Annotated in this window: 104 protein-coding genes and 7 pseudogenes (2 of these 111 running past the window's edge); 45 read left to right on the top strand and 66 right to left on the bottom strand. The window is 70.8% G+C overall.

Going from position 1 to position 112,012, the window contains the following annotated elements:
• The 5 genes from QF027_RS26580 to QF027_RS26560 all read right to left on the bottom strand — a co-directional run.
• A protein-coding gene (locus QF027_RS26580; protein ID WP_307077547.1) for a helix-turn-helix domain-containing protein crosses the window boundary here: on the bottom strand, positions 1 to 575 show its 5' portion. Its footprint begins 310 nt before the window's first position; 575 of the gene's 885 nt are visible here — the first part of the coding sequence; its start codon is at positions 573 to 575; the stop codon falls past the left edge of the window.
• Between the two features lie 89 nt (positions 576 to 664).
• Positions 665 to 2,008, bottom strand: a complete 1,344-nt coding sequence (locus QF027_RS26575; RefSeq protein WP_307077545.1) for a HupE/UreJ family protein — start codon at positions 2,006 to 2,008, stop codon at positions 665 to 667.
• Positions 2,005 to 3,249 (bottom strand): DUF3500 domain-containing protein, encoded by a 1,245-nt coding sequence (locus tag QF027_RS26570; protein ID WP_307077543.1) that lies wholly within the window; start codon positions 3,247 to 3,249, stop codon positions 2,005 to 2,007. Before QF027_RS26570 ends, QF027_RS26575 begins: the two co-directional genes overlap by 4 nt.
• A gap of 197 nt (positions 3,250 to 3,446) precedes the next feature.
• Positions 3,447 to 5,258 (bottom strand): bifunctional metallophosphatase/5'-nucleotidase, encoded by a 1,812-nt coding sequence (locus tag QF027_RS26565; protein ID WP_307077541.1) that lies wholly within the window; start codon positions 5,256 to 5,258, stop codon positions 3,447 to 3,449.
• A 149-nt stretch (positions 5,259 to 5,407) separates the two neighbouring features.
• Positions 5,408 to 6,691, bottom strand: coding sequence for an adenylosuccinate synthase (locus QF027_RS26560; protein ID WP_306978473.1), 1,284 nt, complete (start codon positions 6,689 to 6,691; stop codon positions 5,408 to 5,410).
• A gap of 188 nt (positions 6,692 to 6,879) precedes the next feature.
• On the opposite strand from QF027_RS26560, the gene QF027_RS26555 reads away from it, so the two are divergent.
• Positions 6,880 to 7,728, top strand: a complete 849-nt coding sequence (locus QF027_RS26555) for a diacylglycerol kinase (RefSeq protein ID WP_306978476.1) — start codon at positions 6,880 to 6,882, stop codon at positions 7,726 to 7,728.
• Between the two features lie 390 nt (positions 7,729 to 8,118).
• Here the strand turns inward: QF027_RS26555 and eutC are convergent, their stop codons facing one another.
• Both eutC and QF027_RS26545 read right to left on the bottom strand, forming a co-directional pair.
• Positions 8,119 to 8,862, bottom strand: coding sequence for an ethanolamine ammonia-lyase subunit EutC (gene eutC, locus QF027_RS26550; RefSeq protein ID WP_306978478.1), 744 nt, complete (start codon positions 8,860 to 8,862; stop codon positions 8,119 to 8,121).
• On the bottom strand, positions 8,859 to 10,250 hold the full coding sequence (locus QF027_RS26545; protein ID WP_307077538.1) for an ethanolamine ammonia-lyase subunit EutB: 1,392 nt from the start codon (positions 10,248 to 10,250) through the stop codon (positions 8,859 to 8,861). The genes eutC and QF027_RS26545 overlap by 4 nt, the downstream gene beginning before the upstream one ends.
• 149 nt (positions 10,251 to 10,399) lie before the next feature.
• Between QF027_RS26545 and QF027_RS26540 the strand changes: the two genes are divergently transcribed.
• On the top strand, positions 10,400 to 11,908 hold the full coding sequence (locus tag QF027_RS26540) for an APC family permease (protein ID WP_307077536.1): 1,509 nt from the start codon (positions 10,400 to 10,402) through the stop codon (positions 11,906 to 11,908).
• Here QF027_RS26540 and QF027_RS26535 read toward each other — a convergent pair.
• Positions 11,905 to 12,399, bottom strand: a complete 495-nt coding sequence (locus tag QF027_RS26535) for a GbsR/MarR family transcriptional regulator (RefSeq protein ID WP_306978485.1) — start codon at positions 12,397 to 12,399, stop codon at positions 11,905 to 11,907. The two genes, QF027_RS26540 and QF027_RS26535, sit on opposite strands and share 4 nt — an antisense overlap.
• Before the next feature lie 74 nt (positions 12,400 to 12,473).
• On the opposite strand from QF027_RS26535, the gene QF027_RS26530 reads away from it, so the two are divergent.
• From QF027_RS26530 to QF027_RS26520, 3 genes are read left to right on the top strand one after another with little or no spacing between them, the layout of a single operon-like run.
• Positions 12,474 to 13,421, top strand: coding sequence for an ABC transporter ATP-binding protein (locus tag QF027_RS26530; RefSeq protein ID WP_306978486.1), 948 nt, complete (start codon positions 12,474 to 12,476; stop codon positions 13,419 to 13,421).
• Complete coding sequence (locus QF027_RS26525; protein WP_306978489.1) at positions 13,418 to 14,986, top strand: ABC transporter permease; 1,569 nt, start codon at positions 13,418 to 13,420, stop codon at positions 14,984 to 14,986. Before QF027_RS26530 ends, QF027_RS26525 begins: the two co-directional genes overlap by 4 nt.
• A 33-nt stretch (positions 14,987 to 15,019) precedes the next feature.
• Positions 15,020 to 15,277, top strand: a complete 258-nt coding sequence (locus QF027_RS26520; RefSeq protein WP_307077534.1) for a hypothetical protein — start codon at positions 15,020 to 15,022, stop codon at positions 15,275 to 15,277.
• Positions 15,278 to 15,324: 47 nt separating this feature from the next.
• Here QF027_RS26520 and QF027_RS26515 read toward each other — a convergent pair whose 3' ends face one another.
• The 3 genes and pseudogenes from QF027_RS26515 to QF027_RS26505 form a co-directional block, all read right to left on the bottom strand.
• Positions 15,325 to 15,777: a DUF5707 domain-containing protein gene (locus QF027_RS26515; protein ID WP_307077531.1), complete on the bottom strand. Its 453-nt coding sequence runs from the start codon at positions 15,775 to 15,777 to the stop codon at positions 15,325 to 15,327.
• 164 nt (positions 15,778 to 15,941) lie between these two features.
• Entirely contained in the window at positions 15,942 to 17,156 is a 1,215-nt protein-coding gene (locus tag QF027_RS26510) for a cytochrome P450 (RefSeq protein ID WP_307077524.1), read from the bottom strand.
• A 9-nt stretch (positions 17,157 to 17,165) separates the two neighbouring features.
• Positions 17,166 to 17,291 (bottom strand): annotated as a pseudogene (locus tag QF027_RS26505) (DUF397 domain-containing protein); the annotation flags it as partial.
• Between the two features lie 126 nt (positions 17,292 to 17,417).
• Between QF027_RS26505 and QF027_RS26495 the strand changes: the two are divergent.
• The 3 genes and pseudogenes from QF027_RS26495 to QF027_RS26485 form a co-directional block, all read left to right on the top strand.
• Positions 17,418 to 17,516, top strand: a pseudogene (locus tag QF027_RS26495) (ATP-binding protein); the annotation flags it as partial.
• On the top strand, positions 17,474 to 17,623 hold the full coding sequence (locus tag QF027_RS26490) for a hypothetical protein (RefSeq protein ID WP_307082787.1): 150 nt from the start codon (positions 17,474 to 17,476) through the stop codon (positions 17,621 to 17,623). The pseudogene QF027_RS26495 and the gene QF027_RS26490, both read left to right, overlap by 43 nt.
• A gap of 93 nt (positions 17,624 to 17,716) precedes the next feature.
• A complete protein-coding gene (locus QF027_RS26485) occupies positions 17,717 to 18,796 on the top strand; it encodes a DNA polymerase III subunit beta family protein (protein WP_307077514.1) in 1,080 nt (359 codons plus the stop codon).
• 31 nt (positions 18,797 to 18,827) lie between these two features.
• On the opposite strand, the gene QF027_RS26480 is transcribed toward QF027_RS26485, so the two are convergent.
• From QF027_RS26480 to QF027_RS26450, 7 genes are all read right to left on the bottom strand, one after another.
• Complete coding sequence (locus QF027_RS26480; protein WP_306978502.1) at positions 18,828 to 19,493, bottom strand: response regulator transcription factor; 666 nt, start codon at positions 19,491 to 19,493, stop codon at positions 18,828 to 18,830.
• Positions 19,490 to 20,866 carry a sensor histidine kinase gene (locus QF027_RS26475; RefSeq protein ID WP_306978504.1) on the bottom strand — a complete coding sequence of 459 codons (1,377 nt, stop codon included), beginning with the start codon at positions 20,864 to 20,866 and terminating at the stop codon, positions 19,490 to 19,492. Before QF027_RS26475 ends, QF027_RS26480 begins: the two co-directional genes overlap by 4 nt.
• 99 nt (positions 20,867 to 20,965) lie before the next feature.
• Positions 20,966 to 21,649: a response regulator gene (locus tag QF027_RS26470; protein ID WP_307077513.1), complete on the bottom strand. Its 684-nt coding sequence runs from the start codon at positions 21,647 to 21,649 to the stop codon at positions 20,966 to 20,968.
• Positions 21,646 to 22,998, bottom strand: coding sequence for a sensor histidine kinase (locus QF027_RS26465; protein ID WP_307077512.1), 1,353 nt, complete (start codon positions 22,996 to 22,998; stop codon positions 21,646 to 21,648). The genes QF027_RS26470 and QF027_RS26465 overlap by 4 nt, the downstream gene beginning before the upstream one ends.
• 10 nt (positions 22,999 to 23,008) lie before the next feature.
• Positions 23,009 to 24,250 carry an acyltransferase family protein gene (locus QF027_RS26460; protein ID WP_307077511.1) on the bottom strand — a complete coding sequence of 414 codons (1,242 nt, stop codon included), beginning with the start codon at positions 24,248 to 24,250 and terminating at the stop codon, positions 23,009 to 23,011.
• Entirely contained in the window at positions 24,243 to 25,157 is a 915-nt protein-coding gene (locus tag QF027_RS26455) for an alpha/beta hydrolase (protein WP_373432508.1), read from the bottom strand. The genes QF027_RS26460 and QF027_RS26455 overlap by 8 nt, the downstream gene beginning before the upstream one ends.
• Positions 25,158 to 25,431: 274 nt before the next feature.
• Entirely contained in the window at positions 25,432 to 26,355 is a 924-nt protein-coding gene (locus tag QF027_RS26450; protein ID WP_307077501.1) for an alpha/beta hydrolase, read from the bottom strand.
• A 91-nt stretch (positions 26,356 to 26,446) separates the two neighbouring features.
• Between QF027_RS26450 and QF027_RS26445 the strand changes: the two are divergent.
• Positions 26,447 to 27,072, top strand: a pseudogene (locus QF027_RS26445) (TetR/AcrR family transcriptional regulator).
• 33 nt (positions 27,073 to 27,105) lie between these two features.
• Here QF027_RS26445 and kynU read toward each other — a convergent pair.
• From kynU to QF027_RS26390, 11 genes are all read right to left on the bottom strand, one after another.
• Positions 27,106 to 28,323, bottom strand: coding sequence for a kynureninase (gene kynU, locus QF027_RS26440; RefSeq protein ID WP_307077499.1), 1,218 nt, complete (start codon positions 28,321 to 28,323; stop codon positions 27,106 to 27,108).
• Positions 28,316 to 29,158, bottom strand: coding sequence for a tryptophan 2,3-dioxygenase family protein (locus QF027_RS26435; RefSeq protein WP_307077497.1), 843 nt, complete (start codon positions 29,156 to 29,158; stop codon positions 28,316 to 28,318). Before QF027_RS26435 ends, kynU begins: the two co-directional genes overlap by 8 nt.
• Before the next feature lie 150 nt (positions 29,159 to 29,308).
• A complete protein-coding gene (locus tag QF027_RS26430) occupies positions 29,309 to 29,722 on the bottom strand; it encodes a DUF3151 domain-containing protein (protein ID WP_059209036.1) in 414 nt (137 codons plus the stop codon).
• A gap of 139 nt (positions 29,723 to 29,861) precedes the next feature.
• Positions 29,862 to 31,367, bottom strand: coding sequence for an MFS transporter (locus QF027_RS26425; RefSeq protein WP_307077495.1), 1,506 nt, complete (start codon positions 31,365 to 31,367; stop codon positions 29,862 to 29,864).
• Between the two features lie 66 nt (positions 31,368 to 31,433).
• Entirely contained in the window at positions 31,434 to 32,465 is a 1,032-nt protein-coding gene (gene fbaA / locus QF027_RS26420) for a class II fructose-bisphosphate aldolase (protein WP_306978522.1), read from the bottom strand.
• A 139-nt stretch (positions 32,466 to 32,604) separates the two neighbouring features.
• The gene (gene pyrE / locus QF027_RS26415; protein ID WP_307077493.1) at positions 32,605 to 33,153 is read right to left on the bottom strand and encodes an orotate phosphoribosyltransferase; all 549 of its coding nucleotides are present in this window, start codon (positions 33,151 to 33,153) and stop codon (positions 32,605 to 32,607) included.
• Positions 33,154 to 33,163: 10 nt separating this feature from the next.
• Positions 33,164 to 33,955 (bottom strand): aldose epimerase family protein, encoded by a 792-nt coding sequence (locus QF027_RS26410; protein WP_307077492.1) that lies wholly within the window; start codon positions 33,953 to 33,955, stop codon positions 33,164 to 33,166.
• Between the two features lie 13 nt (positions 33,956 to 33,968).
• The gene (locus tag QF027_RS26405; protein WP_307077491.1) at positions 33,969 to 34,751 is read right to left on the bottom strand and encodes an SRPBCC domain-containing protein; all 783 of its coding nucleotides are present in this window, start codon (positions 34,749 to 34,751) and stop codon (positions 33,969 to 33,971) included.
• A gap of 70 nt (positions 34,752 to 34,821) precedes the next feature.
• A complete protein-coding gene (locus tag QF027_RS26400) occupies positions 34,822 to 36,462 on the bottom strand; it encodes a polyamine aminopropyltransferase (RefSeq protein WP_307077490.1) in 1,641 nt (546 codons plus the stop codon).
• Between the two features lie 88 nt (positions 36,463 to 36,550).
• Positions 36,551 to 37,075 carry a DUF2617 family protein gene (locus QF027_RS26395; RefSeq protein ID WP_306978527.1) on the bottom strand — a complete coding sequence of 175 codons (525 nt, stop codon included), beginning with the start codon at positions 37,073 to 37,075 and terminating at the stop codon, positions 36,551 to 36,553.
• 425 nt (positions 37,076 to 37,500) lie between these two features.
• Positions 37,501 to 37,800 carry a hypothetical protein gene (locus QF027_RS26390; RefSeq protein ID WP_306978528.1) on the bottom strand — a complete coding sequence of 100 codons (300 nt, stop codon included), beginning with the start codon at positions 37,798 to 37,800 and terminating at the stop codon, positions 37,501 to 37,503.
• 130 nt (positions 37,801 to 37,930) lie between these two features.
• Here QF027_RS26390 and QF027_RS26385 point away from each other — a divergent pair, with 130 nt between their 5' ends.
• From QF027_RS26385 to QF027_RS26310, 16 genes are all read left to right on the top strand, one after another.
• Positions 37,931 to 39,130, top strand: coding sequence for a pyridoxal phosphate-dependent aminotransferase (locus QF027_RS26385; protein WP_306978529.1), 1,200 nt, complete (start codon positions 37,931 to 37,933; stop codon positions 39,128 to 39,130).
• A gap of 626 nt (positions 39,131 to 39,756) precedes the next feature.
• A complete protein-coding gene (locus QF027_RS26380) occupies positions 39,757 to 40,014 on the top strand; it encodes a PLDc N-terminal domain-containing protein (RefSeq protein ID WP_306978530.1) in 258 nt (85 codons plus the stop codon).
• Positions 40,011 to 40,751, top strand: coding sequence for a TetR/AcrR family transcriptional regulator (locus QF027_RS26375; protein WP_307077487.1), 741 nt, complete (start codon positions 40,011 to 40,013; stop codon positions 40,749 to 40,751). Before QF027_RS26380 ends, QF027_RS26375 begins: the two co-directional genes overlap by 4 nt.
• A gap of 99 nt (positions 40,752 to 40,850) precedes the next feature.
• Positions 40,851 to 41,180 carry a TcmI family type II polyketide cyclase gene (locus tag QF027_RS26370; protein WP_307077485.1) on the top strand — a complete coding sequence of 110 codons (330 nt, stop codon included), beginning with the start codon at positions 40,851 to 40,853 and terminating at the stop codon, positions 41,178 to 41,180.
• 55 nt (positions 41,181 to 41,235) lie between these two features.
• Positions 41,236 to 41,661, top strand: a complete 426-nt coding sequence (locus QF027_RS26365) for a cupin domain-containing protein (RefSeq protein WP_306978533.1) — start codon at positions 41,236 to 41,238, stop codon at positions 41,659 to 41,661.
• On the top strand, positions 41,661 to 42,929 hold the full coding sequence (locus tag QF027_RS26360) for a beta-ketoacyl-[acyl-carrier-protein] synthase family protein (protein WP_307077484.1): 1,269 nt from the start codon (positions 41,661 to 41,663) through the stop codon (positions 42,927 to 42,929). Before QF027_RS26365 ends, QF027_RS26360 begins: the two co-directional genes overlap by 1 nt.
• A complete protein-coding gene (locus tag QF027_RS26355; protein ID WP_306978535.1) occupies positions 42,926 to 44,143 on the top strand; it encodes a ketosynthase chain-length factor in 1,218 nt (405 codons plus the stop codon). Before QF027_RS26360 ends, QF027_RS26355 begins: the two co-directional genes overlap by 4 nt.
• A 121-nt stretch (positions 44,144 to 44,264) precedes the next feature.
• Complete coding sequence (locus tag QF027_RS26350; RefSeq protein WP_306978536.1) at positions 44,265 to 44,519, top strand: acyl carrier protein; 255 nt, start codon at positions 44,265 to 44,267, stop codon at positions 44,517 to 44,519.
• A 2-nt stretch (positions 44,520 to 44,521) separates the two neighbouring features.
• Entirely contained in the window at positions 44,522 to 44,986 is a 465-nt protein-coding gene (locus QF027_RS26345) for an SRPBCC family protein (RefSeq protein WP_307077480.1), read from the top strand.
• Between the two features lie 70 nt (positions 44,987 to 45,056).
• Entirely contained in the window at positions 45,057 to 45,791 is a 735-nt protein-coding gene (locus QF027_RS26340; RefSeq protein WP_306978538.1) for an SDR family NAD(P)-dependent oxidoreductase, read from the top strand.
• A gap of 2 nt (positions 45,792 to 45,793) precedes the next feature.
• Entirely contained in the window at positions 45,794 to 46,132 is a 339-nt protein-coding gene (locus tag QF027_RS26335) for an antibiotic biosynthesis monooxygenase family protein (RefSeq protein ID WP_307077478.1), read from the top strand.
• Positions 46,129 to 46,434 (top strand): antibiotic biosynthesis monooxygenase family protein, encoded by a 306-nt coding sequence (locus QF027_RS26330; RefSeq protein WP_306978540.1) that lies wholly within the window; start codon positions 46,129 to 46,131, stop codon positions 46,432 to 46,434. Before QF027_RS26335 ends, QF027_RS26330 begins: the two co-directional genes overlap by 4 nt.
• 34 nt (positions 46,435 to 46,468) lie before the next feature.
• Entirely contained in the window at positions 46,469 to 47,206 is a 738-nt protein-coding gene (locus QF027_RS26325; RefSeq protein WP_306978541.1) for an SDR family NAD(P)-dependent oxidoreductase, read from the top strand.
• A gap of 70 nt (positions 47,207 to 47,276) precedes the next feature.
• A complete protein-coding gene (locus tag QF027_RS26320) occupies positions 47,277 to 47,654 on the top strand; it encodes a SchA/CurD-like domain-containing protein (RefSeq protein ID WP_306978542.1) in 378 nt (125 codons plus the stop codon).
• Positions 47,655 to 47,702: 48 nt separating this feature from the next.
• The gene (locus tag QF027_RS26315) at positions 47,703 to 50,177 is read left to right on the top strand and encodes a PEP/pyruvate-binding domain-containing protein (RefSeq protein ID WP_307077476.1); all 2,475 of its coding nucleotides are present in this window, start codon (positions 47,703 to 47,705) and stop codon (positions 50,175 to 50,177) included.
• Positions 50,178 to 50,354: 177 nt separating this feature from the next.
• A complete protein-coding gene (locus tag QF027_RS26310) occupies positions 50,355 to 52,247 on the top strand; it encodes an AfsR/SARP family transcriptional regulator (RefSeq protein WP_307077474.1) in 1,893 nt (630 codons plus the stop codon).
• A gap of 112 nt (positions 52,248 to 52,359) precedes the next feature.
• Here the strand turns inward: QF027_RS26310 and QF027_RS26305 are convergent, their stop codons facing one another.
• The 10 genes and pseudogenes from QF027_RS26305 to QF027_RS26260 form a co-directional block, all read right to left on the bottom strand.
• Positions 52,360 to 54,306, bottom strand: a complete 1,947-nt coding sequence (locus QF027_RS26305) for a multicopper oxidase family protein (protein WP_307077472.1) — start codon at positions 54,304 to 54,306, stop codon at positions 52,360 to 52,362.
• Positions 54,307 to 54,588: 282 nt separating this feature from the next.
• Positions 54,589 to 55,213, bottom strand: a pseudogene (locus tag QF027_RS26300) (response regulator).
• A gap of 29 nt (positions 55,214 to 55,242) precedes the next feature.
• Positions 55,243 to 56,412: a sensor histidine kinase gene (locus tag QF027_RS26295; RefSeq protein ID WP_307077470.1), complete on the bottom strand. Its 1,170-nt coding sequence runs from the start codon at positions 56,410 to 56,412 to the stop codon at positions 55,243 to 55,245.
• 124 nt (positions 56,413 to 56,536) lie between these two features.
• Complete coding sequence (locus tag QF027_RS26290; protein ID WP_306978547.1) at positions 56,537 to 56,995, bottom strand: anthrone oxygenase family protein; 459 nt, start codon at positions 56,993 to 56,995, stop codon at positions 56,537 to 56,539.
• Positions 56,996 to 57,011: 16 nt separating this feature from the next.
• Complete coding sequence (locus QF027_RS26285) at positions 57,012 to 58,067, bottom strand: methyltransferase (protein ID WP_307077468.1); 1,056 nt, start codon at positions 58,065 to 58,067, stop codon at positions 57,012 to 57,014.
• Positions 58,068 to 58,094: 27 nt separating this feature from the next.
• A complete protein-coding gene (locus QF027_RS26280; protein WP_307077465.1) occupies positions 58,095 to 58,556 on the bottom strand; it encodes a DUF1772 domain-containing protein in 462 nt (153 codons plus the stop codon).
• Between the two features lie 13 nt (positions 58,557 to 58,569).
• A complete protein-coding gene (locus QF027_RS26275) occupies positions 58,570 to 59,484 on the bottom strand; it encodes a hypothetical protein (protein ID WP_307077463.1) in 915 nt (304 codons plus the stop codon).
• A gap of 66 nt (positions 59,485 to 59,550) precedes the next feature.
• A complete protein-coding gene (gene asnB, locus QF027_RS26270) occupies positions 59,551 to 61,410 on the bottom strand; it encodes an asparagine synthase (glutamine-hydrolyzing) (RefSeq protein WP_306978551.1) in 1,860 nt (619 codons plus the stop codon).
• Between the two features lie 107 nt (positions 61,411 to 61,517).
• Positions 61,518 to 62,468 carry a M56 family metallopeptidase gene (locus QF027_RS26265; protein ID WP_307077461.1) on the bottom strand — a complete coding sequence of 317 codons (951 nt, stop codon included), beginning with the start codon at positions 62,466 to 62,468 and terminating at the stop codon, positions 61,518 to 61,520.
• A 24-nt stretch (positions 62,469 to 62,492) separates the two neighbouring features.
• Positions 62,493 to 62,873 carry a BlaI/MecI/CopY family transcriptional regulator gene (locus tag QF027_RS26260; protein WP_306978553.1) on the bottom strand — a complete coding sequence of 127 codons (381 nt, stop codon included), beginning with the start codon at positions 62,871 to 62,873 and terminating at the stop codon, positions 62,493 to 62,495.
• Positions 62,874 to 63,124: 251 nt separating this feature from the next.
• On the opposite strand from QF027_RS26260, the pseudogene QF027_RS26255 reads away from it, so the two are divergent.
• Positions 63,125 to 63,477 (top strand): annotated as a pseudogene (locus tag QF027_RS26255) (aminotransferase class I/II-fold pyridoxal phosphate-dependent enzyme); the annotation flags it as partial.
• A 386-nt stretch (positions 63,478 to 63,863) separates the two neighbouring features.
• On the opposite strand, the gene QF027_RS26250 reads toward QF027_RS26255, so the two are convergent.
• A complete protein-coding gene (locus QF027_RS26250) occupies positions 63,864 to 64,418 on the bottom strand; it encodes a Uma2 family endonuclease (RefSeq protein ID WP_307077459.1) in 555 nt (184 codons plus the stop codon).
• 172 nt (positions 64,419 to 64,590) lie between these two features.
• Here QF027_RS26250 and QF027_RS26245 point away from each other — a divergent pair.
• Together QF027_RS26245 and QF027_RS26240 are read left to right on the top strand one after the other, a co-directional pair.
• Positions 64,591 to 64,874 (top strand): annotated as a pseudogene (locus QF027_RS26245) (aminotransferase); the annotation flags it as partial.
• Positions 64,875 to 65,180: 306 nt separating this feature from the next.
• Complete coding sequence (locus QF027_RS26240) at positions 65,181 to 66,131, top strand: hypothetical protein (protein ID WP_307077456.1); 951 nt, start codon at positions 65,181 to 65,183, stop codon at positions 66,129 to 66,131.
• An 809-nt stretch (positions 66,132 to 66,940) separates the two neighbouring features.
• Here the strand turns inward: QF027_RS26240 and QF027_RS26235 are convergent.
• The 4 genes and pseudogenes from QF027_RS26235 to QF027_RS26220 form a co-directional block, all read right to left on the bottom strand.
• A pseudogene (locus QF027_RS26235) lies at positions 66,941 to 67,156 on the bottom strand (FAD-dependent oxidoreductase); the annotation flags it as partial.
• A complete protein-coding gene (locus QF027_RS26230; RefSeq protein WP_307082785.1) occupies positions 67,107 to 67,508 on the bottom strand; it encodes a hypothetical protein in 402 nt (133 codons plus the stop codon). The gene QF027_RS26230 and the pseudogene QF027_RS26235, both read right to left, overlap by 50 nt.
• Before the next feature lie 418 nt (positions 67,509 to 67,926).
• On the bottom strand, positions 67,927 to 68,775 hold the full coding sequence (locus QF027_RS26225; protein WP_307077453.1) for a TIGR03619 family F420-dependent LLM class oxidoreductase: 849 nt from the start codon (positions 68,773 to 68,775) through the stop codon (positions 67,927 to 67,929).
• Positions 68,772 to 69,509: an alpha/beta fold hydrolase gene (locus tag QF027_RS26220; RefSeq protein ID WP_307077450.1), complete on the bottom strand. Its 738-nt coding sequence runs from the start codon at positions 69,507 to 69,509 to the stop codon at positions 68,772 to 68,774. Before QF027_RS26220 ends, QF027_RS26225 begins: the two co-directional genes overlap by 4 nt.
• 64 nt (positions 69,510 to 69,573) lie before the next feature.
• Between QF027_RS26220 and QF027_RS26215 the strand changes: the two genes are divergently transcribed.
• A complete protein-coding gene (locus QF027_RS26215; protein ID WP_307077448.1) occupies positions 69,574 to 69,948 on the top strand; it encodes a MerR family transcriptional regulator in 375 nt (124 codons plus the stop codon).
• Between the two features lie 129 nt (positions 69,949 to 70,077).
• Here the strand turns inward: QF027_RS26215 and QF027_RS26210 are convergent, their stop codons facing one another.
• From QF027_RS26210 to QF027_RS26190, 5 genes are all read right to left on the bottom strand, one after another.
• A complete protein-coding gene (locus QF027_RS26210) occupies positions 70,078 to 70,494 on the bottom strand; it encodes a PIN-like domain-containing protein (RefSeq protein ID WP_307077447.1) in 417 nt (138 codons plus the stop codon).
• Positions 70,484 to 71,140 (bottom strand): DUF433 domain-containing protein, encoded by a 657-nt coding sequence (locus tag QF027_RS26205; protein ID WP_307077444.1) that lies wholly within the window; start codon positions 71,138 to 71,140, stop codon positions 70,484 to 70,486. Before QF027_RS26205 ends, QF027_RS26210 begins: the two co-directional genes overlap by 11 nt.
• An 18-nt stretch (positions 71,141 to 71,158) precedes the next feature.
• Positions 71,159 to 72,052: a hypothetical protein gene (locus QF027_RS26200; protein WP_307077442.1), complete on the bottom strand. Its 894-nt coding sequence runs from the start codon at positions 72,050 to 72,052 to the stop codon at positions 71,159 to 71,161.
• Positions 72,053 to 72,335: 283 nt separating this feature from the next.
• Complete coding sequence (locus QF027_RS26195) at positions 72,336 to 72,473, bottom strand: DUF397 domain-containing protein (RefSeq protein ID WP_307082488.1); 138 nt, start codon at positions 72,471 to 72,473, stop codon at positions 72,336 to 72,338.
• On the bottom strand, positions 72,433 to 73,350 hold the full coding sequence (locus tag QF027_RS26190) for a helix-turn-helix domain-containing protein (RefSeq protein ID WP_307082486.1): 918 nt from the start codon (positions 73,348 to 73,350) through the stop codon (positions 72,433 to 72,435). The genes QF027_RS26195 and QF027_RS26190 overlap by 41 nt, the downstream gene beginning before the upstream one ends.
• Positions 73,351 to 73,528: 178 nt before the next feature.
• Between QF027_RS26190 and QF027_RS26185 the strand changes: the two genes are divergently transcribed.
• Positions 73,529 to 73,972 (top strand): ATP-binding protein, encoded by a 444-nt coding sequence (locus QF027_RS26185; protein WP_307077441.1) that lies wholly within the window; start codon positions 73,529 to 73,531, stop codon positions 73,970 to 73,972.
• A 472-nt stretch (positions 73,973 to 74,444) separates the two neighbouring features.
• Positions 74,445 to 74,681 (top strand): hypothetical protein, encoded by a 237-nt coding sequence (locus QF027_RS26180; protein ID WP_307077439.1) that lies wholly within the window; start codon positions 74,445 to 74,447, stop codon positions 74,679 to 74,681.
• Between the two features lie 41 nt (positions 74,682 to 74,722).
• Here QF027_RS26180 and QF027_RS26175 read toward each other — a convergent pair whose 3' ends face one another.
• Positions 74,723 to 75,247 (bottom strand): YbjN domain-containing protein, encoded by a 525-nt coding sequence (locus QF027_RS26175; RefSeq protein WP_057614696.1) that lies wholly within the window; start codon positions 75,245 to 75,247, stop codon positions 74,723 to 74,725.
• 140 nt (positions 75,248 to 75,387) lie between these two features.
• Between QF027_RS26175 and QF027_RS26170 the strand changes: the two genes are divergently transcribed.
• On the top strand, positions 75,388 to 75,876 hold the full coding sequence (locus QF027_RS26170) for a hypothetical protein (RefSeq protein WP_306978568.1): 489 nt from the start codon (positions 75,388 to 75,390) through the stop codon (positions 75,874 to 75,876).
• 45 nt (positions 75,877 to 75,921) lie between these two features.
• Here the strand turns inward: QF027_RS26170 and clpB are convergent, their stop codons facing one another.
• On the bottom strand, positions 75,922 to 78,519 hold the full coding sequence (gene clpB, locus QF027_RS26165) for an ATP-dependent chaperone ClpB (RefSeq protein WP_307077437.1): 2,598 nt from the start codon (positions 78,517 to 78,519) through the stop codon (positions 75,922 to 75,924).
• A gap of 128 nt (positions 78,520 to 78,647) precedes the next feature.
• Here clpB and QF027_RS26160 point away from each other — a divergent pair, with 128 nt between their 5' ends.
• Positions 78,648 to 79,061, top strand: a complete 414-nt coding sequence (locus QF027_RS26160) for a pyridoxamine 5'-phosphate oxidase family protein (RefSeq protein ID WP_306978570.1) — start codon at positions 78,648 to 78,650, stop codon at positions 79,059 to 79,061.
• A gap of 128 nt (positions 79,062 to 79,189) precedes the next feature.
• On the opposite strand, the gene QF027_RS26155 is transcribed toward QF027_RS26160, so the two are convergent.
• Positions 79,190 to 79,525, bottom strand: a complete 336-nt coding sequence (locus QF027_RS26155; protein WP_306978571.1) for a hypothetical protein — start codon at positions 79,523 to 79,525, stop codon at positions 79,190 to 79,192.
• Between the two features lie 289 nt (positions 79,526 to 79,814).
• Between QF027_RS26155 and QF027_RS26150 the strand changes: the two genes are divergently transcribed.
• From QF027_RS26150 to QF027_RS26140, 3 genes are all read left to right on the top strand, one after another.
• Positions 79,815 to 80,855, top strand: coding sequence for a helix-turn-helix transcriptional regulator (locus QF027_RS26150; RefSeq protein ID WP_306978572.1), 1,041 nt, complete (start codon positions 79,815 to 79,817; stop codon positions 80,853 to 80,855).
• A 205-nt stretch (positions 80,856 to 81,060) separates the two neighbouring features.
• A complete protein-coding gene (locus tag QF027_RS26145) occupies positions 81,061 to 82,059 on the top strand; it encodes a helix-turn-helix domain-containing protein (RefSeq protein ID WP_306978573.1) in 999 nt (332 codons plus the stop codon).
• Positions 82,056 to 83,048, top strand: coding sequence for a helix-turn-helix domain-containing protein (locus tag QF027_RS26140; RefSeq protein ID WP_307077435.1), 993 nt, complete (start codon positions 82,056 to 82,058; stop codon positions 83,046 to 83,048). The genes QF027_RS26145 and QF027_RS26140 overlap by 4 nt, the downstream gene beginning before the upstream one ends.
• Here QF027_RS26140 and QF027_RS26135 read toward each other — a convergent pair.
• On the bottom strand, positions 83,011 to 84,039 hold the full coding sequence (locus QF027_RS26135) for a helix-turn-helix transcriptional regulator (protein WP_306978574.1): 1,029 nt from the start codon (positions 84,037 to 84,039) through the stop codon (positions 83,011 to 83,013). The genes QF027_RS26140 and QF027_RS26135 overlap by 38 nt on opposite strands.
• A 307-nt stretch (positions 84,040 to 84,346) precedes the next feature.
• Between QF027_RS26135 and QF027_RS26130 the strand changes: the two genes are divergently transcribed.
• The 3 genes from QF027_RS26130 to QF027_RS26120 are packed head-to-tail and all read left to right on the top strand — an operon-like array spanning position 84,347 to position 87,677.
• Complete coding sequence (locus QF027_RS26130; protein ID WP_306978575.1) at positions 84,347 to 85,888, top strand: circularly permuted type 2 ATP-grasp protein; 1,542 nt, start codon at positions 84,347 to 84,349, stop codon at positions 85,886 to 85,888.
• A complete protein-coding gene (locus tag QF027_RS26125; RefSeq protein WP_306978576.1) occupies positions 85,885 to 86,817 on the top strand; it encodes an alpha-E domain-containing protein in 933 nt (310 codons plus the stop codon). The genes QF027_RS26130 and QF027_RS26125 overlap by 4 nt, the downstream gene beginning before the upstream one ends.
• Positions 86,818 to 86,819: 2 nt before the next feature.
• Complete coding sequence (locus QF027_RS26120) at positions 86,820 to 87,677, top strand: transglutaminase family protein (RefSeq protein ID WP_306978577.1); 858 nt, start codon at positions 86,820 to 86,822, stop codon at positions 87,675 to 87,677.
• A gap of 39 nt (positions 87,678 to 87,716) precedes the next feature.
• On the opposite strand, the gene QF027_RS26115 is transcribed toward QF027_RS26120, so the two are convergent.
• A complete protein-coding gene (locus tag QF027_RS26115; RefSeq protein WP_306978578.1) occupies positions 87,717 to 88,820 on the bottom strand; it encodes a sugar ABC transporter substrate-binding protein in 1,104 nt (367 codons plus the stop codon).
• 240 nt (positions 88,821 to 89,060) lie between these two features.
• Here QF027_RS26115 and QF027_RS26110 point away from each other — a divergent pair, with 240 nt between their 5' ends.
• The gene (locus QF027_RS26110) at positions 89,061 to 90,803 is read left to right on the top strand and encodes a fibronectin type III domain-containing protein (protein ID WP_307077434.1); all 1,743 of its coding nucleotides are present in this window, start codon (positions 89,061 to 89,063) and stop codon (positions 90,801 to 90,803) included.
• A 52-nt stretch (positions 90,804 to 90,855) separates the two neighbouring features.
• Here QF027_RS26110 and QF027_RS26105 read toward each other — a convergent pair whose 3' ends face one another.
• From QF027_RS26105 to QF027_RS26080, 6 genes are all read right to left on the bottom strand, one after another.
• Positions 90,856 to 91,302 (bottom strand): heat shock protein transcriptional repressor HspR, encoded by a 447-nt coding sequence (locus QF027_RS26105; RefSeq protein WP_123762115.1) that lies wholly within the window; start codon positions 91,300 to 91,302, stop codon positions 90,856 to 90,858.
• Between the two features lie 5 nt (positions 91,303 to 91,307).
• On the bottom strand, positions 91,308 to 92,489 hold the full coding sequence (gene dnaJ, locus QF027_RS26100) for a molecular chaperone DnaJ (protein ID WP_306978580.1): 1,182 nt from the start codon (positions 92,487 to 92,489) through the stop codon (positions 91,308 to 91,310).
• A gap of 45 nt (positions 92,490 to 92,534) precedes the next feature.
• The gene (gene grpE / locus QF027_RS26095) at positions 92,535 to 93,182 is read right to left on the bottom strand and encodes a nucleotide exchange factor GrpE (RefSeq protein ID WP_306978581.1); all 648 of its coding nucleotides are present in this window, start codon (positions 93,180 to 93,182) and stop codon (positions 92,535 to 92,537) included.
• The gene (gene dnaK, locus QF027_RS26090; protein WP_069764469.1) at positions 93,179 to 95,026 is read right to left on the bottom strand and encodes a molecular chaperone DnaK; all 1,848 of its coding nucleotides are present in this window, start codon (positions 95,024 to 95,026) and stop codon (positions 93,179 to 93,181) included. Before dnaK ends, grpE begins: the two co-directional genes overlap by 4 nt.
• A gap of 94 nt (positions 95,027 to 95,120) precedes the next feature.
• Complete coding sequence (locus tag QF027_RS26085) at positions 95,121 to 95,723, bottom strand: arsenate reductase/protein-tyrosine-phosphatase family protein (protein WP_307077430.1); 603 nt, start codon at positions 95,721 to 95,723, stop codon at positions 95,121 to 95,123.
• Entirely contained in the window at positions 95,720 to 97,177 is a 1,458-nt protein-coding gene (locus QF027_RS26080; protein WP_307077429.1) for a polysaccharide biosynthesis tyrosine autokinase, read from the bottom strand. The genes QF027_RS26085 and QF027_RS26080 overlap by 4 nt, the downstream gene beginning before the upstream one ends.
• 265 nt (positions 97,178 to 97,442) lie before the next feature.
• Between QF027_RS26080 and QF027_RS26075 the strand changes: the two genes are divergently transcribed.
• The 4 genes from QF027_RS26075 (at position 97,443) to QF027_RS26060 (ending at position 102,662) form a co-directional block, all read left to right on the top strand.
• Positions 97,443 to 98,012 carry a hypothetical protein gene (locus QF027_RS26075; RefSeq protein WP_306978584.1) on the top strand — a complete coding sequence of 190 codons (570 nt, stop codon included), beginning with the start codon at positions 97,443 to 97,445 and terminating at the stop codon, positions 98,010 to 98,012.
• Positions 98,009 to 99,901: a DUF4012 domain-containing protein gene (locus tag QF027_RS26070; protein ID WP_307077428.1), complete on the top strand. Its 1,893-nt coding sequence runs from the start codon at positions 98,009 to 98,011 to the stop codon at positions 99,899 to 99,901. The genes QF027_RS26075 and QF027_RS26070 overlap by 4 nt, the downstream gene beginning before the upstream one ends.
• 88 nt (positions 99,902 to 99,989) lie before the next feature.
• Positions 99,990 to 101,483: a sugar transferase gene (locus QF027_RS26065; protein WP_306978586.1), complete on the top strand. Its 1,494-nt coding sequence runs from the start codon at positions 99,990 to 99,992 to the stop codon at positions 101,481 to 101,483.
• A 12-nt stretch (positions 101,484 to 101,495) separates the two neighbouring features.
• Complete coding sequence (locus tag QF027_RS26060; protein ID WP_307077425.1) at positions 101,496 to 102,662, top strand: hypothetical protein; 1,167 nt, start codon at positions 101,496 to 101,498, stop codon at positions 102,660 to 102,662.
• 193 nt (positions 102,663 to 102,855) lie between these two features.
• Here QF027_RS26060 and asnB (QF027_RS26055) read toward each other — a convergent pair whose 3' ends face one another.
• Positions 102,856 to 104,763: an asparagine synthase (glutamine-hydrolyzing) gene (gene asnB, locus QF027_RS26055; protein ID WP_307077423.1), complete on the bottom strand. Its 1,908-nt coding sequence runs from the start codon at positions 104,761 to 104,763 to the stop codon at positions 102,856 to 102,858.
• Positions 104,763 to 107,045, bottom strand: coding sequence for a bi-domain-containing oxidoreductase (locus QF027_RS26050; protein ID WP_306978589.1), 2,283 nt, complete (start codon positions 107,043 to 107,045; stop codon positions 104,763 to 104,765). Before QF027_RS26050 ends, asnB (QF027_RS26055) begins: the two co-directional genes overlap by 1 nt.
• A gap of 199 nt (positions 107,046 to 107,244) precedes the next feature.
• On the opposite strand from QF027_RS26050, the gene wecB reads away from it, so the two are divergent.
• Positions 107,245 to 108,429: a non-hydrolyzing UDP-N-acetylglucosamine 2-epimerase gene (gene wecB / locus QF027_RS26045; RefSeq protein ID WP_373432432.1), complete on the top strand. Its 1,185-nt coding sequence runs from the start codon at positions 107,245 to 107,247 to the stop codon at positions 108,427 to 108,429.
• Positions 108,430 to 108,535: 106 nt separating this feature from the next.
• On the opposite strand, the gene wecC is transcribed toward wecB, so the two are convergent.
• The 4 genes from wecC to QF027_RS26025 all read right to left on the bottom strand — a co-directional run.
• On the bottom strand, positions 108,536 to 109,777 hold the full coding sequence (gene wecC / locus QF027_RS26040; protein ID WP_307077421.1) for a UDP-N-acetyl-D-mannosamine dehydrogenase: 1,242 nt from the start codon (positions 109,775 to 109,777) through the stop codon (positions 108,536 to 108,538).
• 174 nt (positions 109,778 to 109,951) lie between these two features.
• Complete coding sequence (locus QF027_RS26035; protein ID WP_307077419.1) at positions 109,952 to 110,602, bottom strand: class I SAM-dependent methyltransferase; 651 nt, start codon at positions 110,600 to 110,602, stop codon at positions 109,952 to 109,954.
• A gap of 163 nt (positions 110,603 to 110,765) precedes the next feature.
• Complete coding sequence (locus tag QF027_RS26030; RefSeq protein WP_307077417.1) at positions 110,766 to 111,671, bottom strand: glycosyltransferase family 2 protein; 906 nt, start codon at positions 111,669 to 111,671, stop codon at positions 110,766 to 110,768.
• Positions 111,672 to 111,784: 113 nt separating this feature from the next.
• Positions 111,785 to 112,012 carry the final stretch of a lipopolysaccharide biosynthesis protein gene (locus tag QF027_RS26025; protein ID WP_306978593.1) on the bottom strand. It continues 1,005 nt past the right edge of the window, so the window shows 228 of its 1,233 coding nt (coding positions 1,006–1,233); its start codon lies off the right edge, out of view; its stop codon occupies positions 111,785 to 111,787.

Below are 112,012 nucleotides of genomic sequence, written 5' to 3'. Positions count from 1 at the left end.
GCCACGTCGTCGGGCGTGAGAGGGCCGTCGCCCAGGTGCGCCAGGACGTACGCCTGGATGCGCGGGAGGAGCGGCTGAGGGGCGGGGTCCGGGCGTCCCTGGTCCAGTAACGCGCCGGTGAGTTCGAGTACGGCCACGCCCAGCCGGCGCTCGTCGGCGGGCCGGTAGAAGGTGGTGTCCCGGGCCAGTCCCGTCAGGAGCCCGGAGACCAGGGCGCCCAGCCCCTGCCGTCCGCCGATCGTGCGCGCCACGCACTGCGCCGGATCACCGGGAACGACCGGGAGGTGGGCGGTGACCAGCACGTTCCGGGGCGCGGTGAGGGCCAGCCGGAAGGGCCGGCCCCCGTCCACCAGCACCAGGTCCCCGGGGCCGGGCCGCGCCGACCTGTCCTCCTGGTCCAGCGCCAGCGCACCCCCCAGCAGCAGCGTGAGGTGGTAGCGGTGGCCGCCCGGTGCGCCCGTCCCGCCGCCCGGTAACTCCGTCGCCGGGCACCGCACGGCGGACAGCCGTACCGCGCCCAACTCCCTTGTGCTGCCCGGTCTGCCCAGCTCCTTGGTCCAGATCTCCGCGTCCATCGAGCCCCCCGTGGCGGATGAATGGGTCGGGTACCAGTGATACCAACCACGAGTAAACATCCGATGGACGTCGGGTACCGGTAGGGCCGTCAGACCACCAGGACAGGGTCGGCCGGGGCCCGGCGGCGGGCGAACAGCGTCCAGGCCACGGCGGACACCGCGGTCGCCACGAGCGCGGCCAGCAGCACCGTCGTATGGGATCCGGCGCTGTCGGCGGCCCGGGCCGCGGGGTTGGACAGGCCGAGACGGTCGGCGAGCCAGCCGAGAGCCGCCGTGCCGGTGAGCACCGCGCCGGTCAGCCGCAGGGCGGGCTGGACCCTGAGGCGGGCCAGGACCAGCAGGGACGGCAGGGCGAGGCACACCAGCAGGAGCTGGACCAGTTCGATGCCGAGGTTGAAGCCGAGGAGGCTGGTCGCCAACTGGCCCGCGGTCAGCCGCATCTCGGCGAGCACGAAGGAGAACGCCATGCCGTGGCCGAGCCCGAAGACCCCGGCCACGAGTGCCTCCTTGCCCGGGAAGAGCGGCCGGACGGCATGGATCGCGCCGACCAGGATGCTCGCCGCGATGAACGCCTCGACCGGCCAGGCGGGGATGTCGAGGTGGCCGAGCGCGGTGGCGGCCAGTGCGGCGGAGTGGCCGGCGGTGAAGGCGAGCGTGATGCGGCCGATGCGGCCCAGGGCTTTCCTCGCGCCCACCAGACCGTTCCAGCGCCCTCCGCTCGCCGCCAGCGGGGCGGGCAGCAGCAGGATGAGCAGGAACAGCAGATGGTCGGTGCCGGTGAGGATGTGGTCGCCACCGAGTTCGACCATGGCGACGAAGCCCCGCCATGCGCTGCCCGCGGCCAGGTCGACCTTCAGGGCCGGCACCTTCATGGTCCGGGTGTCGACACGGATCGTGCCGACCTGCGTGGTGCCCTCACCGTCGACCTGACCGGCCGACCAGTCCTGACGGACCGTTACCAGCGCGGTGTGGGTGATGACCTGGTGGACGATGACGTCGTAGCCGAAGGTGAAGTGCCGTACGTCAGTGCCGGCCGGCGGGGTGAGCACGGCCCGGACGACCAGCTCGCGGTACCGGCCGGTGTCGGTCTGCACGGCCCGGCTCAGGATCGGGCGGCCGACGGTGACCTGCCAGGTGCTGCCGTCGGTGGCGGTGGGTCGGATGTGCTGGACCAGGTAGGCGCGGACGGCCCCGGTTCGGGCACTCAGCGTCTTCTCGGACACCTCGATCCCGCTGGCGCGGGCGAAGTCGTCGAGGGGCAGTTCCAGGCGGCCCGAGACCGAGTGCTCGTACACGTCGAGCTGCACCACCGAGTGCGGCATCGGATGCGCGGCGGCCGGCGACGCCCCGAGCAGGAGCGTCGCCGGTACCGCGATCGCGATCCCGGCAACCCAGCGCAGCGCTGTGGTCAGCCAGTTTCGCGGTCCGGTCATGAGAAGGAGAACTCGCTGCCGTAGTCGCGGGTGTGGTCCCGGTACACGGTGTGGTAGTGGATCTGGTCCCGGTAGACCACGCCGTCCTGGCAGACGAACTCGATCCACACGCTGGGGCCGTCGATCCGGACGTAGTCGCCCTGGGTGTCCAGGCCGGTGCCGCCGGAGTAGCTGACGTAGGTCTGGTTCAGCTCCCGCTCGTACGTCTTCATGAGCTTTTTCGCCGTGGCGTCGTCCACGTCGGCGACCCAGGGATGGATGGCCTCCAGGACCAGCTTCTTCTGCTTTGCCGACAGAGCGCTGACCTTGATGCCCTCCTTGGTCGCCGGGAACTGGCCGTCCTTGCCCGGGCCGAGCAGAACGTCACTGAAGGACTCGGACAGCTTGGCGGTGGCCAGCTGCTCGGTGGTCAGGCTGCTCGTCACCTTGAGCAGGCCGTCGCGGAACTTCGCCATCGGGGAGTAGGTGGTGCCGTCGTCGGCGGTCCATGTGGTGGGCTCGACGCCGCTGAAGAACGGGCTGGCACCGGCGACCTTGCCGTCCTTGTAGGTGACGTTCACGGCGAGGTGGTGGCCGCCGAAGTGCAGCTGCCAGGTGCCGGTCGCCGAGGGGGTGCCGAGGAACGCCAGGTAGTAGACGCCGCTGCCGTAACCCCCACCGCCGGCACCGCCGCCGCCTCCGGGACCGCCCGAGGGGGGCGTGCCGGTCGGAACGTCCGTGGCCGTGGGACTGGCCGTCGGGTCGGCCGAGGGGGCGTCCGTCGGGGCGGCGGAGGAGGAGCTGGTGCTCTGTGCGGAGGCGAGCACGTCGTCGGCCTTCAGAGTCTGCATGACGTGCTCGTAGCCGGTGTCCTTGCCGGACCCCAGGGCCACCTTCAACACGTTCTGGAGCGCGCTGAGTTGGTCGTCGGACAGCGAGCCGGTCCGGATGCCGGGGCGGCAGTTGCCGCCGCACGGCAGGTTCGACCAGGCGGTCGCGTTGGCCTGGCTGAAGTCCAGGACCGTCTCGGACTGCTGGTCGGAGTCCAGCGTGTTGAGGAACGCGTTGGCGGCGCTGACCACGGCGCCGACGCCGGTGGCCTTCTTGTTCACCGCGAAGTGGGCCGCCGTCTTCGTGTCGGTGGTGGTCGCGGCGTTCGCCGCCACGAATCCACCACCGACGAGGACGACACCGGCGGCGACTCCGGCCACGGTCCGCCATGTGCGCCGCTTGCGCGCCTGACTGGTTCTTTCCCTGCTCACGAACACTCCCTGGGGACGAGGTTGGGATGGACGCGCGCGCTGACCAGAGAACTATCAGCAAAATTGTTGACAGCTCAATGCGCGCGCGTCCGGACCACGTCCCTTTTGAGGGATGTGCGGCGCATATCGAAGAAATAAGCATGGCCTGCTGACAGGCTGCGCTTATCGCACCTTCAGTTGGCGAAACTTCAACGACTTCAGGAGAAGACCGCCGTACCGCCCTGCGTCAGCTTCCAGTTGGTGACCGCGAAGTCCTTCGGGTCCAGCGTGGCCTTCGAGGTCACGTAGTCGATCATCAGCTGGCGGATCTCGTTGGTGGAGCTGTAGGCGATGTCCGCGGCGGCGATGTGGGGGTAGCCGGAGCCGCCGTTGGCACGGTAGTTGTTGACGGCGACGACGAAGACCTGGTCGTCGGTGACCGGAGTTCCGTTGTAGGCCAGGTTCTTGATCCGCGAGCCCTCGGCCTGCGCGATGTCGATGTCGTACGAGACGCCCGCGGCGGTGTCGTACATGTAGTCCCAGAAGCTGTTGGCGTTGGTCAGCGTCGAGGTGTCCACGGCCGTGCCCGCCGGCACCTGGTGGTAGTACTTCGCCGCGTACTCCAGGTAGTCCTTGAGCTGGGCGCCGGTGAGCTTCTTGCCGTAGAGGGTGTTGTCGTAGATGTAGAGCCCGGCGATGTCCTTGATGGTGACGCTGCCCGCGGGGATGTCGGCGGTGCGGGAGAAGGGGGCGGCGACCGAGATCAGCGGGAGGGCCGCGTCGGAGGCCGACAGGCCCGCCTTCACGGTGTCCATCTGGACCTGGTGGATGAAGTCCATGATGGGGACGTCCTTCCAGCAGGACTCCACCGCCGAGAGGTCCTCGGTGCAGGTGCCGACGGCCGTGTTGACGTACTTCACGACCAGCTCGTGGTCGGCCTCCAGGAGCTTTTTGATCTCCGGGTCCTCGTCGACCGTGCGGGGGTTCAGGGTCTGGGCGGTCTTCTTCGTCACCTTCCACTGCCCGCGCACGAGTTCCAGCTCGAAGTCGAAGACGCTGAGCCGGTAGCCCCAGCAGTACGGCTCGGACAGCAGCACGTCCTCGCCGGTCTCCTCGTTCTTCACGGTGTACGACGGCACCTCGACGTGGGTGTGGCCGACGAGGATCGCGTCGATGCCGGGAACCTGCTGGGCGACGAGGTTCGAGGCGTTCTCGACGTACGGCAGTTCGTCGCCGTACGACGAGGAACCGTCGAGTCCCGAGTGGTCGGTCAGGAAGACGACGTCACAGCCGAGCGCCCGCAGCCGGGGCACATACTTCTTCGCCTGCTCGACCAGGCCGGGGAAGACCATCTTCCCGCTGACGTTGTCCTTGTCCCACAGGGCGATTCCGGGGTTGGTGAGGCCGAGGATGCCGACCTTGATGTCGGGGGCGCCCGGCACACAGATCCGCTTCACGGTGTACGGCTGGAAGGCGGGCTTCAGCGTCTTCGCGTCCAGGGCGTTGGCGCCCAGCAGCGGGAAGCGGCACTGGCTCTCGAACTTCCTGAGCACCTCGATGCCGTAGTTGAACTCGTGGTTGCCGAGGGCGGCGGCGTCGTAGCGCATGTGGTTCATGGCGACGGCCATCGGGTGCTTCGGCGCGTCCTTGCCGGTGATGGGCTGCACGCGCGCGAAGTAGTACGCCAGTGAGGTGCCCTGGATGATGTCGCCGGCGTCGACGAGCAGCACGTGCTCCTCACCCTTGGCCGCGCGCTGCTGCTTGATGAGCGTGGCGACCCGGGCGACACCGACGGAGTTGCCCTTGCTGTCGGAGTACGCCTTGTCGAGGTAGTAGTCCCAGTCGAAGACGTGGCTGTGCAGGTCGGTGGTGCCGAGGACGGAGAACGACCAGGTGCGGTTCTTCTGCACCGGCTCGCGCTCGGCGGCCTGGGCGGCGGGAGCTCCCGCCGTCCCCGCGACGGCCACGGCCGCACCGGTGACGGCTGACTTCTTCACGAACGCTCGACGGTTCAGGGGACTGACGGGCATGGAAGGGCTCCTGGAAAGGGGGAGGGAGGAGAGACGGAACTACCCGCGTAGATAGTCCCGTCCCGCCGGTCGCGCGCGGAACCAGGAGCAAGCCATGGGCCGGTCAAGGAAGTCCATGACCGGCCCAACAGCTGGCGAACAAAAGGGATTTACAGGAACGAGTTGATCTCGATCGTCTCGTCCCGGCCCGGGCCCACGCCGATCGCGGAGATCGGGGCGCCGGACATCTCCTCCAGCGCCTTCACGTAGTCCTGGGCGTTCTTCGGGAGGTCGGAGAAGGACTTCGCCTTGGTGATGTCCTCGCTCCAGCCCGGGAGGTACTCGTAGACCGGCTTCGCGTGGTGGAAGTCGGTCTGGGAGTACGGGAGCTCCTCGACGCGCTCGCCGTCGATCTCGTACGCGACACAGACCGGGATCTGCTCCCAGCCGGTGAGCACGTCGAGCTTGGTGAGGAAGAAGTCGGTGAGGCCGTTGACGCGGGTCGCGTACCGGGCGATCACCGCGTCGAACCAGCCGCAGCGACGGTCACGGCCGGTGGTGACACCCCGCTCACCGCCGATGCGGCGCAGGGCGTCGCCGTCCTCGTCGAACAGCTCGGTCGGGAACGGGCCCGAACCGACCCGGGTCGTGTAGGCCTTGAGGATGCCGATGACCCGGCTGATCTTCGTGGGGCCGACGCCCGCACCCGTGCAGGCACCGCCCGCGGTGGGGTTGCTGGAGGTGACGAAGGGGTACGTGCCGTGGTCGATGTCCAGGAGCGTGCCCTGGCCACCCTCGAACAGGACGACCTTGTCCTGCTCCAGGGCCTGGTTGAGCACCAGGACCGTGTCGGCGACGTAGGGCTTGAGCCGGTCCGCGTAGCTCAGCAGCTCCTCGACGACCTGACCGACCTCTATGGCGCGTCGGTTGAAGACCTTGGTCAGGAGCTGGTTCTTGCCGTCGAGGGCCGCCTCGACCTTCTGGGTCAGGATCGACTCGTCGTACAGGTCCTGGATGCGGATGCCCACGCGGTTGATCTTGTCGGCGTAGGTCGGTCCGATGCCGCGCCCCGTCGTGCCGATCTTGCGCTTTCCGAGGAAGCGTTCCGTCACCTTGTCGACGGTGACGTTGTAGGGCGTGATGATGTGGGCGTTGCCGCTGATCAGGAGCTTGGAGGTGTCGACGCCGCGGTCGTTCAGTCCGTTCAGCTCGGAGAACAGGACCGACGGATCGACGACGACACCGTTGCCGATGACCGGGGTGCACCCCGGAGACAGGATTCCGGAAGGGAGGAGGTGGAGGGCGTACTTCTGATCGCCCACGACTACCGTGTGGCCGGCGTTGTTGCCGCCCTGGTAGCGCACCACATAGTCCACCGAGCCACCGAGCAGGTCGGTTGCCTTTCCCTTGCCTTCGTCACCCCACTGAGCACCGAGCAGCACAAGTGCGGGCACGCGCGTACACCCCTTCCGGGCGGGGCATGTCCAAGGTCGGGGGCGTACGCGTACGGTTCCTCCGTCGCGTGCACCACGGCCGTCGTCGGCCGCTGCCCGTCGGACCCGGGTGCCCCGGAATAGACGAAGCCCCTGGCGCAATAGCGCAAGGGGCTCTTGCACCAAGATGCTACCCGAGGAAGCGAGGCATGGCCGAGGTGGCGACTTCCGCGACTTTTGATCACCTGCTGGTGGTGATCGACCCGGTCGCCCGGCAGACGGACGGCGAGTCCGTACGGATCGTGAAAGACGTGCTCAGCGCGGGTGCGGCGACGAAGGTGTGTCTGCCGGACGGGCCCGAGGAGTTCGCCCGGGCGCTGGCGCGGCGCGGCTCGCGGCGGCCGGTGGTCGTCGGCGACGACCGTGCGCTGATGCGGGCGGTGGTGCTGCTGCACCGGCAGCGGCAGCTGGCCGAATGTGTGCTGTCGGTGGTGCCGGTGGGGCCGATGCTCGGAGTCGCCCACGCCCTCGGGGTGCCGATGGGGGCGGTGGCGGCCGCGCGAGCGGTGCTGGAGGGGACCGAGCGGCGGCTGGACATGCTCGTGGACGACAGCGACGGGGTGGTCCTCGGCGCACTGCGGATTCCCGCGCTGGTCGCGCGGGAGGAGCCCGTGGAGGCCGCGCGGCCCTGGCTGCGGACCTGCCAGTCCCTCGTACGGACCCTGGTGCCGGCCCGTCCCGCCCGGGAGACCGCGCCTGTCCTTCCCGGGCCCTCGCGGCTGCGGGTGGAGGTCGACGGGGTCACGCTGGTGGACCTGGACCAACCCCTGGAGGCGGTCTCGGTGACCCCCGGCTACGGCGGCGGCCTGGCCTCGGTGGAGATACGCCCGCTGTCGGTGGGCGCGGAGGCGTCCCCGCTGCTGGCCACCGGCAGGACGGTGACCGTCACCGGGGCGGATTTCCGCTACCGGGCGGACGCGGGGGTGGCGGGACCGGTACGGAGACGGACGTGGACGGTGCGGGAGGGGGCGTTGGGGTTGGTGTTGCCGGGGCGGTGAGGAAGCGGGCGGAAGCGGGGCGGACGAGGAGCCGTTGACCAGGCACGGCCCCGGACAGCGGCTTGCCGTGGGCGAGGTGCCTCGCCGACATCGGCTTTCGGTGCGAGGCGCGTCGTCGGCACCGGCACCGGCACCGGCCGACCGTCGACGAGGTGCGCCGCCCGGCACCGGGCCCGCCGTCGACAAGGTGCGTCCCCGCACCAGCCCGCCGTACAGGAAGCACACCGCCCGGCACCGGCCCGCCGTCGACAAGGCGCGCCGCCCAGCACCAACCCGCCGCACGCGAAACACACCCCCCGACACCAACCCGCCGTGCACGAAACACACCGCCCGACACGAGCTCGCCGTCGACGAAGCGCGCCGCCGCGGGCGCCCCCTGGCCGGTCCGGTCTAGCGCGGCAGTGCGTCTGTCTCGTCCTTCAGGTTCACCCCGGTCAGGCCGAGCTCGCGGGCCCTGGTCATCAGCCCCGCCAGCTTTTCCGCCGCCCCCGTGTACGACAGGCCCAGGGGCGGGCGGATGTTGGACAGGCAGTTGCGGTCGGCGTCCGTCGTCACGCCCGGGGTGGGCCGGTACGTGAGATACGCGCCCAGGGAGTCCGCCGCCGACATACCGGGCCGTTCACCGACCAGGACGACGACCATCGCGGCGCCCATCGCGTGCGCGACGTCGTCGCCGAGGGCCACGCGGGCCTGTTCGGCCAGGACGACGGGAGCGAGATGCCAGTTCTCGAGGCGGGCCGCCGTCTCCCGCACCACCGCCGCCGCGTGCTCGTGCACCGCCCGGCTGGACAGCCCGTCGGCGACCACGAAGACCGCGTCCCACTCCCCCGTGGGCAGATGGGCCCGGTCCATGGGCTCGAGGCGGCGGCCCAGGTCCGGCCGCTGGAGGTAGGTGAGCCGGTCCGGAGCCGAGCTGCGCACCCGTACCGTCGGCGTCCCGGCCAGCCCCGCCGCGATCACGTCGGGCTCGAACGGCGAGTGCACGGCGTCCCGCGCGGCCGCGTGCGCCGCCTGCAGTTCCAGGCGGTGCCGGGTGGGGAGGGCGGAACCGGCGCGGCCGAGGCCGATGCGGGCCTGGGTGCGCTGCCGCAGCGACGACCACAACTCACTTGTCTGCACGGCCACTTCGCTCATGCCGCCAGCTCCTTCCCGATCGCCGTCAGCGGGTGGGCCGCTCCGGTCGTCTCGCGGATCCCGCCCTTCTCGTCCAGCAGCCCGATCGAGTCGAGCCAGCTCTCGAACTCCGGCGCCGGGCGCAGGCCCAGGACCTCCCGGAGGTACAACGCGTCGTGGTACGAGGCGGACTGGTAGTTGAGCATGATGTCGTCGCCGCCCGGTGTGCAGATCACGAAGGACGCGCCGGCCACGCCGAGCATCGTGAGCATCGTGGCGATGTCGTCGTCGTCCGCGTCGGCGTGGTTGGTGTAGCAGATGTCCAGCCCCATGGGCAGGCCGAGGAGTTTGCCGCAGAAGTGGTCCTCCAGGGCGGCGCGCAGGATCTGCCGGCCGTCGTAGAGGTACTCCGGGCCGATGAAGCCGACGACCGTGTTCACGAGCAGCGGGTCGTAGCGCCGCGCCACCGCGTACGCCCGGGCCTCCACCGTCTGCTGGTCCACCCCGTGGTGCGCGCCCGCCGACAGGGCGCTGCCCTGCCCGGTCTCGAAGTACATGACGTTGTGGCCGACCGTGCCCCGCTCCAGGGCGAGGGCGGCTTCGTACGCCTCGTCGAGCAGGCCCAGCGTCACCCCGAAGGACGCGTTCGCCGCCTGTGTCCCCGCGATCGACTGGAAGACCAGGTCCACCGGGGCGCCGCGGGACATCAGGTCCACGCTCGTCGTGACATGGCACAGCACACAGGACTGGGTGGGGATCGCGTACCGCCGGATCACCCCGTCGAGCAGTTCCAGCAGGTCTCGTACGGCCTTGGGGCTGTCGGTCGCCGGGTTGATGCCGATCACCGCGTCGCCGGAGCCCAGCAGCAGTCCGTCGAGGAGGGCCGCCGCCACGCCCGCCGGGTCGTCGGTGGGATGGTTGGGCTGGAGCCGGGTCGCCAGCCGTCCCGGCAGCCCGATCGTCGAGCGGAACGCGGTGACCACGCGCACCTTGCGGGCCACCGCGACCAGGTCCGCGTTGCCCATCAGCTTGGAGACCGCGGCGACCATCTCGGGGGTGAGCCCGGGCGCGAGGGCGGCCAGCGCCCCCGCGTCGGCTCCGGGAGACAGCAGCCACTCCCGGAACTCGCCCACCGTCAGCCCCGCCACCGGCGCGAAGGCGGCCGCGTCGTGCGTGTCGAGGATCAGCCGTGTCACGTCGTCCGTCTCGTACGGGATCAGCGGCTCGGCCAGAAACTCCGTGAGCGGCACGTCCGCCAGCGCCCAGCGCGCGGCCACCCGCTCCTGTTCGGAAGCGGCCGCGAGTCCCGCCAGCCGGTCGCCGGAGCGTTCGGGGCTCGCGGCGGCGAGCAGACGGGCGAGGGTGTCGAAGCGGTGGCGTCGACCGCCGAGAACGGACGTGTAGCTCATGCCGACGACGCTAAGTGCCGCGTGTTGCCGTCAGATTTCTAAAGGTCTGGTTGACAAACATTTAACGCCCCGAGACCCTTGCTCGACTTATTCGGGCTACAGAGTTCCGGTTCGGAACGTAGTGGACGGGCAAGGAGAGGGGCCACCCGATGGCAGTGGACGAGGGAGTCGCCCCGGCGGCGAAGACGGACGAGGGAGGCACGGTTCACCGGTTGAAGCCCAACGCCATCGGCCTGCTGGGCGTGGTCTTCATGGCCGTGGCGACCGCCGCGCCGATCACCGCGATGACGGGCAACGTGCCCTTCATGGTGTCGGCGGGCAATGGCATCGGCGCACCCGCGAGCTACCTCGTCGCAATGGTCGTCCTGGCAATCTTTTCCGTCGGCTTCACCTCGATGGCGAAGCACATCACCTCGACCGGCGCCTTCTACGGCTTCATCTCCTACGGCCTCGGCCGCACGGCGGGCCTCGCGTCGGGACTGCTCGCCACCTTCGCGTACGTCGTCTTCGAGCCGGCGCTCATCGGCATCTTCTCGACGTTCGCGACGGGGACGCTGAAGGACCAGACCGGGGTGCACATCCCCTGGTGGGCGTTCGCGGTCCTGATGCTCGCGGTCAACGCGACGGGCACCTGGTTCGGTGTCTCGGTCGCCGAGAAGCTCCTCGTCGTACTCCTGGCCACCGAGGTGACGATCCTCGCCGCGATGGCGGTCTCGGTCGCCTTCCACGGCGGCGGCCCGGACGGCTTCAGCCTGGACCCCGTCAACCCGGTCAACGCCTTCAAGGGCACCTCCGCCGGGCTCGGTCTCTTCTTCGCCTTCTGGTCGTGGGTCGGCTTCGAGTCGACGGCGATGTACGGCGAGGAGTCCCGCAACCCGAAGAAGATCATCCCCAAGGCGACGATGATCTCCGTCCTGGGCGTCGGCGTCTTCTACGTCTTCGTCTCCTGGATGGCCATCTCGGGCACCGGCGAGTCCAAGGCCGTCGAGGTCGCCACCGCCAACCCCCTGCAGCTCTTCTTCGGCCCGACCGAGCAGTACGTCGGACACTGGGCGGTCGACGTCATGCAGTGGCTGATGATCACCGGCTCGCTGGCCTGCGGCATGGCCTTCCACAACTGCGCCGCCCGCTACATGTACGCGCTGGGCCGCGAGGGCGTCCTGCCCTCGCTGAAGCACACGGTCGGCCGCACCCACCCCCGGCACGGCTCTCCGCACGTCGCGGGCCTGGTGCAGACGATCGTGACCGCCGTACTCCTGCTGGCGTTCTGGGCGGCCGGCAAGGACCCGTACAGCGGCACGTACGTCCTGCTCGCCATCCTCGGCACCATGGCGATCCTGATCGTGCAGGCGGTGTGCTCCTTCGCGGTGCTGGCGTACTTCCGCAAGCACCACCCGGAGAGCCGCCACTGGTTCCGGACTCTCACGGCCCCGTTGGTCGGCGGCATCGCCATGCTCGCCGTGGTCGTCCTGCTGGTGTCCAACATGGGCGCGGCGGCCGGCACGGAGTCCGGTTCGCTGGTGCTGAAGGCCACGCCGTGGCTGGTGGCGGCCGTCGCGGCGCTGGGCATCGGCTATGCGCAGTACCTGAAGCGGCGGTCGCCCGAGCGGTATCTGCTGCTGGGGCGGACGGTACTGGAGGAGACGAAGGAGCGTTAGGCCCCGAAGAGCCTGGCGCGGTGGATCCTCCAGCGCTCCATCATCTCCGCCACGTCCTTCTCGATGAACTCGAAGAACGCGAGGGTCTCGGCCAGCCTGTGTCCCGCCGGAGTCTCGGCGCCCAGGCTGGCCACCCCCTCGCGCAGGGCATCCTCCCAGCGTTTGATGATCGCCTCGCGGTTGGTGAGCGCCTGGTACCACTGGTCGGAGTGGACCCGGTACCGCTCCCGCCGCGAGCCGGGCTCCCGCTCGCGCGACAGCATGTGCACCTGCGCCAGGTAGCGCACCGCCCCCGAGACGGCCGCGGGGCTGATCCGAAGCTGCTCGCCCAGCTCGGCGGAGGTCAGAGCACCGCTGTCGGATGCCAGCAGCGCGGAGAAGACCCGCGCCGGCATACGCGGCAACCCCGCCTCGACGAGCTGCGCCGCGAACCGCTCCACGAACCGTGAGACCGCCTCCGGGTCCCGTTGCACCGCCTTGGACTCCGTCATGGCCACCAGCCTAACGGGGGTTCACGCGCTTCCTTAACTTCACAAATTTCTGAAAGAAGCGTACTTTCTGAAGCATGACGAAGGCAATCACCGTCTCCGGTCTCCACAAGTCGTTCGGCGGCACCCAGGCCCTCGACGGCCTCGACCTGGAGGTCACCACCGGCGAGGTGCACGGCTTCCTCGGCCCCAACGGCGCCGGCAAGTCCACCACCATCCGCGTCCTGCTCGGCCTGCTGCGCGCCGACTCCGGCGCCGCGCAGGTGCTCGGCCGCGACCCGTGGGCCGACGCGGTCGAGGTGCACCGCCGGATCGCCTACGTGCCGGGGGACGTGACGCTGTGGCGCAACCTCTCCGGCGGCGAGGTGATCGACCTCTACGGCCGTCTGCACGATGGGGGCCGCGCGAAGCGCGTCAGGCAGGGTGGTGGCGGGCGACGGGCGGGCGGTCTCGACCGGGCGCGCCGCGCCGACCTGATCGAACGCTTCGAGCTGGACCCCACCAAGAAGGGCCGCACCTACTCGAAGGGCAACCGCCAGAAGGTCGCCCTGGTCGCCGCGTTCGCCTCGGACGCGGACCTGCTGATCCTGGACGAGCCGACCTCGGGCCTGGATCCGCTGATGGAGGAGGTCTTCCAGCGCTGTGTCGAGGAGGAGCGGGAGCGCGGCCGTACGGTCCTGCTGTCGTCCCACATCCTCAGCGAGGTCGAGGAGTTGTGCGACCGGGTGAGCATCATCCGGCGCGGCCGCACGGTCGAGACGGGCTCGCTCGCCGAGCTGCGCCACCTGACCCGCACCAGCGTCACGGCCGAACTCGCCGGCGCTCCCGACGGGTTGGCACGTCTGCCGGGCGTCCACGACCTCGACGTCCAGGGCCATCGGGTCCGGTTGCAGGTGGACACGGACCGACTCGACGCGGTGCTACGGCAGTTGAGCGAGTCCGGGGTGCGCTCGCTGACCTCGACGCCGCCGACGCTGGAGGAACTGTTCCTGCGGCACTACCAGAACGAGGGGGCGGCGTCATGACCTCCCTCGCCGGCACGGGCGTCCTGTTCCGCTTCAACCTGCGCCGCGACCGGCTGATGATCCCGGTGTGGGTGGCGGTGAACACCCTGATGGTCCTGTCCATGCCGAACACCCTCAAGGGCCTGTACGGCACCGGGGCCGAGCGCGCCGACCTGCTGCACCAGGTGGCCACCAACTCCTCCTTCCGCGCGCTGATCGGCCCCGCCTTCGACGACTCCCTCGGCGCCCTCACCGCCTGGCGCGTCGGCGTCTACGCGGGGGCGCTCGCCGCCGTCACCGGTCTCCTGGTCGTCGTACGCCACACCCGTGACGAGGAGGAGTCCGGCCGGCAGGAACTGATCGCCTCCGGCGTGGTGGGCCGCCGCGCCTCACTGACGGCCGCGCTGCTGGCGGCGGCGGTGGCGAGCGGTGTGCTGGCACTTCTGGTGACGGCGGGTCTGGCGGGCCAGGGAGTGGCGGGCGCTCTGGCGTTCGGCCTGGGGCTGGCCGCCGTGGGCATGCTCTTCGCCACGATGGCCGCGATCGTCGCGCAGCTGACGGAGAGCGCGCGGCTGGCGCGGGGCCTGACGGCGGGCGTGCTGGGCGTGGCCTTCGTACTGAGGGCGTCAGGGGACTCGGTGTCCACCGACGGGTCGTCCGTCCTGACCTGGCTGTCGCCGCTCGGGTGGCTGTCGCAGTTGCGCCCTTTCGCCGGCGAACGCTGGTGGGTGCTGGCGCTGTTCGCGGCGGCGGTGGCGGCCCAGGGCGCGCTGGCCTACGTACTGGCCGGCCGCAGGGACGTGGGCATGAGCTTCGTACCGACGCGCCCGGGACCCCCTGTCGGCCGCCTGGGCACGGCGGGCGCCCTGGCGTGGCGGCTGCAGCGGGGCGCCGTGCTCGGCTGGTCGATCGGCTTCTTCCTGGCCGGGGTGGTCTACGGCGGTCTGACGGACGGCGTGGCCGACCTGGTGGGCGACAACGAGAAGGCCCGCGAGATCTTCGAGCGGATGGGCGGACAGTCCGGGATCACGGACGCCTTCCTCGCCTCGATGACCGGGATGCTGGGGCTGGTGGCCGCGCTGTACGTCGTCGCGTCGGTACTGCGGCTGCACGGTGAGGAGACGTCGATGCGGGCGGAACCGGTCCTGGCGAACGCGGTGGGCCGCCTGCGGTGGGCCTCGGGCCACCTGGTGATCGCCTTCGGAGGCGCGGCGCTCATCATGCTGCTCGCGGGTCTCGGCTTCGCCGTGGGCTACGGCAAGGAGGTCGGCCCCGTCCTGGGCGCGTGCCTGGTGCAGGTGGCCGCGGTGTGGGTGGTCGGCGGACTGGCGGTCCTGCTGTACGGCCTGGCCCCGCGCGTCGCTCCGCTGGCCTGGGGAGTCGCCGGGGCGGTGCTGCTGATCGGCTGGGTCGGCCCGGCCCTCGACGTCCCGCGGACGGTCCTGGACCTGTCTCCCTTCGGTCACCTGCCGAAGCTGCCGGGCGGGGAAATGGAGTGGGGGCCGGTGCTGGTCCTGCTCGGGCTCGCGGGGGTGCTGGTGGCGGCGGGCCTTGCGGGGCTGCGACGACGAGACCTGACGACCTGAACCGCAGGCCGGGGCACGCACGTCCCTTCAGGCATGAAACGGCATGGGGACGCAGTGACCTGCGGGGGCTGTGCGCTGTCGGCGGCGGGGGCGACCGCGGCCCCCCTGCTGTGGCTGTCCATGCCCCGTACCCGACGCCACCTGGGCGGCGGCTTCGAGAACGAGGGCATGGACGTGACGGTCCTGTTCACGGAGCTGCCGTTCGTGGTGGTGGGGGGAGCCTTTCTGCCGCTCCTGGTCCTCACTCTGCTGGTACGGCTGGTGGGCCGCCGCCGGCCTCGGCCGGATTGAGCGGGCGGCCCTGTGCGTCCGGGGCACTGGGCCGGATCACCTCCGGATCAGGCCACCGTGAAGTCGGCCGCCTTGGTGTCCAGGGTCGTGTCGCCGTCCTTGGTGGTGACCAGGACGGCCACGTGCCACTGACCCTTCGGGGAGCCTTCGGCATCGGCGCGGGTGACGGCGACCTTGTAGGTACACCGCTCGCTCTCCCCGCCCGAGGGCTTGCAGACGGCCGACTCCACGGCGGCCATGTCCTTGGCCGTCAGCCCCTTCTTCGCGAAGGACGAGTTCGCCGGCCAGGCCAGCACCTTCACGCTCTTGACATCGGAGGACGCCGTGACGTCAGTGGTGAAGGTCAACGAGCCGTCGCGGTCGGCGGCGGGAGCGGTGTAGCGGGCCATGCTGTGCGTCAGCCCCGGCGACTGGTCCCCGGCGTAGGCGAGGGCGAAGGCACCGGCACCTCCGAGGACGACGACACCGGCAGCGACGGACACAACGATGCGACGCGACATGAGAAATTCTCCCTGCAAGGCTCAGCTGGATCCCACCGGCGCTCTCGGCGGCGCCGTGCTTCCATACTGGCCGCGCGGCGAGCGCCGGGTATGAGCACGCGTACTCAACTGAAGCCTGAGTAACGGTCGTTGCGTCCGTGCACGTACCTCCCGGCCCCGTGCGGTCACTCCCCCTGGGCGATGTGGACGCGCAGCCCCTCCAGCCCCCGGATCACGAAGTTCGGCTTCCGCTCCGGGTCCGCCGCCAGGGCGAGCGTCGGGGCCTTCTCCAGTACGGCCGTCATGGAGGCCGCCAGTTCGATACGGGCCAGGGGGGCGCCGATGCAGTAGTGGATGCCGGCGCTGAAGGAGATGTGCGGGTTGTCGGTGCGGGTGAGGTCGAGGCGCTCCGGGTTCGGGAATGTGGCCGGGTCGTGGTTGGCGGAACCAAAGAGCAGAGCGATCTCGGCACCCCTCGGGATCGTCGTCCCGTCGACCTCGATCTCGTCCAGGACCCAGCGTTCGAAGAGCTGGAGGGGGGTGTCGTAGCGCATGAGCTCTTCGACGGCTCGCGGGACGAGGGAGTGGTCCGCGCGCAGGGCGGCCAACTGTTCCGGGTTCCGGAACAGGGCGTACCAGCCGTTGACCGTGGCGTTCACGGTGGCCTCGTGGCCCGCGTTGAGCAGCAGGACGCAGGTGGAGATCATCTCCTGCTCGGTGAGCCGGTCACCCTCGTCGTGCGCGGCGATGAGCCCGGAGATGAGGTCGTCGCCGGGGTTCTTGCGGCGCTCGGCGATCAGGTCGCGGAGGTAGTCGGAGAACTCGACCGACGCCCGTACCGCCCTCGCCGCCACATCCGCCGGCGGGTTCAGCTCGTACATCCCGCAGATGTCCGCCGACCAGGGCCGCAGTGGCGCCCGGTCCGGCTCGGGGATCCCCAGCATCTCGGCGATCACGGCGACGGGAAGCGGCTCGGCGACATCGGTGAGCAGATCACCGCCACCCTCCGCGACGAGCCGGTCCACCAGCTCACCGGCCAGCTTGGTCACATACGGCCTCAGCTGCTCGACTGTGCGCGGCGTGAACGCCTTCGACACCAGGCGCCGGATCCGGGTGTGGTCCGGGGGCTCCAGGTCGAGCATCCCGTGGTCGTTGAGCGTGTGGAACGGCTCGTGCGCGGCGGGCGGCGCGGACCGTCCGAAGTCCTCGTGCGTGAACCGGTGCTGGTACGTCCGCCCGAGCCTGCGGTCCCTGAGCAGCGCGGAGACGTCGGCGTGGTGCGGGACGAGCCACTGGTTCGTGGGCTCGTAGTACTGCACACGGCCGTTGGCGCGGAGCTCGGCGTAGGCGGGGTACGGGTCGGCGAGAAACGCCGGGTCCCAGGGATCGAAGGCTGCCATGCGGGGACGCTAGCCCGGGAGGCGTGCTTCTGACCAGGGGTGTTCTTTCAGGTGGTCGATGAGGGCGGTGAAGGCGGGGGCCGGAAAGGAGAGGGTGGCCCGGGCGGGGGCCTTGGAGTCGCGGACGGCTGTGCGGGGGCCCGACTCCGAAGCTGTTTCAGCTGAGCCTCCGCGTCGATGAACGCGACTCCGGTGGGAGCGTCCCGAAGGCCGGTGTCCAACCGGGGCACCGGGCCACCGACGTACATCATCGAGAACCCGGGCCCCGCCGCCCTACGCGTGCGCTGGTCGCCGCCGGGAACGCTCCGACTCGGCGCGTGGGACGCGGACCCCGCGCCACCCGAGCCACCGAAACCGCTGAACCACCCGACCGCGCCGTTCTGCGCAAGGCGGCCAAGGCGGTCCACCGTCCGGACGATGCCGAACTGGCTGAGCTCTTGCCGGCCACCAACGGCGCGGGCATCTGAACAGCTCCGCTGTCACCTCGCCCGGCGGTCCGCACGGAACGGGTTGACCCTCGACCTTGTGCAGGGCCCAAAGTTCAGGGCGTGGAGAACGACATGCGCAGTATTGGCGAGATGGCTCGCGACAGCGGACTGGGCGTGAGCGCCCTGCGGTTCTACGACCGTGCCGGTGTGCTCGTGCCCGCCTGGGTGGATCCGGTGAGCGGTTATCGCTGGTACGGACCCGGGCAACTCGAAGAGGCCCGGCTGCTGGCCCGCGTGCGCCGGGCCGGGATGCCGCTGGCGGACATCCGGCTGGTGCTGGCCAGTTGGTCCGGCACGGACACCGATCTGGTCCGGAAACTGCTCACGGCGCACCTGCGCCGCCTGGAACTGGGGCTGTCGGACGCCCGCAGCGAGTTCTCCGCACTCCGAGCCCTACTCGATCAACGGGAGAACCTCATGACTTCGCTCCGTGTCGCCACCGTCCGGCTGACCATCGCGGCGCCCGAGCTGGCGGCCGCACTGGACACCGTCCGTTTCGCGGCGAGCACCGACCCGGAACTGCCGATGCTCGGCGGGATCCTGTTCGACATCGAGGGCGAGAACCTCCAGGTCGTGGCCACCGACCGATACCGCATGGCTGTCGCGCGGGCCGGCATCACCGGGCACGACGGAAGCCGGGTGCAGGTCATCGTGCCCACCCCGCTCGCCGACGCGATGCGGGCGCTGTTGCACGGCGGGGAACCTGTCCGGCTCTCGCTCGACGGTGACCGCGTGGCACTGGAGGCCGGGGACAGGCAGGCCGCCGGCCGGTGTCTCGACCACGACTTCCCCGACTACCGTCGTCTCCTCCCCCAGACCGGTGACCGCCGCGCCCTCGTCGAGGTCCCGGACTTCCGGAAGGCCCTGGAGACGGGTCCCGTCCGCAGCGACGAGACCGGAACGCATGATCTCAGCGTGCTCAGCGTGGAAGACGACGGCACGGTGACCGTCTGCGCCGAAGGTGACGGCGACGGCGGCGGTGCGTCGGACCGGGTCGCGGTCAACCGCGCGTTCCTGCTGGACGCCCTGGCCGCCGGAGCCCGGGACCGGCTGGTCCTGGAGCTCACAGCCCCCACGGCGCCGATCGCGATCCGCCGACCCGACGACGAGGGCGGCTTCTCGATCCTGATGCCGGTCCGCCTGGAGAACTGACACCACGTCACCAGGAGAGCCGCACACCGCCCTACCTCGGCGTCACCAGTCGCGCCTCGTACGCGAACACCGCCGCTTGCGTACGGTCCCTGAGGCCCAGCTTCACCAGGATGCGGCTGACGTGGGTCTTGATCGTCGACTCGGCGACCATCAGCCGCTCGGCCATCTCCGAGTTCGACAGGCCCTGCGCGATCAGGATCAGGACCTCCGTCTCGCGGTCGGTGAGGTCGCCGTAGGCCGAGTGCGCCGAGGTCATGAGGCGGGGGGACTCGGAGAGTTTGGAGAACTCCGTGATCAGGCGCCTGGTGACCGAGGGTGCGAGGAGTGCCTCGCCGGAGGCCACCACCCTCACCCCCTCGGCGAGTTGACGGGCCGAGGCGTCCTTGAGGAGGAAGCCCGAGGCTCCCGCGCGCAGGGCCTGGTAGACGTACTCGTCGAGGTCGAAGGTCGTCAGGACCAGGACCTTCGCCGTGCCGTCGGCCGCGACGATCTCCCTGGTCGCCTCGATGCCGTTCAGCTCCGGCATCCGGATGTCCATCAGGACCACGTCGGGGGCGAGTTCACGGACCCGGTCGACCGCCTCGCGGCCGTTGACGGCCTCGCCGACCACCTCGATGCCCGGCATCGCGTTGAGCAGCACCGAGAAGCCCTCGCGGACCATCATCTGGTCGTCCGCGACCAGGACACGGATCGTCATGCCTCACCCTCGCCCCTGAGCGGCACCGGGAGGAACACCGCCACCTCGTACCCTCCCTCGTCCGTGGCACCCGCCGTCATCTCGCCGTTCAGCATGGAGACCCGCTCCCGCATGCCGGTGATGCCGTGGCCCGCTCCGGACGAGGGCTTCAGCAGCGACAGCTCGGGCCGCGGGCCGTTGACTATGCGCAGGCCCAGGCCACCGAGGACGTATCCGATCTCGACCCGTGCGCTCGCCCCGGGGGCGTGGCGCAGGGTGTTGCTCAGTGCCTCCTGGACGATCCGGTACGCCGACAGCTCGACGCCCTGCGGGAGTTCGCGCACCGCTCCGGTGACCGCCTTGTCGACGCTCAGGCCCGCCTCCCGCACATTGTCGATCAGCCCGTCGAGGTCGGCGAGGGTGGGCTGCGGGGCGTCCGGTGCTTCGTAGTCCTCGGCGCGGACCACTCCGAGGACCCGGCGCAGCTCGGTCAGGGCCGCCACCGCGTTCTCCCGGATGGTGGCGAACGCCTTCTCCAGCTCCGGGGGCGGGTTCTCCACCCGGTAGGGCGCGGCCTCCGCCTGGATGGCGACGACCGACATGTGGTGGGCGACCACGTCGTGCAGCTCGCGGGCGATGGTCGTGCGTTCCTCGAGCAGCGTGCGGCGGGAGCGTTCGTGCTCGGTCACCGTCTGCTGGGCGGTCACCGTCTGCTCGGCGCTCCGGCGTATGTGCCAGACGCTCACGACGAGCATGGACAGCGCTGAGATGAACAGCAGCTCCACGGTGTTGGAGCGGTAGTAGTGACTGCCGCCGAGGGCTGCCTGCCATATCAGGCCGTAGGCCCCGGTCAGCAGCCACATCCACGCGGCGGTGCGCGGCCTGGTGCGCAGGGCCACCACGGTGAGCACGACGAGGTGGCAGGCGAAGCTGCCCGGTAGCCATGGCCAGCCCTGCTGCCAGGAGTTGACGAAAGCCATCGGATAGGCGATCGCGGTCGCGGCCAACGACAGCCAGAAGGCCATGATCGGCCGCACCATGGTCAGCAGGATCGGGACCAGGGCGAGCACGCCGACGAAGAGATTGGTGGCCGCGCCGCGGCCGCTGTTGTCCGAGCCGATGAGCATCGCGATCAGGCCGGCCGCGGTGATCACCGCGTGTGGTGTCCAGACCGCGTACTCCCGCAGCCGCCCGGTCAGCAGTCGGGAGAGCCCCTTGCCGGCACTCCGGGGAGGCAGCGGGCGATAGGCGAAGGCGTCACTGATCAGGTCGTGCCGCAGGCCACGCAGGGCGTCCACGGCGGCTCTGAACTCCGGGCTGCGGAACTTGTACGCGTCGTACCCGCCGCTGCCGCCGTGCGGAGGTGTCATGTGCGTCTCGGTCGTATCGGTCACGTTCAGAACGGTAGGCGGGGGCGGGGGTCCCCGTCGTCACCAGCGAGACGGGTCCTTCGGCATCCCTCTCAGGTACTACGGGTACCGGAGGGCGGCTGATCAGTAACCCGACGGCCGCACCAGCCCCGACTCGTACGCGAACACCGCCGCCTGCGTACGGTCCCTGAGTCCCAGCTTCACCAGGATGCGGCCCACGTGGGTCTTCACCGTCTGCTCGGCCACGACCAGCCGCTCGGCGATCTCCGCGTTCGACAGGCCCTGCGCGATCAGCGCGAGGACCTCCGTCTCCCGCTCGGTCAGCTCGCCGACCCGCCTCTTGAGCGGGGCACGGGGCCGGTTGTCGAGACGGGAGAACTCGGCGATCAGCCGCCGGGTGATGCCGGGCGCGAGCAGCGCGTCCCCGGCCGCCACCACCCGCACGGCCTCGGCGAGCTGCTCCGCGGAGGCGTCCTTCAGCAGGAACCCGGAGGCACCGGCCCGCAGCGCCTCGTAGACGTACTCGTCGAGGTCGAACGTGGTCAGCACCAGGACCCGGATCTCCGGGCGCTCACCCGTGATGCGGCGGGTGGCCTCGATGCCGCCCAGCTCAGGCATGCGGATGTCCATCAGGACGACGTCCGGGACGAGTTCGTCGACCTTGGCGATGGCGTCCAGTCCGTCGACCGCCTGCCCGACCACCTCGATGCCGGGCTGGGCGCCCAGCAGCACGCTGAAGCCCTGCCGGACCATCTGCTGGTCGTCGGCGATGAGTACGCGGATGGGGCTGCTTGTGCCGCTCGTCATGCGGTGGTGTCCTTCGGGTCGGTGACGTGGTCGGGCGCGCCCGGGGGTGCCGTCGGAAGATACGCGGCCACCTCGTAGCCGCCGTCGGGCCGGGGTCCGGCGCGCAGGGTGCCGCCGAGCATCGCGGCCCGCTCCCGCATGCCGAGCAGGCCGTGCCCCGCGCCCGGGGAGGACGGCACGCTGCGGGTGGGCCGTGAGTTGACGACCCGCACGTCCACGCCGTGCACATAGTGGACGAGCGCGACGGAGGCGGTCGCGCCGGGCGCGTGTCGCAGGACGTTGCTCAGCGCCTCCTGCACGATCCGGTACGCCGACAGGTCCACGCCGGGCGGCAGCGGCCGCCGGGCACCCCGCACGTCGACCTCGACGGCCGTTCCGGCCGCCCGGGTGTTCTCCACCAGCGCGTCGAGCCGGTCGAGGGTGGGCTGCGGGGCGTGCGGCGCGGTGCCGGTGGCGGGGTCTGCGGGCCGCTCCGGCGTCTCGGGGTGCTCGGCCCGCAGCACGCCCAGGACCCGGCGCAGTTCGGTCAGCGCCTCCAGCGCGTTCTGCCGGATGCCGTCGAGGTTCTCCCGGAGCTCTTCCGACGGGTTCTCGACGAGGTGCGGGGCGACCTGTGCCTGGATCGAGATGACGGACATGTGGTGGGCGACGACGTCGTGCAGTTCGCGCGCGATACGGCTGCGCTCCTCGAGCAGGGTGCGGCGGGCCCGCTCCTCCGCGGTGAGGGTGGTCTGCTCGACGAGCGCCGTGCTGGCCTCTCGGCGGCCGCGCAGGGCGGTGCCGAGCACTACCACCACCGTGAACAGGGTGACTGCGAGCACTCCGGTGGGCTGGAAGTCGGCCGCACCCAGCACGCCCTCGATGAGGTACGTGAGAAGCAGGGTCACCGCCAGTGCCTCGACAGCCACGCGCGTGGGCACCCGCAGGGCGAGCAGCAGCAGCACGGCCATGTGCCCGATGAGTCCGGCGGAGCTCCAGGGCCAGGTGAAGTCGTGGGCGCCGCCGGCCAGCAGCTGTCGGCGGACCTCCATGGCACCGACCACCATGGCCACGGTCGAGATCCACCACGCCGGGACCGGCCGCCACAGCGCGAACACGACGGCGGCACCCTGTGCGAGACCGATCGCGAAGGCGAGTGTGAGCCCCACCCCGCCGTTGTCCGAGAGTTGCGCCACGGCGCCGACCGTGACCCCGAAGGCCACCATGCACAGCACACCGTGCGGCAACCAGCGGAGCCACACGGACGGGGGCAGCGGATCGACCCGGAGCGTGCACAGGTCGGCGCGCAGCACTCGCAGCCAGCGCAGAAGACGCCCCACGACCACCTGCTGGACCCCCGAATCCCTCACGCCGACCACCCTAGGCACGACGCGCCTCCTTCGTTGCGGCCGACTCCGTACGTCGGTGGACACGGATCACCCGTGACGGACGGCCGCCGGCCCTGCGCGGCCCCTGCTCGAAGGACCGGAAGGCCGACCGGCAGACCGCCAGAGCGAGGACGAACACCGGGATCCAGGCCAGCCGGGCCGCCACCCAGCCCAGTCCGTCGGGGGCGGTGTGCAGACCGGGCAGCCGGCCCGCGACGAGGCCGGTGGCCGTGGTGGCCATCAGCGCTGTCTGATGCCAGAGGAAGATCGTCATCGCGGAGAGGTTGACGAGCGCCACGGCTGCCCAGACCGGAGGACGTCGCATGCCGCTGCGCAACCGGTCGCGCAGCAGCAGGGCGAGGCCGCACTGGGCCAGTCCGAAGGTGACGGCGGCCAGCGTCGGCGGGTTCAGGTTGGAGACGGAGGCACCCGGCACCCCGACCATCGACGCCGGATACCCCGCCCACCCGACGAGCACCGCGGTCACCACCGCACCAGCCCCGAACAGCAGCCATCCGGAGCGCCGCCCCTCCAGCTCGCCCCGCGTCCACGCGGCGCCCAGGGTGTACGGCACCAGCCAGCCGGCCGCCAGGTTCACCCAGCCGAGCCAGTCCGGGCCGCCGAGCCCGAAGCGCACGATGTCCACGTGCAGGACGACGGCCAGCGGCCACAGCGGGTGGAGCCGCAGCAGCAGCGGGGTCGCCGCCGTCAGAGCGCTGAAGACCAGGAGGAACCACATCGGGGACAGGGCGAGTCTGACCAGCGTGCGGACCGTCTCGAACTGAGCTCCCGTCAGCAGCAGGGCCGCCGCCGCCACCGTCCACAGGGCGAGGACGACGGCCACCGGCTTGAAGAGCCGCGACAGACGGCTGGTCAGCCACTGTCCGTACGTCGCCCCGCGGGCGCGTGCCGAGGTGTAGCCGCGTGTCGCCACATGGCCGCCCACCAGGAAGAACACGGCCAGGGTCTGGAACGCCCAGGAGATCGGGGCCAGCCAGGGCATGTGCTGCAACGGGCTCGCGGTGTGCAGGGTGCCGCCGTCGGCGACCAGGGCCGTCACCAGCCAGTGGCCGAGGACGACGCCGAGGATCGCGAAGGCGCGCAGGGCGTCGACGGCACGGTCCCGCTCGGGGGGTGTCGCCGCGTCGATCCGGTCGGCGGCCCGGCGTATGCCGTCCGTGCCGTGGCGTATCGCGTCGCGTACGCCGCCCCGGGTGTGGTGGGTCTCAGGCACGGGTCACCTCCGCGGTGTCTCCGAGGACGATCCGGGCGAGGTTGGTCAGGGAGGCCGAGCCCGGGCTGAAGTAGTCGCTGTGGCCGCCCTCGCCGGCGGCGAAGACGTGGGCGCCGAAGGCCGGGGAGACCGGGTCGGTGCCGAAGCCGACGGTGACGCCGAAGAGGTCGGTCCTCACATGGGGGACCTCGCCGACCCAGTCGTCCTTGCCCCGGGCCGCCCAGATCCGGGCGGGGGTGTGCAGGGCCGCGGCGGTGTCCGCGCCGGTGCCGGGGCTGCCGACCAGTGCGAGGGCGTCGATGTCCAGGTGGCTCGCGGCCCTGGCGCAGACGACCGTGCCGTACGAGTGGCAGACGAGGGAGACGGTGGTGGGGCGGCCGACGACGCCCTGGAGTCGGCGTATGAACGCGCGCAGGTGGGGGGCCGCTTCGTCCGCCCTGTCCGTGGTCAGGACCGTGGTGCTGACCGTGTCCGGGGTGCGGTAGCCGAGCCAGGCGACCACCGCGGTCCGGGTTCCGTGGGGGGCGGTGCCGGTGAGTTGCCGCTGCAGGGCCGCCGCCGCCGCACGGAAGCGGTCGTAGGTGTCCAGGGAGGTGTCGGAGCCGGGCACCAGGACGGCCACGTGGTCGGCGCGGGCGAGGTCGCCGAAGACCTCTGTCGCCCTTCCCGGGCCCCGGCCGTCGAAGGTGAGCAGATGCCGGCCGGGTGCGGCCATCTCGCGGTCCGCCTCGGCGCGGTGGGTGTCGCCGTGGGCTGCGGCCATGCGGGCCGCCTCTGCCGCGTTGGCGGTGTTGGCCGCGTAGGTCCTGTCGAGGGTGGTGGCGGTGAGCTCCGGGAGGGTGGCCGGGGACGGGGCGGGGATTTCCGGGCGGGCGGCCGCGGAGAGGGGGGCCACCACCGCGACCATGACGAGGGTGGCGAGGAGCACCCGGCGCCATCTGTGGGAGCGCCGGTCGTCCCCCCTGTGCCGCCGCGCGTCAGCGCGGCCCTCGCGCCCACCCCTCCAGCTGCTCCCCACAGTCCTCGTCCCTTCCCGTCCGCCCGGCCATCGGGCTTGTCTGGAAGGGAAGTTACGGAGCAGAGGCTGTCGTCCGCGTCACGCCAGGGAGCTCTTTGGGGTCATAGCTCTCAGGTATTACGGGTATCACCGGGAAGGGAAGGACAGGGGCCGGGAACCGACGTCACCACGCCAACTGCGCGATCTCCTCCGCCACCACCGCGCACGCGTCCGCCGCCGGGTCGATCAGCGGGAAGTGGCCGACGTCCTCCAGCAGCGTCAGGCCCACCACCTCGCCCGCCTTGGCCGCCGCGTCCGCGTACGCCTCGGCGACCGCCTGCGGGACGACCGTGTCGGCGCGGCCCTGGACGAGTGTGGTCGCGATGCCCGTGGGAAGCAGCAGGGCGGGGTCGGCGTACGGCACGCGCGCGGTGAACACCTCTTCCCCGCCCAGGAGTTGACGGCAGGCCCCGCCGCACACGTCCAGCTTCTCGGCGACCGTGAAGTCGGCGATCGGGGCCAGTGCGACAACCCCGCGGAAGGGGGCGGGGCGGTCGGTGCGCCAGGCGGCGTCGTCCGGCAGGAGGTGCCGGGCCGCGGCCCACAACGCGAGGTGACCGCCCGCGGAGTGACCGGTGACCACCATGCGGCGCGGATCGGCCTGCGGCAGGAACTCCCGTACGAGCGCGGGAAGCGCGTCCATCGCGGCGGCCACGTCGTCGAAGGTCTCGGGCCAACGCCCGGCGACGGGGCCGACGTCACCCGCCCCGCCGGCAGCGCCCTGCCCCGGAACGGACACCCCGCCCCGCCGGTATTCCACGTTGGCCACCGCGAACCCCCGCCGCGCCAGGAAGTCCGCGAACGGAGTCACATGGCGCCGGTCGTACGGCGCCCGCCACGCCCCGCCGTGCAGGACGACGATCAACGGCGCGAGGCCGCCCCCGGGAGACAGAGCCTCGCGCGGGGCGTAGAAGTCGATCACCTGGTCGGGATCGTCGCCGTACACCGCGGTGGCGTCGGGGTCGACCGCCGCGTGCGAGAAGGCCGACTCCTCCTCGGCCGCGGCACGGGCTTCTGCGGCGGCACGGGATGCGGCGTCGTCCGGCATGCTCCAACCTCTCAGCGATGAAACGGATTTGACGGACCGTGAAAGCATCCTGGAAGAGAATCCGGCCGTTGGCCGGGACGCTATCAGGCCGATGACGTGCGCGGACACGGGTGCCGAACCGGGCACCGTCCGTCCCGGAGGGCATACCGCGCGTGTCCGTACGGCCGTGCGCCGGGCGGCGGAAGACGTGCTCGCCGAGCAGGGGTTCGACCGCGTCGATCTCGCGGAGGTCGCCCGGCGCGCGCAGGTCGGCAAGACGACCGTGTACCGGCGGTGGGGGACGGTCACCGCGCTGGTGGGCCGACCTGCTCACCGACATGGCCGCACAGTCGCTGCCGCGCACCCGCACCGGCTCGGTCCGGGACGACCTGCGCGCCAACGCCTCCCAGGTCCGGCGGACACTCGCCGATCCCCGGCAGGGCGCCTTGTTCCGCGCGCTCATCGCCGCGGCGGCCTGCGACGACCGTACGGCCGAGGCGCTGCGGCACTTCCACGACGTACGGGTCGCCGAGTGGGCCGCGTACGTGGCGGGGGGCGTCGCGCGCGGGGAGCTCCGGGTCGGCACGGACCCGGCGAGCGTCGTACGGGCGCTCTCGGTCCCCCTCCGCCACGCCCTCCTCATCACCGGAACGGCCCCCGGCCCGGCCGCCGCCGCACGCGCGGCGGACGCGGCGGTAGCGGCCGCGAAAAGCCGGGGTGTACGTCACCCCGGCCTGACGCCAGGAGACGCCGGTGAGCCGGAGAAGCCGGTCAGCCGGAGAAGCCGCGCCCACCCGCATCGAGTGTCTCCCCCAGCACCCGCGCCGCCCGCTCCACGTCCGCGAACCCGACGTACAACGGCGTGAACCCGAACCGCAGCACGTCCGGGTGCCGGAAGTCGCCCACCACACCCCGCTCGATGAGGCGCTTCATCACCTCGCCCGCGTCCTCGCAGCGCAGCGCGACCTGGCTGCCCCGCTCCCGGTGGGCCAGGGGGGTCACACACTCGACGCGGCCATCGTCGACGTACGACGCGACGCACTCCAGGAAGAAGTCCGTCAGGGCGAGGGACTTGGCGCGCACCGCCTCGACCGACACCCCGTCCCAGACCTCGAGGGCGGCCTCCAGGGCGAGCATGGAGAGGATGTCGGGCGTGCCCACGCGGCCCCGCAGCGCGCCCTCGGCGGGGGCGTAGGACGGGCTCATGCCGAAGGGGTCGGCGTGCGAGGTCCAGCCCGGCAGAGGGGAGTCGAAGCGGTCCTGGAGCTCGCGGCGCACATAGAGGTACGCCGGTGAACCCGGGCCGCCGTTCAGGTACTTGTAGGTGCAGCCGACCGCGAGGTCGACGCCGTGCGCGTCGAGACCGACCGGCAGGGCGCCCGCGCTGTGGCACAGGTCCCAGACGGCGATCGCGCCCGCCGCGTGCACGGCGGCGGTGAGCCCGGGCAGGTCGTGCAGGCGCCCGGTGCGGTAGTCGACGTGGTTGAGCAGGACGGCCGCCGTACGGCCGCTCAGCACGCCCGGCACCTCCGCCGGGGTCACCGCCCGCAGGGTGCAGCCCGTCATCCGGGCCGCGGACTCGGCGATGTAGCCGTCCGTGGGGAAGGTGCTCTCGTCCACGATCACCTCGTCACGGCCGGAGTCCGGTCCGCCCGCGAGCCGCACGGCTCCCACAAGTGCCTTGAAGACGTTGACACTTGTCGAGTCGCCGACCACGATCTGCCCGGCCGCCGCCCCGACCAGCGGGGCGATCCGGTCGCCGATCCGCTCGGGCGCGGTCCACCAGCCGCTCTCGTCCCAGGACCGGATCCTGAGCGACCCCCACTGACGGCGTACGACGTCCTCGACCCGTCCCGGGACGGCGGCCGGGAGCGCGCCCAGTGAGTTCCCGTCGAGGTACACCACGTCATCGAGCACGAACCGGGAGCGCACGCCCGCCAGTTCGTCACCCGCGTCCCACTCCTGCGCCTTGAAAGTGAGTTCAGACATGGGACCGGGCCGTCCACAGCTCCGGGAACACGTTCTTCTGCGCGCGCTTCTCCAGCCAGGCCACCCCGGCGGAGCCGCCCGTGCCGGCCTTGGCGCCCATCGCGCGCCGGGTGGCGACGAGATGGTCGTTGCGCCAGCGCCACACCAGCTCGGCGACATCGGTCAACGCCTCGCCCAGGCGGGCCAGTTCGTCGTTCTCGGGGCCGGAGTAGAGGGCCGTCCAGGCGGCCTCGACCTCCTCCGACGGCTCGTACCGGCGCGAGACGTCCCGGTCCAGGACGGCGGAAGGGATCGCGTACCCGCGCCGCGCGAGCAGCCGCAGCACCTCGTCGTACAGGCTCGGCTCGTGCAGCGCCTTCTCCAGCTCGGCGTGGACACGCGGTGCGCCCCGGTGCGGGACGAGCATGGACGCGGACTTGTCGCCCAGCAGGAACTCCATGCGGCGGTACATCGCCGACTGGAAGCCGGAGCCCTCGCCGAGCGCCGAGCGGTAGGAGTTGAACTGCGCGGGCGTCAGCTGGCCGAGCGGCTTCCAGGAGGCGTTCAGCGCCTCCAGCTCCCGTACGGAACGCTTCAGCGCGGCAACGGCCGTGGGCACGTCGTCGGAGCGCAGCGCACCCGCCGCGGTCTCCCACTCGTGCACGATGACGGTGAACCACAGCTCCATGACCTGGGTCGTGACCAGGAAGACCATCTCTCCGGGATCGTCGGAGAGGGTTTGCTGGAGGTGGGTGAGCACGTCCGCCTTGACGTAGTCCTCGTACGGCGTCGTGCCTTGGAAGTCGAGATGCGGGGTCTCCGGCTCCTGCGCTTCATGAGCCTCATGGGACGACATCGCTGTCTCCTGTTGTGTACTCCGGGTAGCGGTCCGCCCTGCCGTTACCGACACGGGGCCCCGGTCCCCGCCGGGCATCCTCTTCCATGGTCTGTGGAAAAGGCAAGGCCCGCCTGGTCACATCAGGCGGGCCCGGAAAGCGGTGACGGATCAGCCCAGCGTCTCGGCCGCCGTGAGCGAGGAGTCCTTCAGGAACTGCGAGCAGCGCTCGTACTCGGCCTGCTCACCGATGGCACCGGCGGCACGGGCGAGGCCGTGCAGGGCGCGCAGGAAGCCGCGGTTCGGCTCGTGCTCCCACGGGACCGGTCCATGGCCCTTCCAGCCGTTGCGGCGCAGCGCGTCCAGGCCGCGGTGGTAGCCCGTACGGGCATAGGCGTACGACTCGACGACGCTGCCCCGCTCGAACGCCTCGTCGGCCAGCTGGGCCCAGGCCAGCGAGGAGGTCGGGTACTTCGCGGCGACATCCGCCGGCGCGGTGCCGTTCGCCAGGAGCTCACGGGGCTCCGGGTCGTCGGGGAGGTGGGTCGGGGGCGGGCCCCCGAGGAGGTTCTCGTGAATCGACATGGGTCCAGTCTCCCTCGCGGAAGGCAGTGTTTCGTCTGCGGGTGCGTTGTGGCCGGTCGCGCCCACGACGCGGAGCCGCATCACCGCTTTCAGGGGCACGGGGAACTGCGCGACCAGCCCCCACCGGCCCGCAGACGACCTACGAGAGTCGCGCGCGAGCCCGCTCCCCCTCCAGCGGCGGTGCCAGCACGGCTCCATGCGTCCGGCACTCCGGCTTCCGACACCCCGCCGGCAGCGACCGTACCGTCGCGAAGGCCACCACCGCCCCCACCACCAGCACCCCCGCGCACACCGTCATCGCCCGCCCGAACGCACTGTCGAACGCCGTGGGCGACCGGTACGCCTCCTCCCCCATCCCCGTGACCAGCGGCAGCGCGGCCACCGCGATCAGGCCCGCCGCCCGGGCGGCCGCGTTGTTGATGCCGCTGGCCAGCCCGGCCCGCGAGGCGTCCACCGAGCCCAGCACGGTCGCCGTCAGCGGGGCCACCAGCGTGACCATGCCGGTGCCCAGGACCAGCAGCGCGGGCAGGACGTCGGCCAGGTACGAGGCGTCCGGGCCGACCCGCAGCATCAGCAGCATCCCGGCGGCGCACAGCAGCGGTCCGACGGTGAGCGGGATACGCGGCCCGATGCGGTCGGCCAGGGCGCCCGAGCGGGCGGAGAACAGCAGCATCAGGACGGTCGTCGGCAGCAGGGCCGTACCGGCCTGGAGGGCTGAGTAACCGACCACCACCTGGAGCTGGACGGCGCCCAGGAAGAAGAACCCGCCGAAGGCCGCGTACACGCACAGGGTCACCAGGTTGACCGCGGTGAACTGCCGGGACGCGAAGATCCCGAGCGGCATCATCGGGTCGGGACGGCGCTTCTCGACGGCGACGAAGGCCACTCCGGCGGCCACACCCGCGACCGCCGTAAAGGCGACCAACAGGGACCCGGAACGCGCCTCGATCAGCGCGTACGTCACCAGCGCGAGCGCCAGCGCGCCCAGGACCGCGCCGAGCACGTCGAACCGGCCGTGGCCGGCCCGTCCTCCCCCGCTCTCGGCTCCCCTCGAGCGGGAGGTGCCCCCATCCGACTCCGGCACATGCCGTACGGCGATCGGCGCGCACACCAGGGCCAGCGGGACGTTGAGCAGGAACACCCAGCGCCAGCCCGGGCCGTCCACCAGCCAGCCGCCCACGAACGGGCCGACGGCCGCGCCGACACCGCCGAACCCGGACCACAGGCCGACGGCCCGGCCCCGGTCGTCGGGATGGAAGGAGGCCTGGATCAACGCCAGCGAACCCGGTGTGAGCAGGGCGCCGCCCACTCCCTGGAGGGCCCGGGCGGCGACGAGGACGCCCGCGTTCGGAGCGAGGCCGCACAGCAGGGAGGCGGCCGCGAACCACACCACCCCGACGACGAAGACCTTGCGGCGGCCGTACCGGTCCCCGAGGGAGCCGCCGAGCAGGATCAGCCCGGCCAGCGTCAGCATGTACGCGTTGACCGTCCACTGGAGGGCGGCCAGGTCGGTGTCCAGGTCGCGGCCGATGCGCGGCAGGGCGACGTTGACGACGGTCGAGTCCAGCAGCGCCATGCTGGAGCCGAGGACGGTGGTGAGCAGGATCCACTTGCCTTGCGGCGAGGCCAGCCGGACGTCGGGCATGACCCCAGGTATACAGCGAGCCCGGTGCCGTGGCACCGGGCTCACCGTAAACAGCCGTGCAGAGCCTTACTTGATCTTCGTGCCCGCGGAGCGCAGGTTCTGCGTCGCCTCGACGACCCGGGCGGCCATCGACGCCTCGGCCAGCTTGCCCCAGGTGCGCGGGTCGTAGGTCTTCTTGGAGCCGACCTCGCCGTCGACCTTCAGGACGCCGTCGTAGTTGCGGAACATGTGGTCGGCGACCGGACGCGTGAAGGCGTACTGCGTGTCGGTGTCGATGTTCATCTTGACGACGCCGTTCTCCAGCGCGGTGCGGATCTCCTCCTCCGTGGAGCCGGAGCCGCCGTGGAAGACGAAGTCGAACGGCTGGGACCCGGCCGGCTTGCCGAACTTGGCGGCCACGCCGTCGTTCAGCTGCTTCAGCAGGTCGGGGCGGAGGACGACGTTGCCCGGCTTGTACACACCGTGGACGTTGCCGAAGGAGGCGGCCAGCAGGTAGCGCCCCTTCTCACCGAGCCCGAGCGCCTCGGCCGTACGGATCGCGTCGTCGACCGTCGTGTAGAGGGAGTCGTTGATCTCGTGCGAGACACCGTCCTCCTCGCCGCCGGTCGGGGTGATCTCGACCTCGAGGATGATCTTGGCGGCGCGGGCGCGCTCCAGGAGCTCCTGGGCGATGGAGAGGTTGTCGGCGAGGGTCTCCGCCGAGCCGTCCCACATGTGCGACTGGAACAGCGGGTTGCCGCCGGCCTTCACGCGCTCCTCGGACACGGCAAGCAGCGGGCGTACGTACCCGTCGAGCTTGTCCTTGGGGCAGTGGTCGGTGTGCAGCGCGACGGTGACCGGGTACTTCTCGGCGACGATGTGCGCGAACTCGGCGAGGGCCACGGAACCCGTGACCATCTCCTTGCTGTACTGGCCGCCCAGGAACTCGGCACCACCGGTCGAGATCTGGATGATGCCGTCGCTCTCGGCCTCAGCGAAGCCGCGCAGCGCAGCGTGCAGGGTCTGGGTCGAGGTCACGTTGATGGCCGGGTAGGCGAACTTGCCTGCCTTCGCCCGGTCGAGCATCTCGTTGTAGACCTCGGGGGTTGCGATGGGCATCTGTCCGCTCCTTGTATCTGCGGGTTGGCGTACTGCGTGCTTACGGCCCTGACCTAGACCTTGTGTGGGGGTTCGACGTCATCGTCGGCCTCATCTTTCCAGACTTGGCCGGATGGTCCATCCCGCGACCGGTCCGCGGTCAGTCCAGGTCCAGCTCGTCCTTCGAGTACGCGAAGCGGTACGGCACTCCCGCGCCCTGCTCGATCTTCTCGGCGGCGCCGGTGGCCCGGTCGACGATCGTGGCGACGGCGACGACCTCGGCGCCCGCCTCGCGCACGGCCGCGACCGCTTCGAGCGGGGAGTTCCCGGTGGTGGAGGTGTCCTCGACGACCAGGACCCGGCGCCCCGCGATGTCCGGCCCCTCCACCCGCTTCTGCATACCGTGCGCCTTCGCCGCCTTCCGTACGACGAAGGCGTCGAGCCTGCGCCCGCGCGCGGCGGCGGCGTGCAGCATGGCCGTGCCGACCGGGTCCGCGCCCATCGTCAGACCGCCGACCGCGTCGAACTCCAGGTCGGCGGTCAGGTCGAGCAGCACCTGTCCGACCAGGGGAGCGGCCTCGCCGTCGAGGGTCACCAGGCGAAGGTCGACGTAGTAGTCGGCCTCCAGGCCGGACGACAGGGTCACCTTGCCGTGCACCACGGCCTTGTCGAGGATCTGCTGCTTCAGGGCGGCGCGTGCGTCAGTCATGCCTGTCAGCTTAGAGGCGGCGCCAGCTCCAGGTCGTCGAGGCCTCCAGCGGCTCCAGGGGCGTGACCAGGCGCGGCAGCGTGTTCAGGCCGTTGGGCGGCCCGGTCTGCGGCTCCACGCAGACGGCGGCCTCCTGCTCGTCGTACACCACGACCCATTCCTCGCGGCTGGCGACCTTCAGCTCCAGCTGCCCGGGCCAGGTGAGCGTGACGTCGACGCCGCCGGGCATGCCGAAGCAGTCGTCCCAGGGGCTCGGCTTCGGCTCGACGCGGTTGCCGGTGGGCAGGTGGTCGTCGCCGCGCTCCTCCTGCCAGGCAGCGGTGAAGTCGAGCCGGACCGGCTCGCCGCCGTCGAGGACACGGTTGAACCAGGGGTGCCAGCCGATCTGGGCCGGGAAGGAGGAGTCGTACGTCTCCACGGACATCGTGAGCGTCAGGGCGTCCGGCGTGAGCGCCGCGATCTGGGTGACGCGGCCCGCGTAGGGCCAGGGCTTGACGAGGTCGTACGTGAGGACGGCCTCGTCGTTGGTGGTGCGGGCGATGCTCCAGGCGCCGTCGCGGGCCGTGCCGTGGATGGCGTGCGGTGGGGAGTTGAGCGGCATCTGGTGGACGTCGGCGCCGTCACGGAACCGTCCGTCCCGGATGCGGCCGCACCAGGGGACCATCGGGAAGCACCCGAAGCGCTCTCCCTGCCGCAGCAGTTCGACGCCTCCGACCCGCAGTCCCCCGACCCGTCCACCGTTTCCCGGCTGCAAGGTCACTTCCGCGTCGCCCGCGGTCAGTGTGATGTCTTCTTGGCTCACGGGACGACACTACTCAACGGCGTTTTCTCAGTACCCGGGTCACCACGATCGCCGATGCCAGGACCACTGCCGCTGCCGGGGCCGCCCAGCGGAGGGCCGCTCCCGAGGCCACTGTCTGAGGGGCCGGGACGGGGGCGTAGCGGCCCCGCGGCGGTGCGTGGTCGACCTCCTCCGCGCTGCGGCCGATCATCGTGCGACGGGCGTGGGCCGCTTCGGCCGGGGGGTTGGCGGGTTCCGTGAAGTCGTCGACGGGGGGCGCCGGGGACTCCTCGGGAGTCTCCACGGCTTGCGATGTCTCCTGCCGCTCCGGCTGCTCCGGCTGCTCCGGTGTGTCCGCCGGCTGTTCCGACTTCGCCTGCGGCTGCTCCGGTTCCTCCTCCGTCTCGCCCAGGGCCTCCGCGAAACGGTTCAGCAGCCGTACGACGGCGGCACCCACCGCGTCCTGCGGGAGTTCCGTGACGCGGCCGTCCGCCGTGGCCGTGCCGTCGAAGGTCAGGGTCGTGCCGCCCTCCGTGTCGCGCAGGCGGAGAGTGAGGGCGAGGGTGACCGAGCCGGTGCCGCGGGTCTCGGTGGCGTCGCCCTCGACGGCGTACGAGCCGTCGTCCCGGCCGGTGACGCGTACCGCGCCGCGGTAGGTGATGGAGTGGCTGCCGACCCGCACCTTCAGGCGCCCGGCGACGGGGTCCGCGCCGGCGTCCTGCTGGAGCCCGGGAACCGCCCGGGCGACCCTGGCGGGATCCCCCAGGGCTTCGCTCAGCCGCTCGACCGTAACCGGAACGAACACCTCATGCTCCATGGTTGCCGAGCCTACCCAGGGGGGACGGTCATGCGCCCGCGTTGATGGAAAGTGACCGCGCCCTTCGGTCTCAGTAGCGCGGATGCACCAATGTCGACGCCGGCAGCCCTACGATCCGGGTCGCCTCCGCCGCCCGCCGCGCCGCCCCCAGGGACTCCCGCGTCAGGGTCGCCGGTCTCGGCCCCCAAACGCCCGGGCCCAGTGCCGGGTGTGCTCCCGGTGAGGCGAGCACGAAGCCCCAGTCGCGCGGTGCGCGGGAGGCGCCGGCCGTGCGGTCGGGGCCCGCGGCGAAGCCGGAGTCGCGGCCGCCGACGCGGTAGGGGGTGGTGTGCAGACCCGCCGCACGCATCGTCGACTCCACCGTCCAGAAGACCCGGGGCCGGGAGGAGACCGGCCCCGCGTGCACGACGAGACGGCCCTCGGGGGCCAGGACACGGCGGACCAGGCCGTAGAACTCCTCCGAGTACAGCTTGGTGCTCGCGGTGATGCCGGGGTCGGGCAGATCGGCGATCACCACGTCGTACGACGGCTCGGGCGCCGCCGTCCGCAGCCGGGGGAACGCGTCCGCGGTGGTCACCCGCACGCGCGCGTCGCCGTACACGTGGCCGTTGAGCCGGGACAGCGCCGGGTCGCGGCGGGCCAGGTCCACCACCGCGGGGTCGATCTCGACGATGTCGACCCGCCGTACGTCCGGGTACCTCAGCACCTCGCGGGCGGCGAGGCCGTCGCCGCCGCCGAGGACGAGCACGCGCCCGTGGCTGCCGTCCATCACGGGGGTGACGAGGGCCTCGTGGTAGCGGCGCTCGTCACGGCCGCTGACCCTCAGGCGGCCGTCGAGGTAGAGGCCGAGGGGGCGGCCGTCGGTGCCGCCGGTGAGGACGACCTCCTGGATGCCGGTCTGGAGGGCGACGCGCACGTCGTCGCCGTAGACCGCCTCTCGCGCGGCCCGCTCGAAGTCGTCGACGAGGACGGCGGCGGTGGCGAGGACACCGAGCACGGCGAGGTTGGCGGCCAGCAGCAGCCAGCCGGCCCGGCGGGTCAGGTCGCGGCGGAACAGGCCGAGGACCAGGGCACCGCCCGCGACCGCGTTGACCGCGCCGGTGAGCATCGCGCCGGTCAACTGGCCCAGCAGCGGCAGCAGGAGGAAGGGGAAGGCCAGGCCGCCGACCAGCGCGCCGACGTAGTCCGCCGCGAACAGGTCGGCCACGGCGCCGCCCGCGTCCTGGCGGCGGATGCGCTGGACCAGCTCCATCAGCAAGGGGACTTCGGCGCCGATGAGCAGACCGATGGCGAGGGAGAAGGCGACCAGGAGCCAGCGCGGACCGCTCGCCCACAGTCCGCCCCAGTCGCCGGTCCACGCGAAGACGGCGTACAGCGCCATCGCGCTGCACCCGCCGACCAGCGCGAGCAGCGCCTCGAGTGCGCCGAAGGCCGCCGCCGCGTGCCGGCGCAGCCGCTTGGCGACGAGGGAGCCGATGCCCATCGCGAAGACCATGACGGACAGCACCACGGAGGCCTGGGTGACCGAGTCGCCGATCAGGTACGAGGCGAGAGCGACCAGTTCGAGTTCGTACACCAGTCCGCAGGCCGCACAGACGAAGACACAGGCGAGGACGAGGAAGCGGCCCGTGCCGGGGCGGACGGGCAGCCGCGCAGGCCCGGCCCAGGACGGCGGAGCGCCGGGCGGGGCGGGGGCATGCGGCTCGATCACGTTGCGACCGTACGTCACTGATGTGGCACGCTTCGTCACCCACACGTGTGGAACTGAGGAGCAAACGGGAAACAGGGGTTTGCGTGGCTCAGCCCGACGTCCCGACCCGGGCCCGGACCCCGACCCGCGTCCGCGTGGCCACCAACTGCCCGTCCTGCGGGTACGCGTGCCAGGTGCGCCAGTGCACCTGCCCGTCGTACCGCTGGGCCAGCAGCGCCGTGAACGCGTGCGGGCTACCCGGAAAAACCCCCGCGAGCCCGTTCGGATGGTCGGACACCAGTGCCAGCAACTCCTGGGCCCGCCCGGCGAACTGACCCGGCGACAGCACCTCGACGCGTGCGGCGAACTCGTACTCCCAGTCCCCCACCCGCTTGGCCACGCCCAGGGGCAGCGGCGTACTGCCGCCGGGGATGCAGGCCACCGTCTCCGAACAGGTGCCCCGATCCTCCTCCAGGAGTACTTGGTGGGACGCGCCGAGGAGTCTCAACTGAAGCTTTGCCGCGCCGATTTCGAGATCGAGCGTGGCCAGGGCGGGAAGCGGCTCGCGCCCCAGGGCCCAGGCGAGGTCGGCCGCGCGCGTGTCGGTGTACGAGGTGTTCAGGGTCGTGAGCATGGATCGGCTCCGCTAGCACGCAAAGAAAGGGTGGAGTGGGGTCCGGCACATCCGGGCGACTGTGGGGGGATCGGCCCGGTCAGCCCAGTCGGGAGGTCAGGACGGGTCCGTAGGACGTCCGAGGGGCTGCGTTGGTGATTTAGAGGGAATCATGAACAGTGGGGCCACCACAGCGTTTTTACCCAACTTCGTGGGGTTTCCATCCCTCCGTGGGCTCTCCAGCTCATCTGTTCAACTACGGCGTGCGCCACGGCGGCCGGAACGTGCGCCGGAGCACCGGAGTGAAGAAGCGACAAGCGGGGGCGTGCGTCAATGCGACAAGCGGGGGCGTGCGTCCCGACCCAGGTCCGGACCCACGCCCCCGCGTTCCCCCGCTCCCCCGGTTTCGGATGCGGTTCCCCCTGCCGGAGCTCAGCTGCCCCGTGTCAGCCGCCTCCCCCGCATCCGCCCCCGCCGCCGCAGGACGACCCGCCACCACAGGACGACCCACCGCCGCAGGAGTGACCACCGGAGTGCCCACCGGAGTCGCCGCTCGACGAACCGCAGGACGAGCCGGCGCCCGTCGCGCCGCCGGCCCACCAGCTGTCCCGGTGCGCCCGGGACCGCCCGCCGCGGGGCTCCTTGACAGGCTTGACCAGCTTGACGCTCTTCTTCCTGTTCGCGGCGGACACCAGGGCCCCTACGAACAGGACCGCGAACACCGCCAGGATGATGCCGATGACCATGGCTCACCCTCCTTCCGTTACCCCCCCGAAGCGACCCCCCGTGGGCGCCTCGCCGGTTGCGTGAGCTGGAGATGCCCCTCTGTCTCACGGGCCAAAGCAGAGTTGAGGAACTCCAGAGCTTGGGCGCAGGATGAGCGGCATGACCTCCAGTGCGCGCCCCCTGCTCAACCGCCGTCTCGCCGAGTTCGGGACGACGATCTTCGCCGAGATGTCCGCCCTGGCCCTGCAGACCGGATCGATCAACCTGGGCCAGGGCTTCCCCGACACGGACGGCCCCGAGGAGGTCAGGGAGGCGGCCGTGCGGGCGCTGCGGGACGGGCGGGGCAACCAGTACCCGCCGGGCCCGGGCGTCCCGGAGCTGCGTACTGCGATCGCGGCACATCAGGAGCGGCGGTACGGGCTGTCGTACGACCCGGACACCGAGGTACTGGTCACCGCGGGCGCCACGGAGGCGATCGCCGCCGCGCTGCTCGCCCTGGTCGAGCCCGGTGACGAGGTCGTCGCCCTGGAGCCGTACTACGACTCCTACGCGGCCTGCATCGCGATGGCGGGCGGGACCAGGGTCCCGGTCACCCTGCGGCCGCACTTCGAGGGGGGCGCCCGCTTCCGTCTCGACCTCGACGAACTGCGCGCCGCGGTGACCGACCGGACCCGGCTCCTGCTCATCAACACCCCGCACAACCCCACCGGCACCGTCCTCACCCGTGAGGAGCTGACGGCGATCGCCGAACTGGCCGTGGAGCGGGATCTGCTGGTGGTCACGGACGAGGTGTACGAGCACCTGGTGTTCGACGAAGCCGAGCACCTACCGCTGGCCACCTTCCCGGGGATGCGGGAGCGCACGGTCACCATCGGCTCGGCCGGCAAGACGTTCTCGTTCACGGGCTGGAAGGTCGGCTGGATCACGGCGGACGGCCCGCTCGTCGCCGCCGTCCGGACGGCCAAGCAGTACCTGACCTACGTCAGCGCGGGCCCCTTCCAGTACGCGATCGCCGAGGCGCTGCGTCTGCCGGACACGTACTTCGACAGCTTCCGCGCCGACCTCCAGCGCAAGCGGGACCTGCTCGGCGACGGCCTGCGCGCAGCCGGGTTCGAGGTCTACCAGCCCCAGGGCACTTACTTCATCACCACCGACATCGCCCCCTTCGGCGAGAAGGACGCCTACGCTTTCTGCCGCTCGCTGCCCGAACGCTGCGGCGTCGTCGCTGTCCCCAACTCCGTCTTCTACGACGACCCAAACGCCGGCCGCAGCCAGGTCCGCTTCACCTTCTGCAAGAGGGACGACGTTCTCACCGAGGCCACCAGCCGCCTGCAACGCCTCGCGTCCTGATTCACGCCTCTCTTCGTCCCGAATGAGGTTCGGGTGAGATCGGTACCGGACGGGGTGCTGTTTTGCCTGGTCAGAGCGTTGAAGTACGGCGGTCTGCTGGTGCACGCGCTGGTGCGTGGCGCCGGCCGGACACCGGGTCGTCGTGTTGTCCGCAGGCACCTCGTCCCGCTTCGCGTACCCCGCTCGGGACGACCAGGCGTCCGACATGAATGAGTCGGGCGTCCGCGCATCGACCGGTACCCGGGGCACAGGCTCCGGCGTTCCCTGCCCGCTGCCATGTGAGGACGTGGGGACGGATCGCGTGTTCCGCCAAGCGCACAGGGCCATCCGCGCGACCTCCCCCATGATCCCGTGCGCGGCCGCGCCTCATGTGACGCTGAGGCCACGGGTAGTGAGCACCTCGGCCATCTCCAGGGCGATGTAGCCGGAGCTGATGACGGCGGCCGGCTTCTGCGGCGGGGGAACCTTTGCCCGCCCACAGGCGTCGAGGGCTCGCCACGTACGAAAACTGACGTAACCGCCCGTCGCGGCTGAGCGGATGTCCGGTGCTCAGTGCGCCCATACCTTCTCGGATCGAAGACAAGTTGTCGTCGTGCAGCAGCGCGGCGACGGGAGAAGGGAACAGCATGACTGTCATTGCCGCCGGAGGGTTCGCAAACCTGGGAGAGCCGTGGGCCTCGCTGCTGATCGGTCTTCTGGCGATCGTCGGCATCGTGTACACGGCGCTTGTCGTGGCCGCTGTCGCCGGAGTGGTGAAGGCGCCCGCCGCGACCCGGACCAGGGTTGCCTGGATCGCGTTCATCTTCTTCTTCCCCCTGCTGGCCGCCATTCTGTGGTTCGCGGTCGGACGCTCCCGGGCCGCCGGCCCGCAGACCCAGTCGTGAACGCCTCCGCTCGTACCCGACGTCCGCAGGCCGGTGACCAGTCGTGGACACCGGCCGCGCGGCCCGGCCGTCCCCGCAGCGAGCAGGTCGAGCGAGCTGTCTTCGCGGCCGTCGACCTGTTGATGGCACAGGGCATGGGACCTGCCTACCTGACGGTGGAGCGCATCGCGGCCACCGCGGGTGTCGGCAAGTCCACCATCTACCGGCGCTGGGCCGGCAAGGAGGCGTTGCTGGCCGGCGCCATACCGCGGGTGACGGACCTGCTGCCGCCGCGTGACGGGGCGGCCGGCGTACTGGGCGGTACGGGGATACGTGACGGACTGGTTCTGATGGCCGAGGTGCTGCGTGCGCATCCTCGTCTGGTGACCTGGCTGTGGCTCTTCGGGGCCGGACCCGAGGTGCGGCGCGACGCCCCGCTCGGTCTCGAGACGGCGTTCGACGAGCGAGTGACCGCACCCCTCCGTGTCGTTGTCGGCTCGCTCGTCGGGGAAGGCATGGCGGTGGGCCGGTTCCGCAGTGGCCTTGACCAGGACTTCGTGTCGGAACTGCTCTTGGGCTGGCTCGTGATGAGCGTCGTCTTCTGGCGGGGTACGTCGTCGAGCGGTTCCGTGCGGGGGCCGGGGGACGTGCTGGACGCCGTACTCGACGGCCTCCTCGACCCGCCTGCGTCGATACATGGGGCCCCACGCGACGCAGACTCGGCCTCCGACCGCGCCGCCGTCCGAAGTCCCGTCTGAAGTTACGGGACGCCACCGCTTCAGAGATGACTCAGGGGTATTTCAACACCCCCTGGCATCGTTCTGCTTGGAAAAAGAACCCGAGAAGCGGGGGCTACCGTGAATCAAACACTCATCGTTGCCAGGATGGCACCCGGCGATGCACAGGAGGTCGCCAGGATATTCGCCGATTCGGACCGTACTGAACTCCCCGGACTGGTCGGGGTGAAACGCCGTTCACTCTTCCGCTTTCACGATCTCTATTTCCACCTGATCGAATCGCGGGAGTCGCTCGGCGGGCTCACGCCGGAGATCCGCCGGCACCCGCTGTTCCAGCAGGTCAATTCCGAGCTGGAGCACTTCATCGAGCCGTACGACCCCCAGACCTGGCGCCGGCCGGCCGACGCCATGGCCGCGCGGTTCTACATGTGGCAGTCCGCCGATGCCTGAGCCACAGACCGTCTCGTGCCCTCGGACAGGGCACCAGCCCGGAGAGGAGTCAGCAGTGCCTGTCACCCAGCACACCAAGGTCGCCGCGGCTGACGTGGAGGTCAATCGCCGCCGCGGCGGCGAGATCCGGGTGGTGCTCGGCCCGAAGACCGCCGGCGCGACGACCGGCTTTCTTGGCCTGCTCACCCTGGCCGCGGGCGAGTTCGTCGCCGAGCACTACCATCCGTACTCCGAGGAGTTCCTCTACGTGACGAGGGGCACCGTCGTCGTACGGCTGGACGGAGAGCCCGTCACCGTCGGCGCCGGCGAAGGGCTGCTGGTCCCCAAGGACGTGCGGCACCGGGTGGAGAACGGCGGCGATGAGCCCGCCGAGGCGGTCTTCCACCTCTGCCCGCTGGCTCCCCGGCCCGAACTGGGCCACGTGGACACCGAGCCGCTCGTCGAACCGGCCGCGCCGCAGATCAACGTCGGAGCGGCGTGATGCCGCGGCGGCGTGCGGTCATCACCGGTATCGGGGTGGTGGCGCCCGGTGGCATCGGCCGCAAGGAATTCTGGGAGCTGCTGACGTCCGGGCGTACGGCGACCCATGCAATCAGCGTTTTCGACGCCACTCCGTTTCGCTCCAGGATTGCCGCCGAGTGCGACTTCGACACGGCTGCGGCAGGGCTTACCCCGCAGGAGGCCCGCCGTATGGACCGGGCCGCACAATTCGCCGTGGTCTGTGCTCGTGAGGCAGTGGCGGACAGCGGGCTGGAATTCGACACGGTCGATTCCGATACGGTCGGCGTTTCCATAGGAAGCGCGGTCGGCGCCACGATTGGCTTGGAAAACGAATACGCGGTCGTGAGCAACAGCGGACGCGACTGGATCGTCGACCACGCCTACGCGGTGCCCCAGTTGTACGGATACCTGGTCCCCAGCTCGTTCTCGGCGGAGGTCGCCTGGACGGTGGGGGCCGAGGGCCCGGTGACCACGGTGTCCACGGGATGCACCTCCGGTCTGGACGCGGTGAGTTACGCCGCCGGTCTGATCGAGGAGGGCTCGGCGGAGGTCATGCTGGCAGGCGCCACCGACGCACCGATCTCCCCGATCTCGGCAGCCAGCTTCGACGCGATCAAGGCGACCTCGCCGAACAACGCCGACCCCGAGCACGCCTCACGCCCCTTCGACGCCCACCGCGACGGCTTCGTCATGGGCGAAGGAAGCGCCGTGTTCGTCCTGGAGGAACGCGAGGCGGCGAAGGCCCGCGGCGCCCACGTCTACGCCGAGGTCGTCGGGTTCGCGGGCCGGAGCAACGCGTACCACATGACCGGCCTCAAGCCGGACGGGCGGGAGATGGCGGAGGCCATCACGGTGGCCATGCGCCGTGCCGGAGTGCGCCCCGAGGACATCGACTACATCAACGCGCACGGCTCCGGAACCCGGCAGAACGACCGGCACGAGACGGCCGCGTTCAAGCGCAGCCTCGGGGAGCGGGCCCACCAGGTGCCGGTCAGCTCCATCAAGTCGATGGTGGGCCACTCGCTCGGCGCCATCGGCTCCATCGAGATCGCCGCGTGTGCGCTGGCCATCGAACACGGGGTCGTGCCGCCGACGGCGAACCTGAGAACCAGCGACCCGGAATGCGACCTCGACTACGTGCCCCGGATCGCCCGCGAGGCAGAGCTGGACGTGGTCCTGACCGTCGGCAGCGGATTCGGCGGGTTCCAGACCGCGATGCTGCTGGCCCGCCCCGGGAGGGTGGCATGAGTGCCGTGGTGACGGGCCTCGGGATCGTGGCCCCGAACGGAGTCGGCGTCGATGAGTACTGGCGCAACACGCTGGCCGGGGTCAGCGGCATCGGCCCGATCAGCCGCTTCGACGGCTCGGCGTATCCGACGTCGCTGGCCGGCGAGGTGACCGGCTTCGAACCGCTCGCCCACCTGCCCAGGCGGCTCGTCGTGCAGACTGACCGCTGGACGCAGTTCGCGCTGGTCGCGGCCGAGACCGCACTGTCCGACGCGTCGGCCCTGCCGCTCGACGAGACCGGTCTGGGCGAGTACGACATGGCCGTGGTGACCGCGAGTTCCAGCGGCGGCAACGAGTTCGGCCAGGGTGAGCTGGGCCGACTGTGGCGGCTCGGCCCGGACCATGTGACGACGTTCCAGTCGATCGCCTGGTTCTACGCGGCGACGACCGGCCAGCTCTCCATTCGTCACGGTATGCGCGGCCCGTGCGGCGTCGTGGTCAGCGAGCAGGCGGGCGGTCTCGACGCGATCGGCCAGGCCCTGCGGGTGATCCGGGACGGCACGAAGCTCGCGCTCACCGGTGGCACGGAGGCGCCGCTGTCGCCGTACGCGCTGGTGTGCCTGCAGACCAGCAAGCTGCTGAGCACCGCCACCGACCCCACCCGCGCCTACGTGCCCTTCGACATCGACGCGGCCGGGTTTGTGCCTGGCGAGGGCGGCGCGATCCTCGTCGTGGAGGACGAGGACAGTGCCCGCGCCCGCCCGGGCGTCTTCCTCTACGGCCGGGTCGTCGGCTACGCGGCGACCTTCGACCCGCCGCCCGGCTCGGGCCGGCCGCCGGCCCTGCGCCGTGCCGCCGAGCTCGCCCTGGCCCGCGCCGGGTGCGAGCCGGGGGACATCGATGTGGTCTTCGCGGACGCCGCCGGAGTGCCGGAGGCCGACCGGGCCGAGGCAGAGGCCATCGCCGGGCTCTTCGGCGAGCACGGCGTGCCGGTCACGGCACCCAAGACCATGACCGGCCGGCTCTTCGCCGGCGGCGGCTCGCTCGATGCCGCGACCGCACTGCTGGCCCTCCGCGACGGCGTGATCCCGCCGACAGCCGGGGTCGACCCGGCAGCCGCGTACCGCCTCGATCTCGTCGTCGGCACGCCACGCGAGGCCCCTTTGAGGACCGCGCTGGTCCTGGCACGGGGATTCGGCGGCTTCAACTCCGCCCTCGTGCTGCAGGCGATGTGACGCACAGCATGTGACTCCCCGTCAAGAACAAATCGTCAAACGCACCGTCAAACACCTGGCCGGGGCACCGCGACAAGACGCCCCGGCAGGCGATGTGACGCACGGAAAGGAACACCTGCCCATGTCCACCATCACGCTCGACGATCTGCGAGAGGCCATGGAACGCTGCGGAGTGGAAGACCAGGTCACGCTCGACGAGACGACGATCAACGCGGAGCTGGAAGACCGCGGCTACGACTCGCTGGCGCGGCTGGAGATATTCGCCCAGCTGGGCCGCACCACCGGAGTCAGAATCCCGGACGAGGCGATACACGACCTGCGCACCCCGCAGGAGATCATCAACTACCTCTACGGCCGGCTGCCGAAGGCGAGCTGACGATGTCCGCACACACCGACAACAGCATCGTCATCAACGCCCCCATGGACCTGGTCTGGGAGCGGACCAACGACATCGAGTCCTGGCCGCGGCTGTTCGGCGAGTACTCCTCGGCCGAGATCCTGCACCGCGGGGGCAACACCGTACGGTTCCGGCTCTCCCTGCATCCCGACGAGGACGGCAAGGTCTGGAGCTGGGTCTCCGAGCGGACGAGCGACGAGGCCACCCGCACCACCCGGTCGCACCGGGTGGAGACCGGCCCGTTCAAGTACATGTTCCTGTTCTGGGAGTACGAGCAGCTCGACGCGGGCGTGCGCCTGCGCTGGGTGCAGGACTTCGAGATGAAGCCGGGCGCGCCGCTGGACGACTCGGGCATGGCCGAGCGGATCAACCGCAACTCCCGGGTCGAGCTCGCACTGATCAAGGAGCGGCTCGAGAGCGTCCACGCGCTCGCCGCCGTCAGCTGACCTCCGCCGGTCGCATCTCACATCACCTTTCTCACGCCCGATGTGACATCACGTCAGGAGCAATTCACCCATGACCATACAACTCGACGGCAGGACCGTACTGCTGACCGGCGGCACCCGGGGCATCGGCCGCGGCATCGCCCTCGCGCTCGCCCGTTCCGGCGCCCGGCTGCTGACCTGTTCCCGCCACGACGACGAGGCCGCGCAGAGCCTCCAGCGGGAGCTGAAGGAGATCGGCCCCGACCACCACGTCATGCGCGCGGACGTCAGCAGGAGCGAGGACATCGAGGCGCTCGTCGGCGAGGCCGAGGCGCGCTTCGGCTCGCTGGACGCGGTCGTCGCCAACGCCGGAGCGATCACACACGTCCCGTTCGACAAGCTCACCCCCGAGGACTGGCACCGCGTTCTCGACACCAACCTCACCGGCACCTACCTGCTGGTCCAGAAAAGCCTGCCGCTGCTGGGCGAGGGCTCCTCCGTCATCGCCGTCGGCTCCCGGTCGGCGATGGTGGGAATTCCGCTGCGCGCCCACTACACGGCGTCGAAGGCGGGCCTGGTCGGACTGACGCGCTCCCTCGCCAAGGAACTCGGCCCCCGCGGCATCCGGGTCAACGTCGTCGCTCCGGGCGTCATCGAGCCGGAGAACGAGCCGCTGCCCGAGGAAACCCGCGCCCGCTACCGGCAGCTCACCGCGCTCGGCCGCCTCGGCAGGCCCGAGGAGGTCGCCGGCGCCGTGCTCTTCCTCGCCAGCACCCTGTCCGCCTACGTCACCGGCGAGACCCTGCACGTCGACGGAGGTATCTGACCATGACCTGCCCGAACGCGTTCCGCGTCACCCTGCGGATGCAGGTCCACCCCGGTCGTGGCGCCGACTTCGAGCGCGCCTGGTACGACGGTGCCTCGGTGATCACCGGCCGGCCCGCCAACCTCGGTCAGTGGCTGTCGGCCAGTGCCGAGGAACCCGACATCTACTACATCGTCAGCGACTGGACCGACGAGGACAGCTTCCGCACGTACGAGCAGAGCGAGGAGCATCTGGAGCACCGCTCGAAGCTGCACCCGTACCGGCTGTCCGGCTCGATGACGACCATGCACGTGCGGTACGCCATGACCGGTGCGGCCTCCCTCACCGCCGCGGGTTCATGAGCAGGCTGCGCGTACTGGTGTACGCGGCGGCGCCGGAGTCCGACCCGGACGCCGTCTCCGCCGCGTACCGCCGGATCAGTGAGGCCCTGCGGGGCACGCCCGGCCTGCTGGGCAACGAACTGCTGCGCTCCACCCTCGACGACGGCGCCTTCCTCGTGATGAGCGAGTGGGAGAGCCGTGAGGCGTTCGAAGGCTGGGAGCAAGGCTCCTCCCACCGCGACACCACCGCCCCGCTGCGCCCCTTCCAGGACGCGAGCAAGGGCCGCCCGTTCGGCATCTACCAGGTCGTCGCGAGCTACTGAGCCGCCGCGGCCACAAGGACCCAAGGAGACATCCATGCGACTCGATGTCGCAGGCAAGCGCATCGTGGTGACGGGCGGCACCCGGGGCATCGGGCGCACCATCAGCCTGGCGTTCGCCCAGGCCGGTGCCCGCGTCCTCGCCGTGCACCGCGCGGACGGTTCCGCCGCGGCCGAACTGGCCCGGCAGCTCAAGGAAACCGGCGGCGCGCACGCCGTCGTACGGGCCGACCTCACCGACCCGGCCGAGGTCGCCGAGCTCGTCGACGCGGCACGCACCGCCCTGGGCGGCGTGGACGTCCTGGTGAACAACGCCGGCGTGGACGGACACGAACGCATCGAGCAGCTCGCCCCCGAGGAGTGGCACCGCGTGCTCGACGGTGACCTGACCACCGTATTCCTGGTGACGCAGGCGTTCCTGCCACTGCTCGACGAGGCCGCCTCGGTGGTCAACGTCGGTGCCGCGGTGAGCCTGCGCGGCTTCGCCGGCCGCGCCCACTACACGGCGGCCAAGGCAGGTGTCATCGGCCTGACCCGCTCGCTGTGCAAGGAGTTCGGCCCGCGCGGGCTGCGCTTCAACACCGTGGCCCCCGGCGTGATCGCGACCGACCCGGCGGAGGAACTGCCGCCCCCGCTGCTCGCCAAGGTGCGCTCGATGACGGCGCTCGGCCGACTCGGCACGCCGGAGGACGTAGCAGGTGCCGTGCTGTACCTGGCCAGTGACCTGGCCCGTTACGTCACCGGCGCGACCCTCAATGTCGACGGTGGCATCTAGGGGGTCCACCCCCTAGGGGGCTTCCGCCCCGTAGCCGCCGCCCCCGAACCCCTTTGGAAGGACGACAACCATGCCTTACGCCGCCATCACCTACGACGTGAAGCCCGGCAACGAGGAGGAGATCACGGAGATCTTCGCCGGCTTCCAGCGCGTGGACACCCCCGTGCTGCGCGACGAGGACGGAAACGAGGTCGGCCGTCTGCTCGGCACCGGCGTGTTCATCAAGGACGCGACGCTGGTGCGCTTCATCCACTACGAAGGCGACTTCGCGGCGGTCGGCCGGCACATGGGCACCCAGCCCGGCGTGCACCAGCTGGAGGAGAAGCTCCAGCCGTTCCTCGCCACGCCGCGGGACACCTCGACGCCGGAGAAGTTCAAGGCGCACTTCATCAACAGCCTGATGCGCTGTGTCTCCCAGTTCTCGGCCGAACAGGCCCAGACCGCCTGACGCGGTGAGGACGCCTTCCATTCCCCCCACGTCTTCGAAAGAGATGAGATGACCACCGCGAGCACCTACGGACAGTCCCTGCACACCGTGGGCCTGCCCGACGCGGACCGCGTCGGACGCAAGGCAGCCGTCCTGGGCGAGCTTCTGAACGCGGGCTTCACCGTGCCCGAGGGATACGTCATGCCCGCCGCGGCGCTGGAGGAGACCCTGCTCCACGCCGGTCTGGACGACAGCAGGGACGAGGTGACGGCCGAGAGGGTGACCAGAGCCGAACTGCCGCAGCGGGTGCGCGCCGATCTGTACCGCATCGCCGACGCCATGGCGGGGCAGGCGCTGGCGGTCCGCTCCTCCGGCGTCGCCGAGGACACCGCCGGAGCGTCCTACGCGGGCCAGTACCAGACGGTGCTGAACGTGCGGGGCTCCGCCGGGCTCGCCGATGCCGTGCGCACCTGCTGGGCCTCGGCGTTCGCCGAGCGGGTGCGCCAGTACGCGGGGCGGCAGGACGGCGGGGCGGCCGGTGGCATGCCGGTGCTCGTCCAGCGCATGGTCGACGCCACCGCGGCGGGCGTGGCCTTCAGTGTCAACCCCGTCACGGGCTCCGACGAGGTACGGATCAACGCGGTGCCGGGACTCGGCGACCGGCTCGTCGACGGCGGGGAGACCCCGGACGAGTGGGCGGTCTCCGGGGACACCGCCACCCACACCTCGGGCGAGCGGGGTGCCATCGATGCCGAGCAGGCACGGGAAGTGGCGCGCCTGGCCCGCAGAGTTCACGCGCATTTCGGCGCGCCGCAGGACATCGAGTGGGCCTTCGACGGCGAGCGGCTGTGGCTGCTGCAGGCGCGGCCCATCACCGCGCTGCCCGACCACGTGGAGCCGGTGCCGATCCCGGTCGACGTCCCCGACGGGTACTGGGCCCGGTCGACGTACTCCTCGCGTCCCCTGTCCCCGATGTTCCGTTCCATGGTCCTGGCCACGCTGGACGAGGCGACCAGCCGGCTGTTCCGCTTCGGGCTCGGGGAGTGCATCCAGTTCCGCGAGATCGGCGGCTGGGTGTACGCGCGCTACGTGTCCGTCTCGGGAGCGGAGGCGGTCAAGGACCGGCTGGCCCGCGTGGTCGCCGAGGTTCGTGCGGGCGAGCCCGCCAGGGTCTTCGACCGTTGGTACGAGGAGTGGCAGCCGGCGCTCGCCGCGCGGCTCGGCGCCCTGCGGGACACCGACCGGCAGGGCCTCGACGACCAGTCGCTGGCCGGCCATCTGAGGGAGACCGAAGAGACGCGCCACCACGCCTCGGACGTGCACTACCGGATCGGCGGCGCCGGCACCTTCGTCCTCGGCGAGCTCGGCGTGGTCTGCCGGGATCTGCTGGGCCAGAACACGTCCGAGACTCTGAAGCTGCTGACCGGGCTGCCCGGCAAGACGACCGAGCCCACGTACGCCCTGGCCGCGTTGACGCACACCGCGCGGGACACCCCCGGGCTGGCCAAGGTGCTCATGGAAGCAGACGAGGGCACCGTCGATCAGCTCGCGTCAGTGGATACGGACTTCGCCCGGGGGTTCGACGCGTACCGGCGTGAGTACGCACACCGCACGCTGGAGATGGACCTCACCTCGCCGACCATGGCGGAGCGGCCGCACCTGCTGCTGGCCCTCGTCCGCGATCAGCTCACGCGGTGTTTCGACCCGGAGAGCGAGGTCGCGGCGCTGACGCGGCAGCGGGAGGAGGCGACCGTCGCGGCGAGGGCGGTGCTCGAGGGCGACCCGGATGCTCTTCGGCGGTTCGACAGGGTGCTGGCCCTCGCCCAGCGGGCCTATCCCCTCCGCGACGACAGCGCGTACTACACGCAGGTCGCCGGCGCGGTGCTGCGCTACGCGGTGCTGGAGGTGGGCCGCAGGCTCGCCGGACGCGGCCAGCTCGACGCCGCCGATCACGTCTTCTTCCTGGAGCGTGACGAGGCCCTCGCCGCACTGAGGGACGGCGACGACAGGCGTCCGCTCGTCGCGCGGCGCCGGGGCGAGTACGCCTGGGCCGAGACCAGCCCCGGACCGGCGTCCTACGGCGATCCGGTCGGCCCGGACCGGCCGAACCCCCGGTGGATGGCCAAGCTCCCCCAGGAGGCCCGGCACGTGCTGGACATCGGGCTGTGGTCCTGGCGGGAGGTCTCCGGGGAGGGCGCCCACGGCGGTATCGACCGGCAGACGGGAGTCATCCGCGGAATCGCGGGCTCCGCGGGGCGGTTCACCGGACCCGCCCGGGTGATCAGGAGCGAGGCGGAGTTCGGCAAGCTGCGACCCGGAGACGTCCTGGTCTGCCCGGAGACGACGGCCCAGTGGTCCGTTCTCTTCACCAGCGTCGGGGCCCTCGTCACGGACACCGGTGGGCTGCTGTCACACCCGGCGATCATCGCGAGGGAGTACCGGGTGCCGGCGGTCCTCGCGACCGGCAACGGCACCAGTCTGGTCCGTGACGGTCAGATCGTCACCGTCGACGGTACGGCGGGAACTGTGCAGGTCTCCCGCTGAATGTGCTCAGTTGAGCCTGCGGCTTCGCGAGGCGGTCTGTGGGGAGACGGCGTGCACACCACTTTCCCACAGATCGGCAAAGAGCCGGTGTTTTCATGGGAGTTGATCTAGTACCGACCCCGCGACTCCGATAGCTTCTACCAGGTGATAGAAGGTCAACTTTCAAGTAACTGGAAGTTGACGACCGCACGTATCACCCATGGCAAACGAATCGGGGGACGGGTTTTGCTGATGAACTTCAGATTGCTGGGGCCATTCGAGATTCTCCATGAGGGGCGCGACATCACGCCCACCGCGCCGAAACTGCGCGCGGCGCTCGCATTGCTGCTGGCCAGTCACAATCGCGTGGTACCGACACCGGCACTGATCGAGGAGATCTGGTCGGACGATCCGCCGAACGGTTACACGGCCACCGTGCACACCTACATCTACCAGCTGAGAAAGCTGCTGCACGGTAACGAGAACACCGACTGCCTGGTCACTACACCGATCGGCTATCGGGCCGATATCGCTCCGGAAGCTCTCGACCTGTGCGAGTTCGAGCGGCTGTCCCTCTCCGGCCGCCAGGCGTTCGAGGCCGGCGACATGACGCGCGCCTCACAGCTCCTGCACGAGGCGCTGGTGCTGCGGCGTGGCGGTGTGCTCACCGGCGTGCGAAGAGGTCCGTTGCTGGAAGCACAGGCCGCGCGGCTGGAGGAGAACCTCCTGCGTGCCCTCCTCCTGCGGATCGACGCCGATCTGCGGCTCGGCCGCCACGGCGAACTCGTAGGCGAGCTCCGCGAGTTGGTCATCGAGTACCCCATGCACGAAGAGCTGAACGCGAAGCTGATGCTGGCTCTGTACCGCTGCGACCGGCGATCGGCAGCGCTGCAGGTGTACCACGATGTGCGCCACGCCCTGCGCGACGAACTCGGGATCGTGCCGTCGCCGAATCTGCAGCGGATACACCAGGACATCCTCATGGACGCCCCCGTGCTGCAACGGCGCGAAGCGGAGCCGGTCAGAGAACAGGTCACGGTGACCGCCTCGGTTCCCGCCACCCTGCCGCCCGACATCGGCGACTTCGTCGGCCGCGAGGCCGAACTCGGCGCCCTCGACCGCCTCTTGACCCCGGGCGACACCGCCCCGCGCACCGTTCTCGTCGTCGGCGCCCCGGGAGCCGGCAAGAGAGCCCTGGCCAGACGGGCTGCCCACCGGGCGCGCCACAGATTCCCCGACGGTCAGCTCTACGCCAGTCTGGTGCGTGAGGGCGGCCGGGACGCCGAACCCGCGGAGATCCTCGGAGAGTTCCTTCGCGTCGTCGGGTTCGACCCTGCCGACATCCCCGTCGGCGAGGAGGAGCGCAGCAGCATGTTCCGCTCCTGGGCGGCGGACCGCGGGGGCCTGCTGGTCCTGGAGGGCGCGAGCGACCTGGGACGGCTCAGACCCCTCATGCCCAGCGGCCCCGAATGGGCCGTTCTCGTCACCGGCGAATACTGCCTTCCGGGACTGGCGAGCGCACAGCGGCTCGAACTCGGTCCCCTGGACCCCGCGGAGGGACTGGAACTGCTCACCGCCATCGTCGGCCGGGAACGCATTGCCCGGGAACCGGACGCGGCCGACGAACTGGTGCGGTTCTGCGGTGGCCTGCCGCTGGCCCTGCGGGCGGCCGGGGAACGGCTGGTGTCCGCCCGCCACTGGAGTATCCGCAAGCTGCTGCGCCGCGCGTCCGATCCCGTCAGCGGGCTGGAAGAGCTTCGTGTCGGCGACATCGACCTGGCGGCCCGCTACACCCGGTGCTATCTGTCGTTGAGCGAACCCGAACGGGCAGCCTTCCGCGTGCTGGGCCGACTCGGCACCGCTCCCTTCAACGATGAGCGCGCCTCCCGGGAACTGCAGGTGGACGCGAGAACCACCGAGGACCTCCTCGATGCGCTGGTGCAGGCCCACCTGGTCGAGGTGGAACTCGCCGGCCCGGACGGTGCGGCGCACTATCGTTTCTCTGGTCTTCTGGCCCGCTTTGCCGGCTCTCTGGCGACCTACTGGGAGAGTCTGGTCCAAAAGGACCTCCCTGTCGGCGTCGCCGCCTGACCCCTGCAGGGCGGCGCCCGTCCGGTACATGATGTCTGCTCGCCCGGCTCGGCTGCGCGATCGGGACCGCCGGACGCCTCTGGGCGCCCGGCGGTCCCGAGGGGCCCGGCGGTTACTCGGGCTTGTTGCCGGTGTCGCGGCCGATGTCGAACGGGGAGCTGACACCCTCGTAGGCCAGGTGCATCACCATGCCCATGGTGGCGTGCTCCAGGTTGTGGCAGTGGTCCATCCAGATGCCCGGATTGTCGGCCCGGAAGGCGATCTGGTAACTCTCGCCCGGCTGGATGTACAGGGTGTCGGTCCACCAGGGGCTTCCCGTGACCGGTTTGCCGTTGTGGGCCAGCACCAGGGCGTGGTGGCCGTGCAGGTGCATCGGGTGACCGGCATGCCCGCGGTTGACGAAGGTCTGCTCGACCAGATCTCCCTTGCGCACCATGAGCATCGGGATGTGGGGGAACGACTTTCCGTTGATGGTGGGCAGGAAGTAGAACTTGCCGTCGTAGTAGCCGGGACGGTCGTCGATGATCAGCTTGAACTTCCGGTCGAAGTGGCTGTGCGGCCCGAACGGGGTGGACGCGGGGCTGCCGTACGCCGCTGGATCGAAGGCCGGCCAGTTCATGGAGCCCCGTGTGCCGTCGCCCGTGCCGCCGGGCCGCAGGACCAGGTCGGAGGCTGAGCCCTGGAGGTCCGAGAGCCTGACCGGGTGGTCCGGCATCGTGAAGGTGAGGTCGTCACGGCCGCCTTCACCGATCAGGAGCCGGGCCTGGCGCAGAGGGGTGGGCTTGTTGAGATCCGTGCCGTCGATGGCGCTCACCGTGAACGGGGCACCGGTCAGCGTGAACGACGTCGGCTCCGTCTCACCGGACTCCAGGCTGCTGGTGTTGACCAGTCGCAGCCGCACCCGGGTGCCGGGGGCCACGGTGCGCCGCTGGAGACGGTCCGACGTGCCGAGCGCTGCGGTACGCACCCCGTTGGCGGTCGGCCACAGGTGGGCGAGCACGGTCATGTCGAGGCCCTGGGGCCGGCCGCTCCTGGGCAGGACGACCAGCGCGCCGTACAGACCGTGGGTGACCTCCTCGAAGGAGTCCTGGTGCGAGTGGTACCAGAAGGTGCCCACCTGGTGGGGCCGGAACCGGTAGGTGAAGGTGTGTCCGGGCTGTACGGCGTTCTGGGTCACGCCCGCGACGCCGTCCTCGGCGTTGGGTACGTCCAGCCCGTGCCAGTGCAGGGTGACACCGGCCCGCCGACCTGCCAGGTGATTGACGAGCTTCACCTGGACCAGGTCGCCCTCGTGGACCCGCAGTTCCGGCCCTGGGGTCCGCCCGTTGAAAGCCATCCCGTGGATGATCTTGCCGGAGGCCAGGCGGATCGTGGAGTCCTTGGCGGTCAGGGTGAAGCTCTCGTCAGGCGTTCCGCTGATGTCGCCGGTCAGGTTCGTGACGCTCGTGGTCCGTACGGACTTGCCCGAGTGGTCCATCGCCATGCCGGCCATGGCCTTCGGCCCGCCGCCCCAGTCCATCGGAGAACTGTCCATCGCCAGCTTTCCGGGCAGGCGGCTGGCCGACTGCGCGTAGCTCAGGGTGCCGCTCAGGCCCAGAGCGACCGCGGCGACCGTGCCCACGAAGCGGACCATGCGGGCCCAGAGGCGCGGGCGCCGGGCGGCGCCCGCGCCCTGAGCGGCCTGCCGCATCCGCTGCCGGAGGGACAGCACCGCGGTACCGACCGCCAGCACGCCCCACAGGCCGATCAGGTACCTGGTGTACGGAGGGACCGGGCGGGCGACGAACACCACGTACAGCCCCAGGAGGGCGCCGATGGCGGTCGTCTGAACCGGGATCACCAGCCGGGGAGCGGCAGCCGCCGACCGCTGTCCCGGTGTGGTCGGCGCGTCCGCATCGCCCGGCTCCGCGGCAGCGATCGCACGCAGGGCGGGCACGGACAGGGCCAGTGTCGCCGCGAACGGCAGCACCAGCAGCGGCACCGCGAGGATCATCCGGTTCGAACCGTAGTCCCAGCCGTAGCTGGTCATGTAACCGGCGACCGCCAGCCTTCCGGCCACGGCGAGCGCACAGAACCAGATGAATCGCAGAGAACGTCGTGCGCTTTTCCGGAGTTTCTGCCGACTGGGCCGGAAAACCAGTCGGCCGACACGGTAACCGGCTATTCCCCACAGCAATACCAAAAGCATTGCCGCGACCTCGTCCATGTTTTCCAGTTGCTCAAACACCGGGGTCTCCCAGAGTCGTTGTCATGGCGACAACGCTATGAGCACTCCGGGTGCCCCTCATCCGTCCGGACGCGACCACCGACTACGCAAATTCGCGTATTCGAGGAGGCAGCGTCAGGGTCTGACGAGGCCTGTCTGGTAGGCCACCACCACCAATTGGGCACGGTCGCGCACGCCCAGTTTCACCATGGCCCGGCTGACGTGCGTACGAGCCGTTGCCGGACTCATGTACAGCTTCTTTCCGATCTCATCGTTCGTGAGCCCGTGGGCGGCAAGTGCCATGACCTCGCGCTCCCGTCCGGTCAGCACCGACAGGCGCTCCTCGTCCCTGGGCGCCGGAGTCTGTGCGGCGAACCGGGTGATCACCTGGCGGGTGACGCGTGGGGTGAGCAGGGCCTCCCCGGCGGCGACCACGCGTATCGCCTCGCGCAGGCGCTCGGGTTCGATGTCCTTGCCGAGGAAGCCGCTCGCGCCGGCCCGGAGCGCCCTCGAATACATACTCGTCGAGTTCGAACGTGGTCAGCACGACGATCCGTACGCTCTCCAGAGCCGGGTCCGCCGTGATCTGCCGGGTGGCCGCCACCCCGTCGAGCACGGGCATACGGACGTCCATCAGCACCACGTCGGGCACCGTCTCGCGGACGGTCCGTACTGCCTGCGCGCCGTCGGACGCCTCGCCCACGACCTGGATGTCCGGCGTGTTGTCCAACAGGCCGCGGAATCCGGCCCGCACCAGCATCTGGTCGTCCGCGAGCACCACTCGAATCGTCACTCCGCCTCCTCGGCCTGCTCTTCCACGGGCAGCCGGGCACACACCCGGAATCCGCCGTCCGCGCCCCCGCCTGTCTCCAGTTGTCCACCGAACGCCGCCACGCGCTCACCCATGCCGGTCAGGCCGAAGCCCGGTGGTCCGGAGGGGGAGGCCGACGGCCCTCGGCCGTCGTCGTTCACCTCGATCACCAACTCCCGGGGCAGGTACCGGATCCCGACCGCCGCCCGCTGTGCCCCCGAGTGGCGTACGACGTTGGTCAGGGACTCCTGGACGATACGGTAGGCCGACGCATCCACCACGCCGGGCAGCGGCCGGGCCTCGCCGTCCACCGTGACCGACACCGCCACCCCGGCCTGCCGCGCCAGCTCCGCCAGGTCGTCGACAGCGGCCAGGGTCGGAGCCGGAGACCACTCGTCCTCGCCCTGAGCCCGCAACAAGCCCACGGTGGCCTTGAGTTCACTCATCGCGTCCCGGGCGGCCTGCCGGACCACGCGCAACGCCGCCTCGGCCGCCTCGGGCCGGTCCTTGAGCACGTCCTGGGCGAGGCCCGCCTGGACGGTGATCGCCGAGATCGAGTGGCCGATGATGTCGTGCACCTCGCGGGCGATGCGCAGCCGTTCCTCGGTCACCCGCTGTGCGGCCTCCCGCTCCCGTTGCGCCTCGGACTCCTCGAGCCGCGCCTGCGCCTCGGCGAGCCGGATGCGCCGGTTGCGCACGGTGTCACCCAGCAGCATCACCGCGATGAGCAGGGAGGAATCCTGAACAATGTTGGTCAGCAGGGGAAGCGGAGGATCGCCCAGCCGTACGCCGTGCACGACGAGGTCGGCGCCGACGAAGAAGGCCGCCACACCGGCGGACCACTTCAGACGTCCGGCCGTGCAGGCGGTGTACAGGGCCGCCGCCAGTGGCAGCGCCGGCTCGATCCCCGGATATTCGACGGTGTAGTAGACGAACAGCAGGACCGTGGTGGCGGCCAGCACGCCGAGCGGATGGGTCCGTCTGGCCAGCAGTACGGCACCAATTGCCGTGCCCAGGAAGTACGCCCCCAGATCAGGGGGATACGCGCCCGGTTCGTAGGCGATATGTATCGCGACGCACACCACGGCGGCGACGGCCGCGGCCACCACGACGTCGACGACCGCGGGCGGCCACCTGCGCAGGTTCATATCGGCCAATCTATCCGTACGCCGATCTTGTGAATCGACGGTGCCGAGGGCCCCGTCGGGAAGACGGAGCCCTCGGCACCGGGTCAGCGGTGAGAACACGGGCGGTGGGCGGTCGGGCGGGGGCTCAGACCGGCGCCACCAGCGCCACCGCGTTCACCGTGACCGCACACAGGGCCAGGGCGGTCCGCAGGTAGTGCCAGCCGCGCCACCGCGTCCGGGGGTCCTCCCAGTTGTCGGGAAGCCTCGTCACGTCGAGCGCGGCGAGGGTCCGGTTGATCGGGACGTTGCGCAGGTGCGAGACGCACTGGGTGCCGATCAGCAGAACCAGGCCGGTGACGAACAGAGCCGACCTTGCCGCCGACGTCGACAGCAGGGCGAGCACGAGGTCCAGCCCGGTCGCGACGTTCACGATCACGGGCATGGCGGGGTGGTAGCCCCTGCCGAGGAGCCGGTGGACCTCGACGTACCGGTCCGGCGGCAGCGCGGAGAAGGCGGGTACGGCGCTCAGCGCCACCGAGACGAAAACTCCGGCGACGACTCCGCACAGCACCAGCTGCACGACACCGAGCAGTTGAGTCACCACGTCGCGGACCTCCCGGTCAGATCGCGCGGCATTCGATGACCGCCCAGCCGCCGACGGGCGGCTCGTTGACGATCTCGAACCCCGCCGCGCCGAGCAGCGACCGCCACTCGCCGAGGTCGCGCTCCCTGCCGCCGAAGCGGAGCAGCATCTCGATGTCGAGAAACTTGCCGCGGTCCCAGCTGTTCGGGCCGGAGAGCACGAACTCGCAGAGGAACAGCGGTGCTTCGCTGCCGGCTGTCGCCTCGCGCACCCGGCGCAGAATCGCCACGGCCCGTTCGTCGTCCCAGTCGTGGAGCACCGCCTTGATCAGATAGGCGTCGTGACCGGACGGCACCTCGCCGAAGAAGTCCCCGGCCACGGTCGTGATCCGGTCAAAGACGTCGTCGGCCAACCGGGTCGCCGCCCCTTCGATCACCGAGGGCTGGTCGAAGAGCACCCCCTTGGCGTGCGGGGCGGTGCGCAGCACCTCGCTGAGGAAGAACCCGTGCCCGCCGCCGATGTCGGCGATGCTCGCGAACCGTGAGAAGTCGGCCTGAGACAGCAGCGCGGCCGTCGAAAGTCGGCTCATCCTGGTCATCGCGCGGTTGAACAGCCCGGCCGCCTCGGGATCCGATCCCAGGTGCTGGAAGAACGGCTTGCCGAAGACCTCGTCGAACGAGGGTCGTCCCGAACGGACGCTGTGCAGGATCTCTCCCAGCGGACGCCAGAGCGTCTCGTGCCCGTTGAACAGCACCAGGTCGCGCTGGCTGTGCGGGACGTCGCTGCGCAGGGCGTCGGCCATGGGGGTGAGGGTGAAGCGGCGCTCGGGCAGTTCGGCGAAGACACCGAACGACGCGGCGCAGCGCAGCAGTCGGTAGAGGGCATCCGGGTCGGCGCCGGTCAGCTCGGCGAGCTCGGCCGCCGGGCGCGGGCCGTCGGCCAGATGGTCGGCGATCCCGAGTTCCGCCAGCGCGTAGACGATCTGCGAGGCCCGCTTGCCCTCGACGATCATCAGCAGTTGCAGGTGCGGGGGCATGCCAGGTGTGTCCGCCGGCCTGGCGAAGGCGTCGGCCCCCGGTTGCGTGAGAGTCATGTCGTTCTCCTCGGTCGATCGGTCGGATCAGAGCAGGAAGCCGGCGGCGGTCACGTTGAGCACGAACGCCGCGACACCGAAAGCGGCGCGAACGGCGTTCCAGTTGCGCCACTTGACCCGCGGATCGATCTCCGCCCAGTTGTCGGGCAGGCTGTCGCGGTCGAGTGTGGCGACCCAGCGGTTGATGGGGACGTTCTTGGCGAGCGAGATCGTCATGGTGACGACGAGGAACACGCATGCCGTGCCCGTCAGCACCGAGACGGTGGTGTCCGGGACCAGCACGGCGAGGACGGCGTCCAGCAGCAGCGCCGACACGAGGTTGACCGGCATGAAGGGATCGAACCGCGTGACGAGGAACTGATGGACCGGTACGTAGCGGTCGACCGGCAGCGACAACAGCAGCGGGGCGCCGCCGAGCACCGCGATCATCAGCCCGCCGGCCGCCAGCCCGTTCGTCAGCAGGACCAGAGGGAAGACGAGATTGGCCATCGTGCGCGCTCCGTCAGCGGACCGTGACGACGGTGGCCATGCCCTCGGCCGCGCGACGACGGCCGTTGGCCGGGTCGACGGCGTACGAGGCCAGTGCGTATGTTCCGGCCGGGATCGCGTAGTGCATCAGACCCTGGCGGCCGGGGCTCATCACCGGCATGCCGACCGTGGGTCCGGTGAAGGGGTTCGCCACCTGCGTGCCGGTAGCGAAAGAGGCGAAGTATGCCGCCAGGTCGGCATCGGTGGTGCCGGGTTCGACCGGGGTGAGCGTGGCCTCCTCGCCGGCCGAGGACTCGTTGGTCACCAGGACCGTACCGTCGGCGGGCAGGTGATCGGGCACCACGTATCGGGCCTTCCCATCCACGTCGGCCTGGACGATCACGGCGTCCGGCGCCGGAACGGCGGCGTGGCGGGTGTGCCCGGTCACCTGGAACGAGGTGACCGCCGGGTCGGGGTCGGACACGCCGACGGAGCTGAAGTCCAGTAGGTGGTAGGTGCCCGCGGAGAGCACGGTTGTGAACGACCCGGGGGCGGACTGGTCCACGACGGCACCGCCCAGGTTCTCGGCCTCGTCGGCTGCCGTGCGCGCGGCCTCGGCGGCGTGCGCCGGGTCGTGCGAGATCGTCGCGAGCTGCGCCAGGTAGTCCTTGACGGTGGCCCCGTCCTTCAGACGTACCAGCAGTACCGTGTGTCCCTTGGTGTCAGTGGTACGGAAGTTGAAGGTGATCGTCCCGGCCGAGAGGCGGCCGGGCACGTCGAGCTGCTTGTTGGCAAGGAGGACGTCGACGGGGTGGGGTCCGTGGACCCGGGTCGCCGCGTCGGAGTGTGCCGGGGCGGCCTGCGCGACATCGGCGGCGCAGCCCGCCAAGGACAGGACGGCGAGCGACGCCGCGGCCAGAGCACGCGCGGGGCGCGAGACGTTCGTCATGTGGGTTCCCTGCTGTGAGTAGTGGGTTGTAGGGGCCTTGGCAGGCGTGGAGGGCTGCGGCACCGTTCAGAGTTCGAGGCGCACCCGATACGTCTGCAACCAGGTGTTGAGCTGGAGCAGCATCTCGGCGCCTGCCCGCGCCACCCAGGCGCGCGGCCCGGACGCCAGGGACGAGGGGTCGGCCACGAGCGCGCGCACGGCATCGGCGTTCAGCACCTCGGCAGCGGGCGCCGAGGGGTCGTTGACCAGCTCGGTCATTTCCCGGCACAGGGCACGCCCGTACGCCTCGTCCTGGATGACGGGGAAGGGCGACTTCGTACGGTTCACCACGGACTCGGGCAGCACGTCCATGGCCGCCGCACGCAACAGGCTCTTCTCGCGGCCGTCGAAGCTCTTCATCGACCACGGCGTGTTGTAGACGTACTCGATCAGACGGTGGTCGGCGAATGGCCACCGCAGCTGCAGCCCCGCCGCGGTGCTCAGTGCCTCGCTGTGCCCGATGAGGGTCTCGGGCCAGCGCGTCAGGTGCAGATAGGAGATCTCCCGCAGTCGGCGGTCACGTTCGGACTCGCCTGCCACGGGGGCCACCTCGGCGACGGCCTCGCTGTGGCGGGCGGCGCTGTAGCCGGGAATGTCCAGCTCCTTCAGGAGCTGTTCGTCGAGCAGATCACCGCCCATTCCTGCCCTGCCGCCGCCGGACGCGGCGCGGGCGACCCACGGCAGGGTCCGGGCGTTCAGCAGTTCCGGCTTGTACGCCCAGGTGAAGCCGCCGAACACCGCGTCCGCCGGGTCGCCGTGCAGGGCGGCGGGCGTGTGTCCGGCCGCGGCCCGGCACACCAGATAGAGGGACGTGTTCGTGTGGCCGAGGCAGCTGGGCAGGTCCCGGGCGTGCAGAGCGGCCTGACGGGCTGCCGGATCGAGGAGCCGTCCGGTGTCCAGCACGAGGGGCGTCAACTCGGCTCCCACATGGCGCGCGACGTCCGCGACGAACGGGTCGTCCGGGGTGTTCCACACCTCGTCGGCGCGGAAGTGCTCGGCCTGGTCCGCGAAACCGACCGTGAACGCCCGCAGCGGTCCGGCGCCACGCCGTCTCAGCGCTCCGGCAGCCAGTGCGCTGATCGCGCTGGAGTCCAGCCCACCCGACAGCAGTACGGCCGTGGGCACTGCCGTGTCGATCTGCCGCGCTACGGCGTCCTCAAGCAGCGATCGGACCGTACGGACGGTGGTGGCCAGGTCGTCTCCGTGCTCACCGGACCGCAGGGCCCAATACCGCTCCGTACGCTCACCGTCCGGGCCGAAACGCACGACGCACCCGCTGGGTACCTGGCGCATTCCGCGGAACACGGCCGCCCCCGGAGTGCCCGCGTGCGAGATCAGCTCGCGCAGCCCGTCCGCGTCCACGGCCGCCGTCACCTCGGGGTGGGCGAGCAGCGCCTTGCGTTCCGAGGCGAAGAGCACCCCGGTCGGCGTCGGGTAGTAGAAGAGCGCTCGGGTGCCGAGACGGTCCCGCGCCATGAACAGCTCCTGCCGCCGCTCGTCCCACAGCGCGAAGGCGAACATGCCCTCCAGGTGCTCCGCGCACCCCGGCCCCCACCGCAGGAAGGCGCGTCCGACCAGTTCGGCGACGGGGAGGTCCGCGGCCCCGTGATCACCCAGTCCCAGCTCCTGCGAGACGCCGCGCCGGTTGTCCAGTCGGCCGGCGAGGCTGACCACGATCCGCCGGCCCTCCGACCCGATCACCGCGAACTGTGCGCCACCCACACCCTCGGCGGCACGGCCACGGCCGGCGAGGACGGCGTACGGACTGCTCCAGACGTGCTCGCCCTCCGGCCCACGGTTCACCATGGTCCGCGCCATGGCCGTGACCACGCTGACCCGAGTGGACAGATCACGGCGATGGTCGACCCAGCCGGCTACCGCAGACATTGCGCACCTTCCTTCGTGAGGCAACGCTCCGACGATCTCCCGACCGACTGAGCCACCCGCTGAAGGTGTGCTGAGTCCTCGCTGAGCTCGCCGACGGAGCGGTCCCGTCAGGAAGCCGCGGCGGCCCTTCTCGCCATCTCCACGAGGTCGAGCAGGTCGCGTGTGGCCTCGGCCGAGGACAGGAGGCTCAACAGGGCGATGCCCGCGATCACCAGGATCAGCGGGATGCCACCCCGCAGCGGGGGCGCGAGCAGCGCGGCGACACGGCGGGGCACAGGTCCGGGCTCCGGTACTTCGGAGGGGGCTGCGAACCCGAGAGCGAAAGGCGGCGTGTTCCGGCCGACCGCCTCACGTACGGCCAGGGCGGCCTTGGCGACCGTCCGTGCAACCAGCCGACGGTCACTGCCGGTCGCCGTGGCGGCGGTCTCGTCCGCCCATCGTTCGACCGTGAACTCCACGGCTGAGGCGAGCGGCCTCAGCAGAGGGTTCACGACCGCCGCCAAGTGCGCCAGGGCAACGTGAACATGGTGACGGTGGGTCAAGTGAGCGTGCTCATGGGCGATCAGCACCCGGCGCTCTCGCTGGTCCAGCGCGGCGAGCATTCCGGCCGACACCACGATCCGGCCTGGGCGCCCGGGCACGGAGAACGCCTCCGGCACCTCGGTGCCGACCACCACCACGTCCTCGTCACCCGGCAGGCCCGCGGCCTCGACATGGACTCTGCGCAGCGTCGCGATCCACCGTGCGAGCAGCCGCGTGGCGGCGAGGACGGCAACCAGCACCAGCAGTCCGGACCCGACAGCGACCGGATCCGGGTCGAGCCCGGCCCGGTCGACCATGCGGAGCGACCACCGGCCTGCAAGAGCCAGTTGCGGCACGCGCAGCAGGCCGGCGCAGGCCAGTAACCCGAGCGCGGCGGTGCTGCTGGCGGCGAGCACGAGGGCACTCGCTGTCAGGACCCGGGTCGCGAGGTCCGGCGCGAGCCTCTCCGAGACCGGGCGGGCGCCCAGGGAAGCCACCAAGGAGCACAGGAGCGGGACGTAGACGAAGTAGTGCATGGTGAGGAACCCCCTGAGCCCCCGTCAGTCGTCCTTGAGGGTGCCTCCGGCGAGCAGCGAGCGGAGCAATTGCTCGTCGTCGGCCGACAGATTGCTGACGAATCGCTGCAGCACTGCCGCGCGGTCGCGTCGGCCGCGGAGGACCTGGGTCATCTGCAGGGCGACCAGGCCGCTCTCGTCGGAGACCGGCTGGTAGGCGAAAGCGCGTCCCCGCGCGAGCCGGGTGAGGAGTCCTTTGGTGTACAGACGCGTCAACGTCGTCACGACCGTGCTGTACGAGGGGCCGCCACCCAGGGCCTGCCTGGTCTCCGCGGGGGTCAACCCCTCGGCTGAGGCGTGCAGCAAGGCCATCACCTGTGCTTCGAGTTCGCCCCGGGCCCGAATTCCATCCGAGTGCTTGGTCACTCCCTCGTCGCCTCCCCTCCACCGACGTCCGAGGTGGTCTGCGCTGCTCCCATCGGACGGACAGGGCGCGACTGCTCGCATCGTAACGTGGCGCCTTGCGGATGACGCGCTGCCGGGCAGCTCGACGTGTAGGCGTCCGGCGATCTTCGGGAGGACGTTGGTGTGGTGAAGATCCCGCGTGCTGTTCGGGACCGGCCGAGCTGGTACGTGTTGCACGACACGCGAATGAGTGTACGAACGAGGTGTCGCCTTCCGGCCCGTTCCAGTACGCCGTCGCCGAGGCCCTCGCGCTCCCGACAGCTACTTCACCGCGTTCCGCGCGGACATGCTGGCCAAGCGGGACCTGCTGGCTGCGGGGCTCACTCAGGCGGGCTTCGAGGTGTTCCGGCCTGCGGGAACCTACTTCATCACCACCGACATCCGCCCCCTCGGCGAGAAGGACGGCTTCGCCTTCTGCCGGGCGCTGCCGGAGCGCGCGGGCGTGGTCGCGATCCCGAACGCCGTCTTCTACGACCACCGTGAGGCGGGCGCGCCCTTCGTGCGGTTCGCCTTCTGCAAGCAGACCGAGGTACTCCAGGAGGCTGTGAAGCGCCTGAAGTCGTAGGTCAAGCCGCGGGGCCGCACCCGCCTTGGGGATTTCCGCTCGCGCGGGCGCGTCGCGTGACGGAGGGTGCCGACGCGAGCGGCCGGCCGACCCTCCCGCCCTGTCGCCCCTGCTCCGGCCGAGGCCGTCGGAACCAGGAGCTGTGCCCGGCCCCCTCCGTCCCGGCTTCGCTCGGGAAGAAGGACCCCGTCGCCCCAGCGGCACATCCGGGGTGCTGAGGGCACTGGGGACGGGGCGCAGAGTCAAGCCACCAGCGACCTGCCGACCTGCCGACGGTCACGCGCCTGCCGCCTACCGCCTACCGAGTCCGGGCGGGCCGTCGATCAAGCCCGACCACGCCGACGCCGAGGGGATTCCGGCGGCACGGCCGCACCGGGAGTCCTTCGTCAGCGGGCGTCCGCCTCGGGCTCCGGGCGCGGGAGTTCGTCGAGGTCGAGGGTGAAGGTGCGGCCGTCGGCCAGGGGGATGGGGAGCTTGCCCGTGCCGTACTTGTGGGTGTGTGCCGCGATGTAACCGGTGGCGGTCGGCTGGGTGTGAAGGACGACTTCCTGGGCGTAGGGGTCCACGACCAGGTAGATCGGGATTCCGTAGCGGCCGTACTTCGCGGTGCAGTCGTCGTAGTCCTTGCGTGCGGAAGAGGTCGAGACGACCTCGGAGATCAGCAGGACGTCCTCGAAGCTGTAGCGCTTGCCCTCCTTGCGTGCATCCTCGCGCAGGATCGCCAGGTCGGGGGCGGAGTTCTCGTCCGCGGGGAAGTCGATGTAGACGTCGGAGGTGACCTTCGCGTGACGGCCGAGGGCAAGAGCGGAGTCGATCTGCATCGATCTGATGGTGCTGGAGTGCTCTTCGCTCTGCGGGGTCATGATCACCTTTCCGTCGGCCCCGAACAGGACCGTGTACCCCTTGGGGAACTCGGTGTGCACGATCGCGTCGGCGCTCATGGACGGCTCCTTCCCGTGTGTGGTCAGGATACGACGGACAGTGCCGCGTCACTGAGCCCGTCGGAACGGCCGGCAGACCGGTCCGGACAGGTTGTGCGGCCCGCTCACCGCCAGTGCGGAGATCCGCAGAGGGGCCTGTCGCACGACATAGGAACAGGCAGGCCAACGAGGCGTCGCCTGGGTCACGTCGGCCCCGGGGCTGGTGGCGGCCGTGCGCTCGGCGAAGCAGTTCCTGACGTCATCACCACCGACATCCGCCCCCGCGGCGAGAAGGACGGCTTCGCCTTCTGCCGCGCCCTTCCGGAGCGCGCGGGCGTGGTGGCCATTCCCAACGCGGTCTTCTACGACCACCGCGAGGCCGGGGCACCGTTCGTGCGGTTCGCGTTCTGCAAGCGGGACGACGTTCTCCACGAGGCCGCCGGCCGCCTGCGACGCCTCGCGTCACCGGGCTCCTGAAAGCCGATCCGGGATCCGCCGTATTGCGCGGGCCGCCCGACCTGCCGACCCTGACAGCCGGGCCGCCCGGCCCACAGCCGGGCAGCCCCCTCAGCAAGATCTTCGTGAGCCTTCCGGTAGGGCTCCGTTACGGTGAACGCCGAGCTGAGGCGTCGCCGCACCTGTCCGGCACGCTGCGTTCGTGCCCGCCATCGCGCGCACTCACACCAGCAGGAGACCGCCGCAGCGTTCGGCGCCATCCTTCATCGCGATCAGGTTGGCCACCACATAAGAGATCTGGTTCCTGGAGTGCCAGTCGGTCGGGTAGTGGGTGCCCTGGCTGCCCTGAGCACCGGTACCGCCCTGATTGCCCTGCATGCCCTGTGCCCCGGTCCCGCCCTGGACGCCCTGCGGGCCGAGCCCACCCTGACCGCCCTGCGCGCCCGTACCGCCTTGACTGCCCTGCACGCCCTGCGCACCGACGCCGCCCTGGTTGCCCTGCGGGCCTGTGCCGCCCTGGTTGCCCTGCGCGCCAGTACCGCCCTGACTGCCCTGAATTCCCTGCGCCCCGGTCCCACCCTGAGCCCCTGGTGTCCCGGCACCGCCCTGAGCACCCTGCGCGCCAGTACCGCCCTGACTGCCCTGGTTGCCCTGCGCACCGACGCCGCCCTGGCTACCCTGCGGGCCTGTGCCGCCCTGGTTGCCCTGCGCGCCGGTACCGCCCTGACTGCCCTGAATTCCCTGCGCCCCGGTCCCACCCTGAGCCCCTGGTGTCCCGGCACCGCCCTGAGCGCCCTGAGCTCCGGTACCGCCCTGACTGCCCTGGCTGCCCTGCGCCCCGACCCCGCCCTGGCTACCCTGCGGGCCTGTGCCGCCCTGGTTGCCCTGCGCGCCGGTACCGCCCTGACTGCCCTGAATTCCCTGCGCCCCGGTCCCACCCTGAGCCCCTGGTGTCCCGGCACCGCCCTGAGCACCCTGAGCTCCGGTACCGCCTTGGTTACCCTGCGCACCGGTACCGCCCTGGAAGCCCTGCGCACCGGTATCGCCTTGGCTGCCCTGGAAACCCTGACTTCCCTGGCTGCCGGGACCACCCTGGAAACCCTGACTGCCTTGCGCACCGACGCCGCCCTGGGCGCCCTGCGCACCGGTATCGCCCTGGAAACCCTGCGGGCCCTGCGGGCCCTGCGGACCTTGCGGACCATGCTCATCGTGCTGGTCGTGCTGGTCGTGCTGGTCGTGCTGGTCGTGCTGGTCGTCCTCATCGTGCTGGCCAGGTGAATCCTGCTGGTCCTGCTGATCCTGCTGGTCCTGCTGGTCCTGCTGGTCAGATGGACCAGGCCGCTCATGTTGCTCCCCGCCGCCCCCTTCGCCCTCGTCTAGCCCGTCGCCCTCGTCTAGCCCGTCGCCGTCGTCCAGCCCGTCGCCGTCGTCATGGCCAGGCCGCCGTGTGCGGGCATCGGAAGCGGCACTCACGGCGCCGTTCGCAGCCGGCACACCGGGAGCGGAATCGACCGCAGACTCTTCCATGACGTCGGCCGGAGCGGTCGTCGACGACGCGACGTTCAGGACCAGACCAAGAGTCCCCGCCGCAGAGAGCATGGCAATGGTCTGGACCCACGATCCGCGAAGCGACCGACGCTTCATGGGAAACCCTCCTGGCAGAACCGAAAGCGAATATGCACCGCACGCGAATTCAGCGGTGCGTACGGTTACATCGCGCCAGCTCATCGGGCGCCAGGAGTATGCATGCACTGTTGTGCGGTCATACCAAGTCCGGCTTGCGAATGTCGCTCCGCTTCATTCCATCGGCGTACGGATTCAGACGGGGACTCATCGATCTTCGCTTCGGGTCTACCCTTGAGTCATATGCCAGCTGGCGATTTCTCGGGTGACGCGACAGGCACGGCTTCAAGGATCATGGAGTTTTCAACACCCCCGTGATCCACGTGGAAGACCGTGCCTGCCGACGCAACATCGCTGGCCCCGACTGCCTCTGATTGACCCCGCGAGCGTCGCGAGGCCGTGCCCGAGCATGAGGGGTGACGTTGCGCAGCGCGGAGTTCTCCTAGGCCTCTCCTGGCCCGCTCCTACGCCAGGTGCACCTCCAGTGCCGCCCGTACGCCGGACTCGACGGCACCCTCGATCCACGACGGCTTGACCGAGGTGTGGTCCCCGGCGAAGTGCAGCGGGCCCTCGGGGGCGCGGATGTGGCCGAGGAGTTCGGTGTGCTGGCCGGGGAGCAGAACGGACGCCTCACCGTACGCGTACGGATCGCGCAGCCAGCTCTGGGTGCGGCCCGCGCCAGCCGGCCGGACCGGCGCCCACGACCAGGACCTTCTTGGCGGCCCCGGTCCGGGCGCGGGGCAGCCCGGAACCGAGGATCTTCTCGTACGTCGGGACGAGGGGCCTGTCGTGGGTGTCGACGACCAGCAGCGCGCGGGCGACGGCGAGACAGGTGTCCCAGTCGGCGGTGGAGCGGGACGGGCCGGGGGCCCGCTCCGGAACGGCGGGAGCGGCAGGTGCGGCCGGTGCCGCGGTGGCTGGGCCGGCGGTGCCCAGTCCGAGGACGGTGACGCCGGCTGCCGTGCCGGTGGCGGTGGTGAAACGCCGTCGTGACAACTGCGGTTGGCTGCCTGTGGTGCGGAGTTCATCCATACGTCCTGGATACGGCCCGCCAGAGAGCCGTGGACGAGAGCTGATCAACGCTCACCCGAACGTGCGAGCGCGGGGACTCGACTCCCCCGCCCGCAGCGCACCCGCGGGGAACAGACACTTCCACGCGCCCCCGTACACGTGCCGCAGCGGCTGGGGTCGGCGGCCATGAGACAGCCACCGTTGGGTTACCGCTGGCGGTGTTCCAGCGATCGGTGAGCTGAGCCGTGCAGCTCGTCTCACCGGCCCGGTTGAGCCGGTGTCCTGGTCGAAATCATGCTCGATGGTCTGCCGCATAAGGCAGAAGCTCCTCAACAGGCGTCCGGGTCCGCAGATGATCGGCCGGCCCGACAGGCCCCACCCGCCCGCGGCGGCCCCGCTCGACTGCGGACCGGAGGCTCCGTCCCCGACGAACATCCGGTCATGCGGTACTCAACCCGCTGCCATCAGACTGACCGCGCCTCGACGCACGGGCGAAGGCGGTCATCCGTCGGGCGTAACCGTCCGGGTCGCCGAAGTGCACCGCGAGGTGTTCGGCCCCGGCGGCTCGGAAGGCTTCGGCGGTGCGGACGGCCTCGCCGACGGTGCTGTCCGGACCATGCCAATCGATGCGGGTGCCGGGGGAGACAGTACGGCCGTCCGTTCGCGCCCGCAGGTACGCCAGCCGTTCGGCGAACGCTGTCGGGTCCAGGCCCACGCCCTGCCAGACGTCGGCGTACCGGGCCGCCCGGCGCAGGGCGGCGTCGGTGACACCGCCGGTCATCACCGGCACCGGACCGTCGGGCCGTGGCTCGAAGACGCCCGTCTCGAAGCCGTACCAGCGCCCCTCGAAGGGCCCCCGGCCGGACCGGAACAGGTGCCGAAGCAGTGCAATGGCTTCGTCCGTGCGGGCCGCCCGGCTCCTGAAGTCGGCGCCGACGGCGGTGAACTCGCGTTCGTCCCAGCCGATCCCCACCCCCAGGGTGATCCGTCCGCCGGACAGCCCGTGGAGGGTCGCGACCTGTTTGGCCACCACGAAAGGACTGCGCATGGGCAGGACCAGCACCGAGGTGCCGAACCGGATCCGGGTGGTCGCGGCTGCCAGCCAGCCCATGGTCACCAGCGGTTCGAGGACCCCTCCGTACACCGGGCCGTACTCGCCGGGCGGCAGGATGTGGTCCGGGAGCCATGCCGTGTCGTAGCCGAGGGCCTCGGCCTGCCCTGCCAGCTCGGCGAGTCGGCGCGGGTCGGCCCCCGCGGCCTCGTTGGGGAGGATGATCTGCAGCTTCACCTGCTCTCACCGTCCTTGCCTTCCGGAAGCGAAAGGAGCCCGCCTTCCGGAAGCGAAAGCAACGTGCCTTCCGGAAGCGAAAGGCGGTCGAGAAAGTCGAGGACGGGCTCCAGCCACTGCTCCGGCCGCTCGACCATGACCACATGGTCGCTGTCGATCTCCGTGTACCGCGCGCCCCGGATCCCGGCCGCCAGGGCGCGGGAGCCGGCAGGCAGGACCATGCTGTCGGCGGTCGTCGCGACAACCAGCGTCGGCGCGGCGACTTCGGCCAGGTCACCGGTGATGTCGAGGGAGGGGATCAGGTCGATGTGCGGGTGGAGAGCGGGCGGCTTCTGGGCCCGCCAGTCGGGGAGCAGGCCGAGCAGGTGGTCGTCGGGCCGCGTGAACCCGGCGGTCAGTACGAGCGCGGTCACCCGCTCGGGATGGCGTACGGCGGCGCGCACCGCCACCAGCGTGCCGAGCGAGAAGCCGAGCACCGCGAACCGCCCGACGCCGCGCCGTACAGCGGAGTCGACGACCGCGTCCGTGAGCTCGTCGAGGTCCAGTGGGGCGGCGGCGACGGGGGTGCCACCCGAGCCGGGGTAGTTGGGGGCGACGACGGTGTGGGCGGCGGCGAGGGCGGGCAGAACCGGGGCGAAGTTGCCTTCGATGCTGCCGGTGGCGCCGTGGGCGAGCAGCAGTCCCGGGCCGGTTCCGGTGACGGTGGTTTCGAGGGCGGGGAATGAATCGCGCATGCCTCGTACGTTGACCCTTCACACCGGTGTGAAGGTCAAGTCCCAGGCGTGGTGAGGAGAATCTGTGCTGATAGGCGAGCTGTCACGGCGGACTGGAGTCGCGGCCCGGCTGCTGCGGTACTACGAGGAGCAGGGCTTGCTGTGCCCCGACCGCGACACCAGCGGATACCGCGTGTACGCGCCCGACGCCCCGTACGTCGTCGCCCGCATCCGGGGCATGCTGGCGGCCGGGCTGACCACCGACGCCATCCGCGAGATGCTGCCGTGCGCCACCGACGCCGGGCCGGGGATCGAGCCCTGCCCGGACGTACTGCGGACCATGACCGCACACCTGGAGCGAATGGACGCGGACATCGCGGATCTGCACCGCCGCCGGGCCGCGCTGGCCGCGTTCCGTGACGCGACCGAGGGGCGGAAGCAGGGGGCGCGGGCTCGCTGAAGGGCAGCCGGGGCACGGCCGCGAGAGCCAAAGGCGCCTCGACGTCCCCAAGACCATGAGTGCGTTCGAGCGTCAGGGGGTCATACGGGCGCCTCCAGGCCCAGCAGCCGGAGGCGCCCATCCCGCACGTCACACGGCCTCAAGCCTTGGGAGCCCGCCCGTCAGGGCCAGGTGGGCTCGATGCGGTCGTGCCGCACGGCGTACCGCCGGACCGCCCTTCTCGACAGCCCGGTGGATCGCGTCACGGCGTGCGACGAGACGCTCCACCATCTCGGCGCTGCGAAGCTGTTGGTTGTCCAGGTAGAACAGCACCGCCTCGCGCTCGAGGACAGGCCGGATCTCCGGGTCCCGGGTCTTGATCCGTCCGTCCTTCGACAGCGGGACCCAGGACCGGTCGAGACCGTGAGTGATCCACTCCTCGTCGGGAACATCCTGCCCGTCGTCCGGGAAGACGTCTCCGATGCGGTGAACCGTCCACCCGCAGGCTCTCAGCCCTTCCGCGACACGGCGACCGAGGTTGCGGTCGAGGAAGAACTCAGGCGACAAGGTGCACCACTGCCTGGCAGAGCGCGTCCACCTGCTCAGGCGTCATGTCGTAGTCGTACGCGATGTCCTCGACGCTCTCGCCGGCCTCCCACAGGTCTGTGATGGCCTGGACCGTGACGCGGTTGGCCGCTACCACGGGGAGACCGTGGCCGAGCCTCGGATCGATCACGACGGGTACGGAGTCCGGGTACTGCCTCAGGCGCAGGCTGGAGGGAAAGTCGTCGCCCGGCTCCCAGGTGAGGTAGCGGAGATGGTCGGAAACCACTTCCTGGATGGGGACCTGACCGTCGCGGGCTCTGCGGAGGTCTTCCCAACCGTGCTCGATGAAGATGTCCACGCCGTCCGTGGCGATCCTCTTGGACACGAGGCCATAGGGGGTGTCGAAGGCGTCCCGTACGGCCGCAGCCGCCTCCCTGATCTCACTCATGCGGAGCCCCAGGGAACGCAGAGAACGAAGCACATGCGCCTCGGCCACCGCGATGAACGGCACCGAAGGCTGCCCCTTCCCCACCGGCTCGACCTGGTGGACCAGCGGCGCTCCGGCGGCCTTGCCCTTCAGCCACGAGGTGAGAGTCGACTGCGGAATCTCCAGGTAGGAGGCCGTCTCTGCGGGCGTCAGAAGTCCGTCCCCGAACCTGTCGACCATGCCCCACCTCCTCTCGGCTCAGCCGGCCGCACGGAGTTGGTCCCCGGCCCGGCAGTCCCGGCAACGGCCGGGTTCCGCCGAGCGGAATCCCCGGTCGCAGCCGTCGCAGTTCCGCATGGGCACGACCATCGGACGTACGGGGGGTTCCGCGCTTCTGGCTGGTACTGGCAGGGGAGTCTCCTTGAGCCGGTAGGCGAGGATGCCGACCGGGCGGGTGAGGAAGTAGTCCGGCAACCGTGCGGTGAGGTGGTCCGTGATCTGCGTGGGCAGAAGGCCCGCCGCGAGCCACCGGGCGACGGCCGGGGCGAGGCGGGCGGTTTCCTGCGCGGACAGGATGAGGCGGGGGTCGATCCGGCGCAGGGTTGTGAGTACGGCGACGGCTCGGGGGTCGGCGTCGGCGAGCGGGATCGGTGTCTCCGCCTCGGCCGGTACGGGCGCGGCCACCGTTTTCTCAGCGGGTGCGGATGCGGGTGTGACCGCAGCGGAGGTGCCCTGCCTTCGGGGGCGACGCGGCTTCGGGGGTTCGGGAGGGCCGTCCGGATCCGGGTCCAGGTTCGGATCACCGCCGGGGACGTCGTAGAAGTACGTGCGGGTACGGACGTGCCCGGTGGGCGTTCGCTCGCGGCGGCGCTCCAGGTAACCGGCCGCTTCCAACTCCCTGAGCGCCCGCGAGATCAGGATCTCGCCCTCGCTGAAGTGCCTGCACAGGGCGGGGATGGTCACGGACGAGCCGTCGGGCAGTGAGGAGATGTACGCCGCGACGCCGACCGTGACCGCGCTGCCGCGTCGCTGGGCGAGGGCGTTGGAGATCACGGTGAAGTCGGCCGTGAGGCGGGTGCGTACGTGGATCACGCCGGAAGTCGGAGCTCCGGCGTCGGCGCGCGAGGGCGCGTTAGACTGCGGGTCAGCCATGGGGAAGGTCGGTAGCTTCCTGCTTGGTTAGGCCCTCGATCGGGATTGCCGTCCCGGCCGGGGGCCGTATCTGTTTGCGGTTGTCGCGGCGAACGTAACCGCCCGAATCCCGCGCCTGCAAGCCGGTCACTCGGACGGGTGACGCGAGCCGTGCGGCCGGGGAGGGTGGGTGGGTGGGTAGTTCTTTCCCCCGGTTCTTTCAGGAGGTCAGTGGCCCGCCGGGCCCTCGCGGACAGGGGCCCGGTGAGCCCGGAACGTGGACGGCGGCCGGGGCCCGGCCGCCTCAGGGACGGAGGTCCTGCCCGGCCTTCAACTCGCCTATGAAGACGGCCCAGGAGGCGGCTGCGAAGCACAGTGCCGGGCCGTGCGGGGCCTTGCTGTCACGGACGGGCACGACGGCCTCCTGGAATCCGTCGGCCACCTCCACGCAGTCGCCGCCCTCCTGATTGCTGTAGCTGCTCCTGCGCCAGGCGGCGCCGTTCAGTTCGGGACGGGAGATTCGAGCCATGGCGGTTGTCCTCCAGCACGGATCGGATCATGTCGAATGACATGAGCGGGGGCAGGGCTTCCGCCCGCAGTCGATCGTAGGCCAGCGAGTAACGCTTGACCTCGTCCGGATCCTCGATGAGTTGGCCGTAGTGTGCACCCTCGGTGTAGGCGATCTCCGTGCCGTCCGGCATGGTGAGAACGGTGAGCGAACCGCCCATCACGTCGTGCTCGCCCTGGTCGAACGGCAGTACCTGCACCGTGATGTGACGCCCCCTTAGGGGTTCCAGCAGTCGTTCCAACTGCTCGCGCATCACCGCCTGACCGCCGACCGGACGCCGAAGCACCGCCTCGTCGAGGACCACCCACAACTCGGGCCGGTCAGGCGTGCGGAGGCGTTTCTGTCGCCCCATGCGAACAGCGACCCGCTCCTCCAACTGCTCCTCGCTGCCGAGCGTCAGACCGACGCTCAGAACAGCCCGCGCGTACTCCTCCGTCTGCAATAGACCCGGCACCACATGCGCCGCGTACTGCCGGATGACCACCGCCCGCTCCGAGTACTCCATGAACTTCCGCGACCAGTCCGGAAACGCCTCCCGGTACACGTACGGCCACAGCTCCACCAGCAGATCGTCCGCACCGAGCGTCACATCCAGCGCACGCGCCAGTTCCAGCGTCGGCTTCGCCCCGGACGCCCGCTCGATCTGCGTGATCCGCGTACCCACCACGTGGACCTTGTCGCCCAGTTCGGTCTGGGTCAGTCCGGCCGCGAGACGAAGTCTGCGGACCCGCGCACCGAACAGCGCGGCCATCGACGAGCTGGGGTCAATTCCGTTGGCCAAAGCGTCACTTCCGTTCCTTACGGGTCGAAAAGTAAGGCCGCGTCACCTGTTGAGCGTAGGGCGACCGGACGACTCTTGAGTGCGGAACGTGACAGCTCGCGCACATCGCGCGACATCCCCTGCTCGACAGCCAAGGACGGAACACGCGGTGCTGACAGAAACGACGGACGTACAGAGCGAACTGCCGCCTCTTGTCGCACAGTTCGCCTCCTCGCCTCAGGGAGCGCGACTGGCCCGGCAACTCGCCGTACGGCACCTGGAGGAGTGGGGGTATCCGCCGGCGTCGGACGCGTCGTGCGCGGTCGCCCTCGTGGTCGCCGAACTCGCCGCGAACGCCGTGCTCCACGGCCGGGTACCGGGACACGACTTCGGCCTCCGGGTCGCTCTCGACACGGCGGCGGGCCTGGTCCGCGTCGAGGTCGCGGATGCGGCCTCCGTGAAACGGCCCCCCGCGATCGCGCCGTCGTCGGTCCCCGAGGGCGAGTCGGGCCGAGGGCTGCTCCTGGTGGACACCCTGGCCGTGCGCTGGGGTTCGGTGCCGCGTCACCCGCTGGGCAAGACGGTGTGGGCGGACATTCCTGTCGGCATGTGATCCATGCCGGCACCGCACCCTCGCGCGCCCGCCGTCACACAAGCCTGCACCGAAGAGCGCGCCGCCTTCCGGCACCGCCTGGCGGCGGCCCTCGGCCTCTTCGCCGCCGCCCGGCTCACCCGGCTCACCCGGCTCGCTGTGCTCGTGACGACCGCCCGGGCCACCGGTCACGGGCCGCTCACGCTGCTCGGACGTGCCGTGGCCGCCGTCCTGGTCCTTCTCCGGGGCCTGCTGCCGCATTCGGTCGTGCCGTCGCCGGCATACACCGAACCGGTACTGACGGCGTTCGCCGCGTGGTCCGGCGTACGAGAGGGTGCGGTGTCTTCGAGGAAGCCGAAAAGTTACCCACAGGCTGTGGACGGGCGCGGCACTCCCCCGCTCGGCGGGCTCGCCCACGTGCTGCGGGTCGGCCACCGCGAGGGTGTCGGCCACCGCGAGGGTGATCTGCTCGGCGGCTGCTTCGAGGTGCGGCGTGTCGTCTTCCCGATGGCGATCCTGCTCGTCGCCGCCGCCGTACTCGTACGCCCTGCTGCTGGTCGCGCTCGGCGGTCCGGGGTCCTCGCCCCGAAGCCGCGCCTCCTGCTGGCCTGCCTCCCCGCTGCTGCCGCCGCTCGCGCGGGCGCTGGTCCGGACGGCGAGAGCCCGGCCCCGGCACACGGCCGTGGTGGCCGGTGCCCTGGCCGGGCCGTCGTTCGCCTACGGCGCGTAACCGGTCGTGATCGCCGATACGCCCCTGTAGCGGGAGGACGCCTACTCGTCGTCCTCGGGCTTCTCGGCGTCGTTGACGTCCTCCTCGAGGCCGAGCTGTTCGACGAGCCACTTGTCGAACTCGATGGCGGCGCGCACCCAGCTGACGGTCGAGGAGACGAAGTGCTCCAGGCTGACGCCGGTGCCGATGAGCATCTGCGCCTCGCCGATCAGACGGACGGTGCCGTCGTCATGGGTGTGGCTGTAGACCTTGGGCCACAGGGTGCGCCGGTTCCAGTCGTCGATGGACTCCAGCAGCGTGGGCTTCTCGTCGATCTGGTGGGGCCGGTCGTAGAACGTCCGCACCGAGAAGACCTGCTGGTCACCCTCGCCGCGGAACATGAAATACGTACGGAACTGCTCCCACGGCGCCGCGAGGTCACCCTCGTCGTCGACGACATACTTCAGCTCCATCTGGTCGAGGAGCTGCTTCACAAGATCCTGATCCGGGACGACGGGGCCCGCCGGTCCTTGCTGCGGCTCGGGCTGGCCCCCGAAGTTCGGAATCGAGGACGGGTCGATGGTCACCGTGAATTTCCCTTCGTACGGATCCTGCCATCCTCCCCCATGCGGGGAGGGGGGTGGCAAGCCCAGACGGACCCTGTCCTCCCAGGGCTGACATGATCCGGTCAGCCACGGAAAACGAAGGCTGAGGAAACGGGGAAGACATGACCGGGACGCAGGCCGAGACGCCGGTGGAAGAGAGCGTGCCCGGCAGGACCAGATGGGGCGTGTTCATCGCCATCCTGGCCGTGCCGACGCTGGTGGTGGCGGCCCTGATCGCGCTGCTGGTCGCCTGGCTGTTCACGGACGACTCCGTCGACCCGGGCGTCCGCAAGGTCTCGTGCGCCGAGGCGCTGGACTTCGGCGGGGCGAGGCTGCCGGCCGGGGCACGCGATCCCGGGTGTCATGTGGAGGCCGGGCCGGAGCCACGGTTCGAGGCGAGCTTCCGGATGCGGACCGACGAGGTGGGCGCCTGGCTGGCGGCCACCTACCCGGACGAACCGGCGCTGCGGACGAAGCAGTGCGGGAGCCGGTGGATCGACGCGTGCCTGAACGTGGGTCCGGTCGCCGGGCAGCACGCCGCCGTGCAGGTGGAGGTCGTCCACGACGGTCCCCACTGGTCCGACGTGCGGTTCGTGGCGTTCACGTTGTGAGAGGCGGGGGCGGGGCCGTGCCCGCCCCCACCCCCGCCGGGTCGCTCAGAGCGTCTTGCCGGTCGCCGGTCCCACGATCAGGCCGTCGCCGAAGGCGTCCACCCGGACCGTGTCGCCGTCCTTGACCTCGCCGGACAGGATCTCCTTGGCGAGGCGGTCGCCGATGGCGGTCTGGACGAGGCGGCGCAGCGGGCGGGCGCCGTAGGCCGGGTCCAGGCCCTCGACGGCGAGCCAGTCCAGGGCCGCGTCGGTGACCTCCAGGGTGAGCCGGCGCTCCGCGAGACGCTTGGCGAGCCGGTCGATCTGGAGCCGCGCGATCCGGCCGAGCTCGTCCTTGGTGAGGGCCGAGAAGACGACCAGGTCGTCGAGCCGGTTGAGGAACTCCGGCTTGAAGGAGGCCCGGACCACCTCCAGGACCTGTTCCTTCTTCTCCGCCTCGCTGCTGATCGGGTCGACCAGGAACTGGCTGCCCAGGTTGGACGTCAGCACCAGGATCGCGTTGCGGAAGTCGACCGTACGGCCCTGACCGTCCGTCAGACGCCCATCGTCCAGCACCTGGAGCAGGATGTCGAAGACCTCCGGGTGCGCCTTCTCCACCTCGTCGAGGAGCACGACGCTGTACGGCCGCCTGCGCACCGCCTCGGTCAGCTGGCCGCCCTCCTCGTAGCCGACGTAGCCGGGGGGCGCGCCGACCAGTCGGGAGACGGTGTGCTTCTCGCCGTACTCGCTCATGTCGATGCGGACCATCGCCCGCTCGTCGTCGAAGAGGAAGTCGGCGAGGGCCTTGGCGAGTTCGGTCTTGCCGACGCCGGTGGGGCCGAGGAAGAGGAAGGAACCGGTGGGCCGGTCGGGGTCGGAGATCCCGGCCCGGGTGCGCCGTACGGCGTCGGACACGGCCCGGACGGCCTCGCTCTGGCCGATCAGCCGCTTGCCCAACTCCTCCTCCATGCGCAGCAGCTTCTGCGTCTCGCCCTCCAGCAGGCGGCCCGCCGGGATGCCGGTCCAGGCGGCGACGGTGTCGGCGATGTCGTCGGCGCCGACCTCCTCCTTGACCATGGTGTCCTTGGAGACCTCCTCCTCGGCCTCGGAGGCGGCCTCCAAGTCCCGTTCCAGGGTGGGGATCTCGCCGTAGAGCAGCTTGCTGGCGGTGTCGAAGTCGCCGTCGCGCTGGGCGCGTTCGGCCTGGCCGCGCAACTCGTCCAGCTTTTCCTTCAGTTCACCGACCCGGTTGAGGGACTGCTTCTCCTTCTCCCAGCGGGCGGTCAGGCCCCGCAGCTCCTCCTCCTTGTCGGCGAGGTCGCGGCGCAGCCGCTCCAGGCGCTCGCGGGAGGCCGGGTCGGTCTCCTTGACCAGCGCGAGCTCCTCCATCTTCAACCGGTCGACACCGCGCTGGAGTTCGTCGATCTCCAGGGGCGAGGAGTCGATCTCCATGCGCAGCCGGGAGGCCGCCTCGTCGACGAGGTCGATGGCCTTGTCGGGCAGGAAGCGGGAGGTGATGTACCGGTCGGAGAGGGCCGCCGCGGCCACCAGCGCGCTGTCGGCGATCTGGACCTTGTGGTGGGCCTCGTAACGCCCCTTGAGCCCGCGCAGGATGGCGATGGTGTCCTCGACCGTCGGCTCGGCCACCAGCACCTGCTGGAAGCGCCGCTCCAGGGCGGGGTCCTTCTCGATCCGCTCGCGGTACTCGTCGAGGGTCGTCGCACCCACCATCCGCAGCTCACCGCGGGCCAGCATGGGCTTGAGCATGTTGCCGGCGTCCATGGAGGAGTCCCCGCCGGCGCCCGCACCCACCACCGTGTGCAGCTCGTCGATGAAGGTGATGATCTGCCCGTCGGAGTCCTTGATCTCGGCGAGGACGGTCTTCAGCCGCTCCTCGAACTCACCGCGGTACTTGGCGCCGGCCACCATGGCGCTCAGGTCGAGCGACACGAGCCGCTTGTCCTTGAGCGACTCGGGCACGTCCCCCTTGACGATCCGCTGGGCGAGCCCCTCGACGACGGCGGTCTTGCCGACGCCGGGCTCACCGATGAGGACGGGATTGTTCTTCGTACGGCGGCTGAGCACCTGCACGACCCGCCGGATCTCCTGGTCGCGGCCGATGACGGGGTCGAGCTTGCCCTCCCGTGCGGCGGCGGTGAAGTCGGTCCCGAACTTCTCCAGGGCCTTGTACTGGCCCTCTGGGTCGGCGGTGGTCACCCTGCGCCCTCCTCTGGCCTTCTGGAAGGCGTCGATCAGCTTCTTCGGGGTGGCCCCCTGCTGGGTGAGCACGTCGGCGGCCGGTCCGCCCTTGGCGGCGATGCCGACGAGCAGGTGTTCGGTGGAGAGGTACTCGTCACCGAGGTCGTTGGCGCGGGCCTGCGCGTCGGCGATGACGGAGAGCAGGTCGCGGTTGGGCTGCGGCGGCGCGACGGTGGACCCGGCCACGCTGGGCAGCGAGCCGAGCACCTTCTCGGCCCCGGTCCGTACGGCGGCCTGGTCGGCGTCGACGGCGGCGAGCAGATCGACGATGTTCTCGTTGTCCTGCCCCTGGAGCAGAGCGAGGAGCAGGTGGGCGGGGGTGAGGTCCGGGTGTCCCTCGGTCACGGCCCGGTTGCTGGCCGCGTTGATCGCGTCCCGGCTCCGGTTGGTCAGCTCGGCATCCACTTGTCCGTACTCCTCCTCGGTGTCAGCTCCTGTACCGACTCCTGTTACTGACTCAGTCAGCGTACATAAAGTTGAGTCTATTCCACTCAAGGCAGTCCGCGGGAGGATTGGGGGACTAGCTTCCCGGCATGACCTCCTACACCCAGGATCCGAGTGCCCCGGACCCGTCGTTCCTCAGCTTCTGGCGGGAACGGCATCTGTGCACACTGACGACACCGCGCCCGGACGGGAGCCCGCACGTGGTGCCCGTCGGGGTGACATACGACCCCGACGCCCGTCTGGCTCGGGTGATCGCGAGCCGGACGAGCGCGAAGGTACGGCACGTGCAGGCGGCCGGCGAGGGCGGGGCGGCGGTGGCGGTGTGCCAGGTGGCGGGGCGGCGGTGGGCGACACTGGAGGGGCGAGCGCACGTCCGCACGGAGCCGGAACGGGTCGCGGAGGCGGTGCGGCGATACGCCGAGCGCTATGAACGGACCCCGGCACCGAACCCGCTGCGGGTGGTCATCGAGATCTCGCTGACGGGCGCGATGGGACGTTTTTGAGCCACGGGCCGATCATCCGATACCTGGAAATGTCCCCCAAAACTGCAGCGGCGTCACCGTGTTCAGGTCACGGTGACGCCGCTGCGGGGGGAAGCACCTGCGCGATCTGTTACGACGGGGGAATCGCGTCAGGCACTGCGGGGGGTGGCTGAGATGGTCCGCGGGGTGGGGGTTTCCGCTTCCACCAGCCGATGGTCTCGTTGGTCCAGGTTCACAAAGATCATTCCGTACCGAATGGCACACCGAACGGGCTGCGGCGCCCCCCGAGGCCGCCGCAGACACCGGTACGCCCGCAGGTCCTCGTCGTCGTCCCGCGTGACGACCACCGGTTCGCCGAAGACGGTCACCATCAACGAGTCACCGGGATGGGGGATCGCGGTGACGAGGTCGATGAAGTGCCAGCCGGAGCGGTAGGCGGTGGCCATTTCTCTGCGGAAGGAGCGGTCGTCGGGAGGGGTGGTCATCGGCCTCAGTCCCACTTACTGTCGGCCGGGCCCACGACCACTTCATCGTCCGCGACAACGACAGACTGCACACCACCCGTCTCGTGCGCATCGCTCTTCGCACCGGAGAGGCCACTCAGAGCTCCGAAGGCCACAACGGCGGAGAAGGCGGCGACAAGCACCGAGCGAAGCATTCTCTTACGCATAGTCGGCTTCGTCCTCACTTGAAGGTCCCCTCTTCCCCCGTCGAGTAAGACGATGGCTCATTCAGGCACGTCATGGCCACACGATCGGTGCATCATGTTCCTGCATGTTCAGGACCCTGGGGGGTGGAGATTTGGCAACAAATGGGATTAAGGCGACACATCCCCATGCGATGACCGAGTTGTGCGAAGAGGGAAGCCGCCTCTACGCAAACGCTCTGCGCACGGGACGAATCCTTCGAGCGGACATCAAACCCGCCCCCTGCCTGATGGAATTCGCCCTTCTGCACCCCGATCCCGACGACGCGAACTGGCTGCGACCCGTCTCACCGGCCGTTGCCCTGGCCCAGCGCCTCCACCCCATAGAGCACGAGATCAGCGAGAACCGTCGGCTGTCGATCGCGCTCACCGAGGCCTTCGAGCCGTTCATGGCCCTCAGTGCGCAGGAGACCACCTCGACCCACTCCATCACCGTGCTGGAGGGCCTCGACCGCATCAACGCCGCGCTCGACCTGGCCACCGCCCAGTGCCAGACCGAGATGCTCACGGTCCAGCCGAGCGGTCGCCGCAGCTCCGAGAACAGGCTCATGGAGGCACTGGAACGCGACAAACCGCTCATTGAGCGCGGTGTGCGGATCCGGACTCTCTACCAGCACACCGCCAGGTACAGCCCGGAGAGGCTCGCCTGGGTGGACCACTTCGCCGACGGGAAGGCGGAGTACCGCACCATCGACGAACTGGTCGAGCGCCTCATCATCCTTGATGAGACCGTCGCGTTCATCCCCACGCGTGACGACCGGCAGGTCGCCCTGGAGCTCCGTCATCCCGGCCTGGTCCGATACCTGATCAAGGTCTTCGAGTTCATGTGGACCCGTGCCGTCCCCCTGAACGCCGGCGCCCCCTACGAAACGGCCCCCGACGGCATCACGGACATCCAGCACTCCATAGCCAAACTGCTCGTGGAGGGTCACGTCGACGAGGCGATCGCCCGCCGCCTGGGCATGAACGTCCGCACCTGCCGAGCCCACATCGCCAAGCTCGCGACCGCCCTCGGCAGCGGCAGCCGCGCCCAGCTCGGCTTCCTCATCGCGCAGTCGGGGCTCCTCGACCAGGGCCACTCGGCGTCGGAGGGGGATGGCCGTCCGTGAGGGAGGCTCGCGCACGGAGCCGGGGAACTGTGCGAGGCGGGCCTGAACCTGTGCACCCGCGCGCCGCGCGAGGGACGGGTGGACGCCGGGGACGCCGGGGACGCGGACGGGGTGGCTTCGCCGCCCGCGTCGGCAGACAGGGCCGGGCCCCACTCGGCCACCTCATCGCGGAACCAGGAATCCTCGAGCGGGAGGGAGTGACCGAGTGATCCCGGTGCCACATCCGGAGCACGGCGTGGAGAACCTGTGCGCGGCAGGGACCGAGTTGTACGCACGCGCCCTGCGTGAGGGGTACGTGCTCGGCGTCGACGCCGAGGAAGCGCCCTGTCTGCTCGACTTCGGTCTCCTGCATCCCGCCGTCACGGACCTGGACAGGCTGGAGCCGGTCGCCCCGGCCGTCGCCCTGCACCGCATGCTGCGGATCGCGGAGGAACGCATCGCGGACGAACGACTGCGTGAGGCACGGCTGACCGAGACGTTCGAGCCCCTGATGCGGATCGACGGCCGCCGTACGGGAACCGAGGACTCCTCGATGATCAGCGTCCTCAGCGGGCTCGACCTGATCAGCCGGGTCATCGGTCAGGCCGTGGCCGCCGGCTCCGAACTGCTGGCCGTCCAGCCGAACACCAGCGACAGACACGCCCAGCCGCCCCCGCCCGTGCATGTCGAGGCCTTCGACCGCGACCAGGCCCTGCTCGACCGCGGCGGCCGTATCCGCACGCTCTACCAGCACACCCTGCGCCACGCGCCCAGCGTCGTGGCCCGCTACGAGCGTCTGCACGGTGACGTGGAGGCCCGCAGCCTGGACGAGGTGACGGAGCGTCTGATCATCGTCGACCGGACCGTGGCCTTCATCCCCGCCAACAAGGACCGCACCCTCGCCCTGGAGATCCGTCACCCCGCCCTGATCTCCTTCTTCGTCACCGCCTTCGACCGGCTGTGGCGGCTGGCCACCCCGATGTACCCCGAAGCGGTGCAGCAGCCCACGCGCAACGGCATCACCCCCCGCCAACGAGCCATCGCCGCCCTCCTCGTCGAAGGCCACACCGACGCCGTCATCGCCGACCGCCTCGGCATGAACATCCGCACCGCCCGCGTCCACATCGCCAAACTCGCCGCCACCCTCGGCAGCGACAGCCGCGCCCAACTCGGCTATCTCATCGGGCAGTCCGGGATTCTCGGCCAGGAGGACACGGGCGAGTGAGCACGGCGGCAGCCCATCCGGAGCACGGCCCGGAAGACCCGTGCCCGGAAGGCATCGAGGTCTACGCACGCGCCCTGCGCGAGGGCGGGATCGGCCGACAGGACGCCTCGCACGTCCCCTGCCTCCTCGACACCGGGCTGCTGCGGCCCGACGCCCGGGACCCGGCCCGGCTGGAAGCCGTACCGCCCGCCCTCGCCCTGCACCGCATGCTCCGCGCCACCACGGACCGCGTGGCGCGCGAGCGGCGGCGTGAGCAACGGCTCGCCGAGGCGTTCGCGCCGCTCCTGCGGATCGACGGGCGCGGTGCGGCGGCCGCGGAGAACCCGGCGATCAGAGTCATCAGCGGTACCGGCCCCATCAACGAGGCCATCACGGAGGCCATGGCCGGCGCCGTACACGAACTCCTGTGTGTGCAGCCCAACGTCCACTACAGCGACAGCCGGGGCGCCGCCGCCCAGGTCGTGGCGATGGACCGGGACCAGGCGCTGCTCGACCGCGGCGCCCGTATCCGCACCCTGTACCAGCACACCCAGCGCCACATGCCGCTGGTCCTCGCCCGCTACGAGCAACTCCGCGGCGACGCCGAGGCCCGCTCCCTGGACGAGGTCACCGACCGGCTCATCGTCGCCGACCGGACCGTCGCGTTCATCCCCGCAGGCAGGGACGGCACGGTCGCGCTGGAGGTCCGGCACCCGGCCCTGGTGGAGTTCCTGGCCGCCACCTTCGACCGGCTGTGGTGGCAGGCCACGCCCATGTATCCGCAGACCGTCCACCGGCCGAGCCTCAACGGCATCACACCCCGTCAACGGGCCATCGCCGGACTGCTCGTCGAGGGCCACACCGACGCCGTCATCGCCGACCGCCTCGGCATGAACATCCGCACCGCCCGCGTCCACATCGCCAAACTCGCCGCCACCCTCGGCAGCGACAGCCGCGCCCAGCTCGGCTACCTCATCGGACGGTCCGGGATTCTTGACCGGGGAGCGTGATCGAGCCCACGGCCGTCGGGCCGTCCAGGCCCACCTGCGCTATCCGGACACCCAGTTGCGTACGGCTGGCCGCCCCGAGCGTCTCCGACAGTCGCGCGATATGGGCCCGGCAGGTGCGCACGCTGATCCCCAGCCGTTCCGCGATCACCGCGTCCTGGTGGCCTTCCGCCAGCAGTGCGGCGATGGACTGCTCGCGATGGGAGATGCCCTCGATGCCGGTGTCGGGCAGGGGGGCGGTGAGGGGGATCGCCAGCCGCCACAGCCGCTCGAAGACCGTGACCAGGTACTCCACCAGCGCCGGGTGCCGCAGCTCCAGTGCGAGGGTGCGGTCGGCGTTCGCGGGGATGAAGGCCACCGTGCGGTCGAAGAGGATGAGCCGGTCGATGACCTCGTCCAGCGTCCGCGCCTGAACCGTGCCGCCCATCAACTCCAGGTAGTTCAGGAGCCCTTGGCCGTGCCGGGCCACATGGGTGTACAGGTCCCGCATCCGCACGCCCCGGCCGCGCAGCGCCAGCGCCCGGTGCAGGCCCTCCGTCAACTCGTGCTCGGGACGGATGCCGCCGGGCTGGACGGTGAGGACCTCCGTCGTGCACGCCTCGGTGGCCTCGTCCATCGCGGCCTGGATCCGCGAGAGGCCGTCGAGGACCCGGATCGCGGTCCCCTCACCGGCGCCCGGCACGACGCTGGGCCCCAGACCGGCGTACCGCTCCACCGCCGCGACGGCCGCCCCCACCCGCTGCTGGCTCGTGCTGACCTCGTCGTAGACGCCGCGCAGCAGCCGGGTCATGACCTCCTGCGGTGCCGTCGGCACCAGCCAGTCCATGTCGTCGGGGTCCGGGTGCAGCAGGGCCAGTTCCAGCAGACAGGGCACCGGCTCGGCGTCGGCTCGCGGCACGCGGCCGCGCCGTACGGCCCGGGAGTACACCCGGTCCCCGGCCTCGCACAGCCGGTCGGCACCGTGTGGATGGTCGTCCGCCCTGAGCCCGGCCATTGCCCATCCCACCCCCGGTTCCTGCGTCTACCGCCCTCTTGTGCTGTTTCCCCATCGGGGCACGGAAGCCCCCAGGCTCCGCAACTATGCGCGGCCCCGACCCGCTCCGCAACACGGCTCCTCGGGCCGACGCCGGGAAAAACGGCCGGTATACCCCGTTACCTCCGGGCCTCCGTCCGTCCGTCTGCAACAAGCTGCTCCCCCGCCCGTCCAGGACCGTCCCCGTGCGGAACAACCCGCTCCGCGCGTCAACTCCCGGAAATCACGCAGTGATCATCCCGTTACGTGCCGCACTTAACGTCAGGCCATGGCGGACATATTTGACGCATACGCGTTGGCCGACGCATGGGACGAGATGTTCGAGCGGCCGGGTGAGGTCAGGACCGCCTACGAGCCGGTGCTGGCCGCACTCCAGCCGATCGAACCGAGTGAACTCAGGTTCCGGGCCGATCAGATGGCCCGGGCGTTCACCGACCGGGGCGTGACCTACGCCTTCGCGGGCGAGGAGCGGCCCTGGCCGCTGGACCTCGTGCCCAGGATCCTCGACGCCCTCGAATGGGATCTCGTACAACGCGGGGTGAGCCAGAGAGTCAGAGCCCTGGAGGCCTACCTCGCCGACGCCTACGGACCCGCCCGTGCCTTCGAGGACGGGGTCGTGCCCTGGCGGCTGCTGCTGAACTCCCCGCACTTCCACCGCGCCGCGCACGGGCTGGAGCCCACGGGCGGCGTCCGCATCCATGTCGCCGGTATCGACCTGGTCCGGGACGAACAGGGGGACTTCCGGGTCCTGGAGGACAACGTCCGGGTTCCCAGCGGCGTGTCGTACGTCATCGAGAACCGGCGCGCCATGACCCGCGTCTTCCCGTCGCTCTTCGCCGAGCAGCATGTGCTTCCCGTCGACGGCTACGCGCAGAAGCTGCTCGCCGCCCTGCGCGCCGCCGCGCCCGACGGCGTCCAGGACCCCCGGGTCGTGGTCCTGACCCCTGGGCCCAGCAACGCCGCCTACTTCGAACACGCCCTGCTCGCCCGGCTGATGGGCGTGCAGCTGGTCGAGGGGCACGACCTGGTGTGCCGGAGCAACCGGGTGTGGATGCGCACGACACGCGGAGAAGTGCCCGTCCACGTCGTATACCGGCGCCTGGACGACGACTTCCTCGATCCGCTCCACTTCCGCCCCGACTCGGTGATCGGCTGCCCGGGCATCCTCGGCGCGGCCACGGCGGGCCATGTCACGCTCGCCAACGCGGTCGGCAACGGCATCGCGGACGACAAGCTGCTCTACACCTACGTCCCGGACCTGATCCGTTACTACCTCTCAGAGGAACCGATTCTTCCCAATGTGGAGTCCTTCCGGCCCGACGAACCCGGCCAGCTCGAGGCCGTCCTCGACCAGATCGACCGGCTCGTCGTGAAGCCCGTCGACGGGGCCGGCGGCCAGGGCATCGTCATCGGGCCGAAGGCCGACCGCGAAACCCTGGAGAGGACCCGTGAGGCCGTCCGCAAGGATCCCCGCGGTTTCATCGCCCAGCGCCCCGTCGCCTTGTCCACCTCTCCCACCCTCGCGGGCGAACGCATGGCGCCCCGCCACATCGACCTGCGGCCCTTCGCCGTCAACGACGGCAACGACATCTGGGTCCTGCCCGGCGGCCTGACCCGGGTCGCCCTCCAGGAGGGCAACCTGATCGTCAACTCCAGCCAGGGCGGCGGCTCCAAGGACACCTGGGTGCTCGCCGAGGGCCCCGCGGAGCCGCCCACGCCTGCCAACGGGACTGCCCTCCTGGACATCGCCCCGCGTCAGCACGGTCCCGACGGTAACCCCACCGTCGTACAGGAAGGGGCCCAGCAGTGAACGACGTGATCCTCTCGCGGATAGCCGAGGCACTGACCTGGACCGGCCGTTACGTCGAGCGGGCGGACAACACCGGCCGCATTCTCGACGCCTACCTCCACCGGCTGCTGGACGACCCGTGGCGCGACGAGGACGTGGCCTGCCGGTCGCTGTACGCGATCCTCGGCGTCGACGCGGGCGGCACCCGTGTCGACATGCAGCAGGTCCTCGACCAGCTCGCCTTCGACGCCCGCTCGACCTGCTCCATCGAGGGTGCCCTCGGCGCGGCCCGGCTGAACGCCCGCAGCGCCCGTGAGGCCGTCTCCTCGGAGATGTGGGAGTGCCTGAACTCCACCTGGCACGCGCTGGCCGACCAGCGGCTCGCGGCCCGCCGTACGGGCCCCTACGCCTATCTGGAACTCGTACGGCGGCGCGCGGCGCTCTTCTTCGGGCTCGCCGACTCCACCATGAGCCGCGACGACAGCTGGCGTTTCGTGGTGCTGGGCCGCAGCCTGGAGCGGGTGGACATGACCGTACGGCTGCTGTCGGTCCGGGTCCTGGACGCGGCCCACGCGCCCGACTGGCCGACCCTGCTGAGCGCCTCGGGCGCCGACGAGGCGTACGCGCGCGTGTACGGCGGTTTCGGCGACACCCCGCGCGTCGCCGAGTTCCTGCTCCTGGACCGCGACTTCCCGCGCTCCGCGCTGCACGCGCTGACGACGGCGGAGGAGTGCCTGACCGCGCTCGGCCGGCCCCGCCAGGACCCCGCGCGCCGCCCGATCGGCCGGATGCGCACCCGTCTCGAATACCTCGACCTGCACGCCCTGGAGGAGCAACTCCCTTTGCTGCTCGGGGACCTGCAAACCGCCTGCATGGCCTCCGCGGAGGCGGTGGCGGAGCGGTTCTTCCCGTACCAGGGGCCCGTCGAGTGGGCCCAGGAAGGAGCGTGAGCATGACCGCCACCCCCGCGTCCCGCCGCCTCCGGATCAAGCACACCACGAAGGTCTCGTACGCCCAGCCCGTGGCCTCGTCCCACAACGAGGTCCGCATGACCCCGCTGACCCTGCCCGCCCAGACCACCCTGGACGCCCGGGTCACCGTCAACCCGACCACGCCCACCTGGTCCTACTGGGACTACTGGGGCACCCAGGTCACCGGCTTCGATCTGATGGACCCGCACGGCCATCTCACCATCACGGCCTCCAGCCTGGTCGAGACGTCCCGGCCGGAGCCGCTGCCGGCCGCGCCCACGTGGGACGAGGTGGCCGAACGCATCGCGGGGTCCCGCCTGTTGGAGTTCGCGAGCCCCACGGGCCGTACCACGGTCCCGCCGAAGCTGATCAAGAAGGCCCGGAAGGCGGCGGCCGGCCTCGACCCGCACGAGACGGCGGTCGCGGTGTCGGCGCTGGTCGCCGACCGGGTGTCGTACCTCCCCGGCGCGACCAGCGTGAACACCTCCCCCGCGGAGGCCTGGGAGCAGGGCGCCGGCGTCTGCCAGGACATCACCCATCTCACCGTCGCCCTGCTGCGGGGTGCCGGCCTCCCGGCCCGCTATGTCTCCGGCTACCTCCACCCGGAACGCGACGCCGAACTCCACCGGCCCGTCGCCGGGGAGAGCCACGCCTGGATCGAGTACTGGGCGGGCGACTGGTGCGGCTACGACCCCACCAACCGCGTCCGCGCCGACGAGTCCCACGTGGTGGTGGCCCGGGGGCGCGACTACGACGACGTGACGCCCCACAAGGGCATCTACCGGGGCGTGCCCGGCGGATCGCCGGAGGTCACGGTGGAGTTCACGCGGGTGGCGTGAACGAGCGGGCGGAGGGGGGTTCCCTCCGCCCCGGCACGGCTACTTCAGGCCCGCCGCCGCGCAGTCGCTCTTGAACTGCGCGGTGCAGATGTCCTTGATCGTGTAGATGCCGTCCTTGACGACCGTGCTCTTGATGTTGTCCTTCGTCAGGGCGACGACCTGGACGAGCTGGGCCGGGATGTTCTTGTCGGTGGGGCTGTCGACGCTGTCCGTGGCGAGGGCGTCGAACTGGATGCCCTTGCCCTGGACCTTCATGACGGCCATCTCGGCGGCGGCCTCGGCCTCCCCCGGGTACGGCTTGTAGACGCTCATGTACTGCTCGCCCGAGACGATCCGCTGCACCGCGGCCAGCTCCGCGTCCTGGCCGGTGATCGGCGGGATGTTCGTCATGCCCGCGTCCTCCATCGCCTGGATGGCGGCGCCTGCCATGGCGTCGTTGGCGGAGTAGACGGCCTTGATGTTGCCCTTGCCGATCGCGCTGATCGCCTCGGTCATGTCCTTCTGGGCGGTCTCCGGCTTCCAGCCGTCGACGTCGTAGGTCTTGGCGATCGTCACCTTGCCGTTGAGCTCGGACATCGCGCCCGCCTTGAACTGTCCGGCGTTCGGGTCGGAGGGCGAGCCGTTGATCATGACGATCTTGTCGGAGGTGTCGATGCCCGAGCCGAGCGCCTCGACGATGGAGCGGCCCTGCACCTCGCCGACGAGTTCGTTGTCGAAGGAGACGTACGCGGCGATCGGGCCCTCGGCGAGGCGGTCGTAGGCGATGACCGGAATGCCCGCGTCCTTGGCCTTCGTCACCATGCCCGCGATGGCGTGCGAGTCCACGGCGTCCAGCAGGATGACGTCGACCTTCTCGTCGATCATCTGCTGCATCTGGGTGGCCTGCTTCTTGGCGTCGGACTCGCCGTTGGCGTAGAGCGTCTTGCCCTTCTTGTCCGTGAGCTCGGCGACCTTCCGCTGGATGATCGGGTAGTCGAACTCCTCGTAGCGGGTGTTCGTCTTCTCCGGCATCAGCACACCCACGGTGATGTCGTCGCCCTTGGTCGGGCTCGCCTCGCTCCCGCTCGCGGCGCCGAGCGCCCCGCAGGCGGCCAGCGAGAAGGTCATCGTGGACGCGGCCACGGCTATGGCGATACGACGCATGGGGCTGCTCACTTCTGGTGCTTTCCGGACGCGGGCGCGGCATTGCGGCCCATGTGTCTGAAAAGCCAACGCGGGGCCGCCCATCGACGTCAAGCGGAATCACTTAACGAGTGCGCAACGCCACTCTCCGCCGATGGTGTGAAGACTTGGCGCGAACACTAGTACAACCAACTTCACACCTCGCGAGTCGTGATCACAGCAGTCGCACAACTGCTGTTCCCCGTACGACCAGAGGACAGAATGAAGTCAGCCAGACGGACGACCGCCACCGCCGCCGTCCTCGCCACCGCCGGCACCCTCGTCACCCTGACGGCGGCCCCCGCCTCGGCGACCGTGGCGTGTGCCTCGCCCGTGTTCAAGCGCCAGTTCTACGCGAACACGAGCCTGTCCGGCACCCCGAAGAAGACGGACTGCGACACCGCGATCGACCAGAGCTGGAGCGGCGCCCCCGTCTCCGGCCTGCCGAAGGACAACTTCGGCGTCCGCTGGACCGTGACCCGCGACTTCGGCTCCGGCGGGCCCTTCGCGCTGGACGCCACCGGCCTGGACGGCATCCGCGTGTACGTCGACGGCGTCCGCAAGATCGACCTGTGGAAGAACGTCTCCACCACGGTCAAGAAGACCGCCGACGTGACGATCCCGTCCGGCAGGCACACCCTGCGGATCGACTACGCCAACTGGACCGGCGCCGCGAAGGTCAAGGTCACCTACGCGCCCCGTACCTCCGCCGACGTCGACAAGGTCAAGCCGCTGGTCCCCACGGGCACTTCGGTCTCGTACGACAAGGCCACCGGCAAGGCCAAGGTCACCTGGGCGAAGAACAAGGAGATGGACCTCGCCGGCTACCGGGTCTACCGGCGGCTCAAGGGCACGTCCTTCCCGGCCGCGCCGCTCGCGACGACCGCCCTCACCTCGTACACCGACAGCACGCTGCCGGTGACCGGCGAGACGTACTACTACGAGCTGCGCGCCTACGACAAGGCGGGCAACGAGTCGACCGGCACCGCCGACCAGCCGGTGGCCACCGTCGACCGGGTCGCGCCGGGCGTGCCCGTCATCACGAGCGCGACCGGCGAGGTGCGGCCCGGCGGCACCGGAACCGGCGGCTTGAAGGTCGTATGGGACCAGGTCGCGGGCGCGACGGCCTACCGCGTCTTCCGGGCGGCGAGCGAGAACGGCACGTACACCGCCCTCGGCCGCACCGAGCTGCCCTCCTACCTGGACACCTCGGCCGCCGAGAGCACCGTGTACTACTACCGTGTCTCGGCCGTCGACGCGGCGGGCAACGAGTCCGCCCGGTCCGCGCCGCAGCGGGGCCGTATCTGGGACAACGACCCGCCGCCGCTCGTCACCGGCCTGGACGTGACCCCGACCGAGTACGGCTTCGAACTGAACTGGGACAAGAGCCCGGCGACGGACCTGCGGTACTACACGGTCCACCGGGGCGAGCTCGTGGGCGACGAGGACGAACAGGTCTGCTACGGCGGTCTGGTGGACTACGTCTCGCCCGAGGAGACGTCCTACACGTACACCACGCTCCCGGACGGCGACGAGGTCTGCTTCTTCATCGACGCCGTGGACGACGAGGGCAACTCCGCCAACAAGTGGAGCGACGACCTGGCCAAGGCAGTGGTCGTCACCGAGCTCGACATGACACCGAGCGTGGTCACCCCCGAAGGTTCGCCGCTGGACCTCTCGGTACTGGAGGCCGAGGGCGACGAGGGCAACCGGCTCACGTGGTCGGGGCTCGGCGGCGGTGCGGAGCCCGACGGATCCGTGCAGGGCTTCCGCGTCTACCGCTGGAACCCCGCCACCTCCTCGTACGAGCGGATCGCCGACCTCGCCGGCACCGCCTCGCAGTACGTGGACACCGGGGCGAGGCGCGGCACCACTTCCTACTACTGGGTGACCGGCGTCCTGGCCGACGGCACGGAGACCCCGCCCGCGGACGGCTGGGCGGTCACCGCACCGGCCTCGGTGTGAGCACGGCGAAGGGGCCCGGAGATCTCTCCGGGCCCCTTCGCCGTGGCTGTGCCTAGTCCTTGGCCCGCTTGGGCCGCCACACCACCAGCGCGCTGGTCTGCTGGACCTCCTGGTACGGCACCAGGTCACGGCGGTACGACGCGTGCACCGCCGCCTCGCGCTGCTGCATGGCCGCCGCGGCCCCCTCGACGGCGGCCTGGAGTTCGGCCACCCTCGACTGGAGCGCGGCGACCTGGTTCTCCAGTTCGATGATGCGCTTGATACCGGCGAGGTTGATGCCCTCGTCCTGCGACAACTGCTGGACGGTGCGCAGCAGTTCGATGTCCCGGGCCGAGTAGCGCCGGCCCCGGCCCGCGGTGCGGTCCGGGGACACCAGGCCCAGACGGTCGTACTGACGCAGCGTCTGCGGGTGCAGGCCGGAGAGCTGGGCCGCCACCGAGATGACGTAGACCGGAGTCTCCTCCGTCAGTTCATACGGGTTGCGTCGACGGCCGTCCATGTCGATCAAGCTCCCTTCGCGGCCTGGAACAGCTCCGCCCGTGGATCCTCACCCACGGTCGCCTCGCGATACGCCTCGAGCGCGTCACGAGCCTTCCCCGACAGCTCGGTCGGGACACTCACCTCGACGGTGACCAGCAGATCGCCCCGGGTGCCGTCCTTGCGGACCGCGCCCTTGCCCCGCGCCCGCATGGTGCGGCCGTTGGGCGTGCCCGGCGGCAGCTTCAGCGTGACGGCGGGACCGCCCAGCGTCGGCACCCTGACCTCGCCGCCGAGCGCCGCCTCCGAGAAGGTCACCGGGACCGTCACCGTGAGGTTGTCGCCCTTGCGGCCGAAGACGGGGTGCGCGTCGACGTGCACGGTGACGTACAAGTCGCCCGCGGGGCCGCCGCGTTCACCGGGCGCCCCCTTTCCGCGCAGCCGGATCCGCTGGCTGTCCGACACCCCGGCCGGGATGCGGACCTGCATGGTGCGCGAGGACTTCGCCCGCCCGGAGCCCTTGCAGATCTCGCAGGGGTTCTCCGCGATCAGGCCGCGGCCCTTGCAGTCCGGGCAGGGGTCCGTGAGGGAGAACCCTCCCCCGGAGCCCCTCGCCACCTGGCCGGTGCCCACGCACGTGGGGCACACGCGCGGGTTGCCGTTGGCGTCGCCGGTGCCCGAGCAGGCCTTGCAGGGGGCCTGCGAGGACATCCTGAGCGGCACCGTCGCGCCCTCGATCGCCTCGGTGAAGCTGAGGGTGACCTCGGTGTCGATGTCCTGGCCGCGCCTGGGCTGGACGCGCGTAGTTCCGGAGCTGCCCCGGTTGAACAGGCCCCCGAAGACGTCTCCGAGTCCGCCGCCGAAGCCGCCGGCTCCCTGGGCCCCGCCCTGGGCGCCGCCTCCGAAGAGGTCGCCCAGGTCGAAGTTGAAGGAGCCGCCCGCGCCGCCCGGCCCCGGACGGAAGCCGCCGTTGCCGAACAGGGCGCGGGCCTCGTCGTACTCCTTGCGCTTCTTGGGGTCACCGAGGACGTCGTTCGCCTCGGAGATCTCCTTGAAGCGCTCCTCCGCCTTGGTGTTGCCCTTGTTGGCGTCCGGGTGGAACTCGCGGGCGAGCTTCCGGTACGCCTTCTTGATCTCGGCCTCGGTGGCGTCCTTGGGGACGCCGAGGACCTTGTAGTAGTCCTTCTCGATGAAGTCCTTGGTGCTCATCCCCGACGTGCCCCCTTTCCGGTGTCCCGATCTATCTCTACGACCTCAGCCCTCCTCAGGGCCGTTGTCCTTGTCGTCGCCGGCCTCGGACCCGTCCTCGGCCTTGACCGTCTGCGCGCCCGGCTGCGGCTCGGCCACGGCCACCCGCGCGGGGCGGATGGTGCGTTCGCCGATGCGATACCCAGGCTGCAGAATCGCCACGCACGTCGTCTCGGTGACATCGGGCGCGTAACTGTGCATCAGGGCCTCGTGGATCGTCGGGTCGAAGGGCTCGCCCTCCTTGCCGAACTGCTGGAGTCCCAGCTTCGCCGCCACGGTCTCCAGCGACTCCCCGACGCCCTTGAAACCGCCGACGAGTTCACCGTGGTCCCGCGCGCGGCCGATGTCGTCGAGCACCGGGAGGAGCTCGGTCAGGAGGTTCGCGATGGCGATCTCCTTGACCGTGATCCGGTCCCGCTCCACCCGGCGGCGGTAGTTCTGGAACTCGGCCTGGAGCCGCTGGAGGTCCGCGGTGCGCTCGTCGAGCGCCTTGCGCGACTGGTCCAGCTGGGCCGTCAGGCCGGCGATCTGCGCTGTTGCGTCCCCGGCCGGGGCCGCCCCTTCCTGGGGGGCGGCCTTCGGCTCGGCGTCGTCGGGGGTGGCGCCGGAGGGGACGTCGGGCTTCTCGTCGAAGCCCGGGGTCTCCTCCGTCACGCGGCACCGTCCTTGCGCTCGTCGTCCACGATCTCGGCGTCCACGACGTCGTCGTCCGCCTTGGCCTGCGAGGCCCCGGCGTCGTCGGCGTCACCCGCGCCCTGGGCGGCCTGGGCGTCGGCGTACATGGCCTGGCCGACCTTCTGGGAGACCGCCGCGACCTTCTCGGTGGCGGTGCGGATCTCCGCGGTGTCCTCGCCCTTGAGCGCGGCCTTCAGCTCCTCGACGGCGGCCTCGACCTCGGTCTTGACCTCGCCGGGGACCTTGTCCTCGTTGTCCTTGAGGAACTTCTCCGTCTGGTAGACGAGCTGCTCGCCCTGGTTGCGGGTCTCGGCGGCCTCGCGGCGGCGGTGGTCCTCCTCCGCGTACTGCTCGGCCTCCTGGCGCATCCGGTCGACCTCGTCCTTCGGCAGCGAGGAGCCGCCGGTGACGGTCATCTTCTGCTCCTTGCCCGTGCCCAGGTCCTTCGCGGTCACGTGCATGATGCCGTTGGCGTCGATGTCGAAGGCGACCTCGATCTGCGGGACACCGCGCGGGGCCGGCGGCAGACCCGTCAGCTCGAACATCCCGAGCTTCTTGTTGTACGCCGCGATCTCGCGCTCGCCCTGGTAGACCTGGATCTGCACGGAGGGCTGGTTGTCCTCGGCGGTGGTGAAGATCTCGGACCGCTTGGTCGGGATCGTCGTGTTCCGCTCGATGAGCTTGGTCATGATGCCGCCCTTGGTCTCGATGCCGAGGGACAGCGGGGTCACGTCGAGGAGCAGGACGTCCTTGACCTCACCCTTGAGGACACCGGCCTGGAGGGCGGCGCCGATGGCGACGACCTCGTCCGGGTTGACGCCCTTGTTGGCGTCCTTGCCGCCGGTGAGCTCCTTGACGAGCTCGGCGACGGCGGGCATACGGGTGGAGCCACCGACGAGGACGACGTGGTCGATCTCGTTGATGGAGACACCGGCGTCCTTCATGACGTTGAAGAACGGGGTCTTGCAGCGCTCCAGGAGGTCCGCGGTCAGCTGCTGGAACTGAGCCCGGGTGAGCTTCTCGTCCAGGTGCAGCGGGCCTTCGGCGGACGCCGTGATGTAGGGCAGGTTGATCGAGGTCTCGGTGGAGCTGGACAGCTCGATCTTGGCCTTCTCGGCGGCCTCGCGGAGGCGCTGGAGGGCCATCTTGTCCTTGGCCAGGTCCACGCCGTGACCGGACTTGAACTGCTGCACCAGGTAGTCGACGACGCGCTGGTCCCAGTCGTCACCACCGAGGTGGTTGTCACCGTTGGTGGCCTTCACCTCGACGACGCCGTCGCCGATCTCGAGGAGGGACACGTCGAAGGTGCCGCCACCGAGGTCGAAGACGAGGATCGTCTGGTCGTCCTTGTCGAGGCCGTACGCGAGCGCGGCCGCGGTGGGCTCGTTGACGATACGCAGGACGTTGAGACCCGCGATCTCGCCGGCCTCCTTGGTCGCCTGACGCTCGGAGTCGTTGAAGTACGCCGGGACGGTGATGACCGCGTCGGTCACCTTCTCGCCCAGGTAGGACTCGGCGTCCCGCTTCAGCTTCTGGAGGATGAAGGCGGAGATCTGCTGCGGGTTGAAGGGCTTCCCGTCCAGCTCCATCTTCCAGTCGGTGCCCATGTGACGCTTCACCGAACGGATGGTCCGGTCCACGTTGGTGACCGCCTGGCGCTTGGCCACCTCGCCGACCAGCACTTCGCCGTTCTTCGCGAAGGCGACGACGGACGGCGTGGTCCTGGCACCCTCGGCGTTGGTGATGACGGTGGGCTCGCCGCCTTCGAGAACGCTGACGACGGAGTTAGTCGTGCCCAGGTCGATGCCGACCGCACGTGCCATGGTTGATTCCTCCAGCTGACTTGAGTGGAACGGACTCAAGTGTGCACGACGCTCAGCCTTCGGTCAACAGACCTGAGTCAGGCAGACTCAAGTCTTATCCATCTCTTACACGCAAGACCGCTCTGACCTGCACCGTTAACGGGTCTTCGCACAACCGAACCAGGCTTCCCACCAGCTCGTCGATCTCGCGGGCGCACTCGGACAGCACCGCGGAGGGCATCCCGCCCGGGTCCGCGACGTCGTCCGCCTCCGGCGGGACCGGGGCCATGTGCCCCCGGCGGGCGGCGGCGGCCGCGACCACGGCGGGGAAGCCGCCGACGCCGTCCGGCCGCCGCCCGTCCCCGTCGGCTTCCCCGCCGGCGAGCCGCACGAACTCCTTCAGGGTGAAGCAGCGCCGCATCGCCGACGGCGCGAGCCGTACGGCGGCCTCGCGGTGCTCACCGGCGAGCCCGAGCACCAGTGCCGATCCCAGGACGAGCCCGGCGGTGAGCGGGCGCGAGACGAAGCCGGACCCGTCGCCGCCCAGCCGCTCCAGCACCGCCCGGGTGGAGTGCTCCATGCCCGCGCGGGGCCATGCCTGGGTACCGGCGCTCTCCGGCCGCAGGGCCGAGCCGCGCGGCAACCGGGCGGCCAGCAGCCGCTCGGCGAGCGCCGAACGGTGCACGTTGCCCGTGCAGACGAACAGGACCCGGATCACCCCTCGCCCGCCGCGCCGGCTCCGCCCGTCCCGGCGGGCATGGTCGCCTCGCCGCGGAGGACCGACGTCCGGGGAGCGGGCAGCTCACCGTAGCTCCGGTAGCCGTACCGGCCGCCCTTGGAGACCGGAGCCATGCTGAAGACAGTACCGAGGACGCGTACGCCCACCCGCTCCAGCGATTCCGCGGCGGCGCGCACCTGGTCCCGCCTGGTCCTGGCGGCACGGACGACGAGCAGAGCGCCCTGGGCCAGCGAAGCGAGTCCCACGGTGTCGGCGACCGGCAGCAGCGGCGCGGTGTCGACGATCACCACGTCGTACCGGTCCGCCAACTCCTTCAGCACCTCGTCCATCCGCGCCGAGGCCAGCAGCTCGGTGGGGTTAGGCGGTACCGCGCCGCTGGCCAGCACCGACAGCCCGCCCGCGACCTCCTGCGTCACGTCGGCGATCCGGGCCTGCCCGATGAGCACGGTGGTCAGGCCGGCGTCCCGGACCAGACCGAAGGCCGCGGCCACGCACGGCCGGCGCAGGTCCGCGTCCACCAGGCAGGTGGCCACGCCCGCCTCGGCCAGCGAGAGGGCGAGGTTCACCGCGGTGTTGGTCTTGCCCTCACCCGGCACCGAACTCGTCACCACGATGATCCGCGGCGGGTCGTCGACCTGCGAGAACTGCAGGTTGGTGCGCAGCTTGCGGAAGGCCTCGGCGCGCCGGGAGTGCCCGTCGGCGGCGACGAGCGGCTGCTTGGGGGCGTTCTTGTCGTACGGGATGGTGGCCAGCCCCGGCAGTTCGGTGAACTCGCTCAGCGTCTCGACCGTCTTGAGCGTGGTGTCGAGCGTCTCGCGCAACGCGACGACGCCGGCTCCGAGCAGCAGGCCGGCGAGCACCCCCGCGCCCAGGTTCAGCAGCGGCCGGGGCGAGACCGGGCCGGCGGGGGCGACGGCTTCCTGCGTGACACGCAGGGAGACGGGGGAGGTCTCCTCGCCGGTCCGGCTCTTGCGCTTGGAGCCGGGAACGGGCTTGGGCGTCTCCAGCCGCTCGACGACCGCACTGAACCGCTGCGCCACGGCATTGGCGATCCGCGCCGCACGCCGGGGCTCCGCGTCCCGGACGGTGATGTCGATGAGCACGGTGTTCAGCGGGGCTTGGGCGGTGATCCGGGACGCCAACTCCTCCGGCGTGGTGCGCAGACCCAGCTCCTTCAGCACGGGCACGGTCACCTGCCGGGTCGTCACGATCTCGGCGTACGACTGCACCCGCGCCTGCGAGAAGCTCTGGCCCAGGCTCAGCTGGGCGGTGTCCTGCCCGGTACGGGTCGCGACGAAGAGCTGGGTTCTGGCCTCGTAGACCGAGGTACTCAAACTCGTCGCGGCGACCGCCGTCCCGACCGCGAGAACCAGGCAGACGGCGACGGTCGGCCAGCGACGCGCGAGAGCCTTCAGGAAGCCGTGGAGATCCAAGCTGCACCCCTCATCGAACCGAGGGAACCACCCGGATTGGGATGTTCTGTTCCCTGTGGACGCAGCCGACCATAGGGACTCGCGCGCATCGAGCGGGAGAGCCACCCTCATGCGGGGCCATCGTGGGGACAAGCGCTACCCCATCCGGTGACTTCTTGGCCACGCCACGCCGAAGAGTGCCGTATATAGCACTTTCTCCAGGTATCAAGATCTCGACGACGGCCGACATCGCCGCCTGGTCCAGATCAAGTGGAGGAGAGTGAACATGACGAGATCGCCCAGGTGGCGAGGCGCACTGACGTCGGCCGCAGCGGCTGCCGCGCTCATCGCCGCACCGCTGATGGGAGCACAGACCGCCCACGCCGACGCAGCACCGTATCCCCCGCCGCCCCCGACCCTGACGCTCACCGCCACGACCGTGCAGGCCGGAGGCCGGCTGGGCTTCCGGGGCACGGGCTTCGCTCCCCGGCAGCGTGTCGAGGCGGACCTGAGGTCGTTCGTCGTCGTGCTGGGAATCTTCAGGGCGAACGCGAACGGAGTGGTCACCGGTACCGTGACCATCCCACGGAGCACCAGGCCGGGGTACCACACCTTCGAACTGATCGGCCGGAACCCCTACCGGAGGGCCGCCGCCAGGATCAAGGTGCTGCGGTCGCAGCACCGGGCAGTCCTGGCCGACCCCGTCAACACGTCGTACGACGACAAACAGCCCAAGGGCGCGAGCCTCGCGAGCACGGGCAGTGGGACGGCTCTGGCGCTGGGCGGGGCCGCGGCCGTGCTGATCGCCGCGGGCGGTGCCACGATGTTCGCCGTGCGCAGGCGCCGCAGTTCATGACGGACCGGGACACCGGTACGGCACCCCCAAGGCGTCCCGGCTTCGGCCGGGACGCCGTCCGCTTGCCGGGGACGGGCCGCCGCCTCGGCCGGGCTCCCGTCCTGCGCCGTGCGCTCAGGTACGCCCTGCCCGCCGTCGCGGCGCTCACCCTGGCCGGCGCCGCCTGGATCGCGGTCACCGGACTCCTCGCCCGCACGGAACTGCTCGCGGCCCAGCGGGACCTCGATGCGCTGCAGCGGGCCGTGACCACCGCACCGGCACCCGGCACGGCCGGGGAACAGCAGCGTGCGGTGCGGTCCGCGGCGGCCCACGCCGCGCGCGCCCACCACCTCACCACGGGCCCGGCCTGGTACTGCGCAGCCCAACTGCCCTTCCTCGGCGGCCCGTTGCGGACTGTGCGCGGCGCCGCGTCCGCGGCGGACAGCCTGTCCGCCGACGTCCTGGCCCCCCTGGTGCGTGCCCTGCCGGCGCCGGGCGGCGGCGAAGGGATGTCCGGGGCGCTGCTGTCCTTGCGGGAACACGCGCCGGACGTCGTCCAGGCGGCAGCCGTCGCCACCCGGGTCCAGGCCGACGTGCACGGGCTGCCCCGGTCCACCTGGCTGCCGGCGGCCGACCGGGCCCGGGCCGACCTCGCGCGGCAGCTCGACCGTCTCGCCCCGGCGATGACCGACGCCTCCGTGGCGGCCCGCGTCCTGCCGTCCCTGCTGGGCGGCCAGGGGGAACGCCGCTACTTCCTCGCGTTCCAGAACACCGCCGAGGCACGCGGCACCGGAGGGGTCGCCGGGGCCTTCGCGGTGCTCCGGGCCGACCGGGGCCATGTGACGTTCGAGCGGTTCGGCAACAACACCGAGATGGCGGCGGCCCAGGCCGACGTCGATCTGGGGGCCGAGTTCGCGGACCGCTACGCGGGCAGCGCTCCCACCCGCGTGTGGGCCAATTCCAACCTCAGCCCGCACTTCCCCCACGCGGCCCGCATCTGGGCCGCGGCGTGGCGCGACCACACCGGCGAGCGCGTGGACGGAGCGATCGCCCTGGACCCGGCCACGTTGGGCTGTTTCCTCCGGGTCACCGGCCCCGCCCGCATGGCCGACGGCACCGAACTCACCGCCGACAACGTGCTGGACCTCACCGAGCGGGCCAGCTACGCGCGCTACGACGACGTCACCCGACGCAAGGCCTTCTTCGTCGACGCGGCACGCGCCGTCGCCGCGCCCCTGCTCGCGGCGTACGCCGACACGCGCCGGCTGCCCGCCCTGTTCGCCGCCGTGCACGACGCCCAGCGCGAGGGCCGGCTGAAGCTGTGGAGCGCCCACCCGCCAGAACAGCGGCTCCTGGAGACGCGCCCCTACGCGGGCACCCTCCCGAACGCCCCGGGGCCCTTCGCGGGACTGGTGGTGAACAACGCGGCGGGCTCGAAGCTGGACTACTACCTGGACCGGAGCCTGGTCTGGGAGGCGAACGGCTGCGCCGGCGGCGGGCGCGCGGTCACCGTGACGGCGACCCTGACCAACCGGGCCCCGCCCGCCGGCCTGCCCGGCTACGTCACGCTGCGGGAGGACCACCCGCCCTACTCCACCCGGCCGGGCGACAACCGGCTGCTGGTGTCGTACTACGCGGGAGCCGGCGCCGGCCTCACCGGCGCCACCGTGGACGGCCGCACCGCGCTGCTGGCATCCGGCACCGAACGCGGACACCCCGTGTACACGCTCGATCTGGAACTGCCCGCGGGCGCCCGCCGCACGCTGGTGCTGCACCTGTGGGAACCGCACGCGGACGGCAGGCCGGTCCTCCTGCGCCAGCCCCTGGTGACGCCTCTGCGGGCCACGCTGAAGCCGGGCAGCGCCTGCGGCACCCGAACGAGGGGCACCGCACAGGGGCCTATCGGGTGACAGTTCGCCCCGGCGCGGCGTCGCACCCGGCTCGGCCCGCAACGCCGTACACACTCGACCAGACCCTTTGATCCTACTTGGAGGGCACATGTGGCTGTTCGGGGAGACCCTGCCCCAGCTGCCGGCGGCACGGCAGCCGTGGAACCGGGTCGTCGACGCACAGCCACCGGCCGGACGCGGCACCGGCAAACCCCTCTGGTACGCGCCGGCCGCCGTCCTCGGTGACGCGGTCGGCGCCCTCGTGCCCGCGTACCTGGCCTTCGCGGCGACCGACACCGCGAAGGCCGTGACCCTCGCGGTGGTGGCGGCCGTGGCCTGGCTGCTCGTGCGCGCCGCGCGGGACCGTTACGCCGAAGGCCGTCTCGGTGAGGGCGCCGTCCTGCGCCCCGCGCTGCACGACTGGCTGGTCATGGTCGGCATGCTCGCGGTGGTACGGGCGGCGACGGGCGAGGACTCCCCCTTCCTCCTCGCGCTCACCGCCCTGATGCCTTCCGCGCCGGCGAGCGTGGTCGCGCACACACTGATCCGCCGGCACCTGATCGCCCGGCGTCGCGACGGCCGGGCCGTGCACCGGGCCCTGGTGATCGGGGCGGCGGACGCCGTCGACGACCTGGTCGGCCACCTCGCGCGACGGACGGAGCACGAGTTCGTCGTCGTCGGCGTGTGTCCGGTCGGCGAGCAGGACCCGCAGTCGCTGGCCCCCGTCGCCGCCCGCCTGGACCGATGCGAACCCCCGCGCGTGACGGCCGACTCGGCCGCGGTGCTGGAGGCGGCCCGGCGGCTGGGCGTGGACGCGGTCCTCGTCGTACCGGGACCGCACCTGAGCGGAACGCGCCTGCGCCGGCTGTCCTGGGCCCTGCACGGCGCAGGCCGCCGACTCGTGGTCGTACCCGGCCTGACCGAGGTGTCCCGGCGCCGGGTGGGTGTCTTCTCGGTAGCCGGACTCACCATGCTGAACGTCACCCCGCCCCTGCGGCGGGGGCTCGCCGCGGTGGTGAAGTCGGTGACCGACCGGCTGGGCGCGGCGCTGCTCATCGTGCTGCTCGCCCCGGTGTTCGCGGCGGTCGCCCTGGTCGTACGCCTGGACTCGCCGGGACCCGTCGTGCACCGGCAGACCCGGGTCGGGCGCGGCGGGGTGCCGTTCACCATGATGAAGTTCCGCACCATGGTCGCCGACGCCGAACGGCTGCGGCGGCAGCTGGCCGGCACCAACGAGCGCGACGGCCGGATGTTCAAGATCCGCCGTGATCCGCGCATCACCCGCGCCGGCCGCCTGCTGCGCCGATGCTCCCTGGACGAACTGCCCCAGCTGTTCAACGTGGTGCGCGGGGACATGTCCCTGGTCGGCCCGCGTCCGCCGCTACCCGACGAGGTCGCCCGCTACAACGAGGTCGAACTGCGCAGACTCGCCGTCAAGCCGGGCCTCACCGGCCTGTGGCAGGTCAGCGGGCGCTCGAACCTTTCGTGGGACGAGACGATCGCCCTGGACCTCGGATACGTGGACAACTGGTCGCCGTCGGTGGACTTCACCGTGCTGCTGCGGACGGTGCGGGCCGTCATCGCGGGCACCGGAGCGTACTGAGAGAGAGAACCGATGCCGTCGAGAACCGCCACCGCCGCCCCGGTAGCGCCGGACCAGCCCGTCCGGTCGGCTGCCGATGTGCTGGTCATGGCCGACCGGCTCTTCCAGTGGGCCGACGCCCGCGCCTGGGCGGGCCCCGACCCGTACGACGGGCTCACCGGACCGCTGGGTCGGCTGGCCGTGCACCGTGTACTGCGCCAGGCGCTCCTGCAGGCCGTCAAACGCAGCCCGGCCGACCTGCGGCCGGCCCTCGGCATCCGCCCGTTGCGCACCGCCACGGCCACCGGCTGCGCGGCCGGTGCCTGCGCCCGGCTCGCCGCGTCCCCGGTGTGGCGCGAGCGGGCCGTGCGCCTGGGCCGGTGGACGGCGGCCGAGCAGTTGTCCGGGCGCTACGCCGGGCTGTGGCGCTACGAGTTCGACGTGCAGACCCGCTGGTCGTACTACCCGGCCTCGGTCCCCAACCTGGTGGCCACCACCTTCTGCGCGGACGGCTGCCTGGACTCCGGGACCCTCGGCGACGAGGCCGCGGGGACGCTCGCCCGCGGGCTGCTGGCTCACCTGCACAACGGCGAGTTCTTCACCTACACCCCGACCAGCGACGTCCTGGTCCACAACGCCAACCTCATGGGCGCCGCGCTCGCCGCCCGCCTGGCCCGCACCACGCCCCTGCCCGCCGCCCTCGCGGACCGGCTGGCCGACGCGGCCCGTCGAGCGGTCGAGGTGAGCCTGACGGGCCAGCGCCCCGACGGCTCCTGGCCGTACGGCCCGGGACCGCGCCTGGACTGGGTGGACGGCTTCCACACCGGGTACGTGCTGCTGCGTCTCGACCAGGCCGCGACCCTGCTCGGCATGGACGTGCGGGCTCCGCTCGAACGCGGGGTGGACCACTACCTGCGCCACCTCTTCGACGGCCCGCTCCCGCGCTACTTCGCGGACGCCCGGACCCGACGCGACCCGAACAACGACGCCACGGCGGTACGGATGACGGCATGGGCGGCCGAACGAGGCTTCACCGGCACCGACTTCGCCCGCGAGGTGCTGGCGGCGGTCATGGACCGCTATCCCGGCCTCGGCACCGTGAACTCCGGGAGGAACAGGGCCCTGTGGGAGTCACCCCGCTGGAGCGCCGCGCCCCTCCTGGACGCACTGACCGCCCTGCACGCCGTGCTGCGGGGGTAACCGCGCGCTCCGCTGTCGGTCGGCCGGCTGACGGCGGCCGCTTCACGGAACGCAAGGACGTCTCCCCTGTCGCGGGAGCGGTCGCACTGGACCTCGCCAGCCGGAACCGGCCGGAACAGCAGGGGGCCGCAGGAGTCCGCTCTGAGCCTCCGCTCGCCGAACCACGCGGACCGCTCCCCCCTGACCCCGGCCCTCACCCGCCGACGGACGCCTCATACCCCGCCAGAACCTCCTCCGTCCGCCCCGCGCCGCCCGTCGCGTACCGCTCCCACCACACGGCCGCACACAGCAGCCCGAACACGGCGAGCCCCCGGTCGCGCCGGCCGTGTACGTGCTCGGCGACGAAACGGTCCGCCGTGCGCCGGTCGAAGAGGTCGTCGAACAGCGGGGAGCGCCGTACCTCGGTCCACAGCCGGTCGCCGTGCTCGCGCAGCAACGACCGTACCGGCGCCCCGAATCCCGTCTTGGGGCGCCGGGCGACGAACTCCGGCACGCCGGAGGCCACCGCGGCCGCGCGGAAGCGCGCCTTGCCGTCTCCCATCCGCAGCTGCTCCTCCGCGGCGGCGCCGAGAGCGGCGGCCACCACCGGCTCCGCCAGGAACGGGACCCGCAGTTCGACGCTCGCGCGCATCGACGCGCGGTCCCCGTACAGCAGGTTCAGTCCCGGCAGGAACAGCCGCCGGTCGCACTCCGCCAGCGCCGCGAGGGGCGTTCCGCCAGCGTCCAGCACGGCCCCCGCCACCTCACGGTGCCGCTCGGCGACCGCGTCCAGTCCCACGAGGGGTGACAGCGCCGCCCACTCCTTCCCGGAGTAGTACGACTGCGTCGCCCACGACCAGTCGCGGGCACCGAGCTGGAGCAGCCGGCCGAACTTGTCCGCGCGGCCCCGGTAGCGCCGGGGCGCGGGAACCAGGGTGGCGGCGCCGAGGGTCGGGCGCGTCCAGGCGGGAAGCCGTTGCAGCAGCAGGACGGCCTGGTAGCGCTCGTAGCCCAGGAACAGTTCCTCGACACCCAGCCCCGACAACAGCACGGTCGCCTCGTCGCGGGCGGCGCGGGACAACTGCATGAGGGCGACGGCGGCGGGGTCGCCGAACGGCAGCTCCATGGTGGTCACCAGCTCGGGGATCCGGCGCAGCACGTCGACGTCGAGGTCGACCCAGGCCAGCGGCAGGCCCAACTCGTCGGCCACCCGGGCGGCGTAGGGGGCGTCCTCCTCGAACGGCTCCGTGCCGGGCACCGCGGTGCGCGACCTGGCGCTGAAGGCGGGTCCGGTGAAGCCCTCCCTGAGGAGTTCCACGCCCAGCCAGGTGCTGTCCAGGCCCCCGCTGAGCAGCAGCCCCACCTTCACATCGGCCCGCACCTGACGCGCGACCGACTCACGGACGGCGGCGGCGATGTCCGCGGCGGGCGCGAGGGCGGGAGCGCGCCACCATGCGGACGCCTCGTCGTACCCGGGCGCACGCCGGGACAGCACCGTCCCGGCCGGTACGGAACTGACGCGCTGCCAGCCGGTCCGCGGCGGCGGCGTCCACAGGAACATGGCACCCTGCGCCACCGCGACCGGGTCGGCGCCCCCGGTCAGCCCCGCGGCCCGCAGCGGTTCGATCTCGCTGGCGAGGCCGACCATGTCCCCCGCCGCGTCGACCGCCACGTACAGCGGCTTGACGCCCAGCCGGTCACGTCCGTAGCGCACCTCGCCGTCGGGCAGGACGAGGGCGAAGGCGAACATGCCGTCCACCTCATCGAGCAGCTGCGGTGCGTCCGGTTGCAACAGGAGTTCGTAGAGGACCTCGGTGTCGCCCTCGGTCGTGAACCTCACGTGCCGCCCGCGCAGCAGCTCGCGCAGGTACGGCGCGTTGTAGACCTCGCCGTTGTAGACCAGCACGCCCCGTTCGGGCGAGCCGAAGGGCTGGCCACTCCTCGGGTCGAGGTCCACGACGGCCAGGCGGCGGAAGTGCAGCACGGCCCGCCAGCCGGGGCCGACGAGCGCGAGGTGACCGCTCGCGTCGGGGCCGCGGTGGGCGAGCGCCTCGCACGGGTCCGGCAGCGACCGCGACCGGCTGCGCGCGGCCCCGTTCAGCAGGACGAGGAAGCCGCACATCACAGCACCTCCGTGGTCGACGGGTGGCCGTCCGCCGGCCCGCCCGGGTCGGGCACGGTGTCAGTGACGGCAGGGAGCTGCGGGCGCCCGAGGGCCCCGGCCAGGGCCGCGGTGGCAGGGGCGCAGTCGACCGGCCGGTCCTCCGTGAGCGAGCGGGCCGCCCGGCAGGTGACGAGGGAACTCTCCAGCGCGGAGGCGAAGTCGGCGGCGGCAGCGGGCCCGGTGCCGAGCGACTCCCCGCGGACCAGGCGGACGAGGGTGCGCATCTCCGCCGCGTGCCCCTTGGGCGCGCCTCGGTAGGTGGTCGTCTCCGGCCTGCCTCCCTTCCACACGGTGAGCGTGCGGAAGTCGTCGATCCTGGCGGCCACCCCGTCGCCGGCCACCTCCAGGAGTTCCTTGGGCGCGCCGGGCGGTGTGAACCCCCCGTAGACGACGGACGCGGACGAGCCGTCGTCGTACGCGATCTGGAGGGTGACGCTCTGCGCGGTGGCGGGGTCCGCGGCGTCCACGCCGGTGGCCCGCACCCGGACCGGCCGCCCGGGCACCAGGAAGCCCGCGGTGTCGACGAAGTGGCACACCTCGCCGAGCAGCCGGCCGCCCTGTTCGGGCTGGAAGTACCAGTGGTCGGCCGGGAGGCGGCCCGCGAACACCCGGTAGACGATCTGGAGCGGCGCTCCCTCGGGCAGCACGGCCCGCAGGTCCGCGACCGCGGGCGCGAACCGCCGGTTGAAGCCGGCCATCGCCGGGGCGCCGGAGGCCGACCACGCCTGCGCGACATCCTCCAGTTCCGTCTCCGTCAGGCCCACCGGCTTCTCGCAGTACAGGGCCCTGCCGCCGCGCAGCACCCGGGCCGCGTACCGGCCGTGGCTGTCGTGGCGACTGAGCACCATCACGCAGTCCGCCTCGCCCGACGCCAGGCCGGCGTCGACGCTCTCCGCGACCTGGTCGAACCCCCACTGCCGCCCCTGGTGCGCGGCGGACAGCCCGCGTCCGCCGGCGACCCAGGAGAAGGCGACGCCGGCTTCCCGCCTCAGCTCGGGAAAGAGCGTCCGCGTCGCGAAGTTGCCCGCTCCGATGGCCGCGATCCGCACGCTTTCGCGCGGGGGACTCCAGGTGCGGGGCGTGGTCCGCGGGGCCGGCGGCGACGGCAACTGCGCGGTGCCGGGGTAGCGCAGCAGCAGGGCGACGCTGCGTTCACCGGGCGACGGCTTGAGCGCCTCGTACGCCTCGGCCGCGTCCTCCACGGTGAAGATCCGCGGCTTCAGGTCGGCGAAGTCCACGGCGCCCGTCTGAAGGAGCCGCAGTACCTCGGCGAGGTTGCGCCGTTCCGTCCACGGCACATAGCCCTCGGGGTAGGGATGGCCGCCCTCCTCGAAGCGGGGGTCGTAGCGGCCGGGGCCGTAGGACCTCGCGTAACGGATCGTCAGTTCCTTGTGGTAGTACGACGACCGGGGCGGCGCGACGCCCACGTCGCCGACGACCACCACGGTGGCCCGGTCGCGGGCGAGACGGCCCGCGAACTCGACGGGGTCGGCACTGGGCGTGGCCGCGGTGATGAGCACGGCGTCCGCGCCGGCGCCCGCCCAGCCCCGCAGGACCATGCGCGGCAGACCGTCCGCGTCCCGTGGGAAGGCGGTGAGCCCGGCGGACTCGGCGAGCGCCACCATGGCCGGGTCGGGGTCGATGCCCACCGCGTCGTAGCCGTAGGCCCGCAGCAGCCGGAGCGTGATCTGGCCGAGCAGGCCGAGCCCGATGACGGCGATCCGGGAACCGGGCGCCACCTCGGCCTGGTGGATGCCCTGGAGCGCGATCGCGCCGACCGTGGCGAAGGCGGCCCACCGGGTGTCCACCGCGTCCGGCACCGGCACCACGAGGTTGCGGGGTACCGCGACGATCTCCGCGTGCGACGCGTAACGGGCCCCGGCGGCGGCCACCCGCATGCCCGGGCGGAGGTCGTCGACGCCCTCCCCCGTCCGCAGCACCGTCCCCGCGCAGGAGTAGCCGAGCTGCACCGGTCGGTCCAGACGGTCCCTGACGGTCCGGTAGGTGTCCGCGAGCCCTGTCCGTTTCACGCTGTCGATCACCTGGGCGACCTGATCGGGCCGCTGCCGCGCCTTGCCGATCAGGCCCTTGGCGCCGGTGGAGACGGTCGCCCGCTCCGTGCCCGCGCTGATGAGCGACCAGTCGTTGCGGATGACCACCGTCCCGGCGGCCGCCTCGGGGGCGGGAACATCCGCCACCGTGATGGAACCGGTGCGCGGGGACAGGAGCACTGTCTTCACTTTCCTGCCTTTACGGGAGGGAGTTACGGCCACGGCGGAACGTAAGGCACAAGGTCATGAATTCATCAGCGAAACGATCCAAACGGAGCAATATCCCCATACAGCCGGGTGAACACGCCTCCGGATTCACCGGCGCGGTCCCGCCCTACCGATTCGCTGGAGCGGCCGCCGTCCGGTGCCCTCGGTTAAGGAGACTCGGGTGAAACGACTGATGGTCGTCTACGGAACGAGACCGGAGGCCATCAAGATGGCTCCCGTCATCGAGGCCCTGGAGCGCTCCGCGATGTTCCGGCCGACGGTGACGGTGACCGCCCAGCACCGCGGACTGCTCGACCAGGTGCACGCGTTGTTCGGCATCCGGGCCGATCACGACCTGGACATCCTCGCCCCCGGCCAGACCCTGGCCGACATCACCCGTCGCGTCCTGGACGGGTTGTGTCCGCTGCTGCGGGAGGAGCGCCCGGATGCGGTGCTGGTCCAGGGCGACACCACGACCGCGTTCACCGGGGCCCTCGCCGCCTTCTACCACCGCGTCCCGGTGGCCCATCTGGAGGCGGGGCTGCGGACCGACGACCGTTATGCGCCCTTCCCCGAGGAGATCAACCGCAGGATCACCACCCAGCTGGCGTCCCTGCATCTCGCACCCACCCCGCACGCGCGGAGCAACCTGCTGCGGGAGGGCGTGGCCCCGTCGTCCGTCGTGGTCACCGGAAACACGGTCATCGACGCCCTGCGCGGGGCCGTCGGGCGCGGGACGCCCTTCGGGGACCCGGCGCTGGCCGACCTCGAGGACACCGCCCGCCGGGTCCTGCTGGTGACGGCCCACCGCCGGGAGTCGTGGGGGCGCGGTATGGAGGCCATCGGCGGCGCCCTCGCCGACCTGGCCCGCAGCGAGCCCGACCTGCTCATCGTGCTGCCGCTGCACCCCAACCCCGTGGTTCGCGCGGCGATCACACCGCACGTGGAGCACCTGGAGAACGTACGGCTGACCCAGCCGCTCGGCTACGGCGTCTTCGCCCGCCTGATGGACCGCGCGCACTTGATTCTCACCGACAGCGGCGGCATCCAGGAGGAGGCGCCGGGCCTCGGCAAGCCCGTACTGGTCATGCGGGACACCACGGAACGGCCCGAGGCCCTGCGGGCGGGCACCTCCCGGCTGGTGGGCACCGACCGGGAGCGCATCGTGAAGGAGGTGCGGCGGCTGCTGCACGACCGGGCGGCCTACGCCGCGATGGCCACGGCCGTCAACCCGTTCGGCGACGGGCGCGCGGCGAACCGTACCGTGCGCGCGCTCGGCCACTGGCTGGGACTGTGCGAGCGCCCCGCGGAGTTCGGTGGCGACGGGTCGGTGCCGGAACCCGCGGATTTCGGCGCCGCTGAGTAAGAGACGGAACCCGCGGAGGCCGACGGCGCCCGGCTCAATGTCAGAAGCCGCAGGGTTCAGCCGCGCCGGGTCAATGCCAGAACCCGCGGGTTTCAGCGGCGACGGGTCAGTGCCAGAACCCGCGGGTGTCGAACACGGCCTTGCCCCGCAGCGCGGTGCGTTTCACGCCGCGGAAGGCGTCGTGGTCCACGAGGAGGACGACGACGTCCGCGTCGCGCACGGCGGTGGCGGCGTCGACGAGTTCGGCCACGCCCGTACGTGTCAGTGACTCCGGCAGTTCCTTGATGTGAGGCTCCGCCACCAGCAGCCGGCCGACCTGCCGTTCGGCCAGTCGGGTGACGATCTGCAGGGCAGGACTCTCGCGCAGGTCGTCGATGTTCGCCTTGAAGGACAGGCCGAGGCAGGCGATCACCGGGTCCTTGAACCGTCCAGCCGTGTCGACCACCTCGCCGACCACGTAGTCGGGCCGCCCGTCGTTGACCTCGCGGGCGAGCCGGACGAGCCGCGCCTGCCGGGGCGCGGCGGAGACGATGAACCAGGGGTCCACGGCGATGCAGTGCCCGCCGACGCCCGGCCCGGGGCGCAGGATGTCGACGCGGGGGTGTCGGTTGGCCAGGTCGATCACGTCCCCCGCGTCGATGCCGAGTTGGTCGCAGACCATCGACAGCTCGTTGGCGAAGGCGATGTTGATGTCCCGGAAGGCGTTCTCGCCGAGCTTGGCCATCTCCGCGGTCGTGGCGTCGGTGAGCAGGCACTCCCCTTTGGCGAACACCTGGTACAGGGCCCGTGCCCGCTCGGCGCAGCCCTCGCCGACCCCGCCGACGACGCGGTCGTTCGTCACGATCTCGATCATCGTGCGGCCCGGCAGGACACGTTCGGGACAGTGGGCGACTCGCACGTCGGGAGCGTCCGCGCCCTCATGCGGAAACGTGAGGTCGGGCCGGTGCTTGCCGAGCCATCGGGACAGCTCCACGGTGGTCCCGGGCGGCGAGGTGGACTCCAGGATGACGAGGTCACCCGTCTTGAGCACCTGGCCCACCGAGGCGGCGGCGGCGCGCACGTACGACAGGTCCGCTGTGCGGTCGTCCTGGAGCGGCGTGGGCACGGCGATGACGAAGGCGTCGGCGGGCTCGGGCGCCGTGGTCGCCCGCAACCGCCCCATGGCGACGGCCCCGCTCACCGCCACAGCCAGGTCGGGCTCGACGAAGGGAGCACGGCCGGCGTTGATGAGGTCGACGGTGACGGGGTTGACGTCGACACCGATGACGTCGATCCCGTTGGTCGCGAGAGCGGCGGCGGTGGGCAGGCCGATGTAGCCGAGGCCGGTGACACAGACAGTAGAGAACACGTGAAGTAATTCCTTTCCTCAACCATCACGTCGCGCATCTACCGCGGCGGATCACCACGCCTGCGCCTCGCAGTCAGGCAGCCGCCTACGGGCCACGACACGCACCGCGACTCAAGGGAGAGTGGACGGAACCCGTCGGACAACGGTGGTCGTGCAAGCCGGTCCCCCGGTTGTTCAGGCGACGGCCTGACAGACCAGAACCTGCCCCTCGGAGAAAGCTGGGCGCAGTCGAGCCGCAACCCTGGCAACCGTGTTGTAGGCCCGAGCCCGGAGGCTGTTGCCCGCATCGACGTGATAGAAGAACCGGCTGCGGGGACTCAGCCCACAGTCCGAGACGAGACGGCCCAGCGAGGCGGGGGTGAAAACGGAGACGTGATCCGGGTGGATGATCTCCAGGCCCACCAGCGTGTTGACCGCGGTCTTGACGGACAGGCCGTTCGGTGTCGAGAGGATCAGCTCAACATCATTGCTCACCTCCCGCATGAGAGCCGCGATGCCGCGGAGGAACGATGCCGCATCCCGTACGTGCTCGATCACGTCCCCCGCAAGTACGACGTCGGGATTGAACTTGACCAGGTTCGCTCTGGCCAGCGGATCAGCGACGTCGGCTACTGAGTATTCCCCGCCCAGGTGCCTGCGCAGCAGGTCGACACTGTCACGGTCGATATCCACACCGTGCACAACCGACGCCTCTTTCAGGAGCTTGGCGTGGAGGAGTGAACCGTTGTTCAGCTTGTGGGCACTCAATGGGGAATCGGCGCAACCGATATGCAGGACACGGCGCCGAGCACACAGACTGAGGAGCAAAGCATCTCGGTCTGCCACGACAGGTGCACTCAAGACTCTCCGAGAACTGCCGATCCGCTGAGTGGGAAACGCAGAATCCGACACCTGGTGTCTCCTCGACTAGAAAAAATACGGTGCCACTCAGGCTACCGCCGAAACTGTGAGCCCTGACGAGTTACACACCGCCAGGAATTCACCAGCGCTACACAGGAAGGCCCTTGATAACGTCGACTAGACCAACCAGAGTCGCACATGCCTGGCGCGCATGGTGACGCGACCGAAACACCCCCGCCATCGCCAGGAGCATGAGCGCGTCGCCGATGACGGCGTAGACCACGGCCGCACGGATCACCGATCCGACTCCATGCTTCGCAAGCTGCCATCGGGAGCGAACCGCACGGCGTCTGAGCTGGATGTTGTCCCCGTGATTGAACGGATAGCGGTGCTCGATGACTGCCAGTGGTGTCCATACGAGCGGAGCGCGCCCAGCCACCCGCGCCGAGAAGTCCACGTCCTCCCCCATCCCATAACCCGAACGGCTTTCGTCGAAGCGCAATCCGGCAATGCAGCGGCGGCGGTAGGACATCGAACCCCCTGAAAGCCAGTCCACGGGCCGCGGCTGGTCACCGGTACGACAGATGACGCCGACTCCGGAAGGCAAGAGGACACCTGGCCGTGGACTGTCGAGCAAGAAGGCGTAGCGGAACCACCGTACGACCCCTTTGGCACGACGTTTCGGAAGGTTCGAGATTCGCCCGCCCACTCCGCCGCAATTCGGGTGTTCCCGGAACACCGACAGAATGAGCCGCAGGTAATCGCGGTCGAGCACCATGTCGTCGTCGACGAAATGAATCACGTCGGTCGATTCTTCGATCAGGGCGAGTGCCGCATTACGCTGCAGGGTCAGCCCCGGGGCAGTGTGGACGAACTTGATCACCAGGCTTCCCCGTCCAGCAACCTCTTCGGCTACACGCTCGGCCGAGTCCCCGTCACTACTGTCGACGATGACCACCCGGCAAGGAGGGTTCGACTGTGCAGCTACAGATTCCAGGCACTGGCGTAGGTCGTCAGCTCTATTTCTTGTGCAGATGACTAGTTCATGACGCATGCAACAACGCTCCGAGCTCTCGCGGGCGATCCGGCGTATGTCATCGTTCCTCCAAGGATACAGAGGAACCATAGAAGCAGATTGCGGTCGACGAAACGAACAAGGCAGGGTGTTCAATGGAAATCGCAGGATTGATATGGCATTGCGTCACCACGGCGGAAGGACCTGAACAAAGCGGGCGCGAGCACAAAGGCGGCATAGGCCAGGACCGAGCCGATAACCGGTCCGGCAGCGCCCAGTTGTGCGAGGGGGATGGACACAGCGACATTGACCACTGCCATCAGACTGAACGCGGTCGCCTGGAATCGCAGCCCCGCCGCATCGGTCAGCCACATCGTAGC

The organism is Streptomyces canus (genome assembly GCF_030816965.1).
Lineage (GTDB): Bacteria > Actinomycetota > Actinomycetes > Streptomycetales > Streptomycetaceae > Streptomyces > Streptomyces canus_E.
The sequence above is the reverse complement of the archived record's forward strand: the minus strand, read 5'-3'. Positions and strand labels throughout refer to the sequence as shown.

Excerpts from the sequence above, each read along its gene's own strand:
- QF027_RS26575 (WP_307077545.1), bottom strand. The coding sequence starts at position 2,008 with ATGACCGGACCGCGAAACTGGCTGACCACAGCGCTGCGCTGGGTTGCC.
- QF027_RS26565 (WP_307077541.1), bottom strand. The coding sequence starts at position 5,258 with ATGCCCGTCAGTCCCCTGAACCGTCGAGCGTTCGTGAAGAAGTCAGCC.
- QF027_RS26555 (WP_306978476.1), top strand. The coding sequence starts at position 6,880 with ATGGCCGAGGTGGCGACTTCCGCGACTTTTGATCACCTGCTGGTGGTG.
- eutC (WP_306978478.1), bottom strand. The coding sequence starts at position 8,862 with ATGAGCGAAGTGGCCGTGCAGACAAGTGAGTTGTGGTCGTCGCTGCGG.
- QF027_RS26545 (WP_307077538.1), bottom strand. The coding sequence starts at position 10,250 with ATGAGCTACACGTCCGTTCTCGGCGGTCGACGCCACCGCTTCGACACC.
- QF027_RS26540 (WP_307077536.1), top strand. The coding sequence starts at position 10,400 with ATGGCAGTGGACGAGGGAGTCGCCCCGGCGGCGAAGACGGACGAGGGA.
- QF027_RS26535 (WP_306978485.1), bottom strand. The coding sequence starts at position 12,399 with ATGACGGAGTCCAAGGCGGTGCAACGGGACCCGGAGGCGGTCTCACGG.
- QF027_RS26530 (WP_306978486.1), top strand. The coding sequence starts at position 12,474 with ATGACGAAGGCAATCACCGTCTCCGGTCTCCACAAGTCGTTCGGCGGC.
- QF027_RS26525 (WP_306978489.1), top strand. The coding sequence starts at position 13,418 with ATGACCTCCCTCGCCGGCACGGGCGTCCTGTTCCGCTTCAACCTGCGC.
- QF027_RS26520 (WP_307077534.1), top strand. The coding sequence starts at position 15,020 with ATGAAACGGCATGGGGACGCAGTGACCTGCGGGGGCTGTGCGCTGTCG.
- QF027_RS26515 (WP_307077531.1), bottom strand. The coding sequence starts at position 15,777 with ATGTCGCGTCGCATCGTTGTGTCCGTCGCTGCCGGTGTCGTCGTCCTC.
- QF027_RS26510 (WP_307077524.1), bottom strand. The coding sequence starts at position 17,156 with ATGGCAGCCTTCGATCCCTGGGACCCGGCGTTTCTCGCCGACCCGTAC.
- QF027_RS26485 (WP_307077514.1), top strand. The coding sequence starts at position 17,717 with ATGCGCAGTATTGGCGAGATGGCTCGCGACAGCGGACTGGGCGTGAGC.
- QF027_RS26480 (WP_306978502.1), bottom strand. The coding sequence starts at position 19,493 with ATGACGATCCGTGTCCTGGTCGCGGACGACCAGATGATGGTCCGCGAG.
- QF027_RS26470 (WP_307077513.1), bottom strand. The coding sequence starts at position 21,649 with ATGACGAGCGGCACAAGCAGCCCCATCCGCGTACTCATCGCCGACGAC.
- QF027_RS26455 (WP_373432508.1), bottom strand. The coding sequence starts at position 25,157 with ATGGTCGCGGTGGTGGCCCCCCTCTCCGCGGCCGCCCGCCCGGAAATC.
- QF027_RS26450 (WP_307077501.1), bottom strand. The coding sequence starts at position 26,355 with ATGCCGGACGACGCCGCATCCCGTGCCGCCGCAGAAGCCCGTGCCGCG.
- kynU (WP_307077499.1), bottom strand. The coding sequence starts at position 28,323 with ATGTCTGAACTCACTTTCAAGGCGCAGGAGTGGGACGCGGGTGACGAA.
- QF027_RS26435 (WP_307077497.1), bottom strand. The coding sequence starts at position 29,158 with ATGTCGTCCCATGAGGCTCATGAAGCGCAGGAGCCGGAGACCCCGCAT.
- QF027_RS26430 (WP_059209036.1), bottom strand. The coding sequence starts at position 29,722 with ATGTCGATTCACGAGAACCTCCTCGGGGGCCCGCCCCCGACCCACCTC.
- QF027_RS26425 (WP_307077495.1), bottom strand. The coding sequence starts at position 31,367 with ATGCCCGACGTCCGGCTGGCCTCGCCGCAAGGCAAGTGGATCCTGCTC.
- fbaA (WP_306978522.1), bottom strand. The coding sequence starts at position 32,465 with ATGCCCATCGCAACCCCCGAGGTCTACAACGAGATGCTCGACCGGGCG.
- pyrE (WP_307077493.1), bottom strand. The coding sequence starts at position 33,153 with ATGACTGACGCACGCGCCGCCCTGAAGCAGCAGATCCTCGACAAGGCC.
- QF027_RS26405 (WP_307077491.1), bottom strand. The coding sequence starts at position 34,751 with ATGGAGCATGAGGTGTTCGTTCCGGTTACGGTCGAGCGGCTGAGCGAA.
- QF027_RS26395 (WP_306978527.1), bottom strand. The coding sequence starts at position 37,075 with ATGCTCACGACCCTGAACACCTCGTACACCGACACGCGCGCGGCCGAC.
- QF027_RS26390 (WP_306978528.1), bottom strand. The coding sequence starts at position 37,800 with ATGGTCATCGGCATCATCCTGGCGGTGTTCGCGGTCCTGTTCGTAGGG.
- QF027_RS26385 (WP_306978529.1), top strand. The coding sequence starts at position 37,931 with ATGAGCGGCATGACCTCCAGTGCGCGCCCCCTGCTCAACCGCCGTCTC.
- QF027_RS26380 (WP_306978530.1), top strand. The coding sequence starts at position 39,757 with ATGACTGTCATTGCCGCCGGAGGGTTCGCAAACCTGGGAGAGCCGTGG.
- QF027_RS26360 (WP_307077484.1), top strand. The coding sequence starts at position 41,661 with ATGCCGCGGCGGCGTGCGGTCATCACCGGTATCGGGGTGGTGGCGCCC.
- QF027_RS26355 (WP_306978535.1), top strand. The coding sequence starts at position 42,926 with ATGAGTGCCGTGGTGACGGGCCTCGGGATCGTGGCCCCGAACGGAGTC.
- QF027_RS26350 (WP_306978536.1), top strand. The coding sequence starts at position 44,265 with ATGTCCACCATCACGCTCGACGATCTGCGAGAGGCCATGGAACGCTGC.
- QF027_RS26345 (WP_307077480.1), top strand. The coding sequence starts at position 44,522 with ATGTCCGCACACACCGACAACAGCATCGTCATCAACGCCCCCATGGAC.
- QF027_RS26340 (WP_306978538.1), top strand. The coding sequence starts at position 45,057 with ATGACCATACAACTCGACGGCAGGACCGTACTGCTGACCGGCGGCACC.
- QF027_RS26335 (WP_307077478.1), top strand. The coding sequence starts at position 45,794 with ATGACCTGCCCGAACGCGTTCCGCGTCACCCTGCGGATGCAGGTCCAC.
- QF027_RS26330 (WP_306978540.1), top strand. The coding sequence starts at position 46,129 with ATGAGCAGGCTGCGCGTACTGGTGTACGCGGCGGCGCCGGAGTCCGAC.
- QF027_RS26325 (WP_306978541.1), top strand. The coding sequence starts at position 46,469 with ATGCGACTCGATGTCGCAGGCAAGCGCATCGTGGTGACGGGCGGCACC.
- QF027_RS26320 (WP_306978542.1), top strand. The coding sequence starts at position 47,277 with ATGCCTTACGCCGCCATCACCTACGACGTGAAGCCCGGCAACGAGGAG.
- QF027_RS26315 (WP_307077476.1), top strand. The coding sequence starts at position 47,703 with ATGACCACCGCGAGCACCTACGGACAGTCCCTGCACACCGTGGGCCTG.
- QF027_RS26295 (WP_307077470.1), bottom strand. The coding sequence starts at position 56,412 with ATGAACCTGCGCAGGTGGCCGCCCGCGGTCGTCGACGTCGTGGTGGCC.
- QF027_RS26285 (WP_307077468.1), bottom strand. The coding sequence starts at position 58,067 with ATGACTCTCACGCAACCGGGGGCCGACGCCTTCGCCAGGCCGGCGGAC.
- QF027_RS26280 (WP_307077465.1), bottom strand. The coding sequence starts at position 58,556 with ATGGCCAATCTCGTCTTCCCTCTGGTCCTGCTGACGAACGGGCTGGCG.
- QF027_RS26275 (WP_307077463.1), bottom strand. The coding sequence starts at position 59,484 with ATGACGAACGTCTCGCGCCCCGCGCGTGCTCTGGCCGCGGCGTCGCTC.
- asnB (WP_306978551.1), bottom strand. The coding sequence starts at position 61,410 with ATGTCTGCGGTAGCCGGCTGGGTCGACCATCGCCGTGATCTGTCCACT.
- QF027_RS26265 (WP_307077461.1), bottom strand. The coding sequence starts at position 62,468 with ATGCACTACTTCGTCTACGTCCCGCTCCTGTGCTCCTTGGTGGCTTCC.
- QF027_RS26250 (WP_307077459.1), bottom strand. The coding sequence starts at position 64,418 with ATGAGCGCCGACGCGATCGTGCACACCGAGTTCCCCAAGGGGTACACG.
- QF027_RS26230 (WP_307082785.1), bottom strand. The coding sequence starts at position 67,508 with ATGGATGAACTCCGCACCACAGGCAGCCAACCGCAGTTGTCACGACGG.
- QF027_RS26220 (WP_307077450.1), bottom strand. The coding sequence starts at position 69,509 with ATGCGCGATTCATTCCCCGCCCTCGAAACCACCGTCACCGGAACCGGC.
- QF027_RS26205 (WP_307077444.1), bottom strand. The coding sequence starts at position 71,140 with ATGGTCGACAGGTTCGGGGACGGACTTCTGACGCCCGCAGAGACGGCC.
- QF027_RS26200 (WP_307077442.1), bottom strand. The coding sequence starts at position 72,052 with ATGGCTGACCCGCAGTCTAACGCGCCCTCGCGCGCCGACGCCGGAGCT.
- QF027_RS26190 (WP_307082486.1), bottom strand. The coding sequence starts at position 73,350 with ATGGCCGCGCTGTTCGGTGCGCGGGTCCGCAGACTTCGTCTCGCGGCC.
- QF027_RS26170 (WP_306978568.1), top strand. The coding sequence starts at position 75,388 with ATGACCGGGACGCAGGCCGAGACGCCGGTGGAAGAGAGCGTGCCCGGC.
- QF027_RS26160 (WP_306978570.1), top strand. The coding sequence starts at position 78,648 with ATGACCTCCTACACCCAGGATCCGAGTGCCCCGGACCCGTCGTTCCTC.
- QF027_RS26155 (WP_306978571.1), bottom strand. The coding sequence starts at position 79,525 with ATGACCACCCCTCCCGACGACCGCTCCTTCCGCAGAGAAATGGCCACC.
- QF027_RS26150 (WP_306978572.1), top strand. The coding sequence starts at position 79,815 with ATGTTCAGGACCCTGGGGGGTGGAGATTTGGCAACAAATGGGATTAAG.
- QF027_RS26135 (WP_306978574.1), bottom strand. The coding sequence starts at position 84,039 with ATGGCCGGGCTCAGGGCGGACGACCATCCACACGGTGCCGACCGGCTG.
- QF027_RS26130 (WP_306978575.1), top strand. The coding sequence starts at position 84,347 with ATGGCGGACATATTTGACGCATACGCGTTGGCCGACGCATGGGACGAG.
- QF027_RS26120 (WP_306978577.1), top strand. The coding sequence starts at position 86,820 with ATGACCGCCACCCCCGCGTCCCGCCGCCTCCGGATCAAGCACACCACG.
- QF027_RS26115 (WP_306978578.1), bottom strand. The coding sequence starts at position 88,820 with ATGCGTCGTATCGCCATAGCCGTGGCCGCGTCCACGATGACCTTCTCG.
- QF027_RS26110 (WP_307077434.1), top strand. The coding sequence starts at position 89,061 with ATGAAGTCAGCCAGACGGACGACCGCCACCGCCGCCGTCCTCGCCACC.
- QF027_RS26105 (WP_123762115.1), bottom strand. The coding sequence starts at position 91,302 with ATGGACGGCCGTCGACGCAACCCGTATGAACTGACGGAGGAGACTCCG.
- dnaJ (WP_306978580.1), bottom strand. The coding sequence starts at position 92,489 with ATGAGCACCAAGGACTTCATCGAGAAGGACTACTACAAGGTCCTCGGC.
- dnaK (WP_069764469.1), bottom strand. The coding sequence starts at position 95,026 with ATGGCACGTGCGGTCGGCATCGACCTGGGCACGACTAACTCCGTCGTC.
- QF027_RS26075 (WP_306978584.1), top strand. The coding sequence starts at position 97,443 with ATGACGAGATCGCCCAGGTGGCGAGGCGCACTGACGTCGGCCGCAGCG.
- QF027_RS26070 (WP_307077428.1), top strand. The coding sequence starts at position 98,009 with ATGACGGACCGGGACACCGGTACGGCACCCCCAAGGCGTCCCGGCTTC.
- QF027_RS26065 (WP_306978586.1), top strand. The coding sequence starts at position 99,990 with ATGTGGCTGTTCGGGGAGACCCTGCCCCAGCTGCCGGCGGCACGGCAG.
- QF027_RS26060 (WP_307077425.1), top strand. The coding sequence starts at position 101,496 with ATGCCGTCGAGAACCGCCACCGCCGCCCCGGTAGCGCCGGACCAGCCC.
- asnB (WP_307077423.1), bottom strand. The coding sequence starts at position 104,763 with ATGTGCGGCTTCCTCGTCCTGCTGAACGGGGCCGCGCGCAGCCGGTCG.
- QF027_RS26030 (WP_307077417.1), bottom strand. The coding sequence starts at position 111,671 with ATGCGTCATGAACTAGTCATCTGCACAAGAAATAGAGCTGACGACCTA.